Genomic DNA, 115,343 nt, shown 5'->3' with positions numbered 1-115,343 from the left:
TGTTGACGAATAATTTATCAAATGCAAACACGCCTGGATTTAAAACAGACCAAGCAAGCGTAAGGTCGTTCCCTGAAATGCTCATGCAACGAATGGGTCAAAAAGTGACAACGCCAAACGGGAAAATCAGTTTACCGATGTATTCACAGGTAGGCTTACTTAGTACAGGCGTCTATATGCAAGAGGCGACGCCCTTGTATACGCAAGGTGACATTCAAGAAACCCAATTAGCGACTGATTTGGCCATTGTTAATGGGAACCTTCCAGTGAATCAGGAAAATGGCAAACCAGGAACACTTCTCTTTGTCGTTGAAAATAGTGCGGGTGAAGCGAGTTACACAAGAAATGGGAACTTTACATTAGATGGCGCTGGATATTTAACAACAGCTAGTGGAAATTATGTGCTGGATGACAATAATAACCGGATTCGCTTGAATAGCGAGAACTTCTCTGTAAGTGAAGAAGGCATGATAGTTGAAAATAATCAACCAGTAGCCCGTGTTGGAATCGCATTCGCAGAGGATCCTTACCAGCTCATTAAAGAGGGCGACGGATTATTCCGTGCAAAAAAAGGAGCAATACTTGCTAACGGCTATAACACTGCAGGTGTATCTTTTAATGTGAAACAGGGTTATTTGGAAGGGTCTAACGTTGATCAGGCGCAAACAATGACAGACATGCTTACTGCTTATCGTACGTTTGAAGCGAATCAGAAAATATTACAAGCATACGATAAAAGTATGGACAAGGCTGTCAATGAAATTGGTAGGCTCTAAAGAATAAGGGGGAAATATAGTGAATCGCATGATGATTACATCAACTAATACACTCTCTCAGCTTCAGCTCAAATTGGATACGATTAGCAGTAATATAGCAAATGTGGATACAACAGGCTATAAACGGAAAGAAGCAAATTTTACGGATTTGCTAGTACAGCAATTCAATAATCAAACACAGGCTTCTCGGGAAATCGGTCGTTTGACGCCAAATGGAATACGCCAAGGAACAGGAGCTAAGCTAGGCCAATCACAGCTTATCCTAACACAAGGTTCATTAAAAATGACAAGTCGTAGCCTAGATGCCGCCCTTACAAAGCCGGATTTGTTTTTTAGTGTACGTGTTTCAGATGAAAGTGGAGAAAACATACGCTACACACGTGATGGAGCCTTTTTTATGACACCTGTAAATGGAAATACCCATCAACTCATGCTTGTTACGAATGATGGGAATTCTGTTCTTGATGAATTTAACCGCCCAATTGTTGTAAACGGGAATGTTACAGATATTAGTATGTCCGGAAATGGGCAGATTAAGATAGAGACGAGTGATCGTGGAACACAAACTTTTGAGTTGGGAATTGTGTCTGTTAAGAAACCGCAATTTATGGAGCAACTAGGCGGTAATTTATTAGCACTCCCTGCAAATCTTAACCAAATGAATGTGAATGCAGAAGATATTTTGACATCATTAACAGGCGGTTTGCGTGGCGAAATTTCTATGACACAAGGAGCGTTGGAAAACTCCAATGTAGACTTATCGAAGGAAATGTCTAATCTTATTATGGTTCAGCGACAATATCAATTCCAATCCAGAGCGATTACAATGGCTGATCAAATGCAAGGATTAGTGAACAGTATCAGATAAGTGAAACATCCAGCAATGAAGGTCAACCTACCTATATATGTGATAAGCAAAGAGACTACTGTTATGATGTAAGGTGATAAAGTGGAACTTCAATCAGTAGGGGGGCTTCATCCCCACTGATTGTGAGTTCGTAGTGCCGCTAATACCTCCGCACGGCGTAGATAAAAGCGACACTACGAACTCGATTAATTCAATTAAACTAAACCTCTGCTCACGTATCGGTAAGTTTCACTGTATCTCACCAATCGGGTTTTTACGGGCAGTTCTTCGATTCCTTTAATCCTTAGGGGTGGGGGGCTTACTGCCCGTTAATGCGGGATAAAAAGGAGCTATTGTACACAAGCATGGAAGAAAAAACTTTAACCAGAGACGATTTTAAACAGAAAAAAGAAAATAAGGAACAGATGAAACGAAAAATTCGAATCAGACTGTTACCGCTTTGGTTCAGGGTGTTACTTGTTACATTATTGATTGTTGTATCAGTAGTCTCCGGAACAATTGTCGGCTACAGCATGATGGGTAGTGGAGCAATGGTTGATGTATTTAAAAAGTCAACCTGGACTCACATTTTTGATTTAGTATATAGCGAGAAATAGATGGCTAATCCAGTTCAACTGGTGATGGTTTTTCTTATGAGGAGGAAAAAGGAATGCTTGATATTAATCAAATCAAAGAAATTATTGCGCATCGCTATCCTTTTTTATTAGTGGATCGCATTATTGAAGTGGAAGATGGAAAACGGGCAGTAGGCTTGAAAAACGTTTCAGCGAATGAATCTTTCTTTAATGGTCATTTCCCTGAGTACCCAGTAATGCCTGGCGTACTTATTGTGGAAGCACTTGCTCAAGTAGGGGCAGTAGCTATGCTTAAGCAGGAAGAATATAGAGGTAGATTAGCCTTTTTTGCTGGAATTGATAATTGTCGTTTTAAGAGACAAGTCGTTCCTGGGGACCAATTAAAACTTGAAGTTGAAATCACGAGAATGCGTGGTTCCATTGGCAAAGGAAAAGCAGTGGCCACTGTAGAGGGTGAAATAGCTTGTGAAACAGAAATTATGTTTGCTTTTGGAGATAAATCATAATAGTAGGATAAAAAAGGGTACGGATAGACTCCGTACTCTATTTTTTTTGCCCGTGAGAGGAAAATTTGGTAAATGTTACTTTTGAAATAAAGAGGGAAAAAGTTTTTTTCGGGCATTATAAATAAAGACCATAAGAATATGGCTCACAACATAAGGAGGAAAACAATATGGTGAAAAAAAGAATATTAGCTTTGCTTGGGTGCTCATTTTTGTCCATGATGATGTTAGCGGGTTGTGCTACGACTAAAAACAATCCTGCGCCTGAACAGACTCCAACGGACAATAATTTGAATCAACCAACAAAAGAAGTTAATCCAAATGTAAATCCAAACGACAATACTAACCCAAATGGAACAGATACTAACTTAAATGGAACAGATACAAATATGAATGATACACTTAAACATAAAGAACATAAATAATCCTCATTCATAAACAAAACAGGTGGAAAATTCCGCCTGTTTTGTTTCGATTCTGTAACGAAAATAATTTAATTGTTATAAATCATTCCTTTTACTGGCGATATTTGATATGATTTTAGCAAGAGCAGAGGAGCTAAATGTAGGAGGTCCATTTTATAAAATGTTAAAAGATCTTTCACCAGGAGTAAAAATAAGTATAACTCGCTCTATCTCAATTGCTTTTGAGCAATATCTGAACAAAATCAACTGGAATGAAAATCAGTTTGATTATGAAGCTTTCATGGGCGAATGGAAAGAATACTTAAATAAATCAGCTACTTGGTATGATAAGGTAAGCAATGATATAAAAGCGAATTCGGAGTTTCATGAGGAATTAGCGGTGAAAATTAATGAAACGATTAATAAAATCCTTTCCGAAAAACCGAAGAAAGAACAAAATGAAGAGATAGAACGACTGCAAAAACTTACGAAAACAGAATATGATTATTCTTGTCGCGCGGAAGCTCGTTTTGTCATCGAGAAGCTCACAAGGGAATTGAAAAGTTCCAAATAAAAAGTCATATTGACGCACCTTAATATCATTTCGTAAATTCCCTCTGCGAACTTGAAGGAATGAGACATGTTAACAATATGTATATGAAAGTAAAGCAAAAGCAAAGGACTCTTCGCTTTTGCTTTTTTTCATTGGCTGTTGTCCGAGGAAAGTTTCACCCTTATGATTTTTTAGTAGTAATAAATGGGGGCTGAGAAATGATTTTTTCTTTGAATTCCGCAAGTAAATCCCCGCCGGAAATGCCTTTGTCGATTAAATCCTCAAGAAGTAACTCTGCATACTTACTACGGGCTCTTTGCAAATGTCCTTCAAATACGATGCTAACATGGCCTTCAACTTCTTTGATTGAACGGAGGACAGTATCAAACGCAGCAGGACCATTCTCTTTTTTCGTGATGACAGCTTGAACATTCACTTTGCCATTCAATGAAGGCAGCACATGCTGAATTTTATCGAAATATGTTTTAGATAAAAAGGCTTCGAGAATCCACGTATTTAAATCATCTTCTTTGTTAATAATCAATCCATCTGTAAGCCCCACATTAAACAATTCATTTCGTTCAGTTACAATTTGTAGTGAAATTAATTTAAATGATTTCATGCCATTCCTCCATTCTTCTTGTACATAGAAACTTTCCTTATTTTCGCTAATTATAACATATCTGAAAAAGAGGAACGAATCATCTTCTAAATGCGTTTCCTCTTTTAAAAAAATGAAAAATGTTGAAAATCCAGATTTTTCTGAAGAAATGTGTCGAAAAATGAACTTTTGAACAAAATATCAATAAGGGTCAACAAAAAGGTGTATCAAAATGCAATTTTCGCAATTTTTCTTTTACAGTAAATTTACGTATGATGGTAACAAATAGATTGAAAGGAGATGATTATGTGATTAATCAAGTAACTTTAGTCGGCCGATTAACGCGAGATCCTGATCTCCGCTATACAGCCGAAGGTAAGGCAGTCTCTACCATTGTATTAGCGGTAAACCGAAATTATCGTAATCAAGCAGGGGATTTTGATGCAGATTTTGTTCAATGTACGCTTTGGCAAAAGACGGCCGAGAATACAGCGAATTATTGTCAAAAGGGCTCAGTTATCGGGATTACAGGAAGAATTCAAACGAGAAAATATGATAACCAAGAAGGAAAGAAAGTCTATGTAACAGAAGTAGTCGCAGAAACAGTAAGATTCCTTGGCCCAAAGCCAGCAAATAAACAGCAACCGGAATTTGAACATATTAAAGGATAACGGTTATTGAGGTGAAATATGACAAGAAGTAGCTTTCAATTTGGTAATTTTTTAAAAGAAGACAATCAGACGATTTATCCATTTACAGCTGTACCCTTACACTACAATCACCAGCAAATAGAACGCATCGAACAAATTATGGGCGATTTAATTCGCTATATAGCCAAGACTCAAGCCAAAACTTCGAAAAATGAAAGTCACCTTGCAGAAATGGAATCGCGCTTAAATCATTTTAACACGCAATATATCTATTTATCGGAACAATATGCAGTACTTCAACAACGACTTACTATACTTGAGAATAAATGATCTATACAAGTTTAATTATATAGAAAAACCTTTATCACATGTATACTAAGGGACTACTGGTTTAGTAATCCTCGTAAGACAAACCCCGATTAACTTCGAAAAATATGATTGATTCCTCTAATGAGCCTCAAGTATGGACTGCATTTTGCAGTCTTTTTTTTGCGTTTTTAACCAGATTATCTAATTTTTTATTAGAATTATACAAATAATTAAAATATTCTAAAATATAGATTGTTATTTTTTCGTATTAATGCCATAATTCAATTGATTAACTGGAAGAAATGTAATTTATTTATAAAGGAGGGAAATTAGTGGAATTTCCAATGATTGAAGTGAAAGATTTGCAGACAAGTTTTCGAACGGATAATGGAGAAATTCCAGTGGTAGATTCCGTAAGTTTCCATATTGAACCTGGCGAAGTATTGGGGATTGTCGGAGAGTCAGGTTGTGGAAAAAGTGTGACTTCTTTATCAATCATGGGACTTGTTCCCACGAATACTGGAAAAGTACAGGGTAAGATTCAGTTTAAAGGAGAAAATTTAGCTACTGCATCTGAAGCGAGAATGAGGAAGATTCGTGGGAACGAAATTGCCATGATTTTTCAAGAACCAATGACCAGTTTAAATCCATTATTTACGATAGGAGAACAATTAACAGAGTCGTTAAGAATACATAGGAAATGGAATAAAAAACAAGCAAGAGCAAGAGCTATAGAAATGATGAAACTGGTCGGACTGGGAAGGGCAGAAGCGTTGATGGATGAATATCCACATCAACTTTCTGGAGGAATGAGACAACGGGTCATGATTGCGATGGCGATGATTTGTGAGCCGGAATTGTTGATTGCGGATGAACCAACTACCACACTTGATGTTACGATTCAAGCACAAATTTTAGAATTAATGAAAAAATTGAATCGAGAAACGAACACGGCAATTATGATGATTACCCATGATTTAGGGGTCGTTGCAGAGATGTGTCAACGGATGGTTGTCATGTATGCTGGGAAAATAGTTGAAGAAGGAGATGTTTCTACTGTTTTCCAGAGTCCGAAGCATCCGTATACGGTCGGATTGATACAATCTGTACCTGACATGCGTGAAAAAAAGGAAAGGTTGTATTCAATACCGGGGCAGGTGCCAAAACCAGGTAGTCAAAAGCTAGGCTGTCAATTTGCTCCGCGTTGTACGCATGCAATGGATCGTTGTCTAAGCGAAGCCCCTCCACTACAGCCATTCAATAATGGTCAAAAAGTGCGTTGTTGGCTATATGGAGACCGGAAAGGGGCAGACATTTATGACTCAGCCATTAGTTCAAGTTGAAAACCTGAAAATGCATTTTCCTATTAAAGGTGGGCTTTTAGGAAAAACAGTAGGTTCTGTAAAAGCGGTTGACGGCATTTCTTTTTCAATAAAAAAAGGAGAGACACTTGGACTCGTTGGTGAAAGCGGTTGCGGGAAATCGACGACTGGTCGGATGATTCTCAGGCTCCTTGAACCTAGTGATGGAACTATTTATTTTGAAGGGAAAGACATTACGAAGCTCTCCACCAATGAAATGAGGAAAACGCGTAGTGAAATGCAAATGGTCTTTCAAGATCCATTTGCCTCGTTAAATCCCAGACATACCATTGGAAAAATTCTAGAAGAGCCACTAATTGTTCATGGTGTGAAGGATAGGCGGGAAAGAAAGCAACGTGTGCAAGAGTTATTAGAGGTTGTTGGACTTAGTAGTTATCATGCATCACGCTATCCCCACCAGTTTAGCGGTGGGCAGCGGCAACGGATTGGAATAGCTAGAGCACTTGCCATTAATCCAAAGCTAATTATCGCAGATGAGCCGGTATCTGCTTTAGATGTATCCATTCAGTCACAAGTGTTGAATCTACTTCAAGATTTACAAAAAGAATATGGATTAACGTATCTATTCATCGCGCATGACCTCGGCGTTGTTCGTCATATTAGTGATCGTGTAGGTGTGATGTATCTTGGGCAGTTAGTGGAAATTTCAGAAAGTGAAGACTTATACCGAAATCCGCTTCACCCTTATACACAGGCGCTATTATCCGCGGTACCTATTCCGGATGTAACTTACAAACAAGAGCGAGTGATTCTCCAAGGCGATGTTCCGAGTCCGGTAAATCCGCCTAAAGGTTGCCCATTCCATACAAGATGTCCAAAAGCAATGGAGCAGTGCTCGAATATAAGACCTATATTAAAAGAACTTGAACAAGGTCATCACGTAGCTTGTCATCTTTATGACTGAGTTTACGTAGACATAGATTAGCAAAATAAAAAAATCGAAGGGGGAAAATCATGAAAAAGACAAGCTGGATCGTATTAATTTGTATTCTTGCTCTTTCAACTGCACTAGCTGGATGCAACAGTTCGAAAGAAAGCAGCTCAGGTAATGGCTCAGGAGATGTAAAGACAAGTGGAGGGACGCTTATATATGGTCGAGGAGCAGACTCTACTCAACTTGACCCAGCGATAACGACAGAAGGGGAATCATTTATCGTCACAGAACAAATTTATGAAACACTTGTAAACTATAAAAAGGATAATACAGAAATTGAAGCAGGACTTGCTGAAACATGGGACGTTTCTGATGATGGATTGACGTATACATTCCATTTGCGTGATGGAATCAAGTTTCATGATGGAACTGATTTTAACGCTGAAGCAGTTGTAAAGAACTTCAAACGCTGGGCACAGAGTAAAGATGAAGCAAAATTTGCTTATTATGCATCCATGTTTGGTGGATTTGAAGGGGACGAAGGTCATGTAATTAAAGAAGTGAAAGCACAAGATGAGCATACGGTTGTATTTACACTAAACCGCCCGCAAGCTCCTTTCTTGAAAAACTTAGCCATGAGCATGTTCGCGATTGCAAGTCCTCAGGCATTGGAAAAGTATGGAGATGATTTTACGAAAAATCCTGTAGGAACGGGACCATTCGTCTTTAAATCTTGGAAACCAGGCGACATGATTGAAGTTGTGAAAAATGAAGATTATTGGCAAGATGGCCTTCCGAAACTGGATGGCGTTAAGTTTAAAGTCATCAAAGATAACTCTGCTCGACTTAATTCCTTAATTAAAGGTGAAATTGACTTAATGGATGGATTGAACCCAAGTGATCTTGGCCAGGTAGAAGGGGATAGCAAGTTACAGTTGTTCGAAAGACCGTCTATGAACGTTGGTTACCTTGGTTTTAATGTAGAAAAAGCGCCATTTGATAAAAAAGAAGTTCGTCAGGCTATCAGCCATTTAATCAATAAAGAGGAGTTGATTAAGAACTTCTATGAAGGTACAGCAGAACCTGCGAAAAATCCAATGCCACCATCAGTTAGTGGCTATAACGATGAAATTGTCGATTATGACTATAATGTGGACAAAGCAAAAGAATTATTAAAAACTGCAGGACTTGAAAATGGCTTTGAAATGGATCTATGGGCAATGCCGGTTGCAAGACCATACATGCCAGACGGTCAAAAAGTTGCCGTTGCGATTCAAGCTGCCTTGAAAGAGGTTAATATTAAAGCAAATATCGTAACATTTGACTGGGGTACGTATCTTGAAAAAGTTCAAGCAGGGGAAGCACCTGTCTTTATGCTCGGATGGACTGGGGATAACGGTGACGCAGATAACTTTATTTATACGCTTTTAGATAAAGATAATATCGGCTCAAATAACTATTCACGTTACAGTAATGATGAATTGCATGATATCTTAATTCAGGCACAATCCAATCCTAATGAAAAAGAGCGGGTTGAACTTTACAAAAAAGCGCAAGAAATTATTCACGAAGATGCACCGTGGGTTCCTATTGCCCACTCTAAACCGCAGCTTGCAGGGATAAAGGAAATTAAAGGATTCTTCCCGCATCCAACCGGAACACAATCTTTTATCGATGTAACTTTAGGGGAATAATATGAAAATGGTTATTGATCTAGGAATCTAGAGATTGATTTAGGCCGACATATCAGAGTGAATCTCACTCTAATTTTTATAATACGATATCTATCAAGAAGAACAAGGAGTATGGTTGCAACATGCTCCTTGTTTTTCGAAAAAAATGTGAAGAATAAATTTCAACGAGACTAATATTCAGATAAGGTTTGGGTCAACTAAATACTCTATCTAGAAAATATTTAGATGTCCAAAGAAGAGGTGGTCATTTTGTTTTCTTTTACAGTTCGGCGTCTAGGTGCGTTAATTCCAGTCCTTCTAGGAATGGCGTTTATCGTTTTCATGATGGTCCGTGCAATCCCGGGTAATCCAGCCCAGCTTATCCTAGGTCAACAGGCATCGAAGGAAGCTGTTGCCGCTATGACAACGAAGCTTGGTCTGGATCAACCGTGGCACATACAATTTTTCAATTATTTAGGTGGCTTATTTACTGGCGATTTAGGAGTTTCTATAAAAACAAACACTCCAATCGCCGAGGAAATCTGGCCATATCTAGCTGCAACCATTGAGCTTGCCATCATCGCTATGATCATAGCGGTCGTAATTGGAGTAAATGCCGGAATCATATCGGCATGGTTTCAAAATTCCTGGTTTGATTATATTGCTATGATTATCGCGCTTATCGGCGTCTCGATGCCAATTTTTTGGCTTGGATTAATGGAACAATATATTGTTGCTATTCACTTTGATTTGTTGCCTACAACAGGTCGAGATAATATCCGAGATCCAGTTGAAGCAATCACGAACTTATATTTACTTGATACACTTCTTCAAGGAAGATTTGATCAATTCATTGAAGTGGTTCGCCATTTAATTCTACCAAGCATCGCTTTAGCGACCATTCCGATGGCCATTATTGCGCGGATGACACGTTCATCCATGCTGGAAGTAATGCGCTCAGACTTTATTCGAACAGCTCGTGCAAAAGGAATGAGAATGTTCTGGGTGGTTTATAAGCATTCTTTTAAAAATGCCTTAATTCCAGTCGTGACTGTCATTGGTTTGCAGACAGGATTGCTTCTTGGCGGGGCCATTTTGACAGAAACCATATTCGGATGGCCTGGGATTGGCACCTATATTTACGATGCAATTAACTACCGGGATTATCCCGTGGTTCAATCGGGGATTCTAGTGATTGCGTTTATCTTTGTGATAATAAATTTATGTGTTGATTTATTATACGCAGCAATTGATCCAAGAATTAAGTATAAGTAGGAGGGACGTGACATGGCAGAAATTGTAAACAACAAATCCCCACTCACAAGGCAACCGGCAGAAGATACAGCCATTTCTCCATGGAAAGAAGGATGGAGAAGCTTTAAAAAGAATAAAGTTGCTGTTATAGGCTTACTTATCGTAGTTTTTTTCATCTTGATGGCTCTGTTTGCAGATTTGCTTGCACCTTATTCATATGAGGCTCAGAAACTAGCAAATAAGCATTTAGCCCCTTCCTCCGAGCATTGGTTTGGCACGGATGAATATGGCAGAGACATTTTAAGCCGGATTATTTTTGGTGCCCGTTTATCGCTCTGGGTAGGATTTTTCTCTGTTGCCGGCTCCGTGATTGTAGGTTTAGTACTAGGCCTTCTCGCTGGCTATTATGGAAAATGGGTAGATATGATTATCTCTCGAGTTTTTGATATATTACTAGCATTTCCTAGTATCTTGCTTGCGATTGCAATTGTTGCCGTACTTGGGCCATCCCTTAGAAATGCTCTAATTGCGATTGCCATCATTAATGTCCCGACATTCGGCAGGCTGATTCGTTCAAGGGTGCTTTCGGTAAAAGAAGAAGAATATATTTCAGCGGCGAAGGCAGTTGGAATGAAAGATGGTCGGATTATCTTTCAACATGTTCTCCCTAATTGCCTTGCTCCAATTATTGTACAAGGCACCTTAGCAATTGCGTCAGCGATCATTGAGTGTGCGGCACTTGGATTTTTAGGATTAGGTGCACAGCCCCCAACACCTGAATGGGGACAAATGCTGGCAGAATCCCGTGCATATATTCTTCAAGCACCTTGGACCGTCTTATTTCCAGGAGTGGCTATCATGCTAACTGTACTTGGCTTCAATTTAATGGGAGATGGATTACGAGACGCGCTCGACCCAAGAATGAAGAACTAAATAGAAGAGTCAGCCGAATATGGCTGACTTTTCTACACTTTTATACAGGTTGACAGGAGTTCAAACTGAAGCTTGTTTGGCCCGCCCATTTCCTTCCGGCTCGTAAATCTGAAATCCGGCTCGAAAAGTGCCCCATCCGGCTCGAACGTGCTAATTTTTTTGCTGGAGAGATGGCTCAGAATCGGTTTTCTACTCTGTATTTATCCGTAATTACTAATAATCGGAAACATTACGTGATAAAAGCAGTAATTTAATAAGTAAAAGCAGCCTCCTGTAAAGAGGCTGTTTTTAAATAATAGGGTCAGAATCGGCCATTCAAATTAGGAGCATGTACCACGATATATTGTGAGTTCAGAATTATTAATGCAATGACACAAGATCCCGATTGTCACTGTTAATGATTTCGTTATTTAAAGCTTGTTTTTTATCAATCATCGAATCCAGCTGTGCTTTACGGGCGCTGCCGTTTAGAAGGGGTATCTAAAGGTTTTACAGTTACTCAAGCAATATCCTCTTTATATTCCCATTCCGATATATTGTATGAAGATGAGGTAATTATCCTGATTGTTGTGAACGTTTGCTTTTGTTTTCATATTTAAACGAATAGACAACTAGAAGAATAGTTGATTTATCAAGAAGTACAGACCTGCTGCTACGATAATCCAGGATAAGTATTGAATCATTTTTAATGAGTCTTTCCACTTATGCAAATAGAAAAGGATAGGCAAGCACAGTAGGACGATCCCAATTTGAATGACTTCAATGCCAATGTTGAAACTAAATAATGCAGCTGCAAGTTGACTTTTTGGTAACGCCATTTCTTTTAATAAATCTGCGAATCCTAATCCATGAATCAGACCAAACGCGAAGGTGATTCCCCAACGAAATTGAATTTTCTCACGGAAAATATTCTCTAATGCCACATAAACAATACTTAAAGCAATGATAGACTCTACCAATAGAGAGGGGAGGTTTACGATATCTAAAACCGATAAACTTAATGTAATACTATGAGCAATCGTGAATGCAGTCACAATCCCAATGTATTGTTTCAATGTTTGTTTCCTTAGAAGTAACGCGATTAAAAATAATAAATGGTCATACCCTGATAAAATATGATTCATCCCAAGTTTAAAAAAAGAAAACCATGAAGATGAAGTAGTTATTTTAACGGGCTGCTCTGGTTCAGTTTGTTTTTGTTCGGGATTTAACTGTACAGTTTGTCCATCACCTGGCTGCTGCTCTTGTTGCACCTCAGTTAACAGCATTGTCCAAGTTCGATTTTTCCCCTCTAATACGGCTTCACTCGTTTCATCTATATAAGATGCAGAAATGAAATTTACATAATTGGTTCCAGTATCATTAAAATAAAAGCCATCATTAAAAACAATCGTATCCCCGGGAGAAAAAGCTGGGAAACTCATATGGATTGTAAGAAATTCTTTATGATCTTTTTTTTCAATTTCCATTTTCTCAATTTCGGGTGTTTGTTCCTTATTTCCTTTATCAAGAGTAAGGCCCTCTGTAATTAATTCTTCTAAATGGTGGTTTTCCTGCTTAATTTCTAATTGATTAAGAATCCAGTCCTCATTTTTGTCTATTTGGGGTATTAGTTCTAATATTGATAAAGTATCAATTGAAAATACAACCTCTGTTTTTTTAGTATCCATCTTTATATTTGTATAACTAGCACTATATGCATGTGCCGATGTGTTCGAAGGGAAAGAAATAAAAGAAAGAAGTAATAAAGATAATACTATCAAGGTTAGAGGTCCGACCTTCAAGAGTTGTTGAAACCTGTTGGCGTGTGACAATATAGTAATCCTCCTAGAACTAACATAGAAATATTTTTCGATAATATCAAATTGAAGAGTAGACTATCATCCTCTTTATATAATCACATTTTTCTTATATTTGTCTGTAAATAATAAAAGTTATTACAATTTCTTAGTAATAATTTACGATAACTTTACAATAAAATTACATTTTTCATTCTAGAATTTTTGTAGAATAATAGAGCATTTAAAAAAGTGATAAAAGGGATGGTAGATGGATGAGAGCAAGAAACCGGAAGTTTAAGCGTTGGACAAACATGTTCATGATAGTACTTCTATTAATTAGTACCTTTTTGCCAAGTAGTTTAATTGGCAAGGCTGCTGCGGAACAGGTTAATCATATTGTAATCTCACACTATTTTGGTGGAGGAGGTAATGCAGGGGCACCATATAATAAAGACTTTATTGAATTATACAATCCTACTGATCAGGTAGTTTCACTTGATGGATGGTCCGTGCAATATGCCTCATCGACCGGAACAACATGGTCAGTGACTCCATTAGCTGGCACAATTCAGGCCCATGGCTATTACCTAATTGCGGAAGCTGGTGGTGCAAATGGGGTTGATACCCCTACACCAGATGCCACAGGCTCAATAGCCATGTCGGGTACAGGTGCAAAAGTCGCCTTATTCGATAATGCTACTGCAGCAACAGGAGCAAAACCAGAAGGTACAATTGATTTTGTTGGTATCGGAGCTGCAAATGCCTATGAAGGATCTGCACCAACAAAGGCTCCGTCAAATACCACAAGTGTTCAGCGTCGACCTTATGCAAACGTAGATCCGGCATCTGGGCTAGGAAATGCATGGGATACGGATGATAACGCAACAGACTTCTATGTAGGTGCAGTTGCTGCACCACGAAACACTGCAAGCCCAACGGAAGCTCCAATGGTTCCAGTTACAAGCTTGCAACCAAAAGGAATGAATATTCAATTTTTAAAACAAGCAGATACTGTAACAGTAAATGGTGCAGCAGAAGCGGTTGAACCAGGTTCGACTGTTTATGTATATGAAAATGCATCTAAAGGGGAAGTCCTTGGAACGGCTACAGCGGAAGTAGACGGTTCCTTTACTATCAACTTTACATCTGCTAAAGCCCTAACATCTGTATTTGTTTCTGCAAAACAGGATAAATTGGATGAAAGTACAGCCATTCAAATTAACGTAGCTGTTGCAAGTGCATCAGTTAATCAAGCAAAATTAAGTTATTCAGTTAATAGTGGGGTAGGAACATTAATAGGCAGTGCGAGTACAGCGGTAGCAAATGCAACGATCAATGTCTATCCGAATGATCAAGCGAATGTGAATGAAAGTTTAGTTACTAATGAAGTAAAAGCAGGTACAGCAGGAGATTTTGCGATTACGATTAAAAATGCTCCTGATACAGTATACGTAACTCAAACTACGAACAGTAACAAGGGAATCATGTTAGAAAGCGTCCCGGTTTCAGTTACAAAAGCAGATACATCTGTGGTTTCATCAATTCAGGCCGTCCGAGAGTCTGATACTAAGGGTCAGCCCGTAAACTTAAATAAGCTTTTCACGGTTGAGGGTGTAGCAACAGTTGATACTCAAATTCTCGGTACACAAAAGCAGAACTTTTATCTCCAAGATGCTACAGGTGGAATGAACATCTTTAGTGGTTCTTTAGAAACAGGATTTAAGGTTGTCAAAGGAGATCAATTAAGAATTACCGGTAAAGTAATATTTTACAACGGTTTAACAGAATTTGAACCCACCTCCATTGTGAAAGTTAGTGAGGGCAATCCAATACCAGAACCAAGAAAACTTACGATTAATGATTTAAATACGTATGCAGTGGCTGAGCCATTAGAAGGAAGTCTTGTAACAGTAACTGGAAAGGTTTCAGCTACTGCAAGTACGCCTCCGAATTGGAATGTGACATTTATCGATGAAAATAATAAAACAACAACCTTAAGGGTTATGGGAGCAACAGGCGTTATTCCAGATAATCACCTTGTGACGGGTAAAAGCTATACGGTTACTGGTATATTAGGCCAATATACCACAAATGTGTCTGCCACTAATGGGTACCAACTTTACCCTCGTGATGCTATGGACATTGCTCCAATTCTAGGTATCGCACATTCAGCATTAACCGAAGTTTACAAAGAAACAAATGTAGAATTTGAAGCAAATGCGGATGGGGCAGAAACGGTTACTGCATACTACAGAGCTTCCGGAACTACAGAATATACTGCATTGCCAATGGTCAAAGGCAGTGAAGGTCGCTACACAGTAACATTAGAAGCAGTCAATGTACCTCAAAATGGTTTCGATTATTATATTGAAGCTAAAGCAGGAGAGCAAGCGCAAACAGCTGGAACAAGTACAGTCCCATATGAAGTAAAGGTAATCGATGATACTGTTGGACCAGCCATTAGCGGTGAAACGCCGCAAGATAATACGAAAGTAGAAAGTCAAAAACCTGAAATATCCGCCTTAATTAACGACCCAAGCGGTGTTGATGACAAAACAGTACAAATGTGGTTGGATGATCAAGAGCTAAAAGCACCAGCTGCATCCATTAGCAAAACACAGGTGAAATACACACCTGAGAACGAACTTTCACTTGGAAAGCACACCGTGAAGGTTTCGGCAAAAGATGTAAATGGTAACGCAAGTGAAAAACAATGGACGTTTGAAGTTGTTTCACGCTTTACAGGTGGAAATCACTACCGTGGCACAACACATAACCACACAAACATCTCACATGATGGTGCAGGTACACCTGAGGCTGCCGTAAAAGCAGGGAAAGCCCATCATTACGATTGGTTTGCATTCTCTGACCATTCACATGATATTGACCCTGAAAAACTTGGTACAGATACTGTCGTTCGTGATGGTATGCAGGAACGTACTGGTGGTGATCAGTGGCAATTAACCAAAGACCTTGCCAAAGAATACACAAAAAGTGATTATGTCGTATTCCCGGCATTTGAAATGACCTCTACTACATGGGGGCATTCAAATATCTTCGGTTCAGATAATTTTATCGATCGAAACATTAATGGGAAGCAGTACCAAGACTTAAGCCAATATTATGCATGGGTCATGACATACGATGACATCGTTGGCCAATTTAATCACCCAGATATGTCTGCAAATGCTTTTAACAACTTTAAACCGTACAATAAAGATGTAGATAAATTATTTACAATGTTAGAAGTTGGAAATGGTTCTGGACACTATGGATATGCAAATGCTGAAGGTAAATTCTACTCGGCATTAGATTTAGGCTGGCATGTAGCGCCAACTTATGGTGAAGATAACCATGAAGGAACGTGGGGCCAAGTAAATGCTCGTACAGTTATCGTTGCGGATGATCTTTCTCAAGAATCCCTTCTGCATTCTATGCGTAATATGCGCGTATACATGGAAGAAGATCCAAATTTCACTTTGGATGTTTTAGCCAATGGATACTATATGGGTTCCACAGTTGATAGCAAAACATTAAAGTTTGACATTAAAGGAAGCGACTTGGTAGCCGAAGCACATAATGATAGTGACTTTAAATATCTTCCGACTTCTTACAAATCAGATGATAGAATTGCAAAGGTTGAATTGATTACGAATGGTGGAAAAGTGGTGGATTCTATTTCTCCTATGGAAAAAGACTTCACATGGAATCCATCCTATACGGTAAACGGAGGCCAACAGTGGTTTGTCGTTAAAGTTACACAAATGGATGGCGAACGGATTTATTCTTCACCAATCTGGTCAAAAGAAGAATCTGTTGATGTGAAAGTAAATGATATTAATATTGATGGTGGCGTTATTATTGGCGGGAACCCTTCTACATTAACGGCAACAGTTGCTAATAACGGTACGGAAGTTGTAAAAAACCTTAAGGTAGACTTCTATTACGATGAAGTAAAACCTGATCATTTTATCGGAACAAATAATATTTCATCTATCTTAACTAAGAGCTCAGCCGCTGCAAAAACGACATGGGCAAGCCCAATAAAAGGTGACCATCAACTGATTGTAGTTGTGACCTCAAATGAAGGTCTCAATCTTGGTGATGTGAAGTATACGTTACCGGTAAAAATTAAAGAACCACTTGGAATTAAAGTATTAATCGATGCGAACCACGGCAACGAAAATACAAGTGCTGACAGTGGATCGTATAAGGATAACTTAAAAGCTTTTACACTTCTTCTTCAAAAAGAAGGATACACTGTAACAGAAAATAAAGTAACGCTGACAGATGAAGTGCTAAAGGACGTAAAAGTATTAGTGCTAACTCATGCAAGAACAGCCCTTTCAACTGCTGAAAATACTGCAGTTGCAATGTTTGTGAAAAATGGCGGTTCCTTATTAATGGCTGGAAAGAGCAACAATGGTTCCACAGATCCTACTATAAATAACAACTTGCTGAGTGAAATGGGCTCCAAAATCAGAATGGGTCATGATGGAGTACTTGATGATAGCAAAACCGGAAATTTCTGGAGTGATCCAAAAGTTAGTCCGTATGCTGTTAGAGTATTCCCTGGATTAGTTGCCAATTATATTACGGATCGCGTATCTTTCGTCGATTACTATAGCGGAACAAGTTTGTCTGGAGCTAATAATCAGCCGCTAGTTGAAGAAGGTACAGTTACGATCCTTGCCAAAGGAAATGAAACAACGTATCAAGGCAATATAAAAGGTGGATTCACGTATGACGCTGTTTCTGATGAGACGGGTGGATCAGCTATTCCGTTAATCGCATCAGAGGAAATTGATAATAATGGACGTATTGTTGTTTCTGGCATGAACATCTTTAATGACAAACAAATGGATGAATCATATGAACCAAAAGGAAACGACGAATTATCACTAAATGCGATAAATTGGTTAGCAGATCGTGAAACAAAGGTTTCAAAAATTGCTGACGTTAGAAAATTAGCAGATGACATAGACGTTGTTGTGGAAGGTACGGTTACGACTGGAGCAGGAGTATTCTTCGATGCTTTCAACCTACAGGATGAAACTGGCGGCATCATGGCATTCCAAGAAGTTCCAGAAGGTTCTTTAAAACCAGGCGATAAAGTACGTGTTTATGGCCATATGAAGACTTTTGATAATAACAAAGAATTAGAGTTTATCAAATTCTCTCATGACGTTATTAAAATCGGTACTGGTGAACCTCTTCAACCGAAAGAATTGACTACTGGTACAGCGACAGCTGATGAAAATTTAGGACTGTTAGTGAAAGCAACAGGTAAAGTCATTTCCATTGCTGACGAAAGCTCATATCTTATCAATGACGGTTCCGGTGATTTGCTTGTCTTCGTAGACGGATACATCGCAAACCAGTCAGGTAAAGTACCAAGTATGAAGGTTGGTGACACACTTGAAGCTGTCGGCATATCTGGTGGATTCGCGAGCGGTAAACGAATTCGAGTACGTGATACTAAAGAATTAAAAGTGAATTCAGGAGATTCAGAAGAGCCATCAGAACCAGGAAATCCAGTTAACCCAGGAGGGTCAGGAGGATCATCAAATTCAGGAAATCCAGTTGGACCAGGAGGGTCAAAAGATCCATCACAACCTTCTACGAATGAACCAGTAAATGGTGTTATTAATCAAGAGGCTGTTTTAGATCAAATAAAAGATTCGAAAGCAAAAGAAGTAAAGGTAGTTATTTCTGCCCCAACTTCAGCAGTACCAACAGTTAAGGCAGAGATCCCTCTTTCTGTCTTGAAAAGTCTAGTAAATTCAAACAAACTGTTTACAATACAAGCAGGTAAGACGGAAATTTCCATTCCACACAATATATTGAAAGATATGGAGGCAGCCTCATCAAGCAAAGCATCCATTATTGTGACACTTGCGAAAGACGTAGTACATGTTGTACAAGGAAAAGTACTTTCTGATGTATATGATTTCACGATTACGGTTGAAAAAGACGGGAAATCATCAAACGTTTCATTGTTTTCTAAACCAATTGAAGTAAAAATCGCGGTTGATTCAGCTTCTTTAAAGGACAAGCGTAAAGTGGCTGCCTACTTCATGAATGAAAAAACAGGCGCGTTTGAATATGTTGGCGGGAAATATGTAAATGACAAATTAGTTTTTCAAACACATCACTTCTCAAAATTTGTAATTTTAGAGACAGCTAAGACGTTTAATGATATTCGAAATTATTGGGCACAGGATGAAATTGAAGTATTGGCATCTCGTTCTATTACAGCTGGGAAGACAAGTACGATGTTCGATCCGGCTGGAGATATTACACGAGCTGAATTTACGGTGTTAATTACTCGTGCATTAAATCTACCACTTAGCTCTTACGAAGGGACATTCAAAGATGTCGCGAAGAGTAAAGAGTGGGCATACCCAGGCATCGAAGCGGCATATCGTGCAGGAATTATTAAAGGTAAAACGAAGGATCGTTTCGACCCAGAGGGGTTGATTACACGTGAAGAAATCGCAGCGATGACTATTCGTGCCATTCAATATCAGGATGATTCTCTCTTTCTCAATCTTGACACTACTAAAACTTTTGTAGATGATTCGAAAATCAGTTCTTTTGCAAAAGACGCTGTTAATAAATCAGCAGCATTAGGTATTGTAAAAGGTCGAACAAACAAAACCTTTGACCCAAAAGCGAATGTAACTCGTGCAGAAGCGGCAGTCATTCTTTACCGATCATTAGAACAACTAAAGGTTTTCTAATCTATGAATCCAAAAACGGAACCTCACAATTGCGAGGTTCCGTTTTTGGTTACTTGTAGCAGAGTTTGCGAAAAGTGCCTTTGTATTAATGTAACGACACAAGATCCCGAATTTCGTCGGTTGATAATTCGGTAATCCAATTGTCACTGTTAATGATTTCGTCGTTCAAAGCTTGTTTTTTATCAATCATCGAGTCAATTTTTTCTTCAAGAGTTCCAGTGCAAATGAGCTTATGCACATGGACAAAACGTTTTTGACCAATCCGGTAAGCTCGATCGGTTGCCTGATTCTCGACGGCAGGATTCCACCAGCGGTCATAGTGAATAACATGATTGGCTGTGGTTAAGTTCAATCCAGTTCCGCCTGCTTTTAGCGATAGGATGAATATCGGAAATTCACCTGCCTGGAATCTAGAAATCATCGTATCTCGCTGCGCTTTACTGGCACTGCCGTTTAGAAAAGGTACTTCGATGTTATATCGCTTCTCTAGCAATTCTTTCATCATATTTCCCATCCCAATATATTGTGTAAAAATAAGACAGCTTTCTTGGTTTTCCTGAACAGCATCAATCAGCTCGGTTAGCTTTTCTAGTTTACCTGATCGTTTGCTTTTTGCCATAATATCTGATGTGGCATCTTCTTTTAAGTATAAAGCAGGGTGGTTGCACAATTGCTTCAATTTGTTTAGCATCTTCAGAATGATTCCCTTTTTCTCAAACGCTGACAGCTTCTCAATGTCTGTAAAGGTATCTTTAATGAGTTGTTCATAGAGTGAAGCCTGTTCCGTTGTTAAAGGAACATATTCCTTTTGCTCCTGTTTATCAGGAAGATTAAGGGCGACATCTTTATCCTTTTTCGTTCTTCTTAACAGAAATGGTGTAATCAGGCGTTGCAGCTCTTTAATTTTATCCTTTTGATCTTCACGTTCAATCGTAGCTACATATTTATCCGAGAATTGCTTAAGCGATCCAAGATAGCCTTTGTTGATAAAATCAAAAATTGCCCATAATTCGCTTAATCGGTTTTCCATTGGTGTACCGGTAAGAGCGACATGGTGGCGGCCTTTAAACTTCCGAACAGAACGAGATTGCTTTGTTTGGGAATTTTTAATATTTTGCGCTTCATCAAGAATAATCGTATTCCAATAAACGGATGAGAGAGCATCAAAATCATGATGAGTAATACCGTATGAAGTCAACACAATATCATATTTTGCGATTGTCTGAACAAAGGCTTCACCTTTCACACGAGTTGTACCGTAATGCAGATGAACTTTTAAATTTGGTGAGAATCGTTCCAGTTCCCGCTGCCAATTTCCAAGGACAGATGTTGGACATATAATAAGGGAGGCTTGAACAGGGATCGCTTCTTTTTGAATATCCTGAACGTCTTCGGTTGTGCTTCCCTCAACATCATCTTCATTTTCTTGGGTTTCCACAATAGCTTGAGGAGCGACAGCCACAGCTTGTTCTTCCACTTCAATTGAAGAGGTACTCTCCGTGTGTTGCAGTTCTTTTACGTGCTGTAAGTAGGTAATCATTTGAACAGTCTTTCCAAGACCCATATCATCTGCTAGGCAGGCGCCAAAGCCATGCTCCCGCAGAAATAGCAACCAGCTCATACCAAGTGATTGATAAGGTCTGAGCTCACCTTGGAAGGTCTTCGGAGCAGGCAGAATCGGAATGTTCTTCGTTTCACGTAAACGGCTGACCATTTTACGTAGCTCTTGATTTAATTCAAATTGGATTTGTAGCATTTGGTTCGTATCATCATCTTCCACTTCATCTTGTTCATTCATAAATTCCTGCTGCAGTAAATCGGTTAACTGTAAGCCTTTGTCGTTGGCGGTTTCCATAAGTTCTTGAATTTGTTTGATGAATTGCGGATCCAGCTTGACCCATTGTCCACGGATATAGACAAGGCGTCGTTTTTCATTTACGAGATTTTGGAATTCAGCTTCTGAAAGGTCTTCTCCATTCAAGGAAAATCTCCAGTCAAAGTCCATTAAGGCTTGCAATCCAACATACGAAGGACCGCGATTTGAAGAGCTTTTTACTCTCGCTCTAACTTTCAGGGAAGACTCTTTTAGGGCCATCCACCAAGAAGGAAGCAGGATTTCAGCTCCTAAAAACAACAGCTTTTCACTAGCGTCGGTTAGAAAATCCCAAGCTTCAGGCTCACTTAGTTCATCTTTGAAACCATTCGCTTCATTGCCAAGCCATGGAATGACGGAAACCCAGCGTTGAACGGTTCGTTTGATTTCACTGGCATATTTATTCCAGCCGCGTGGTAATCGTTTTGCAGGATAATCAATCACAATATTTTCTTCTTTTTTTGAACGTAAAAAGGTAGTCAAATTCCACGGACCTACTCCGTCTATAGGCTCCGTTAACTTCAACCCGATTACGAAAGGGTTAGCATTTTCTTCAATCCCTAACCAAGCACTCCAGCTTTCTTCATCAAAAAAGGTTTGCAATTCATCAGCTGTAAGTCGAGTGTCTTTTAAAGCAGTAAGTGCCTCATCCCATTTATTTTTTAGGCTTGAATAGCCGGAAAGATAGGCGTTCGCTGCATCGTTATACCATGCCTCAATAAACGCCTGTTTGGTTTCTTCATTTTCAGCGTGAATATCTGTGTAGACCTTTTCTTCCCAAAAAGCAGGTACGAATTCCTCCAGCACTTCCTCTGGCAATGTCCAACCGACCTGTTCATTTTGCAGGCTAGTAAAGTCTGGAACGGGCACACCCTTTTCAATTGCTTCATGAAGGACAGGTGCGGCAGAGAGACATAGAGAAGAGAGTTCTGACCATTCCCAGTCAATAAATGAGTTAAATCCTTCTTTAGCAAATAAATTCAAGAGGACCCAGGCATTGACGATAAATACGGGAATGGTATCGATCGCATCTACCGTCAGTCTAGTGCCGTAGAAGCTTGCTTCATCCCAAGAGAATAACAGCCTACGAACAGATTCAGGGTTTACATATGTATTTTCAGGGGTGACGACGGCAATGGAGTATTTCCCGCTTCCAATTGCCGCAATTTTTACTTTTAATGTTTTTCGGTTATCCATCGATTAGCTTACTCCTTTGCAGTTCTTCTTGAAAAGCCCGCAATCGTTTTGTGGAAAGAGAGATATAGTCCAAGTAATCCTGGAACACATTCTCCTGTTTCATCTTTTTATAGATTGTTCGCATCTTTTTCAAATATCGTACGGCTTGCTTGTAGGCAGACCGGTTTTTTAAAGAAACGGTTTGTTGTACAGCATGGTGGTAGAGTGGCAGGATAATCTTAGGGTCGCTAGCCACAACTGTTTTTATCATGTCTTGGCCGATTGCATCAAGTGTTACGCCAGAATAAATGATTAAATCCGTCCATTTTTTATAATTTTGTTGCTCAAAAAGAAACATGGAGTATTCCCAATAACTATATGGAAGCGCCTCTCGGTAAAATTTTTCAAGTAAATCAAATCGTTTTAAGTGCGTACAAGAAGCGTAGATCGGTTTCGCTAAAATACGGACATGGTCATTACAAGCATAATAATCCTTAATATCAGTTAAATAATCATTCAGATTTCGGATAATAAATTCAATATAAGGCAGATTACGTTGATGTGTGTCCTGGTCCGCAAATTGTTTCATCCAATAATATAGATAAGGACAATCATTGGATGTGAGATTTTGCAGCAATGGAATCGCCTTGTCGTCTTGGTTATCCAGTACATAGAGGTGAATAGCAGCAATGGAGTGAGTAGAGCGTTCTATTTCACTCAATATTGACGCCGAAAGCTTCTGTTCGATTCGTTCCGACTCTTCTTTTCGAGGTGCTTTTTTCGAGAATAAATGGGTCCATAGTTCACGATATAAATCAACCTTTTCATATTCCAAGCCTTCATTGCCTTGTAATAGATCAATTGTATCTTCCGATAGACCGCTTATAAAGGAATCAAAGGCGAATGGACGTGATCGGTTTGCTAAGCGGTAAATCATCGAATGCAAAGAATCGAATAAATCATCAACTAGCTGGTAAAAGGCCCGAATGGTATAGGGTTGTTTACGATGTTCGTCTATCAGCTTGAATGTGTTCAGTAAAGTGAGCAAGGACGTGGTGAACTGGTAAAGCAATTTCCAATTCGAATCCCTAGGAGCTTTGGACACAAGCGTCGATAAGTAGTGCTGAATATGCCTTTCCATGACAAAAGAGTTCTCTGTGAATTGATCTTCGATTAATTCTGTGAAAGACTCGCTCGTGAAATTCTTCCAGCTATCATAGCTTTGTTCGAACGGTTCTGATTCTGTCAGTAGAGTACTGGCAGGCTTAACTGGAAGCTTTGTATGGTCTTTCGTATTCTTGTCACTTTGATTCCAATTAAGGACCCAATCCGCTGGACTAGATATGTTTGCGTACAAGTGAAAAAACACCGCAATCTTGTGCTTACAGATTGATTGATGATCACATGTGCATTCCGATGCAACCCAAAATAGCATATCAAATTCAACCTCTTTTGGTGTTACATCCTGAACAACAGCATAAATCGAACTCTCTTCCCGCGAAGTCACCTTTACTAACCCCTGACGATTCAGCGAAAGCCCCTCACGAACCATCAACTGATCCTCATCCACCGAAGGACGAAGCAACCTAGCAAGCTCCTCCGCCAAAAACAACAAATCCTCCATACAGCACCTCCAAGGGGTCAGACCCCATTTCCCAAAAAAATAATTGAATTAAAAACGTTGATATCATAGTATTAAATCAAGGGAAGTTAGGGGTCAGACCCCATTTCCCAAATTTGAAAGGATTGATCATTAATATGCCAAGGAAGAACAGGGTGTGGTTTCCTGGTGCGATGTATCATATTACGTGTCGAGGAAATCGCCGTGCTGACATTTTTTATGATGATTATGATTGCTTGAGTTATCTGCATTATTTAGAAGAGACAAGAATGAAATATTTTTTTCATTTGCATGCGTATTGTTTAATGACTAACCATCTCCATTTATTGTTGGAAACAAAAGATGATCCTACTGGCATTATTATGAGAAAGTTAAATTCGCGCTATGCCATTTCTTTCAATAAACGTCATAACCTTGACGGCCACGTATTTCAAGGACGTTATCATGCCGTGATGATTGAGTCCCCTGAACACTTTACAAGCACCAGTCGCTATATTCATCTGAACCCCGTTAAAGCCAATATCGTCCAAAAACCAGAACAATATAAGTGGAGCAGCTATTCTGCATACGCCAAAGGTACCCCCAACCGACACATTACCACAAGTGAAATCCTTCGTTACTTCCAAACCCCAGCCAACTATACCAACTACGTGCAAGGGTCAGACCCTATTTCCCAGAATTAGTCTACATCAATAACCTTAGTTGTGATAAGGGTTTGTTCATCTACATAAGGGGTCAGACCCCATTTCCCGAGTTTATCTTATCATTATACTTCATTTTGGGCTGAATTTTTAGAGGGGAGTTTTTAGTTTCGATGTATTTGAATCATATGAAAACCAGACCGCTTAGTTTTCGGTCTGGTGGAAGATATTAGAGGGCTTTCCAGTTATCTAATTTCTGTGAGATAAAAGAGATGAAGCGTGTGTCATGCTGGAGGTCGAAGATTAATTTTGCTTTTTCCATATACTGTTCAGCCAGAATAAGGTCACCTAAGAGCTCGTAATTATAACCTGTATGGTAGTGTAGCTCCCCTAATAAATAAAGATTACTTTTCTGAAGGCACCACTGAATACCTTCGAGGCAGAAATTATTTGACTTCTCATAATCCTGTAACCGAGTTAAAGTTCGAGCAATATTATAGTATATCCGTATTTTCACCGTATTATCAACTAGATAAGGAATGGTGTTAATGAATTGATAAGCATCCTTATAAGTAGAAAGTGCTTGTTTGAATTGCTTTTCTTCGAATAAAACAACACCGATGCTCAACAAGATTTCAATTTCCCGCTCTGAATGAACTTTATTCGAAGTTTGGGTCAACAGGATCGCATCTTTTAAAATGTTGATAGATTTGACAGAATCGCGATATAACTCGTAATGATAGATTCCCTTATGCCACAACAGCAGTTGATAATTGCGTTTATGTTGTTTGAATAACGGATTGTTCTCCTCCGCCACCACGATGTCCCTGATCTCTCGGTAATTCATCGTCCTTCTTGCGTTTCTTAATTGATACGTTACCTCCTTAACATAATCGAGGCGAGGCGTCATCGCCATATCGAAAAAATAATTTACATCAACACCAAGTTTTTGGGAAATTAAGTATAGCGTCGAAGCATAGGGGAAAACGTCCCCTTTTTCAAGTTTACTGATCTGTGCCTGTGTACAAATTCCATTAGCAAGCTCTTCCTGTGAAAGTTTCATACGCTTTCTAAGTTCTTTAATTTTATGTCCGATTTCAAAAAAATCCATGCTAACCCCCTATGTAAGTATTCCTAGAGTTATATTTTCATACAAATACGGAAGAAATCATGATGGTTTTACATGGTTTCTCTAAATTAAAGCGGCGATAAGGCTAAATCTCGATTTTTATGTCTGTGGTTAAATATAAATATAAAATTTATTTCTATTAAAATCCAATAATAATTAAGAAAAAGGGAGGAAGTACCTATGAAAAAGAAGATAGTTGGGTTAGTGTTTGCATTATTCGTAGTAGCAGGCTTAAGCTTTATTGGTTTTTCAACTGAAACTGCAGGAGGACCAATAGGAACTCAAGAATTACCATCTGAATATTAATAATAAATGATATATAGAACGCAATAAATAATCTGGTCTTTTTACTCTCTTGTCTTGGATTTCCTTCGATAATTTACGTTTGAATGCCGATAGATAAGATTCACACTAAAACCTTTATTGCGTTTTATATAGATGAAAAGTTTGCTGTCTCATTTCTGATGGAGAGTGTTATTTTAGCATGCTTATTTTGATAATAGGTCATTTTTCAAAGAAAATATTCTTATGGTTATATTTATATACGAAAATAGGCTATAAAACTATCTTAATCGGTAAAAGACGCCCTAAATGGCAAAATGCGTCCGAAAATACCGTTTTATCTCTAATGTGAAAAATGTTTAAATGAACTTGAGTGTTCGTTATGTAGCAAAACAAGTTTGCTTTGCATCAATAATGAACAATTGTTCAGATTTTGAATATAATTTGGACATTGTAATAGTACGATTCCTGAATTTCTGGAAACCCTCAGTTTCTAGTACCTAAGCGTGAAGCGTCTTTCGGAAAAAGGACATTTCAGTTGCCTGCCAACGGTTGCCCGTTTGCAGGATTTTTTTATGTAAATCCTCATGTAGAATTTGCAAATAGAGAGATCTTTGGAATGAATCTGGTCATTGAAGACGGGAAAGAAGAATTAAATTTACCCCGCATTAACGGGCAGTAAAACCCCCACTGATTGAAGTTTCGCTTTATGTCCTATACTCCATCTGAGTTTTTCGTCTTTTACGTGTCATTGACCGGTGTAATAACCTCACTAATTCTCGGTGCTTTTTTCTTCGGAGATGGATTAGGGTACATAAAAGCCGGAAAAATAAAATTTTTTAACAAAACGAAGTAGCTCTTCAATATGAAAGGACGGCCTGCTTATACGTCAGCCATATCCTTCTAGCAGTCTCAGAGAAAATATTTTATAATGAAGATAGAGGTAATTTAGGCACATGATAAAATCAAGGAGGAAAGAATGAAAAGAGTTCTTTTTATTTCCATTTTATTTTTAATTCTAGCAGGATGTTCTGAAAAAGGTCCCGTGCCAGAAGATCGATTTGCTGCATACGTGAAGCTTTGGAATGAACAAAAATATGACGAAATGTATAAGTATTTATCCGTGGAAGCGAAGAAGACCATAGATGTAAAGGGTTTCACAGAGCGATACGAAAAAATCTATGGAGATATTGAAGCAGCCAATTTGACCGTTACGTATAAAAAACCGAAAGAATCCATCGATGATAAAGAGTTGAAAAAGACCGAACTACCTTTTTCCGTCAGTATGGATACAATGGCTGGTCCAGTAGATTTTGACCATAAAGCAACATTTGTCAAAGAAGGGAAAGACGATAAAGAGAATTGGTATATGAATTGGGATTCTACTTATATCTTTCCTGATCTAGAAGAAGGGGGGAAAGTGTCCATCGCAACTTATCCTGCCATCCGTGGGGAAATTGTCGATCGCAATGAACAATATTTGGCGATGAATGGTTCGGTTGTGGAGGTGGGCATCGTTCCAGAAGAAATGACGGATCAATTGGCAATCATCACACAAACTTCCCAACTTCTAAATATGTCGAAAGAAGAAGTAGAAAAAAAGCTGAATCAATCCTGGGTAAAACCGAACTACTTTGTTCCGCTTAAAAAAGTGTCGATTGAAGATACAGCGTTAACAGAGGCGCTCGCAGACATTCCATCGATTCATTTGAATGAAGTGGCTGACCGCGTGTATCCGTACAAAGAAGTAACCGCCCATCTTATTGGCTATATCGGCGAAATCACCGCTGAAGAGCTTAAAACATGGGGAAAGAAAGGCTACAGGGCAAACGATGTAATCGGAAAAAGAGGGCTTGAACAAATCCTTGAGGAACGATTAAAAGGAAAATCTGGAGCAAAAATTTCCGTCAAAACGGATAGAGGCCAGGAAAAGATTATTGCTGAAAAGAAAGCTGAAGAAGGCGAAACCATCGTCCTAACGATCGATGCTGAGCTACAACGGCAAATTTTCGCCCAATATAAAGGGGAAGTAGGCTCTGCAGCAGCTTTGAACCCGGTAACAGGAGAAACGCTCGCGCTTGTAAGCAGCCCATCATTTGATCCGAACCAATACGTGCTCGGAATGACAACAGCCGTGCGGCAGGCGTGGGAAAGTGATCCGAATAAGCCGCTCTTTAATCGCTTTAGTTCAACCTATGCTCCAGGCTCAACGATTAAAGCACTCACAGCTTCGATTGCCATGAAAAACGGTGTCGATCCAAATGAAGCGATTGAAATTAAGGGAAAGACATGGAAGAAATCAAATTGGAAAGATCACAGTATAACAAGGGTATCCACACCAGGTATACCAATCAATATGACCGCCGCATTAGTATATTCTGACAACATATACTTTGCCCAAAAAGCACTGCAACTTGGAACAGATAAATTTTCAAAAGGGCTGAAGGATTTCGGCTTTGAAGAAACCATCCCGTTTGAATATGCCATCAAATCGTCGCAAATAGGAAAAATCGACTCAGAAGGCAGACTTGCTGACAGTGGGTATGGTCAAGGACAGGTACTGATGAGTCCTTTGCATGTAGCACTATCTTATACGACGTTTGTGAACGAAGGAAACATGATTGCACCAAAGCTGTTTCTCGATGGTAAGGACAAGCCGGTTATATGGAAAGAAAATGTCATCACCAAAGATCAAGCTATGCAAATAACGAAAATGCTTACTCAAGTTGTCGAAAACCGCGCTGGATCTGCCCATTCGCTAAGTGAAACAGGTATTCCACTCGCTGGGAAAACAGGAACAGCCGAAATCAAGTTAAGCAAAGAATCGACAGGTACAGAAAATGGCTGGTTCGTAGGCTTCAACACAGATAACCCGAGGCTTCTTATGACTTGGATGGTGGAAAACGTCAAAGGTAGAGGCGGCAGCCATCTTGTGGTGGATAAGGTGAAGCCGATTTGGGTGAACTATCTAAATGAGGTTCATGAATGAACGAGTGAGATTCGACAGATAAATATCTATTAAGTGAAGGAACCTAAATTCGATTTAATCATAGAGTTTAGGTTCCTTTTTTATGTGAAAAATCAACAGAGTAATAGAGATAGGTAGAAATGCTACTGTAATCTAGGTACATGGCTTTAAATTGAAATTCTATTAAATAGTGAAAAAGAGCATAATCAGTCATAAAAGATTAGCAAAATATGTAGTTTCAAACGTATTTTCTACAATATAAATCAATATTTACCGTTTGTAACATAAATGTAATAATTTTTCTGACATAAAATTTGCTAAAATTAAGATTAATTACATATTAAAGGATGGGGAATGATGAAGAAAACCCTTTACACGATTTCGACAGTCGCAGTATTATCCTCAATAATCGCACCATCTGCTTTTGCTGATTCATACACGGTAAAAAAAGGAGATAGTCTACATAAAATTGCCCAAGCTAATAAGACGACTGTAGCAAAAATAAAAGAACTAAATAAGCTAGAATCCGATGCTATTTATGTAAACCAGGTCTTGTTAATGGATCATACATCTACCCCAACAGAGGTAAAGACTGCATCACAAATAACGTTTAATAAAATGAATACAACCGTACATACTGTAGTTTCTGGTGATAATTTAACAAAAATTGCAAATAAATATGGAATTACGCTCGGTGAATTGAAAAACTTAAATAGTCTTACTTCTACCGTTATCTATCCAGGAGATAAGCTGATCGTCTCAGAAACACAAGGGACGACTGTAGTTGAATTACCAAAAACTGAGACGAGCCAACCTTCAAAAGACCAATCGCATACAGTGAAGACCGGAGATAGTCTTTGGAAAATTGCAAGCAATAATAATACGACAGTCGTAAACTTAAAAAGCATTAATAAACTTAGCTCAGACCAAATCTATCTTGGACAAGTCCTTCAGCTTGAAAAGTCTACCGAAACGAACAGTGTTACTACACCGAGTGTAGAGGCCACCGAACAAAGCGTTGTTAAACCAACTCAGCCTCAAAACGGCAGTGAAACATACACGGTAACAGCTGGTGACACTTTATCTAAAATAGCTTCAAAGTACAGCATGACGATTAATCAGTTGAAAGCGATTAATAATTTAACCACTGATACGATTTATCTAGGACAATCTTTAGTTATTGATAGTAGTTTAATATCTTCTGAAGCTTCTACTACAGTCAAGCCTGATAATGTTGTTAACAATACACAATCTTCATCGGAATTAATTAAGATAGCAAAAGAGCTAACCGGTTCCCCTTACTCATGGGCTGGCTCATCACCTAGTGGTTTTGACTGCAGCGGTTTCATCTATTATGTATTAAAAAAAGCTGGCTATCAGGTTTCCCGTGTTTCATCTTCTACTTATTTTGATATGGGTAAGAATGTAAAGGCACCACAGCCAGGAGACTTAATATTCTTTGATACAACAACAAATAGTAAAGCAATTGTTTCACATATGGGAATCTATTTAGGAAATAATGAATTTATTCATGCCAGTTCAAGTCAAGGTGTAACAGTAACATCTATTAATAATTCATACTTTAAAAATAGAATTATGGGGTATAAGAGTTTGTAATAAAACGAACGTAAAGTAATCGACCAGGGCTTAAACTTTAAGATTTTGGCTCATTCATGCGAAACCACGGTTTCACATGAATGAGCCAAAAATTTTTTATAACCGTATTATTTAACATAGCTGATAAATATTGGAGTAATCTAACGGTTACGAAATCAAGTCGCATCAAAGGGAATCTTACACGCATTTACATAAAATTAATATTTTACAAGCATAATGATGATATATTTAAATGGGGAATTAAGTGCAAGATGGAATAACTGATGGCACGCCGTATGCGCTAAAAGGCGCCCGTACGGTGTAGGCCCAGTGTGAGCTGGGAATAGCAATGCAACTTTTCAATTATCTTTAATGCACACGAATGACACTCACGCTCATTTAGACAATGTGGCCAAACGTGTCACAGCAGTGAAAGAGGTTCGAGCTGAAAAACCACAAGCACTGCTGATTGATGCAGGGGATGTATTCTCAGGAACATTGTACTTCAATGAGTTTAAAGGGCAAGCGGATCTCACGTTTATGAATTTAATGAAATATGATGTAATGACATTTGGTAACCATGAGTTTGATTTAGGCTCAAGTAAAGAAGGCCATAAAGCATTGGCAGACTTTATTAAAGGTGCCAAGTTCCCATTTGTCAGTTCTAATGTGGACTTTTCAAAAGATGAAAACTTTACAGGGTTATTCAGTGATTTAATTTCAAGTAAGCCGGAGAACGGAAAGGTTTACAATGGCATCATTAAGGTAATTAATGGTGAAAAGGTTGGATTCTTCGGATTAACCACGGAAGAAACAAAGGATATTGCAAGCCCTGAGAAAGTGGAATTCAAAAACTATCTTGAAGAAGCTAGAAAGGCAGTTGCTGCTTTTTCCGGTCAAGGGGTTAATAAAATTGTAGCTGTCAGCCATATTGGTTTTGATGACAATCCTGCCTATGATAACGATTTGCTTCTGGCCGAAAAGGTTGAAGGAATTGACGTCATTATTGGCGGACACAGTCATACTCAACTTGATGCACCTGTTGTCATTACGAAGAATGATAAGGGAGCGGAGAAAGATCCGACGGTTATTGTGCAGGGCTATCAGTATGGTGACTTTTTAGGTACGCTAGATGTCAGTTTTGACAAAAATGGCAAGGTCATTGGACAAGCAGGTAAGTTAATTAAAGTGGCAGATAAACAGGATGATCCAGAAGCAGCTGAACTTTTAAAACCTTATTCTTCAAAAATAGAAGATGTGAAAAATACGCCATCTGGAGCAACGGCCGTAATGGAGCTGGCTAATCCACGTGATGGCGGAGATGATAAAAAGCCAAGTGCCAGAAAAAATGAGACCGAACTTGGTAATTTAATCACAGATGCTATGCTTGATAAAGCTAAGGAATTCAATAAAGATACCGTAATTGCTTTCCAAAATGGTGGTGGAATCCGAGCTGCAATCGATCAAGGGGAAATTACAATTGGTGATATCTTAACAGTGCTGCCTTTCGGTAATACACTTGCGACAATGAAGCTGACTGGTGCAGAAATCATTGAAGCCCTAGAGCATAGTGTGAGTCAGGCTCCGAAAGAAAACGGTGGTTTCCTTCATATGTCTGGGTTGAAATTCACGTTTGACAGTACGAAGGCTGCGAACAGTAGAGTGGTTAAAGTCGAAGTGAAAGGCGCAGATGGTACATATTCAGAGTTGAATAAGACTGCTGAGTATATTGTCGCGACAAACGCATTTACGGCTAAAGGCGGCGACGGTTTCACTGTATTTGCGAAAGCCTATGAAGAAGGAAGAGTAACGGATCTTGGATTGTCTGATTGGGAGAACTTGAGAGATTATGTAGCTAAGCTTAAAACGGTAAATCCGACTATAGAAGGTCGCGTACAGGATACTGCTGGAGCGAAGTAATGGATGTTACGCACCATAAACTTTTAGAGACAAGATAACAAGAACTAATCATGCAAGTCAAGAGAGGCTGTTAGGCCAACTTAAAACGCAGATTAATAATTGGGGGTATTATTTTGGGGAAGCATACGAAAAAAATAGTTAACACAGCTTTTGCTGCAACAATTGCAGCAGGGTCCATTGTATCTGTTCAGTCAGCACAGGCAAGTGATACGGGTACCGCGTCCTTTTCTGATGTAAAGCCGGGAAGTCTATACTATCAAGCAGTTTCAAGTTTATCTGAAAAGAAGATCATTAACGGGTTTCCAGATGGGAGCTTTAAACCTTTAGAGAAGTTAAATCGCGGACAAGCCGCAGTGATTTTAGCGAAGGTTTTAGGGCTGGATACAGCCGATGTAAGCAAACCTAGCTTCACGGATGTGAAAATAAGTTCGTATTACTATCATGCTGTAGCAGCACTCACAGAAGCTGGTGTGATTAGTGGTTATAAAGATGGAACATTTAAGCCCGACAAGCCAGTAACAAGAGCCGAAGTAGCTGCAATGATTGTTACCGGTTACAAGCTTCAAGAAGAAAAATTAGTCGACAATCCATTTAAGGATATTGATGCAGAAGCTTGGTATGCTTCTTACATCCCAGCTTTACTAAAAAATAACATTGCAGTGGGTACAACCTCAACCACTTTTTCTCCAAATGAAACAGTAAAACGAGGGGATATGGCTTTATTTATCCACCGTAGTGAAGAAACCACTCCTGAACAAAATTAAACGAAACGTTGCTTTATAAGCCAGATATCCTGGTGAAATAAGCGGAAAATTCATTTTCCAACTGTTATTTTGAATAAGAAGGTGAAAGACCTTCTAGTGCAAACAGACAACTTGCATTTGCCTAATCCTCCTGCATCCAAAGCGGCACTAACAGGCCAAAGGGGTGAAGTCAGGTGAAGACGTAGGGGAAGTAGTGGATAGTGTACAGTTGACAGTTTAAGAGTTGATAGTTTGGAGGGCTTATGAGTAGAAGTATTGTTGATGATAAGGCGTTTAAGTTTGCGATACGGATTGTAAGACTGAATCAATACTTAGTTACTGAAAAGAAGGGGTATGTTCTTTCTAAACAAGTTTTGAAGTCTGGTACAAGTATTGGGGCAAACATTCGGGAAGCATTGGAAGGTCAAAGTAAAAAAGACTTTATTGCCAAATTAAGCATTTCTCTAAAAGAAGTAGCGGAGACTCAATATTGGCTTGAATTGCTTATCGCAACAGATTACTTGGATGAAAAACTAGGCAAGTCATTACTAAAAGATGCCACCGAGCTAATAAAACTGCTCACATCCATCATCAAAACATCCGAACAAAATCCTGACTTCTAACTAACTGTCAACTATCCATTACAAAACCGCGGGGCTCCTTAAAAGGCAGCTATGGTTAGGCGACGAATCCATGTAGAAGCAGGGTGAGGTAGTGGCTGTTACGAATCAAGCTAGGAGTTGAGCAGTCATCCTTGAATCTGAAATGGTTCAATGGCGATCGGACGAATTGGTCTGTTAAACCGGTCGTTCTCACACCTGAGTAGTGGAAACCTAAGGCTGTCAAAAGAGCAGTTGAAAGTGGAGAGTTTATAGTTAATAGTGGGGGGCAAGTTCTTCGTACTGTTAACTGTCACTTGTACACTGTCAACTGTGTTGAGGGATAAGAATAACGGAACGTTTGAGGTCTTGCTGGAAGAGGCGGGTTAGCGCCATTGAAGTCAGCAAGGCGGCGGCGCATCCATAGTAGTGTTGATCATCTGCCGCTTGTAGCTCTATAGTAATATAGAGTGAGGATAAAACAGATGGGAGCGAAGGGATGCAGTCAGTAACAACTATCTAACGACTTAATTCCCCAGAATGATGTCGTATTAATCGATTGAAATGATTCAACACTAAATAAATGTATTTAAATAAGAGCTGATCCCGTATAACTAGTATGGGGATCAGCTCTCTTATCATTAAGCGAACTTGGATAAAGATATCTTATGAAATAAATGACAAAACAGTTGGAAGAAACACAAATATAAACTCGAACGAGTTGAAAATCAACTAAATCTCCCCCTTATATAAAGTGAAACCTCCATCAGTAGTTTTTTTCGTCCCCTCTATGATGGTTAGTTAAAGTGAGATATGAAAATCAACTCCAAAAAATTACAAAAATAATGATACTTTACTACTTTTTTTAAAACAATCCGATTCAAATGTATGTTTGGATCAAGTTTAATGAGGGAAACTTTCAAAGAAATCCAAAAAAATAGTGAATAAGATGGTTGCGATTTTGTACTTAAAGTATTAAGCTAAAACAATTGTCCTGGTTTTTTGTTACAAATATAGGATATGAATATATGGAAATCCAGTTTTAAGGAGAGTCTATGAAAAAAATAGTTAGATGTATAGTAGCTTTATTGTTTGTGATTGTGGCAGCGGTTGGTGGCAATAGATTATTCTCAATAATGAAAACGCCAGAAGTTAAAAAATATATCTCTACATATAAACAACCAGAACCGGTTAAAAACTTTGATGAAGAATATGATGTAATCGTCATTGGTGGTGAGCCGGAAGGGGTTGCTGCTGCCGTATCAGCTGCACGTAATGGTGCAAAGACGCTGCTCATCGAAGATCGCGAGGAATTAGGTGGCTTATTTACGTATGGAATGTTGAATTTTATTGATGTACCACAAGGAGAAGATGGTCAGCCGGTGAGCCAGGGAATCTATGAACAATGGAACCAATTTATTGGTCGCAAAAACGCCTTTGGGATTTTAGAGGCAAAAGTTGCTTTTAAAAAGTTAGTAGACGATGAACCGAACATTACCCTATCAGCAGAAACCAAAGTTGTGGAATCAATCTTGGATCATAATCGGGTAGCGGCTGTAAAGCTAAAAAACGAATATGGTGAATTTGAAGTAAAAGGACATTCGTTTATCGATGCCACTCAAGACGCTGATTTTGCGGCAATGTCGCATGTACCGTATTTTACTGGTGGAGAAGATATTGGCATCAAGGATAAAAAAATGGCTGTCACGTTAATGATACATTTGAAAAACGTCGATTGGAAGCAAATCAAAAAAACGGCAAAGTCCGAAAAGTTTGGCCCAGCCGAGGTAACCAATACAGTAGCATGGGGCTTTACCAATCTTCATTATGATTATAAGCCAGTAGAAGAGAATACAAGATTACGAGGTTTAAATCTAGTAAAAATCGATGATGATTATTATATAAATGCTTTGCAAATCTTTGGCGTCGATGGATTAGATCATCAGTCAAAACAGGACGCAATAAAAAAAGGCGAGATTGAGACTCGACACATCCTTACGTTTTTACAGAAGGAGTTTCCTGGTTTTGAAAAGGCTGAGATTGTAAACTATCCAACGGAGCTTTATGTAAGAGAAACAAGACATATCATGGCAGAATATCAGCTGCCAATGTCTGATGTTTGGACGAATAAAGATCATTGGGACGTCATTGGCTGGGGGGCTTATCCAGTAGATGTCCAGGCACAGTCCCCTCATGATTATGGATATGTCCTGTCGAAACCGGAACAATATGCGATCCCATTCCGTTCCTTAGTCCCACTAAAAATCGATGGATTACTCGTAGTAGGCCGCTCAGCAGGTTTCTCTTCACTTGCTGCAGGAAGTGCACGTATTGTCCCAACTGGAATGGCAGCGGGTGAAGCAGCAGGTGCAGCAGCATCACTTGCCTTAAAAGAACATATTTCTTTTCGAGAAATGAGTAAAAATAAAGCACTGATACGTACACTAAGAGACATATTAAATCAGCAAGGTGCTTACGTCGATCATCATAAGACGGATTATCCATACAAAGGGGAATGGTTTGATCCATCCATTCAAACGTTAATGAATTATGGATTAGCCGTTGCTGGTTATGAAAATGACTTAATGGTTGATGAATGGGTCACTCGGCATCGTTTTATGAATATGATCTACAATTCGATTCAACGTGTAAATCCTGAAATAATTAATAAACTTGGCAACAAGTTTTCTACTGTTTATTCTGAAGTCATTTATTCAAAGAATGGCCCGCTTAAAAGAGATGAAGCAGCAGCGATTTTAGCTAAGATATTTTTTGAAGATACAGGGGAAAACAACTGGGGAATGCTAAAAGAAAAGGGGATAATTGATAAAGAGCTAGCTAGCAAACTATCAAAAAACCGGAAGTTGAAAGTAAAAGAATTATTTGCGATTACTGATGCAGTCATTACTTATATTGAAAATGAATGAAACAAACAAAGCACTTACGCAAGTAAGTGCTTTGTTGTTGTCGAGCACACGATACGAACATATCATTGCCCAGTCTTTGCTAACCTTTTGTAATGTTGAACGTATTAAAAAGAGGATGCCCCATAACGAAAGGGTCAGACCACGCATCTACTATAGAGTGTGAGGCCTGACCCTTTTGGGACATTCTTTTTTTAACTTGTTTAAGAAAAAGCTTGAATGCTATTTTCTGCTGTTTGCAGTGCAGATGCTTGCAGTGGTTTTACACGCAGCTCGAGCTGCTCTTTTACATCTGCATACTGATTCAGAATTGTATGGATGTGTTGAGTCAGACTTTGATGATCCCAGTTTCTTTCTTCCACATGACCTGCAATAGGTTGGTCGCAAATATGAGCAAAGGCATCTATTTTTGGATCATAGGATAAAGCGATGAAGGGTACCAAGTTAATCGCTGAAAAGATAAGCGAATGTAATCTCATCCCAATCAGTAACTTTGATTTGCCGATGATTGAAATCTTTTCTTCAATCGTCGAATGAAAGGGTGCGATATAACTTTTTTCAGCCATTAAAGCGGCTACTTCTTTTGATGTTTGATCATCATGTTCACCGTGCATCGGTATAAAGACAATATCGTGACCATCCTGTACAAGCTGGTCTAATGACTTAGCGATTTCGTCTTTAAAGTGGATTGTAGAAGGCCAATCTCTGACAGAAACCGTAATGAAAGATTTCTTTAAGTCTTGGCTCTCTAACCAGCTATTTTGAAACGAAGCAAGGTTGATGCCCATAACTGGATCTGGGACAACGCGAACATCTTTAGATACTCCGATGTCCTTTAATAACTGTTTCGAGCTAGTATCACGAACTGTAATATGTTGAACTTTATTTAAGGTTGCTTTTACCAACCATTTGCTTATCGTTTTATTGATCGGTCCCATTCCTTGGGCATAGACAAACACTTGTTTTTTATAGTGTTGCGCAATTTTCATAATTCCACAATAATAAGGAATGGATTTCAGCCCTGTTTGATCTTGAAGTAAACTTCCTCCACCACTAATCAGCCCATCTGCTTCTTTGATCGCTTGCATGACATCTTTCATTTTCCATCTGTTAACAGCGTCTACTTGATAGGTCTGTTTCGTAGAGGCAGGATTATTTGAAAGCACCGTAATTTCGATATCAGGCTTCTTTTCTCGTAATGCTTGGACGATTGAGTAAAGAATCGCTTCGTCGCCGACATTATCAAAACCATAATACCCAGATAAAACCACTCGCATTATGGCCACCTCGCTTTAACCATTCTAGAAATATAACGATAGCCAAATTTAAAGACGATGATAAATAGATAACCAACAATAAAGCCTAATACAATACTATAGAACGTACGCAATGTTGAAATATACAACGGAATATGCAAATGTGTAAATGTATTCATGATCGATAAGAAACCGATGACTCCTGGTATGAGAATAAATTTCCCCCATTTTTTATTAAAGCTCATCACATAAAGCGCGAGCATATAAAATGGGAAGCCAATTAAAAATTCTTTCGTTCTCGGTCGAACATAAAAAGCTTCTTCTAGCTTTTGTCTAATCGTTAATTCTAACTCACTAACGGAACCAGAATTACCTGTGCGACCAATATAATAATAGCCAACAGCTGCTATAACTAGTATTAATGCAATATGCCAATACTTAACTTGAGATTTGAGAATCGTTAGGATTTGACCCCAGAAAGCATATACGGTAACAAACAAGATTGGTACAATGTAAACCAATTTTACACCTTTAAAAACTTCCATTTTGGTTAAAAATTCATTTCCATTTAATAAGCCAAGTACAATGATGATCCCGATGATGCTAATTGCGACTGCTTGTAAATAATGAATCGTTATTCCTTTAAACCCTGAACGTTCTCTTTTAAATAAGACAGCAAATATCGGTGTGATAACAGCGATAATTAAGGCGAATACTTGTAAAAATACCAATTTAGAAGTTAATAAATAAAACACGGCTACAAGCCCCATAAAGATAGCGGCTAATGCCCCGATCTTTTTATTCATGATCTCCATGGCAGCAAGTGCGGTAAAGATCACACCACTTAGAAGAACAACGGCTACTAGCCATTTTGAAACGGAAATATCATCAAATGGTTTTGCTTCGCCTGCGACAAACAAACTAGGCATTTCTTTCTTCACTTGGCTAATATATTTCGTAGCACTTTTCAAGCTCTCTTTAGAAGAACCGTTATCGAGATGCAAGAAGAGCGCTCTAATATTTCGTTCTTTGACAGCACGTGTAGCTCGATCTACTTTTTCATGAAATGTCTTCTTGTCTATATTGAGGCTATGGAGCCTAATAATACTATAATCTGTTTCTTTTGCTATAGTTTGCATACCTTTTTGATCAGAAAATTCAATCGCATAAAAACTTAATCCTGCGTCATTTAGTTGTTTCGCCCATTTTTTGATTTCTTGTGGTTTAGGTGAACCAATAACGTCTGATCCGGAAAATAACACGGACGTTAGATGCTCATCGTCTAATTTTAAAACTTCATCAATCATTTTCTTGTTTACATTAAAGGTTGAGTTCTTCAATCTTAAAACGAAATTCAAACCATAATCTTTAACCATCTGAATGGCTTCCTGATTATATCCAATAGGCGTAGATCTTATATCACCTTTCGGATCAGGGATGAAGTAAACAATCGTATTATTAATTTTGACTTTTTTGTTTTTGAGATTATTTAATATTTGCTTTTGATAATATGAATCTTCCGGAACGGTGATATAGACTCCTTTTTCTTTAATCAAAGGGAGTTGTTCATCATTAAATAAGGTAAGATCTTTAATATTTTGTTGACTGAGAATCGATATAACATGTTGATTTTCCAATTCAGATAGAGTATCGGGTTCAAAGCTTACCGTATCCAAACCGGCTTCTTTTAATGATGAGAGAGCTTGGGCTAGTGTGATCTTGTCTTTACCAAAGTCTTTCGTTAAATCCTGTATTTCATTGAATGGCAAGATCATTTCATATTGATTATTCTGCCATTCAACCTTCCATCTGTCAGATAAACCAGGCAGGGAAACAATGAGTAGCAAAATCATGATGCTCCATAGCCAACGGCGATTCTTTAAATTCAAATCATTCATTCCTTTCATTTAGGGGGTTCATAAAAAATTAAGTTACTTCAGAAACTTTCCTATGATAGGGAAGTTTTTAATGTCCTGTTTCTTTACTACTCTATATAAGAAGAGCTGGAGAAAATAAATAATCACTCCGAAAACAATCGCGACCATCACATATAGAAGAGCGCCTAATCTTGACCAGCTTTCAATATGCAGGGTTAAGGTTGGATAACCAATTATTGCCCCCATTACGAGTGAAGCTAGAATCATGAATAGGGTTTCGCGCTTGATAAATGAAAATGCCAATTTCTTGTTTATATAATACGTGTTGATAAAAAATAAGAGGATATATACAAACAAGGTAGAAAGGGCAGCACCTGTCAATTCGAAATATTTTACGAAGAAAATATTTGCAAGGACTTTTAGTAAGGCACCAAATAAGATAATATAAGCACCTAGTTTAGCGAGATTCATCCCTTGTAGAATTCCAGTACCGAGAACAGTTAAAGAAGTAAAGACAGAACTAAAGCCGATGATGGCTAAGACCAAGCTTCCTTCTAAATCCGTAAATAATGAAAGGTTTAACGGTAATGTTAGTGCTAAGAGACCAAATGCCGCAGGCCAAGAAATGAAATGAGTCATTCGATGCGTTTTTTCAACAATGCCTCTAGTCGAAAGAACATCATTTTCAGCTAGTTTTTTGGTGATGAGTGGAATTAATGGCAACACAATCGATGTAGCAAATACGGTTGCAATTTGGACTAAGGATAATCCTCTCCCATAAATCCCATAAAGGTAGTTGATATTCCCTTGTTCGACCCCAGCACCTTTTAATGCAAAGGGGACTGTCACAGAATCGACAAAATTTAAAAGTGCCATCGTGATTGCACCAATACAGATCGGAATAGAAATTTTTAAAATAACTTTACTCCATCTTTTAAACGAGTCAAAGGAATAACGAACGTTTGTCATTTGCAATAAGTTAGCTTTTTTGAATAATGTTCGCAAATAAAGTAACGATATTAATGCTCCTATAGAGGAACCGACCATAACACCTGCTGCAACGACTTCATCTGAGTAATTCCGCTGTACTAAATAATAAGCCGCCAGTAAGATAAGCCCAACCCTTACCAATTGCTCAGTCACTTGAGAAATAGCAGTCGGTGTCATATTTTCAAAGCCTTGGAAAAATCCTCGATAAACAGCCATGTATGGGGCCACCAGCAAGGTTAGCGAAACGACAATTAATGATAGTTTAGTGGAAGGTCCTCCTAAAATTTCAGCTAGATAATCGGAAAAGATAAAGATGAATGAAAAACTCAAAATCCCGAAAACAAGGGCCAAAATACTGGCAGTGACGTACACTTCTTTAATTTTGTCGTGATTTTTTTCTGCTCTAGCTTTTGTGATGAGTTGTGAAATGGCAATTGGGATACCTGCTACAGAAAGCGTCAACGCTACCATATACACGGGATAAACAAGGCTGAAAATACCGAGGACTTCGTCTCCAGCAATGTTTTGTAACGGAATTCTAAACACACTTCCTAAAATTTTCGAGAGTAAGGTAGCGACAGACAAGATTAATGTACTTCTAATAAATGTTTGGCGGCTCATTACGATCCCTTTACTTTCTGGCCAATCATTTTAAGGGCGAATTGTGGCAGAACGAGCATCCGTTTCCATCTGCTAGGCTGTTTGAGTAAGCGATAGAACCACTCTAGATTAAGCTTTTGCCAAATTTCAGGAGCTCTGTTTACGGTTCCGGCTATGACGTCAAAGCTTCCGCCCACACCAATAAAAACTCCCTTATTAAAACGATGCAGATTTTCAGAAATCCACTTTTCTTGTCGCGGGACACCTAAAGCAACAAAAATGAGATCAGGTTCAAGCGCCATAATTCTATCTGATATGTCGTTCTTTTCCCAGTCAAAATAGCCATCTTGGGTGCCTGTTATATGTACATGTGGGTAATCACGTTCGATATTCACTTTCGCTTTTTCCAATGTTTCTGGTTGAGCGCCAAGTAGGAAAATCTTATACTGCTTATCATTGGAAAGCTTTAATAATTCAACCATTGTGTCATAGCCTGTCACTCTTCCAGGTAAAGGAGTGTTGAGAAGTTGTGCAGCTTTGACGATTCCAATTCCATCCGCTGTAATATAAGTAGCTTTTTGAATGATATCCATAAAGCTAGAATCTTCTTGTGCTTTCATGACAATTTCGGGATTTGCTGTGATCACGAACGCCTTTTCTTGCTGCTGGATTTGCTTGTCTAGTAGCTCGATAAAGGCTCTAAGATCGGTATATAAAAAGGGAACACCCATAATATGTACATGTTTCATTTCTAATCGGACTCCTTTGTTTAAAGTGAAACTTCTATCAGTGGAGGGTTGATCCCCCATCTATTTTTCTTGATTCTCTCGCAAAAATTTAAATAAAATATTACAGCCTGTTAAACCGAGATTAACATAAACACCCTAAATAATATAACATAAAAGGGAAGTAACAAGTAGCTGTTACTTCCCTGAAAGAGGATGTTCAAAAAGTCCGGTAAAAATAGCTGTCGAATTTCTTCATCGCTCTGTCTCTCCGGTCCTCACGTATCACTAATACGATCCGGTCCTCGAGACTATCGCTCCTCGAACTTCTCGGCTCTTTTTATCCTCCTTTTTGAACACGCATCAAAAGTGAGACTGTATTATTTCGCTAGGGGAAGGAGTTTTAAACTTGTTCCATACGATTCATAACCGTGACTGTACGTATACAATTCAGGGTATGTTTGACCCATTATGTTTTTGGGAGCAATTACGTACCAAGTTCCTGTAGCAGACAGTGTATCTAATACTTGAACAGTTGTCCCGATGTCCCGAATTTTATATTCGATAGGGTCTGTTACCTGAGTCCCTGATCGAACATTAACATTTTTAACAATTGTTTCAGCAAGTTTATACTTGTTCAACTCTGCTGGTAAATTGTATTGGCTACTCAAATATTGGTCAATTTGAAACATTAAACCGGAAATCTTTTGGCCCCAGTAAGGGTCTGATGCATAGCGTACATTCATCCCTGTACCTTTATTGCCAAGATGCTCCCCGCTAAAGCGCCAATCGCTTTCACTGAAATAGCCTGGCACAATATATTTGCTGGCTGCATCAAGAATACCTAATTCATAACTACCAAATGTATAAGCACTTTCATAGGGACTGCTATCCACTGCACCTAATCCAAATAGATTATTTTTATCTTTGGCGATCTTACTTTCACCCCAGTTGCTTTCTAAAATGGCATGAGCTAGGAAATACATAGCGTTTGTTCCATATTGTTGTTCCGCCTTTTTAAATGCATCTCCAGTTCCGATTAATGGACTGTTTGGTTTAACAGATCGGATAAATTCATCTAATTGAGCACCTGTATATTGTGTTTGGGTGTATAGCGGCATTCTATTAAAATACTGATAAGCTTCCCCTGCAAAAGAACCATCTGAAAGGTAGAAACTATTTCCGTTCCAGCTGTAATATTTCCCCTCTGCTTTCATAAAACTAGGAGCTTTTCCAAATGTATAACTTGCCCAACTATTTAAGATGGGATTGTAAATTTTATGGACTAAAATTCCGCCGTTTGTTTCATAAAAAGAGCGGTTGTCGACTACTTGAATCGGGGTTAAGTTGACCGTGTCTGGTTTCACATAGCCTGTCACATCGGCAATCTGCACTTTTACCCAATCTTCCGTTGCGTCGTAATATTTCAATTCCACCCCTGAAGCTACATAAGTAGAATTGGTTTTAAAGGTTGCATCCGTATAAAGGACAGTAAATTTATTTGATACAGCGATTCCAGATGTCATCCACACAATCACATTTCCATGCATGACGACTTGGTTATCACGTACTTTATTCTTTGCTTCCGTAAAGGTTTCATACTCATGAACGACAACGGGCTCAGACCCTTTCGTTATAGAAGCAACTTTATACTCTAAGTTTTGTGGAGGATGAATGACTTTTAGCATTCGATTAATAACGGCTGCTGTTTCGCCTCTAGTCGTGCTACTTGATGGTGCAAAAGCAACATTGCCATTCGTATCCGTTTTCCCAGACATGACGCCTAAAAATAGTAATCGTTGTACAGAATCTCGGAACATTGGATTAATATTCGCTTGATCTGTGAAACTGAGTGGTGCTGCTTCTGAGATCACGCCTTTTGATTGGATCGCCCTCATAATCATGGCCGCCATTTCCTGACGTGAGATCTTCGTATTTGGTTGAAACGATCCATCAGGGTATCCACCTACGATACGATTTTGGCTAGCTGCCAAGATGGCTGGGTAATACCAATCATCCGTGTTAATGTCCGTGAAACTAGCAGATTCAGAAAATTGTGCAACGGAAAATTCAGAAGCAGCCATCGTCCCTAAATCTAAAGCTCTCACGATAAAAGAGGCAAATTCAGCTCGCGTTACTGGATTATCTGGTTTGTATATACCATTTCCATATCCGCCTAATAAGCCTTTCCCAATTAAAATTCTCATGTCTGTTTCAAAATAGTGTCCAGATATATCATCTTTACTCGCAGCACTTGCTTGATTCAATGGAAACACAGAAAGAAGTAGAGTAAAGATAATAATGATTAGTGGTAAACGTTTCATTTTCTTGTTTATTCCTCCTATTTTTCTTATTATCTATAAATCTAACAGAATTTGGAGGTATTTAATAGATTTTTTCTTCGGAATAATTATTTACAAATATAACCATATGTTAGTTAGTGAACTTATTAAAAAGCAATCGCATTCGACAATATTTTAGCGTCGTTCTAAAAATAAATAGCTATCTAGTGTTTCTTTTATAGACCACCATTCCCTTTGTTTCTACATAAATCTTGTGTTTTGGGTAATATATTACAAAAAGATTAAATTTCAGCCATAAATGAATGGCCATTGGGAGAATTATGCTATATTTTCTTTACATGAATAATCATTCTGGAGATATATTACAAGTTCATTGTAATGTCAGAAAAAATAGGAAAACATATTGTCAGTTTCAGAGTTATGTGGGGAACGATGGGTGGAAAGATAATATCACTTAAATTGTCTAGGGAATAGTAAAGATGTAATATTATTGGGTTTTTTCTTTAAATTTAGGCGTTGGAGCTGTATGATTTAATTAAGGAATCTAGCAGAATGGAATCAATTTTGATAATTCTACATAGGCAAGACCATACATCTTTCTGGTTGGGGATATCACGATATCTCATTTATTCCTTGTCGTTCTGTTATAACATATCCATTTTGTTTCGTTTAGAAGGGGGTCGGTTCAATTAGTTCGTCACATCATTTAATAGACAAGAGAAAATTAGGATAAACCTAAATGATCCAATCTTGCCGGTCGATAAAGCAGATGAAGGGGACTTTGATAAGGTTCCAAGTGAAATGAAAAGAAATGAAAAGGAGTAACGCTATCATGTTAAGAAAGTTGCCTTATTTGTTGTTGTCTCTCGTTGTCGTATTGCTGTTTTCAATTTTCTCTCCAAAGGAAACTTCCGCGATATCGTTGAAAGATATCCCGGCCAAATACAAAACAGAAATAGATTATCTTGTCAATAAAAATCTAATCGCTGGTTATCCAGGTGGTTACTTTTATCCAGATCGCTCAGTCACAAGGGAAGAAGCGGCAACGATAATTGGTAGAACAATAGGATTAAATGGCGCACAAAGGCAAACGTCATTCACGGATGTTAACAGTTCTTCCTTTGGTTCAGGCTATATTCAATCTGCCTATGAAAAGGGGATCATTAGCGGCCATGGAGAAGGGATCTTCCACCCGAAGAATCCAATCACAAGAGGTGAAATGGCCTATTTAATTGCCTCTGCTTTTAATTTGACGGAGAAAAGCGAGATTTATTTTAACGATGTTGCTACGAGTGGCACCCTGTTCGAAGCCATAAACAAAGTAGCTACAGCAGGTATCACAGTAGGCTATCCTGATGGCACATTCGGACCGAATAAATCAATTACTCGTGCTGAGTTTTCGGTATTCGTTGCCCGTAGTTTAAATCCGGATTTTAAAGTAAACGTTCAGCCAAAGCCAACAGGGGAACGAATTGTATCAGCTTCCACTCTAAATGTACGAAGTGGTCCAGGGGCAAGTTTCAATCAAGTGGGTGTGCTTGCCAACGGTAGCAAAGTAACAACCTATCAGTATGTTGGTGACTGGGTTTATATCTCTTATGGCACTATCCAAGGATATGTAAATAGTAATTATTTAAAGGGAACGAGTACTCCGAATGTGGGCGCAAACGTGATTGCGATCGACCCAGGGCATGGAGGTAGCGACCCAGGTGCTATGGCCAATGGGTTGAAAGAGAAAGAAATCAATTTAGATGTATCATTGAGGATTAAAAAGTATTTAGAGGATGCTGGCATAAAGGTTGTCATGACAAGAACGAATGATACATTTATCAGCTTGGATGGTCGAGTAGATTACGCTGTAAAAAATGGTGCGGATACATTTGTAAGTATACATACGAATAGTGCTACAGCTAGCTCAGCTAGCGGAACAGAAACGTATTATTCTGCTGCAGCACTTAATCCTCGTGCAGAATCAAGTAAACAATTAGCAACCTTTATTCAAAAGAGGCTCCTTGAGGCATGGGGAACGACAGATCGTGGTGTGAAAGAGGCAGGTTTTCGAGTTATTAAAGCGAATCCACTTCCTGCTACTTTAGTAGAATTAGGTTTTATTACGAATAGTGGCGATGCTAATAAACTAGGATCCAATGAATATAGAGAGTCGGCTGCCAAAGCGATATCTCTAGGAATCCAAGACTATTATAATTGGAAAAATCGATAGAATCGGTTTTTGTCCGTTTCTTTCTCTAAGAAAAAGGGGTGGGGCTTCGCAAAATCAGCTCCGAACTGCCACCTTCATAAGGTGATCCAGTTTTAGAATCTGAACCTTTTCAATCGTTAGGTTGGAAGTAGACGCCTATGGATGTTTCTTGAGTTATGAAAGTATAGTTTTTTTAAGAGATTTAGATGTTAGCGCAAGCGCCTAATCCCTCTATGGTCTAGCCAAGCAAGCCTGGCTACTGAGGTTGAGCAAGGCGCTTGCGCTTTTTTTTAAGATGTTTTGTGTCTAACCTTATTTCTGTCACGAGTCTCCAAGACTAATAGGTGAATGAACTAGTTCCTTGTAGTCAAGGTGGTGGCGTTTTTCTAATGACAAAGGAGAGTAAATGTATGAAAAAAGTTCTCTTTATTCTATCTTTTTGTATATTATTGATCGTTCCATTGCAGGTAGCTGCTGCTGATGAGGCGGAACCACTCATGAATCAAAGAGTCATTGTCGGATTTCATCATGAAATCGATCTTTCCATCTTAGAAGGGATACCTTTTGAGATGCACCATCAATATGATGAGATCAAGGCCATTTCGATTACGATTCCTTATTCTTCATTAGTATTACTGAAGGAAAACCCGAAGGTGGCTTGGGTAGAACGAGACCAAATCGTTAAAACGAATGGGCAAGTCGTAGATTGGGGGCATGAGCCAGTTGGTGTTGCCCAATCAAGGAAGGCGTATTTTACTGGTGAAGGCGTGAAAGTGGCTGTCATTGATACGGGCATCAGTATGAACCACCCTGATTTAGCGATTGCTGGAGGGGTGACTTTTGTTGAGAATACGACTTCGTACAATGATGATAATGGCCACGGTACACATGTGGCGGGGATCATTGGTGCGAAAGATAATGATATCGGCGTTGTCGGTGTAGCTCCAGATGCTGAGCTCTACGCAATTAAAGTACTTGCTAAAGACGGAGAAGGAAATCAAACAGACGTTATTGCAGGCATTGAGTGGGCCATTCAACATGACATCGATATTATTAATTTAAGTATTACAAGTCCAATAGATTCGATTACACTAAGAAAAGTCCTTGAACGAGCGGATGAACAGGGAATCATTGTGACAGCTGCTTCTGGGAATGAAGAAAACGGGATTAGACAGCCCATTGGCAGTGACATTATGTTCCCAGCTCGATATCCGACGGTTATTGCTGTCGGATCGATTAATAAACAACTACATAAATCGGCATTCTCCTATTTTGGTCCATCCCTGGATTATACAGCACCGGGAGAAGACATATACAGCACATATATAATAGAAGGAGAACAGAAAACTGGCTATACTTCTATGAGTGGAACATCGATGGCAACCCCTTATGTAACGGGAACGATTGCTTTATATAAGCAAGCCTATCCAACCTTAACCATGCATCAATTAAAGAAAGCGATGCAACAAAAGGCAATCGACTTAGGAGAGAAGGGGAAAGACCCTTATTATGGCTATGGTTTAATTCAATCTCCAACGACGCTGTTCTTAGATGTGAAAAATGATGTTTGGTATTCTTCCTATATGCAATATTTACTTGAGGCAGGTTTTATTAGTGGCTATTTAGATGGAACTTTTAAACCAAATGGTTATATTACAAGAGAAGAAGCGGTAACAATGATTGGCAGAGCCCTGCATTTAGATGGGGAAGAGCGAAGGACAGATTTTACGGACGTAAAACCTGACTCATTTGGCTCTGGTTATATTGCAGCGGCGTCTGAGCAAGGCTTTATTAACGGTTATCCTAATCAGACCTTTGAACCAAAATCATTGATCAATCGTGGAGATGTAGCTCTCGTGATCCAACAAGCCTTTCATATACCGCAAGCGACTAAGCAAATATTCCAAGATGTGAAACGTGAGAAATATTATTTCGAAGCAGTGAATGCATTAAGTGGCAGTAAAATAATTGGTGGTTACCCAGACGGCAATTTTTCACCAGAACAGAAAATTACCAGAGCGGAGTTTTCTATCGTTCTAGCAAAGGCTTTAAACGAATCATTTAGATAATAAAATAGCAGAAAAGGGTCAGACCAAACATCTCTCAAATTCCGTTTATATAACGTGTACATCACACGAGAAACGGGATATAGAGGATGTGGGCTGACCCTTTTTTTCATCATCTGTCTCAAAAAAGAAGGCCTCACACCAATAATACACAGTCATAAATCAACGTTTGAAACATATACTGTGTGTAGAGTGCGAGATCTGTTCTAAGAGAGGCAGTCTTTTTTGCGGAAAAGGGGCGGGGCTTCGCAACGCCACCTTCATAAGGTGATACAGTTTGAGATCCTGAACATTTTTCATCGCCTGAGTTGTGTGCAGACGCTCAACGGTGTTTTTTTATTTTTGAAGGGCGCGGTATAAAAATACAGCAAACTCACTTCGAGTCGTTTCCCGATTTGGTTGGAATGTTTGATCTGGATAGCCGAATGCGATCGAGCTTGCAGTCAAAGTTTGAATCGCTTGATAAGCCCAGTGACTCTTATCCAAGTCGTTAAATGTTTGCGAGCCATTTCCGGCAGGTAGTGTAAATGCTTTTGTGAACAATGTAGCAATTTCTCCCCTAGTAATCGGCTTATCTGGTTGGAATGTTTGATTGCCATAACCGGTAAAATAGCCTTCTTTCGCTACAGCGTTAATATAGGTAGCAGCCCAATGTGAAGAACTGACATCAGAGAATTGGTGATTAGTAGAAGGGGATAAATGGAACGTATCACTTAACATTTTCGCTACTTCTGCACGAGTAACTTTATTGTTCGGCTTAAAAATATTCGGCTCATAGCCGTTAATAATCCCTTCCTTACTTAAGTAGCTAATTTGACTATATGCCCAAAAGTCCTTTGGAACATCATGATATTGACCGATCGGCAATGTTGTGATTGTTTCAGCTATTACGGTATTGTCGATGATTCGTTTCGCACCGGCATACTTTTCTCCCCAGTAATAAGGATCATGAATCGAATCGATTTTGACGCCGCTATTTGTCGCGGAAATAAATGCATCGCTTCCTATATATATTCCTGTATGAGAGATACCAGCTTTATATGTATCTTTGAAAAACACTAAGTCCCCAGGTTTAAGATCGGCCTTCTGGACACTCGTTCCATATGTATATTGTAAATCTGAGCCTTGAGGAAGCTTGATGCCCACCTTGTCGAAAACATAAAGAATGAAGCCGGAACAATCAAAACCCGATGGAGTCGACCCACCCCATTTATAAGGAACATTAAGATATTGATTAGCTATCCGTACGACTTGATCGCTAGTCTGTTCAGCAGCAAAGGTCCGTGGCGTGAAAGTTAAGATGATGATACTAGCAATGACAAGAGAGAGAAGCTTCTTTCTCAAATAAAACACACTCCTATTTCTGCAAGAAAATTATTCTAAAAAAATAGTATCATATTCCAATATAATTGTATTTTACAGTTGTGTAACAAAGGGTATTTTGTAACTTTTTTACTATAAGGTTAGAGAAAACCGCCGATAAAAAGAATAATCAGGTAGAAACTAGTATTACAAACGGAAAATGGTAGAAATTAGTTAGTGGTAAACTCTTGAAATTTGCTGAAAATAAGGTAATATATGTTTAGCGGGCAAATCAAGCCAATAGATTAATATTAAACCATTTCAAAGTTTAAATGGTTGACTGCCCAGTATATGTGAAATATACTAGTAGTTGCATAGTTGGCTTAATTAGTTTATGTACCCTTCCAATCAAGAAAACTAGAAGATACATAAGTAGCATTCTTGATTAGTTGAAATTTTATATATTTTAGGAGGAAACAATCATTATGGCTTATCAATCAAAGTCTCACCGTAAGTTTTTAGCAACATCACTTACTGCAGCTGTAGTAGCATCTGCAATCGCACCAACAGCAGGTTTTGCTGCTGAAGCAAAAACTACATTCCCTGACGTTCCTGCAGGACACTGGGCTGAAAAAGCAATTTCTTACTTAGTAGAAAAAGGCGCTCTTGAAGGTCGTCCGGATGGCAAATTCGATCCTACTGCTCAAATCACTCGTGGTGAAGCAGCAAAAATTCTTGCTGTTACTTTAGGTCTTAAAATTGACGACAATGCAAAAGCAAGCTTCAAAGATACTGCAAACCACTGGGCATCAAAATATGTTGCAGCAATCGAAGGACAAACTAAAGATGTAATCAATGGTTACAGCAAAACAGAATTCCGTCCAAACCAAAAAATTACTCGTCAAGAAATGGCTAAAATGGTTGTTTCAGCTTATGATCTTAAACTTGATGAAGCAGCAGATATTGCATTCACAGATAACAACGGCTGGGGTAAAGATTATGTAAGTACTCTTGCTAGCCTTGGTGTTGTAGAAGGAATTTCTGCGGGTAAATTCTCACCTGACTCTTCTGTGACTCGTGCACAAACTCCTGTATTCATTCACCGTGCGGAAGTTAAAGAAGTTCGTGTTGAAGTACCATCAAAAGTAGCGGCAGTTAACTCGGTAAGTGCGATTAACGGTACAACTTTACAAGTAAATGGTACTAATCTTGCTGAATTAAAAGCAGAAGATGTAACTGTAGAAGGAAACAAAGTATCTGAAGTAACAGTTGCTGCTGATGGTAAATCTGCTACAGTAAAATTAGGTAGCCCATTACTCCTTGATTCAACTACGAAAGTAACTGTTAAAGGGAAATCATTTGATGTAACTTACAAAGTTGAAGTAAAAGGCGTAACTATTCTTGAAAATCAAACATATGATCATGATAGATCAAATCAATTTGTAAAAATTCAAGTAGATGGTAAAGAATTAACACCTCAAGAGTTAATTACAGCAGGTTATGAAGTTGAGTTTAGATCTTTTACAAGTAAAACTGGAGTTACTGTAGATAATGATATATTTAAAAGTGTAACAAATAATGTATCAACAACAGGTGAATTAAATAAGCCTATTTCATTAAATAGTAATTCTTCTAGAGACTTTTATGTAAGAGTAACTGTAACTAAAGGTTCAGAAGTAATGGAATCAGCTCTTACAAAAGTGACTATTAAAAACCTTACTGCAACAGCAAGTAGCATTTCTAATGCTAAAATTTCAGTAACTTCAAATTCATCTACATTTGATTTAGTAAGTTCAACACTTGCTGCTGGAGATCAAGCAAACTTTAAGGAATTAGAAGTAGCAGTTGGTGGAAGTAAAGAATATGTTAGTGTAAGCGCAGGAGCTGCAGAAGTATCAGTTAAATCTTCGGATGAATCTGTTATTTCAGTAGATAAATCAACTCATGAATTAACAGCTAATGGACCGGGTACAGCAACAATTACGGTTACTTATGGTGGAGCAACGTACACAAAATCACTTACTGTTAAGAGTGAAAAACGTAAAATTGCAAATGTAAAACTAGGTACATCTGCATTGTTTGTAGGTAAAACTACTCCAAAATCTACAAATACATTTACAGTTCAAGCAGTTGACCAATATGGTGATCCAATTTTAGCTACTGGAACTAATGCGATTTCAGTTCAGAGTTCTGATGCATCTATAGCTACTGCAACTTCAGGAGCTTTAACTAGCCCATCATCTAACGGTAAGTTAGAATATACTGTAACAGTTACAGGTGAAGATAAGGGTACAGCTGATCTTACAATTCGTGATGCTGGTAACGCTCGTATTGGGTCAGCAGTTCGTGTAACTGTAGGCGAAAATACAGCAATTGCTAGATACACATTAACTGTAGATAGTGATATTTCAGATGGAGATGTTGCTAAAGTTATTGCAGCTGGAGGAACTGGTGCTACTAAAAACCAAGTATCAACTAGCTCTACAATTGATACTGGTGCAAATAAATATGTAAAAATTAACCTAGCAGCATTCAATAGTGCTGGTCAAGAACTTGCATCTCCTGAAGCTGGTACAAATTATGAAGTAACAGGTGTAAATGTTTCTAAAGCTAATGTTTTAGATACTACTTTTGGTACTAATGGCGTAAGTGCGACTGATGATTACCTAGTTGTTAAAGCAGGTTCTGCTGCTGGTACTGTTACAATTACTGTTACAGATAAAAACAATGCAAGTGCTAAGCAAACTATCGGTTTAACTGTTACTGATAAAGGTGCTACTGTAACAGGGGTTACATTTAAAAATGTTCCTGCTGTCACATATGCAACATTATTAAACTATGAAGATTTCTTATCTTTAACAAAGTCTAGTAAAGATCCAATAATCAGTGGCTTGACTTTATCAAAATCATTCTCACAAGCAGTACGTTTAACTACTGGTGTTCCAGCTGGAACTACTACTAATCTTACTACTGTAGATGCATTATATGTGGATTTAAATGGTGACGGCCAATATACTTCTGGTGAACCGGTTATTGGTTTCGCTGGAATGGCTACTACAGGTGATATAGTAGCAACAGGATCAACTGGTTCAGTTACTGCTAGAGATGGTTACGAAGTACGTACAGGTTCTGACGGAAATGTAATCTTCCGTGTATACAATGACAGTGATGAAATTGTAGCTTCTAAAGTAGTAAAAGTTGATTTTTAATTTGTTAAAAAGTTAAAAATCTAACAGAAGTAACTGGGGTCTGACCCCCACTTCTTTAGAGCAATAAAGAATAAGAGAGTTATCGCATTAAGTTGCGGTAGCTCTTTTCTCTTTTATGCATTAAAACCGAATCAAATAGAAAAATAAGCTTATATTATTATTTTGAATAAGATTTGCAAGAGCCCTAATTCCTTTCGAGGAGTTAGGGCTACTTCTATTTGAGGGGGATTATAGATGTTCCATATTGATTGGTTTGTAGGAACAATGAAAAAGACGTTCAATATCGTAGTCAAAGAAGAGGATGTAAGTTATGAAGCCTATGATTTCTATCATGAGGACTTGGATGACTTGCTCGTTCCAGTTGAACACTTAGAAAAGCTACCTAACCCTCTGCTCTTTGAAACGCTTAATAAGCATGTAAGAGAATTTAATCCTAGTAGATATTACTTGTCAAGTGATTTAGTTATCATTTATTTTCAACAATATATTCCCGTTTATATAATTATTGACAGTTAGATTACGAAAGACATATAATTCTAGTGTGATACTAATGTGTACATAAGTGACTGGTCAGTACAAATCGGGATGAAAGTCCTGTCGATGAATACTTAGATAAATAGAAAAGGAGCAAAGAACGTGATGAAACGATGGTCTTTATTAACTATTTTAGTTTGTTTTACTCTAGTAATGACAGCTTGCACCGCACAAAAGACGAGTGGTGTTGAGGCGGAAAAAATAGCGATAAATGTAGAAGTAGCAAGTGTGAGTAATGAGTCGTTAGATGCGATTTCTAGCCTTACTGGTACACTTTTACCTTATGAAGAAACGGTTGTGTCTTTTGAAGTGGGAGGACGTATTCAAAGTATGAATGCTAGTATTGGTGATACCATCAAGTCTGGTGCTGCTTTAGGTGCTTTGGACCCAGCCAATTATAAACTTCAAGTCGAGATTGCGGAGAACGCGATTCTTCAATCAAAGGCAGCTTTAAATTCTTCAGATTCTGCGATTAATTCTGCAGAAGTAGGGATTCATTCTGCCGATGCAGGGATTGCTTCTTCGGATGAATCGATTAAATCGGCAAAAGCAAATATCAAGGCAACAGAGGCACGTATCAATAGCGCACAAGCCAGCCTTTCAGCTCTTGATAAAGGAGCCCGTGAACAAGAAAAGACGCAGGCAAAACTGGCAGTGGATAGAGCGAAGAGTGCCTATACCAAAGTGAAGGTAGATTCTGAGCGCATAGAAGGCTTATATAATGAAGGCCTGGCAACGAAGAAAGAGTTTGATGATATCCAGCTTCAAGTTTCTAATGCCCAAAAGGATGTTGAAAATGCTGAACAGTCGTACTCTCTAATCATAGAGGGAGCAACAGAAGAGCAAAGAAAACAAGTGCTTGCCTCCATCCAAGAAGCTGAAGCTGGTAAGGAACAGGCTCAAGCTGGAGTTGGTCAATCATCAGCAGCAAAAGGACAAGCAGTTGCCGCACGAGACCAAGCTGTTGCATCCAAGGAACAATCCGTAGCAGCAAAAGGGCAATCACAAGCAGCCTATGAACAGGCCGTTATTGGAAAAGAACAAGCAGAACTGACTTTTTCCAAAACGAAACTAACTTCCTCACTTACAGGTGTTGTTTTAGATAAATTAGTTTCAAAAGGACAGCAGATCAATCCTGGGGATCCGATTTATAAATTGGGCCGAATCGATCAACTAAAGGTTCTACTTCCAATACCTGATAAGGATATCAAGCAATGGAAAGTCGAAGATGAAGTCTCGGTAACCCTGTATGATCAAGTGAAAACAGGAAAAGTGAATAAGATTTACCCACAAACGAATGCAGGTACTGGTACGATTAGTGTTGAAGTGGTGATCCCAAATGAACAGCTCGAATGGGTACCGGGGCAAGTCGTAAAGGCAAACCGAGTTACTAGCGATAATAACGGCATCCTCGTTCCAATTGAAGCGGTTATGAGCAGTGGAGATACTCCATATGTTTTTAAAGAAGTAAAAGGCAAGGCTGTTAAAACGAAGGTGGAAACAGGGAGTTTAATAAATAATAAGATTCATATTGTGAGTGGTTTGAAAGAAGGCGATCAAGTCATTATTCGTGGAGGGGAATTAGTGCGTGACGGGGACCCGCTGAAAACGGACGGGGGTAAAAAACAATGATTGAGTATCTAGTCAAAAAACGTAAAATCACCCTCCTGTTTTTTGCAGCAATCGCTATATTTGGGCTATTCAGTTTGACTCAATTGCCTAAGCAAGAAATTCCAGATCTAGTCATTAGCCAGGCGATTGTGACGACGGCTTATCCTGGAGCAACTCCAGAAACGGTCGAACAAACGGTTACGAAGAAAATTGAGCAAAAGATAAAAGAAATACAAGGTGTCGATACCATTACTTCCACATCGATGGAAGGGATGTCATCGATTGTGGTTATGCTAGAGAATGGTGCCAATCCGAAAGAGAAGTGGGCTGAGCTACGTACAAAAGTACAAGATGCCCAAGCGGAGCTTCCAGCTGATGCGACGCAGCCATTTGTCAATGATAATCTAATCAAGACGTTTATTAGTGCATATGCGATATATGCGGATGATCCTGAAAAGCTGAAAGAATTAAATGGTTTAATGGACTCGTGGAAAGACCAGTTAAGGGCGGTTCCTGGCATTTCTGATGTGACAATCCAAGGGCTACCTGAGAAAGAAATCCGGATCGACTTAGATACGCAAAAAATGAAGCAGTACAATGTATCATGGCCACAAGTTACCCAGGCGATTAGAGCCGAAAATGAACGAATGCCGATTGGTGATATCGATTATAAAGAGCGAAATTATCAGCTTAGAATAACAGATATGAGAAGCATTGAAGGTCTGAATAAAGTCATTATTACCAGAACACAGGATGGTTTCCCTATTTATTTAGAACATTTAGGTAAAGTCACTCTTGCACACGGCAAAAATTCGTATAATGGATACATTAACGGGAAGCCGGCGATTACTCTTAGCATTAGCGGGGAAACCGGAAGCGATGTTCCAACTGTAGATGCGGCTGTAGTTAAGAAGATGGATAAGTTAGAAAAGACTCTTCCAAAAGAGTTTAAGTCGACCTTATTATATGCCCAAAATGATTCAATTAATAAAATGTTTGCCGGCTTAACGAAAGAACTGGTCATCGCGATGGTGGCTGTTATTATTGTGTGTATGATGGGCTTAAATATGGTTACCTCTTCTATCGTGGCCTTAGCCATTCCATTATCCCTAGCAGTAGGACTTCTGTTCCTGCCGATGTTCGATGTAACGCTAAATCAGATGACTGTTATTGGTATCATTATTGTTCTTTCTCTTTTAGTGGATGATGCCATTGTAGTCAATGACAATATTGAACGAAGATTATCCGTCCTAAAAGAAAGCCCACTTGATGCGGCTGTTAATGGGACGAAAGAAGTGATTATCTCGATTATTACTGCCACACTGGCAACTATTTCAGCATTTTTACCGCTCATGTTTTTACCGGGAGATATGGGGAAATTTATTAAACCAATCCCACTTGTTATTATCGTATCCCTATTGGCATCTATGGTGATGTCACTTACGATTGTGCCGATATTTCGTGAATGGAATGAAAAGCGCAACAAGCATAAACGTGAAGTATCGGATAAACCAGCTGGTTTATTAGGCAAACAAATTCAAGCTTTGAACAATTTTTATGCGGGTAAGATTATGAATAAAGTGGTCAAACGTCCATTACAGGTTGGCTTGGCTGGGCTATTGATAGGGACAGCCGCTTATGGATTAGTTCCATTTGTCCCAGTTGAGTTATTTCCTAAAGCTGAAGATCCACAGTTTTCAATAAATGTGGAGATGCCAACCGGAACCTCATTACAAGAGACTAATCAAATTGTGAAGGAGATTGCTGCTTGGGCTAAGAAGCAATCTGGGGTTAAAGAAGTTAGTTCTGCTGCTGGAGGCGGTGCGCCGCAACTTTTTAATAGTATGCCTGGGGGATCTGGTCCTGAAGTTGGACAAATCAATATTCTGGGCGAAGTAGGAAAGCTCGATATCGAAAAGACGATTGAAAACTGGGATAAGCAGTTTAAGGCAATGTATCCTGGGATTTCCGTATTGACGTCATCGCTATCAGCTGGAATCGATGCTGGTTCACCTATTTCGATTCGTCTCACTGGACAAGACCCGGAACAGCTACGTAATCTGTCAGAACAAGTGAAGAATGTCATAGCAGATACAAAGGGTACATATGATATTTCTGATTCACTAGGAACTGAGCGATATTCATTGGAATTCCAAGTTAATAAGGATGCTATGGATTATAATCTTGTAAGTTATACAGATCTATCAACGACGCTTCGTTTAATTACTCAAGGTCTGAATGTGAGTGAGTTTGATACAGGAAATGATTTGATTGACATCAAACTTTATTTGGAAAATACAGAAGAAGATCCAACTGCTTTGTTTCAAAGACTTAGTATAACGAATGCGAGAGGCGAGCAAATTCCTTTGGCACAACTTGCTGAAATGAAGCCAGCATTTTCCGTTCAACAGATTGCACACTACAATCTAGTGCGCTCGGTTACAGTGGAAGCTGACGTTAGAGCAGGAACGACTGCTACCGAAGCAATGGCTGAAATTACACCAAAATTAGAAAAGATGAACTTCCAAGAAGGATATACTTGGGAAGTCGGCGGGGAAACGGAACAGCAAGCAGAATCCTTCGGCGATTTAGGTACACTATTCCTAGTGTGTATCATTATCATTATCATTTTAATTACCATCCAATTTTACTCAGTGTCCATTCCAATTATTATTTTAGCGACCGTGTACTTAGCGGCGGCTGGAGCAATCGTTGGCTTGTTTGTTACAAGAACTCCGATTGGCTTTATGTCGGTCATTGGGATCACTGCTTTAGCAGGGATTGTTGTTCGGAATGGAATTGTCTTAATTGAATTTATGGAAGATGCTAGACGCGAGGGGATGGATTTAACAGAAGCGGTTTTGAAAGCTACAGAGGCCCGTTTCCGTCCCATCTTATTAACAGCAGGCGCAGCTGTTTTTGGACTTCTGCCTGTTGCGCTAATCGGCGATATTCTTTTTAGACCGATGGCTATCACCATTATCTCTGGTATTCTCTTCTCCACCGCCTTAACATTGCTTGTTGTCCCTTCTTTATACATGGTACTTATCCGCTTTAAAGAAAAGCGTAAGCAAAAGAAGCTTGATCGGAAATTAGAACAGGATAATGAAATTTCCATGTAAATAAGGGGTAAGGATGTCTCAAGAGTGTAGGGTCAGACCCCGCGACAACTACATCCAGTATGAGATACGTAGATGAAACACGACATACTGATTTAGGATGCGAGGTCAGACCCTTATGAGACACTCTCTCTTCTTTAATAGCGAGTAGAAAGAACAGCAAGGAGGATTTGTATTTGTTATGGATGGGAAAAAGCTAGAGATCATTCCTATAGCTATGCGGCTTTTTTCAGAAAAAGGCTATGAATCTACCACAGTAGATGAAATTGCAAAAGAAAGTGGGATGGCAAAGGGGTCTTTTTATAAGCATTTTAACTCTAAAGAAGATTTGCTATTAGAGATATTTATTCAAATGCCCAAACAAGTTAAAACCGGTTTAACAAAGATTTATAGTAACGAGTATGCTTCTACTCATGAAAAATTACTCGATTTTATTTCGATGTCGCTCGAAAATATTCTATCCAATCAAGTTCATCTTTTAATTGATTTATTTTTTAAATTGCCTGTATTTAAAAATAAAGAAATGGCAATAGAGGCACAAAAGATTGAGTTCGAATTTAACATCTGGCTGAAGGAGTTTCTTTTGGATCTTTATGGTGAACAGGTAAAAATTTATATTTGGGACCTTGTTTCTTTACTAAAGGCGCTAATGTTCCAATATATTCATCTTTGCCGCCGTCAAAAGCTAGAGATTGCCTCCGAAAAGTTAGCGGTCTTTATTGCGACTGTTTTCGATATTGTAATTGAGGGCCTGTTGGAGAGAAAGCCTGAGTCCGTTCTAAATAAAGATTGGACGGAATTAGAAATGGTGTTCGCAGATAATGAGAGCCCCCGCTTAAAGGGGCATAGAATTCAGCTTTTGTTAAAAAAAATGACATCCACGGTAAGTGATATCAAAAAAGATGCAGCAGACCAAGAAGAATACTTAAAAACGATTTCTTTACTGGAAGAGGAACAAAAGCAAAGAAAACCGAAAAGCTTTTTGTTAAAGGCTTTGATCCATTATTTACAATCTGTACCAGAACTTCAGGGAGATTGTGAAGAACTTAAGATATTGCTAGAAATAGACGGGTAATTTAGTTGTCTTTGTTGGCTTTCTATTATTATATGAGGAGGAGAAAATATGAAAAAAGTAATCCCCTTTCTATGTGCTGCAACGATTGTCGGTGCTCCATTTAGTGCATACGCACAAGAAGTAACGGAACTGAAACAATCAGCTGAGGTGAATGAAACAGTAACGGATTCGGATCAAACAGATGGTGAATTAATAGAGGAAGAGACTCCTGAAATTGAACAAGTGAAAGAACTAACACTAGGAGTTGTGATTCAAAGGGGAATAGAAAACAGCCGAAACTTAACAGTGCTGCAGTTTAATCTAGAAGCAATGAAAAGCCAGATTTTGGATACGAAAAGCAGTCAAGGTGATGTGTCAAGTAATATAAGAAATTTAGAAAAGAAAATGGAAGCCTTAAAAGAAGAACGAGATCGATTATCAGATACAAGTGAGATCATTATGAATGAGCTAGAGCAGAGAAGGGTTAACGATGCATTAGGTGCGTTAACAAACCAAATTAATTCTTTGGAGACGGCTGTGAAGCAACTTGAAACAGGGGAAGTGCAATTACAGCTTCAAGGGGAGGAAGCAAAAGAAGGCGTCCGTTTAATGCTAACGTCCTCATATACAAACCTTTTAACACTTCAGCAGCAAATTGCTTTTGCAAAAAAATCGATCCAATCCGCTAGCCAAGAAGTAAACAAGGCACAACGTTTGTTGGAATATGGAGTAGGGACGAAAGAAGAGATCCGTCAAGCTCAACTAATCCAAACGAATTTGGAAAAGCAATTAGAAGAATTAGAGAAAAACTATAATCATACTGTTGCCACTCTATGTTTTGATATAGGCGTTTCCTATAATCCAGACATCGTCATTCAACCGATCAAATATGAAGTAGCCAACAACCAGAAACCAGAGAACTATAGCTCTTTAATTGACAATACGTATAAAGTAAAGCGTGCGCAAAATAGTTTAAAATCCGCTATTACCGCGTACGATGATTCCTACGGAAATTATGAATTAGCACAACGGGATTATGAAGTAAAAGCGGCTAAAGAAACCGTCGCTTTGACAAAAGAAACCATCGAAACAGCTGTTGAACAAATGTATCATAACGAAGAACTAACCTACTTCGCATATGAAGAAGCATTACGAAAGCTAGACAATGTCAAAAAAGACTTAAAAGTACTAGAAACTAAGTTCAAAGTAGGCGTTGTGACAAAATACGACTATGAAAAAGCTCTAACCCAGTTTGACCAAGCTGAACTAAATGTCTACTCAGCGTCCATCCAAAACTACCTAATCCAGCAATCCATCCAAGCCTTTGAAAAAGGGTATGTGCAGTGAGGGGATAGATACCCCGTCCTATAGTCATAAAGAATGGAGCCAGGACCGTCTAGATAATGGAGAACTGATTCTGGCCTCTCTTTTTTTGAAGAGCTCTGTGGAGAGTTTATGATCTGACCCAATAAAGTTAGATATAAAATTTTATCCCGCATTAACGGGCAATAAAACCCCACTGATCGAAGTTTCACGTTATGCAACTTCCAAGACCTGAGTTCGGTATTCGACTGGACTTAGGTCTTTTAATTTTGCCTTCATTCGTAACCCCCAATTGATGGAGGGGCTTTGGTATTCTAGGCTAGAAAGTCAAAGGAAAGTAGAAATCACTAGATAGAATCTTTACTATTTGTAAAGATTCTATGAATATGGCTGGGTGCAAGGAGAGAAGTATAAGTGAAGAATATTTTAAATATCTTTAAAACAGACGTTAACAATATACGCAGAAACAAAGCGGCCATTGTTGTGATCGTAGCTGTAATGATTTTGCCATCGATGTATGCTTGGTTCAACATTATTCCTTCATGGGATCCGTATGCTAATACGGAGGGCGTCTCTGTCGCCGTCGTCAATTTAGATGAAGGGGCAAAAGTGCGGAAAGAAAACGTAAATGTCGGGGATGAAATCGTTCTTTCCCTGCTTGACAATAATAAGCTAGGCTGGGAATTCGTTGACGAAGAGAAGGCTATGAAAGGTGTAGAAAAAGGAGATTATTATGCCACGATTATTATACCGAAGAATTTCTCCGAAAAACTAACGAGTGTTTTAACAGACGAACCTGAAAAACCAGAGCTCAACTATTATATCAACGAAAAAATTAATGCGATTGCGCCCAAGGTAACCGGTGCAGGGGCTTCGGGGATTGTCGAAAGTATTCAAAGTGGCTTTGTCAAAGTAGCAAACAAAGCCATCTTCACTGCATTCAATGAAATTGGTATCGAACTTGAGGTCAATCGCCCTTCTATTGAAAAAATCAGAGATTCCATTTACCGATTGGAAGGCGATTTGCCCGAAATTGAACGCGTGCTAGGTGTTGCTGATACAGATTTAGAATTCGCTGAAACAGCGATTGAAAAGGCCAATGAAGGCATGGTAAAAGCACGTGAAATTAGTGACCAAGCCGAAAAACTGAGTGTAGAAGTTGAAAAGGTTATGAAAGACGGAGATAAGTCTGTTCGTACTTACGTTCCACTCGTCAAACAAGATTTGCGTTTGGCGCAGAAAGTCATTCAACAAATTCCGGACGCCGTAGACCGTGTTTCTAAAAAAGGGACAGATATGGACAAGCTATTAGACAAAATTAGCGAAGGCACTGGAAAGATTGATGATGGAACAGAAGCGTTACAGAAATTAGCTAACTTGCTCGAAGAGACGGATCAGAAACTAACGGAAGAACGAAAAGTTGAAGAGATTATCAGCTCCTTAAACAGTGAATATGAAAAAATGGATGAGCTAAAAGGTAATATGGAAGAAGCCATTGATAAGCTCGAAAAAGGAGAAAATGTTGGTGTGGACCTCGTCGTAAAAATCGACGAAATGACAAAAGACCTTGAACAGCGTTTTGAAGATATTACCGACACCTATGAAACCATTATTATTCCAGGAATTGAAAAGGACATTGAGAATATTCGTCAACAGGCACCTAAAGTAAAAGACACACTGATGGATCTACAAAAGGTGAATACATCACTGATTGATCAAATCACGGAATGGGAAAAAAACGGTGGACTCATTGATACTACACAGTACCAAGAAAAAATTGAGACCATCCTACCAGTGGTAGATAACAACCTGTCCAGGGTGAGTACCTTACTAGCTGTCTTTACCCGAGTGAATGAAATAAGTGGCGGCCGATTATTAAAACAACCAATCGCTTCGTTAACAAACCTTCAAGATCAATTAACCAGTGTGAGCGAGCTGTTGACTAAAACGCTAAAAGCAATTGAACGCGGTGAGGAAGTCAGTCCAGCAATCTGGAATACCGTAAAAGGGCAATTTGAAAAAGTGGATAATCGACTTACTGAGGTGATCAAGTATGCTGAAACGACAGTTGTCGATGCATTTGATGATGCAATTGCAAACTTGCAAAAGATTGATAAAGAAATAAGTAGTGAATTGAACCGTTTGAAAGAAACAGCAAAGAGCGCTTCTGAACTTGCTGATAACTTGCTGGACGTGGCAAAAAATCCTGAAAAGACCATAAAGGCATTAAAAAATATGGTCCAGCGGATTGAAAGTGGACAAAACGCCATTCAATCGCTCGTTAAATTCAACGAAGAGCTTCAACAACGCGTTGACGAAGGGGTCTTCTTGGATGGAGTAGAACGCCTTGAGCGAATGCAAAAAGACCTTCAGGAGTTCAAAAAGATCATCCTCCAATCAGTTGGAAATACACGCCAAAGTAAAGAAAATATAGGAAAGACCTTAGCAGATATAAAAGGTAAATCAAAAAAGATGGATGATTCCGTAACAGAGCTCGTCCGATTTATCGACAATGAGCTTATGCCAAAGTACGAAAAAGCGTTGGACAAGGCGAACAATGCTATCAAAGAAGGAAATCGGATGCTGGCAAAGGCAAATGTAGCTTTCCCAAAAGTGGATGAACTCCTGGGTAAAGTAGGAAAAGGGCTTAACACAGGCAAAGACGGGCTACAAAAAGCACATGACGTTTTTCCCGAAGTGAAAGAAAAAGTCATTGAAATGGCAAATCGTATTCGAAGCTTAGAAGAAAAAGGCGATTTAGATCAGCTCATTGACTTAATGAAAAACGACCCGAATGTGGAGGGGGATTTTTTCGCGAAGCCAATTTTATTAAAGGAACATGAACTGTTTCCGATTCCTAACTACGGATCGGCCATGTCGCCATTCTTTACGGCCATGTCGCTGTGGGTCGGCGCTTTAATCCTTGTATCATCGCTGATTGCTGATGTTCCGAACAAACATCGCTACAAAAGCTATGAAGCCTACTTCGGCAGATTCCTAACATTCTGGTTCATAGGATTAATGCAGGCATTCATCGTAACGATGGGCGATATGTTTCTATTGAAAACATTCGTCGCACATAAGCTCATGTTCGTGCTGTTCGGTTTTTTAATAAGCACAACGTTCGTTACGATCGTTTACACGCTCGTATCAGTCTTCGGAAACACAGGGAAAGTAATCGGCATCGTGTTGCTTGTCATGCAGCTAGGCGCTTCAGGCGGGACATTCCCGATTCAGATGACACCTACCTTTTTCCAAAAAATTCATGAATTCCTACCATTCACGCATGCGCTGGGCCTTTTCCGTGAGGCAGTAGGGGGGATCATATGGCCGGTGGTGTGGAAGCACGTCGCTTGGCTTCTTGGCTACATGGGCGTATTCCTTTTTATAGGCATCAAACTGAAAGAACGTATTAATAAATCTAGCGACAAATTTTTAGCAGAAGCAAGAGAAAGTAAGGTTATCTTGTAAGGACAAGGGGACAGGCCCCTTGTCCCACTATATATTTACATTTGATAGGCTTGATACAGCAGCTCTGTGAAGAGAAATCTCTACGGTCATTTTCTTTTTGTATTTTCAGATGAATAGATGAAAATAAACGAATTAAAATTTGATAGAATGGAATTGCAACTGAATATTGTGAGGGTGGTTGGTTGTCGCTCTTCTTTCTTTCGGAAAAACTTTTTAGAAAACAAGAAAACCACCCAACGCCGTCGCAAGCAAAAAGGGTGGTTCTCAAAGTAAATAAATTAACTTGACAACCGCCACCCTGACGGTAGAGGTTGTAGGGAGAAGTGTTAGCGCACTTCTCTTTTTTTATTTTCTCATTATACATGAAATAAACCTCTAAATAAAGAGAAACAAGGGGGACAGGTCCCTCGTCCCAGCAGAATAATAAGTTAAAATCTTTCCGGTTTGCAGGATTTATTATAATCTTGTCGAATTATAGTCAATAACCCACGTAATTTAGGAAGTCTTTTCTTTCCTCTTTTCTATTTTTCCTCCACAACAAAAATGTTTTAAATCTACATTATATTTTCTCATACGCTAAGAGTACTTCGTATCTAAGGAGATCATGCATTTGACTGTTAAAATTTCAAGTATTGGTTTGAAAGGTTTAGAAGGTTACCGGATGCAGGTAGAGGTGCAGATCATGCCAGGACCAGAGTCGATGATAATTGTTGGACTGCCAGATGCATCTGTCAAAGAGTCGAAGGAGCGAGTTCTATCAGCCATTCGAACGCTAGACTGTGATAGGGCAAATCAGAAGATTGTGGTCAATTTATCACCGTCGGAACAAAAGAAAAATGGACCGTTGTTCAAAAGTAGTGACTCTTTTTTGGGGAAGTATTTTTTAATAGACCGTTTAGAAAAAGTGTAACTGCTCAGACTCTATCCAAAATCAGGACAAAATTGAGGTAATCCATGAAGAATTATCTTGTAAATTATGTTTCGAATCATTCTATTTCCCCTGTTTTTATCACTTATTTAATAGATTCAAGCAAGTTTCTTTTTTGCTTTTTTAATGTACTTAAAAGCTTCGTGCCATGGCGAAATTCTGTGCGCCTGTTTCACTTCGGAATGTACCGGAGACTTTTTGTTTCACTTGGCCATGCGTAAATCTCGTTCGGCCAAGTTATTATCAAAGGGAACTTCCGAATTTTCTACAAATAGGAGGACAGAATCTTGGCGTTTGGAAAGTCGATTTAATAACTTTTCCGTGATGTCTACATAGGTATCATCCATCCATGCGACAACTATTGGATTCAAGGGGTCTTCTTGGCACTCTCGCTGTTGCTTCGCCAAAAGAAGGATCTCGATCATATCCTGTGTCCAGGATTGTTCCGTTTGTTCGTAAACAGCTTTTAAATCGCGAAGTAAATGGGCATTGTACACGGCGTGTTCACAATTTTCATATACAAAATATGAGGCCAAACAATCATGAACGGCAATGCCTTTGAATTTCGGCAAGAGATCGATCTCGTTTATGGCCTCTGTGCCACGTTTTTCGTGAACATACTGTAAAGTTACTTGGTCTGTACTTAACGTGTGTAACCATTGCGTTTTCCCTTTACTTCGTAAGCCGGTTTCATCAAAATGAACAACGGATGCTTGGAGGATCTGGTTTCTAGCTTGTGTCTCAAAGGTTTCTACCAAATAAGTCCCAAATGTTTGATTCATATTCCACAAGGTCCTTCACTGATGGACAAATAAAAAAAATCCTGAAAGAACTCTTTTGTTCGAGCGAAAGGAATCAACTGATACTGCATCATATACAGGACCATGCTTTGCACATTAGCTCCGTATTGAATATGATGCTGTACATCTTTTGGAAAGTCAGATTCTGCTTTTGTGCCGCAGCTCGCACACCTTTTGAATTCGATCTCATGTTGCGTAACCTCTAGTTGAATGGGTGGGTTATCAAACACTTGGCGTTATTTCACGTAAACTCTTCGTTTTTGGTTTACGAAGTCCATCCGATGAAGGTGGTTTATGGCTATTTGTAGAGTTTTTTTTAGTATGAAATTCAAGAGTAGAAACACGATTAGAAATCACTTGAAGTTGTCCACCTATAAAGATTCCATTCTTTTTTCATACGTTTTGAGTAAACGATAGACTTCATCAGGTCCTTGATTGTAAATAGTTAAAAATTGTTTGTAGTTCATCCCCTTCACCTCCTTTGGTTTGATATTTCAAGTGTTCACTAGTTATCAAGAAATCAAACATGGAAGGCAAGGCTATTTTTTAAAATTACATGAGGTCTGAGTAGTTACATTTATTTAATGTAAATCACGAAAATTTTAACAATATGAATCTATAAAACTGATAGAGCCAAAAAATTGAATTATTTTCAATGTTTATGAAAAAATAAAACAATTATATATTTTTTCCGCAAAAAAGAGAGATACCGCTTTAGCGATAACTCTCTTTTTCTATTCCTTATTTATACGTGCGAGCTTAATTTAAAGTAATTGGTAGACTTGGAGCTGATAGTGCATTGATTGCAGCGTTCTTCCCATCAGCTACAGAAAGAACATATACTTTATAACTAATATTTTTTTGAATCAGTGCACCATCTACATCTTTAGAAGATGAATTTAGAGTGATTGCTATTGGTCCGTTTCCTCCACCTTCACTTTTCTCAACTTTTGTTCTTCTAGTGGAATCTTGAATACCATTAGCTGTTGTTAGAGTGAAATTACTGCTAGACTTTACTACAAAAATTTCATAATAAGAAATATTTGTTTCTGTAACAGCTCTGTCAAAGCTAATTTCAAGATCCGACCCATTTCCATTATCCCTATTATCCTGAACTGTTACATTTGTGACCTCAGCAACTTTTGGGTTTGATAATGTAACTGCTGGAGATGAAGGTGCGGATAAAGCATTGCTGTTACCAGTGTTAGAAACACTGAGGACATAAACCACATATGGCTGATCAGGTTCTATAATATATCCACTTACATCCTTAGCAAGTATGCTAAGCTTTACTTTTTGATTCTGTCCATTTTTAGAAACTTTAGAGTAATTCGCCGCTGGAACTAAATTTGCCTTTGTTAAGTCAAAGGAACCTCCAGCCCTAACAACCATAATTCGATATTCGGAAATTCTTGTTTCATCTGCAATTTTATTAAAACTTACTTCTAAATCAGTACCATTTCCTGCATTTCCAACATTTTTAGCGCTAACTCCTGTTACAGCAAGTGCAGCATTGTTTTTTTCCAATTTTAAAGGTAGCGACGCAGCTGATAGAGCATTGTTATAACTATTTCCACCCGATGAGACGGAGAGAACAAACACTTTATATTCGACACCTTCGCGAATAATTTCCCCAAAAGCATCTCTTGTAGTTGATGATAAGGTTTTCTTTAAATTTGCATTCGTTTTTGATACGGATGTATAGTAAGAGGTTGAATTAGCAGAGCTCAAGTTAAATCCATTTGACTGAGCTGATTTTACAACTATAATTCGATATCCGCTTATTTTCGTTTCATCTGCTACCTTATTGAAGGATACCTCGATATCTCGACCATCTCCCCAATCACTAATATCCTTTACAACAAGATTTGTTACAGGTGATGCAAGTTGGTTGTTTGTAAGTTTAATAGAAGGTGAAGCCGTGGATAGTGAGTTTTTATAAGAGTTTGCTTGATTTCCAATTGAAAGAACAAACACTTTGTATGCAATGTCATTTTGGATATAGTATCCATCCACATCTCTCGTACTAGAAGATAGATTGACCGAGATATCCGCTGACGAACTCTTTACTACCCTAGAATAATACTCAGATGACATACTTTCAGCTTTTGTTAAAGTAAACTTACTGGCATCTGCTTCTCTCACAACAAAAACTCTATATTCAGATACACGGGTGTCATTGGTTGGTGCTGTAAAGCTTACTTGTAAGTCTCTCCCATCACCATAATCCAATGTATCTTTAACGGCAAGTTTTGTAATGCGAATTTCCTCTGGGTTACTTCCTAGAGTAATGGCATTAGAAGCGCCTGATAAAGAGCTGCTATATGATCTGGAATGGTCCCCGAGGGATAAAATAAATACCTTATATGCTATCCCGCTTTGTAGCGGTCGACCATAGTTATCTCTTGTTGAGCTTGATAGAACTTGCTTAATATTAGAACCGTTTTTTGCAATGGATGTGTAATTTGAAGCTGAAAGTTCTTTAGCTGCAGATAAGTTAAACGTATTGGCCTCATCTGATCGAACGACAATTGCACGATATTGAAGTAAATTACTTTCATCCGCAATTTTGTTGAAAGTAATCTCAATATCACGACCGTCCCCAAAATCACTTACATCCTTTAGCTTCAAATTTGAGACAGCATTTACTTTCGATTTGGTTGATAAGGTAAATTTAGCAGATTCATATGCTAAAACCCTATTATTCTTATTAAAAGATGCTATCACCATGGTATAGTCAATATCGTTCTGTATTAACTCTCCATCTGTATCTAACGTATTTGATTGAAAGACTCTCTCGATTGTTGTCCCTGCTTTTAATATAGTCGTATAACGATTAGTTGTTAAGTTAAAGGAGTTATTTACATTAAAAGATGAAAACTTAGAGGTCTTTACAATCATTGCACGATAATGATCGATTTGGGATTGATTTTTTGCAGGCGTAAAACTAACTTGTAAATCACGCCCATCTCCCCAATCGTTATTATCCTTAACAGCTATATTAGATACCGTATTGTTCTTTGTCGTGATTTCTACCCGTTTCGTTGAGTCGTTATATACTACATCATCCCCAAGTGCTTCACTAACAAAACGAACAGGTACCAATGTACGGTTCGCTAAAACCTGAGCCGGTATATCTAATTGCACAGCTTTATTATTAATAATTGCGTTTTTAGAGCCAAGAGTAAGGACAATAGTTGTACTACCTCTTGTAGCTTTAATTGTTTTATTCGCTGAGTTGAAATCTACCGTCGCTTGAAGTCCTTCAAAAATTGCACGTAAAGGAACTAAAGTTCTTCCTCCTTGAACAATTGGCGGCTGATCGGTACTAATTTCAATTCCATCAATTACAATCGTTATTACTTTGTTTGAAGCAAAAGCTTGAGTTGGTATGATCAAACCTATAAGTAAAATAAAGGAAAAAATTATTTTTTCCGATTTCTTAAGCATTGCATAACCTCCTGTGAAAGATTCATTAAGACAAGTATATAAGGAAAACAAGGTAATGTGAACAAAATTTTACATTTGCATTTATACCTTAAATAGACGTTGTAATTCAGTGTTTAGTTTCACAAAAATTTAAATTACTTCTCCAGTGTCATCCATCTACACTGCCGATGTCAGGCACCAAAGAAAGACACTGTCCTCGGTGGGTGCCTGACACCAATATGAACACCTTTTGCAAAACCCTTATCATTACTATTTCTTAATAAGTTCATTCATCAAATCGGCTGCATTTTCAGAAAGTGTATAAATTGTATGTGTATCCTTCAAGTTCATGATTGTACCTGATTCGTCACTGATCCATAGAAAAAATGCATCTTTGCCGATTTCCACTTTATAATGTGGGTCCGCCATATCCACGATACCCAACTCTTTCTTTGCGGTGTCAAATTCTTTTTTTATCCTCCTTACATCTTTAAAGTCTATAATCACAATTAAGGAATTGTCTTTCATTTCCGAAAAACTTTTCATTTCATACATATTAACTGTATGAATTTGTTGGCATGCACTTATAAAAAGCACTAAAAAAAGAATCAATCCCAGCCTAAATTTTATAAAGAAACACCACCTTTGATAGGATAAGATCATAATTAAATTTCTACTCATATTCATATGAAAGATAAAAGCTATAAATCTTATATTTAAAGTAAAATTGAAAGAACAAATAGGAGCGTACATCATGCCACTAACTTTTGCTCATCCAGCAGCTATTCTTCCATTTTTAAGAAAAAGTAAATATATAAATTTTTCAGCAATGGTATTAGGTAGTATGGCTCCTGATTTTGAATACTTTTTAAGTGGCCAGCCTATCGGGGAGATTAGTCATACGTTCATAGGATTTGTAGCTTTTAATCTTCCTATCGTTGTTCCCCATATCCATGACGTTTTGCAGTATTTAACTGGACAAGTTTTATTGCCATTACAAATGGTCACCCCAATAGTGGAACAAACGAAGCCTTCATATGAGTTTCAAAAAGACTTTTCTCATAACATCGGACATGAACACACAAAACAAGCATTAGAAATAGCAGCTGCTGGCGGACATAACGTGTTAATGACTGGTCCATTGGGATGTGGAAAAATTTTACTTGTTGAAACCTTTCCTTCGATTCTGCCACCTTTAACGAAACATCAGCAATTAGAAGTGATCAGCTTATACCAGTTGGCCAAAGGAAAGCTCCTAAACCCACAAACTGCTCCATATAGACAGCCGCATCATTCTGCTTCCTCTGTTGCTATTATTGGGGGAGGGCCTTATCCAAAACCGGGGGAAATTTCATTAGCACATCATGGTGTCCTGTTCCTTGATGAAATGGCTGAATTTACGAAGAAAACATTGGATATGTTACGCCAACCGCTTGAAACAGGGAAAGTCACGATCAGCCGCGCTCACTCTACTGTCACCTATCCAGCATCATTTATCCTCATCGGAGCGATGAACCCTTGCCCTTGTGGGTATCTTGGTTCCAAATCTCCATTACTGCACATGTACACAAAAACAAGTTCAAGCGTATCGTAATCGGATATCAGGGCCTGTCTATGATCGGATGGATATTTTGCTTTCTTTAAAGCCAGTGGATCTTGATTAGCCATCGAGAACACGAGAATCATCCTCTGATTTTCGCCATCGTGTAGAGATCGCGCAGCAACAGCAATTCGCTCGGTATCAAGAACAAATATGTAACGCGAAAGTTCCGTTTGAAATCTTAATCGCGACAAGTCCATTAACAGACAATCAGCGTAAAATGATTGCCCAAGTATCTGTAAAACAGCAATGGAGCAACCGTGTCCAAATCAAAATTATTCGATTAGCGCGAACCATTTCAGATTTATCAGAGGATCTTCACATAACAGATGAATCTGTTTGGAAAGCCATTCAACTAAGACGGATCCCTCACCCAAAAGAACAAGTGATTGCAAGGAAAAATTGATTTTACGTAAAAAATACCTTGAGGTGATTCGTATACGCCAAGGAAGGCAAGGGTAAGAGCGGTAGTGGTATCTATCACATTATGTTGAGAGGAATTAATAGACAGCTAATCTTCAAGGATGATGAGGATAAAACGAGGCTTTTAGAGATGCTAAAAAAATATAAAGACATAAGTAAATATCAGCTTTACGGTTATTGTCTAATGGATAATCATATACATTTATTATTGAAGGAAATGAAGGAAAACGTTTCAGAAGCGATAAAGAGAATTAGTTCAAGCTATGTTTATTGGTACAATATGAAATATGAACGATGTGGACATTTATTCCAAGAACGATTTAAGAGCGAAAATGTGGAAGATACTGCTTATTTTCTAACGGTTCTTAGATATATACATCAAAGCCCGATAAAGGCAGGTTTGTCAAAAAACGTCTCTGAGAGTGAATGGACAAGTATAAATGAGTATATCCGTAAAGTGAACATGGTGGATATTGATTTCGGGCTTAATTTATTTTCATTGGATAGAAGCAAGGCAATTACATTGTTTATTGAATACATGCAACAACCTAATGATGATCAATGTTTAGAAGAACAGGCAAAAGTAAGAATGTCTGATAGAGAAGTAAGGGAGTATTTGTATAAATTAGGGATTACAAATATTAGTGTATTCCAGCAAATGGACAAAGAAAATAGGGATGCTATATTAGTAATGCTTAAAGAGCTGAATGGCGTGACAGTAAGACAGTTATCGAGAATAACTGGAGTAGCCAAAAGTGTTATTCATCGTGTTCGTTAAGAATGGGACAAGGAATCTATCCTTCTAATATTTGGATGTTATTTAGCGCCATGCCCTTTTTTGGTAATAAAATGTATATGTTATTAAGTGCTTTTTATTTTATATTTCTTTGCTATAATGCTAAGGTAGATGATTAAATCATCTACAAAACAATCTTAAATTTACATTTTTAAACTAGTTTTCAAGACTATATAAATAGAGTAGATCAATTTAATAGACATTAAAGAATGTCTGTAGGGGTCTGTTTAGCTAGTTCAAATAGGAGGATACATAACTCATGACATATCAATCTAAAAAACATCGTCAATTTTTTGCGGCATCACTTACTGCAGCTTTAGTTGCAACTGCAATTGCTCCAACTACTGGTTTTGCGGCATCTAATTTTAAAGACGTTCAAAAAGGCAATTTTTATTATGATTTTGTAACTGCTTTAGCTAATGCGAAAATCATTGACGGACGCCCAGATGGTTCATTTGACCTTGGTGGAAAAATCAACCGTGCAGAGGCTTCCAAAATGGTTTCAAATATTCTTAAATTAGATTCAAAAACTGCACCAGCTGCTGATTTTTCGGATGTAGACCAATCTAAATGGTACGCTGAATTCATCAACGCACTTTATGCTAAAAAATTGATTAACGGTAAAGGTGAAGGAAAATTCGATCCAACAGGCACATTGACTCGTGGTGAATTTGCGAAAATGGTAGTAGAAGCTTACCATTTAACTTTGAAAGCGGATGGACCAGTAGCCAACTTTACAGATGTTGATAATAAAAAATGGTATGCGGACTATGTGAAGGTTCTTTACTCACATGGATTAATTACGGGTACTACAGCAACAACTTTCTCTCCAGAAGCACAAATCAAACGTGCTGACTTTGCGAAGTTATTAACTGAAACGGATTGGGAGAAAGGTTCTACACTTGAAAAACCTGTAGCGGCGGCTCCTAGTGTTGAGAGTATCAACGCTATTAACGCTAAACAAGTCGTTGTGAAATTTAATACAGTACTTGCTGAAGGAACAACTGTAGCACAATTAGAAGCTGCATTCTCATTAGAAGGCAAACAAGTCGTAGCAGATACTGCTAAACTTTCTAAAGATCGAAAAACTGTAACATATACATTGGATAATACAGAAGTATCTAATGCAGTTGTCACAGTTGCACCTTTAAATACTGTCAATAAAGACAAAACGAACCAACCAGTTCAAACGGCTAAGTATGTTTCCCTTTTAACTTATGCTGACGTAGTTGCACCTTCAGTAAGTGAAACGACATTTGCTAACTATAGTGTCGATGGAAAAACGGCTAATGCAACGATCTCATTTACAGAAGAATTATCAACTATTGGAACTGTGTCTGTAAATGGAGTTCAAACAACTCCAAGTTCTACTAACAAAGACTCATTTACTCTTAATGGTTTAGAAGTTGGAAAAACATACACGATTGATATTGTGGGTGCAAAAGATACAGCAACTCCAACACCAAACAAAGCAGATCACTTAACTTTATCATTTACAGTGCCTGCAAAAAGCGTTGATTCAACCATTCCAACAGTATCAACTTCAGCAAATGGAAACAAATTGTCTTTAACATTCTCTAAAGAGGTTACTGCTGGTACGATCACGATCGGTGGAATAAAAGTAAACGATATTACAACTACTGATAATAAAACGTTTGTTGTTGATGTACAAAAAGCAAATGATGGTTCATTCTTTGCAAACAACAAAAATTTCTTTACTTCTGAAGTTGTTGTAAAAGACTTTGCTGATAAAGCAGCAACATCAAATAAAATGCAAGAAGTGAAGTTTAATTCTACATTTACGGCTGATAAAACAGCAGCGTCATTATCAAGTGCTTCTGCTACAGCAGACGGAAAAATTGTTCTTGATTTCAATGAAGATGTAGCGGAGTCTACTATTGAAGCTTTGACTGTCAAATCAATTGATGGAATTATGCAAAGCTCAAAAACATTAACAGTGACTTCATCTAAACATCCAGTTGTAAATGGACAATCTGTTAAAAACAAATTAGAGTTAGTACTTGCTGCTAATTCACAACTTGCAACAGAGAAAAATTATGTTGTTGAAATTGCAAAAGATGCAGTGGTTGATAACTACATGAACAAAAATGCGAATGCAATTAGTTTAAATGTTGTTCGTCCTGCAGCATCTGGAGTAGAACCAGCAGCTGTTATTACTACAACTATTTCAGTAGATAAAAATGTGATTGATGTTGTTTTTGCAAACACAAATGAAGACGGTATGAGTGACTCTGTATTAACTGCTTCCAACTACAAACTTGGCGGTAAGGTATTACCATCCAATACAGAGATTAAATTTGTAGATAATAAAAATAAAGTTAGAATTACATTACCTGAGTCTTTTGTTACTGCTAATGGAAATCATACTTTTATAGCATCTAACTTAACAGACAAGTTCGGCAACACATTAGCGACTGGGGAAAACTCTGTGGAATTAACTTTAACGGAAAATGTTGCTCCTACTGTTACTCCAACTTTAACTGTAAATGGCAGTAATGAATTGGTAGTAAGCTTCTCTGAAGCGGTAAAATCCGAGGATTTAAATAAGAATGAAGTTTTATTAGAAGGTATTACAGTAAAAGTGAATGGTTCAACTGTAGCTGCTGAAAAATCAGTTGATGCAGGAAAATTAAAAGTAACCTTAACTGATGCTATTACAGCTAGTGATAAAGTGACTGTAGACTTTAACAATGCTGAATTAACAGATGTAAATGGAAATCAAGTTACGAACGGAACTGCAAGCAACTAATTTCACTGTTTACTAATTATATGAGAATTAATGAACAAAAGGGTCAGACCTCGCACTCTATACACAGTATATAGTAGTAAAATACTAACTATAATCTGTATATAGTCGTTGCGGGATCTGACCCTTTCGTTATGGGACAACCCTTTTGTAGTTTGGTGATTTATTTAAATGGCTATATTATATAACGTTGTTGATTTTTGGCTCATTTGTGTGAAACCACGGTTTCACACGAATGAGCCAAAAATCTTTTTAACAACAATATTGTTTAACATAGCCATTTAAATAGAGATAGGGTACATCATCTTTCAATTTCATATAAAATAAACGATAGAACAAACTATTTAGACTCTACATAAATAGCAACTGGTAAGTTAGCTCCACCAGCATGCATAATTTCTAGGCTAAGAGTCACTGCTTGACCAGTGAGGGTATAGTTAGGAAGTTCAACATATTCTGTTCCTGGCTTAAGAGTAGGAATTAATTGAACGACTCCATTCATTTTCACAGCTCCGTTATACAGTCCTCCTCTACCAGCTAGTTTCACTGTTATTATTTTTGCCTCTCCAGTAGGATTACTTATTGGGATATTTACTTTATATGTCATGCCAAAATGACCAGGGTTCCCAATCGATCCATTGATTGGTGATAAAGAATTTTGTTCAGTTAATAGATGATCCGTTTTTCCATTAGAAATATTATACCCAACTTCCGGGGAGCCAACTGTATAGGTAGGTAAGTCAGCAATAATCATGGATTGTGGCCAAGCTCCTCTTGGGTGGGCTGCAGTTTTATCAAGTAAGATGGGATCTGAATGAATTTGCGTTAAATCTTCATTATTTGTAGCTAAGACTGTTCGAATCGTATAATCACTAGTCCCACCGTTGATGGATTGTATATCTATATCTTGTATAAACCCAACAACGTAATCCGGATATAGCTCATATGTTTCGATTGTTTTTGTTTCACCAGGCTGAATAATCATGCCTGCACTATCTGAATTTTTTAACTGTCCACTTAAGGTGGCATCAGCAATAGGTAAGCCAATATCATAATTAATCCAGCTATTTCCACTGGATTTCGTATAGCCTTTAGCATTTGAAATTTTAATACTATTACTTGCAGATGTATTTTGAATAGTAATAGCGATCGTAGCTTTTGTTCCAAGTTTATTGAAATGCCATCCAAAAATCCGATGTTCATTTGTTATAGATGTTGATTGAATGACATGCTGAGCAAGTGTGGCGGTTGTGCTTGGTATTTGATCTTGGGTCAATGTCTCTGGATTATCACTCACTAACAAGCTTCTAGTTCCTTCTAAACGGGCGTTAGGCACATATTCAGGGCGAGGGGATACACCATCATATTTTTCCATGAAATCACTAATAAACATAAAATGATTCAGATAAATATACAATTCTTTTTTATCAGGAAGGTTACGTAGATTCCCCCCTAAAGCATTAACAAGAAATTGAACAGGAACATACATTTTACCTGATTGAATAAAAGGTTTTTCATTCATTACTACGGGTTCTTGATTGACAAGGACAGTATTCTTCCCGTCAGAAAATTCAAAGATCAACCCGGCAATCTGCAATTCTAAGACTTGATTAGATAACCAATTTCCAGAAGAATTGTCTAGATGCTCATAAAAGTAGGTAGCAGGTATATAAGACCTTCCTTCTTTGATGATTAACGGATCATCCATGACAATTCTTTTGTTATTCATGTGTAAAACATAAGAATCTACTGGAGGAGTGGGAGTGGGCGTATTTTCAGAGGTATTATCTAATGTTACCTCAACCTTTTGTTCCCCTTGATTCCAATTTACTTTCCCATCTAAGTTTTCACTAACGAATCGTAGTGGGATGTAGGTTCTATTCTGAAATAGCAATGGAGCAACTTTCATACTGACATTACTTCCATTCACTTTAGCAATAGTAGAATTTATCGTAAGGTCAACTGTTTTCCCATTTCTAATGGCACTAGCCGTTTGAGTTTCCTTGCTCCAAAGTACATTTGCGTCTATGGCTTCATAGAAATCTCTCATTGGTAATAGAATATGGTCTCCTTTATTAAGAATGGGGTCTTTAATATTAATCTTGTTCCCATTAATAAGAATTGAAACGTCTTTCTTGTATAAATTTTCCCCAACAAGTGTCGCAGCAGAAACATCTTGATGGCCAATAAATATTAAAGAAGTTAAAGCGGCAATTGTAAATACATATAATCCTCTAATTCTATTAAACATTATTACTCTCCTTATATAATAATAGTAAATACTCTTCCTAATTATAACATGTAAAAATAATACAGAGATAGGTCCTATGTCCCGTTAAAGAAAGGTTCTGCAGAGATTCTATGCAGAATCTTTCTTTTTGCTTAGAAATTTAGGACACTTGGCACCAACCAGATATCTGTAAATAAATAGTTTTTTTAGTACAAGTATTAGTCACAAAAGTATATGATCCAACAAAAGGGGCAGACCCTTTCGTTATGAGATAGCTCTTTTCTATTTTAAAAAAATTTATGAGGGAAAAGGGCTTATCCTTCCTCGAATCGTTATATTGCAAAAATCTAAACTTACTCCGTTTCCACATAAATAGCAGCCGGCAAGTTAACGCCTCCAGCGTGCATAATTTCTATACTAATGGTTTCCTTTTCACCCAGTATTGTATAGTCAGGCAACATGACATATTCGGTTCCGGGTTTGAGGGTAGGGACTAAGTAAACTTCTCCGTTCATTTTCACAGCTCCGCTATACAGCCCACCTCTGCCGGCGAGTTTTACTTTTATGACTTGGGGTATTCCAGTGGGGTTGATAATTGGAATATTTACTTTGTAAGTCATACCGAAATGACCAGGATTTCCAATCGAGCCGTTGATTGTGGATAGAGATTTTTCTACAGTTAGTAGATGATCGGTTTTCCCATTAGAAATATTATAACCGACTTCAGGTGAGTCAACTGTATAGGCTGGCAAATCGGCAACAATGGTTGATTGTGGCCAAGCTCCTCTTGGGTGGGCTGCGTACTCATCAATTAAGACCGGCTCGGAATGAATTTGTGTTACGTCTTCATTGTTTTTGGCTAAAACGGTGCGAATCGTGTAATCACTCGAACCACCATTCGTAGAGCGAATATCTAAATCTTGTAAAAATCCAAGCATGTAATTTGGATATAACTCGTATGTTTCGATTGTTTTCGTTTCACCAGGTTTAATCATCATGCCTTTACTAGCTGAATTTTTCAGCCGGCCATTTAAGACTGCATCCCCAATTGGCAAGCCAACATCATAGTTATTCCAACTACTGCCACTGATCTTGCTATAACCTTTCGATTCTGTGATCTCAATACTATTACTTGTAGATGTGTTCTGAATCGTAATCGCAATCGTAGCTTTCGTTCCAAGATTATTAACATGCCATCCAAAAATCCGGTGCTCACTTGTTGTAGAAGTTGATTGGATTTTATGTTGGGCAAGTGTAGCCGTTTCCGTTGGCACGAGATCTGGTGTTAACGTCTCTGGATTATCACTCACTAATAAACTACGTGTTCCTTCTAACCGAGCACTAGGAACAGGTTCCGGGCGAGACGTCGCACCTTCGTGTTTTTTCATAAAGTCACTGACAAACATATAATGATCAAGATAAATATATAATTCTTTTTTATCCGTGAGGTTTTTTAAACTCCCCCCTAGGGCATTCACAAGAAAATGAATAGGAACATACATGTCACCTGATTGAATAAACGGTTTTTCTTCCATTAATACGGTTTCTTGATTTAAAAGAACAGTACTACTTTTATCTGAAAAAACAAAGATTAATCCGGCAATCTGTAATTCAAAATCCTGCTCAGATAGCCAAGATCCCGAAGTGTTTTCTAAGTATTGATAAAAATAGGAAGCAGGGATATATGATCTACCTTCTTTGATTACGACAGGATCATCCATGACAATTCGCTTGTTATTCATATGTAGAACATATGGATCTCCCGAAGGTGCTGGTGGGGTTTCTACGGAATCGTTTAATTTAATTTGGACCTTTTGCTGTTCTGGATCCCAGTAGACGCTGCCATCGAGGTTTTCGCTAACAAACCGTAATGGGATATAGGTACGATCCTTATACATCATGGGTGCTACATTCATTGAAATATTCTTACCATTCACTTTAGCAATCGTAGAATCAATCGTAAGATCGACTGTTTTTCCATTTTTAACGGAACTAGCTGTTAGAGCTTCTTTGTCCCAGGATACACTTGCCTGTATGGCTTCATAAAAATCTCTCATCGGCAAAAGTATATTTCCGCTCTTATTCAATATAGGATCATTGAAGTAGACTCTCTTGCCATCGATTTCAATGGAAACCTCATTTTGGCTATACAAATCTTTGCCAATAAGTGTTGCTGCAGAAACATCTACAGTGCCGATAAATAATAACGATGCTAAAGCAACCGATGTAATAGCACGTAACCCGTTTATTCTATTAATCATTGCCATTCTCCTTATATAATAGTAGTCCTATTAATTTTAACATGGAAACATTTTCTAGGTATACTATATCCACTTATTAATTATTTTCTCATTGGGCCCCAACTTATTTAGCAAACTAAAAAATGCTGATTCATCGTAAAAACATGTTGAGCCGAGAGCGCTGAAAGAGTCTGTTTAAAGGGGAAAATAAGCAATGAGCCATACTTTTAATTTTTTTATCCTACTAAATCCCCCTATGAAATGTATGTAAAAAGGAAAGTGTACCATGATTTATGGAAACAATGTTAAAATCACCATTTACTAATTAAGAGAATTGTATATTTTTTTGTATAAACCTATTAGAATATTTCGCTAATATATAATATGATTCGACAAAAATAATGATAGAAATTCCCCATTATGTGTGCGATAAAGTTTCTTATCTATAATAGAAAAAATTAGCTCAACCCCATTTGATTCTCAATACATGTAGGGGGAAGTAAAAGGGGACAGGGAAAAATGACCATAAAGTGAAAGAAGAAATAGTATGTATGAGGAGAGAATGGATGTAGGGAAGAGCATAAAAATGGATTAAAACGAGAACGTTCAGTGGGATAATTGTCGAAAAAAATTTTGACAAAATGAGTGCCATTACAGTATAGCTAGATTGAAAATATAGGAGATATGACATATAGTATTCTTAATAGAGAATTTAATTTCTTGAACAAGAACAAAATAGATCGATTATACTATAGAAAATGATAAGCATTGAAAGAGTGCAAGGCAAGAGACTTAAAGCCAATGCCTTGATAATCTGGTTCCTGCATAAGGAGTATAGAAAAATTGAATGATTTGGCGGAAAATTCAGACAATTGATGGGGACAAAAAAGAGGTTATCTATTAAGGCAGTTCCAAAACTCTAAATATCCCGTCATATATGCATAAAAAGAAAAGCTAAGATTTATATAAAAGGACGTTTTTACTATGTAAGAGGAAGTGATAGAAGTTGGAAGCAAGGAATGGAAAAAAAATCAACCCCTCTACCAAGGTATTGAGATACCAGCAGCAATTCATATATGAAATGGCCCAAAAAAGAGATCTAAAAGAATCCGACTTTGAAGAAAACCTTCTGCAAACGTTAAATAGAATTGAAACAAAGCTCGATATATTACTGATGCAGCGAAATAAATAGAAAGAACGGCATCTTTTTTACTTAATCTTTTCTTTAATAATGAAACCGCAAAAAAATCAGTACACAAAGCATTCAAAAGTGATTGACAGGTTATAGAAAGGATGATATTAAAAAAGTAACTGTTCTTTATAATGAATAACATTGAAGTGGATACTAAGTATTAATTAATGGCAGATATGATAAAGGAAATTTGCTATTTTTTATTACATGTGTGTTCTTTATATAGAACTATTGTTGTGTAGCATGATTGGGATTATGGAAGGTAGCTAAATATCACAGGACTTTCGATTTAGTCCATTCACCTTAAGAAGATGAATGAGTCACTTGGTAACAATCATCCATTATGACTCCGTTCACTAACTGCGTTCAAGGAGGAAAAAATGAGTGCAATAACCGGAATTATTCATTTTAATGACGAGCCTATATCGATTGAGAACGGTAGAGGACTAATGAATGCTTTGCAGAAATATCCTGCCGATAATGTGCAAACATGGAACGACGAGAGAACCTTTCTTGGATGTCATGCACAGTGGATTACACCTGAATCAATTGGAGAACCATTGCCTTATTATGATTATGAAGCACAATTAGCGATCACAGCTGATGCTATTATTGATAATCGTCAAGAATTATTTGAAAAATTACAAGTGGATTATGCGGACAGAAAAGGTATGCCTGATAGTAAATTAATCTTATTAAGTTACATAAAATGGGGCGAAGAATGTCCTAAATTATTAGTTGGTGACTTTGCCTTTATGATTTGGGACCAGAAAAATCAAAAGCTTTTTGGGGCAAGGGATTTTTCGGGGAGTCGTACTTTATATTTTTATAGAGGTGAAAACAAATTTGCTTTTTGTACAACGATTGCACCTCTTTTGGTACTTCCTTATGTTGAGAGGAAATTAAATGAACAGTGGTTAGCAGAGTTCTTGGCAATACCAGGTATGAATGATGCTGTTGATACTTCTATTACTGCCTTTAAAAACATTGAACAATTACCTCCCTCACACAGTTTTTCGCTAAAAGAAGGTCGTATAACATTTTCGAGATACTGCACAATTACTAATATCGGACGGTTAAACTTAAAAAATAATGAGGAATATGAAGAAGCATTTCGCCATGTGTTTCAAGATGCTGTAACTGCACGATTACGAACACATCATGGAGTAGGAGCGCATTTAAGTGGGGGATTAGACTCAAGTTCAGTTGTTAGCTTCGCTTCAAGAGCATTACGTAATGACAATAAAATATTACATACATTTAGTTCCATCCCACCTACAGATTTTATAGATTGGACACCGAAAAATACAATAGCGGATGAACGGCCATTTATTTCCTCAACTGTAGACTTCGTTGGGAATATAAGGGATCATTATTACGATTTTGCTGAAACGAATCCGTTACTAGAAATTGATGAGTTACTTCAATATTTAGAAATGCCATATAAGTTTTTTGCAAATTCTAATTGGATTGATGGCATCTTTAGAGAAGCTCGACAACAAGGAATAGGTGTTTTATTAAATGGAGGTAGGGGAAATTTAAGTGTTTCTTGGGGACCTGTTTATAACTATTACGCAATTCTTTTAAAAAGATTAAAATGGATTCGCCTTTATAAAGAATTAAATCAATATAGTAAAAAGGTTGGGGGAAATCGATTAAGAAGGGTTCCAAATATTAGTAGAATAGCCTTCCCTAGTATGAATAAATTTTTTCCAGACGAAACAGATCAATATCCTTTAATCATTAATCCTGAACTAGCCAGTAAAACGGACGTGTTCGCAAAACTTGAAGAACATGGCATTAAACAGATCCAATCTCCATACGAACATAATGTTTATGAAGAAAGAAAAAAGCACTTCGAAGAACTGTATTCTTGGAATGCGACCGGTGCTTTAGGCGCCAAGCTTTCGTTACGTTATTCGCTATGGAAACGAGATCCAACTAATGATCTAAACGTTATTCGTTTCTGTTTAACTGTACCTGAAGAGCAATACGTTCAAAATGGAGTAGGACGATCATTAATTAGAAGAGCTACGGAAACTTATTTACCTGATAAAGTCCGATTGAATCAAACAATTCGAGGTGTACAAGGAGCAGATTGTGTTCATAGAATGACGCCGTATTGGGATGATTTTATAGATGAATTAGATGTTTTGCGTAAGGATTCAAAAATAGGAGAACTAATGAACACTGAAGTTCTAAATAACGCATTTGAAAAAATGAAGCAAGGCCCACGCCAAGAGAATTCATTTGATTTAGACTATCAGATTTCAATGTATAGCTTAATTATTTATAGATTCATCAAACAATTCACATGAGAGGAGGTGAGGACAATGAAAAAGGAATGGAAAGAACCGATGCTAGAAGTGCTCCATATTGATCAAACAATGGCAAGTAGAAACTGGGGTAAATATGATGAAGGCTATAATGCCGCCCTTGGTGAAGAAGGACAAACAGGAATTCATCATGGTTCTTAATTTATTACTTACTTAATAGACTTAACCTAATTTAATGCCCTTATCCAGGAAAATACTGCATAAGGGCATTATTTGAGGTAATTTTATTTATCATTTGGAGTGAATATTTATAGTGATATTCTTCTACCAGAATTGCATCAACAGTTGGAGTTAATTAAGTAAGCTATAGCAGATATTAGAATTGAAATGGTGATTTAAGCTAGTTGTAGAGGAAGTTATCTCCTTCAAAAAGGCAATTTGTCGTTAAAGGGAATTTAGTAGTGTTTCAGATTGAGGATATTGCTATATTTTCAATTCAAGATGGAGATAAATTCATCGTTTCCCCATTACTTGATTTCCAAGAAGACATCATTAGGAGTTATGTATTAGTGATTATTAATGCAAAGAAGTATACTCCCGTCACACGGTAGTGCAGTAGCGATTCATGGCAAGGCATATATATTTATCGGTGATTCAGATTCTGGAAAATCGACATTGGCAACAGCATTCCTAATCAAGGGTTTCAATTTCTAAGCGATGACGTTATCTCCATATCTCTTTCCGAAGATCAACTTCCTTTTGTTACCCAGCCTATCCTCAGCAAAAGTTATGATAGGAAAGTCTAGCAGAGTTTGAAATGGAATCAAATCATTATCATTCTTTATATGGGCGAGAAATGAAATATTGTATCCCTGCTCACACACAATACTTTGCAGAGCCCTTACCTCTTGCTGGTATTGTTGAATTAGTCAAAACAGAAAATGAAGAGGTTGAAATTCACTCAATCCAAGGACTTGAGCGAATTCGTACACTCTCTTACCATCATACATATCGTAATTTTCTTATCCCACGATTAGGGGGAATGGAATGGCATTTTAAGACTTCGGCAAGAATCATCAACCACATTGATATGTACCGATTACGTCGTCCGGTTTCTGGCTTCACAGCTTATCAATTAAAAGTGAAGGAGTCATTCATAATTAAGAGTCGAATTAATACTTTAGGATACGCGTTTTTTACATAGTTTGGGTGATGTTATATGTAACAAGGTGAAAAACTGCAATAATCGCAATTAAGGAGAATACAATGAATAATAATAACAATCTTAATTTAGCACTTATCCCTAAAGAGTTAACATTCATACTTGAAATCCTAAATGAAAAAAGTGATGATCTGCTCCTACAAAAAAGTGAAGTTTGGCTGAAAGAAATCGATTGGCATTTGTTTTTTAAGCAAGCCATGCACCATCGAGTTTATCCATTGTTATTTTCCAAGTTGAAAAAGCACGAAAACCTTGTACCTCTAAATGTTCTTCAAACCTTACAGCACGAGTATAAAAGAAACACTTTTCAAATGCTACATCTTACTGCAGAAATGGAAAAAGTAAGTGAACTGTTGACAGACCATCATATTCAGATCTTGTTTCTAAAAGGTCCCATGCTTGGCTCTGAGCTCTACGGAGATATTTCCCTTCGTACATCTGGCGATTTAGATGTACTTGTACCCTTAGAGAAACTTTCTAAGGTGGAAGATATATTAATTCAAAATGGATATGAGAAAAATGACTATTTTCAAACCGTATTGAGTGATTGGAAATGGAGACATCATCATATAACTTTTTTCCATCCGAAAACAAACATTAAACTTGAAGTTCATTGGAGATTAAACCCTGGACCTAGTATGGAACCATGTTTTAATGAATTGTGGGAAAGAAAGAGAATCAGTGAAATTACTAGTTATCCGACATATATATTAGGGAATGAGGATTTATTTTTCTTTCTTGTTACGCATGGGGCACGTCATGGCTGGTCACGGCTTCGATGGTTAATCGATATTCATCAAATCGTAAAGAAAGAACAAGATTGGGTCGCGCTTAACAAAACGTTAAGAAAGTACCATTACCAACAATTAGGTGGCCAAGCCATGCTGTTAAGTTCAGAACTTCTAGGAACAACTATTTCAAAAGGAATGAAACCCTTGATTCAAGGAAGCCACTCAAAACAATTAGCCCAAAAGACCATCTTCTATCTAGAAAGAATGGTGAACTTACATACGGAACCAGTTCCTGAAGATATATCAAAATTTCATCAACGCTATTTATATTCTCTTATGTCTACACAGCAGAAGTTCTTATATATCTTAAGTTGGATGTATCCATATCCTACAGATGTCGAAACCTTACCGTTACCTAAAAAAATTCACTTCTTATATTTTCCCTTGCGCCCCATCTTATGTATGTGGAGAAAAATGAGGAAACAGGCCTTTTCCTAGGAGGGAAATGACAATTATAGTGATGGCCCATCGTTGATTAATCAGTCGCTGCTTATCAAGTGAATGGTTTGGAACAAGGGGAAACTTAAAAGGTTTAAGTTAGAGTCTTTAAGAAGCAATAGAAAGTCTCCATTAGAGAGTAATGAGAGGAAAGTGTAATGGTTAAACGTAAATGGGTAATCTTGACGATGATTGGAATCGTCCTTACGGTTATGACTTTGATGAAAGAGGCGGGGGATTTTCTTGTCATTAATGAAAAGCCAGTGAAATCTGACGTAATCATTGTTTTAAGTGGTGGGGGAATTGAGCGTTTGGAACAAGGTGTTGGGCTATATAACCAAGGATTTGCATCTTATATTATGATTTCAAACGGCCAAGAGGACGGTTTATACGAGGCTGCGCTAAAAATGGGGGTACCTATTGATTCCATTATCCTAGAAAACCATGCAAGCAGTACGACGGAAAATGCGTTATTTACGAAAAAACTAATGGTTGAGCATCAATTTCATTCGGCTATAGTCGTTTCCTCCAACTATCATATGAGAAGGGTGAAAAGCAATTTTACAAAGGCCATTTCAAAAAGCAGAATTAAGCTCCTATATTCTTCGGTTCCTGATAATGGATATGACTCGAGTAGATGGTGGAAAACAAAGGAAGGTCGACAAACAACTTATATGGAGTATGCTAAACTCACGGGTAATTTCTTTGGATTTCATGGGAACGATGCTAAGAAGGTATTTGTTCAATGATTCTCACTTCATTGATAGAAAGATATCTGATTAATCAAGAGGACATAGGGAAATTTAAACATCCCTTTCTAATAGCTTTTTTGGATAAAAGGTGTAAATAGTATTCTTTTAAAATAGTGATACAAATATAATCCTTTATAGTTATTAAATTTATGCTAGAAATGCTCAGTCAAACAATATAATAATTAAAGAAAATAGGCTTGACTCGTTCTTTATAATGAACTAATATGAATATATAAATGCTACATTAGGCCTAAAATTTAAGTGGATATGTGGATTTAAGTTCGATTTCAGATTAATAGGAAAAAAAATTTGGGTATTTAGTTCTTTGTAAAGAACAACAAAGTGAAGGCCGTGTCTGTAAGCTTCATGTTAAAAATGGTGTTTATGCACCACGAATGGTATGAAATGGTATTGGAGGTTGTCATGCAAAAAGAAATAAACCTTAAAGTGTTGTTTGGTGTCATAAAAAAACGGTTTTTGCTATTATTCATTATTACAGCCATTACTACAGCAGCAAGTGGGTACTATAGCATGACATTAGAGGCACCTCCGCCCGTCTATCAATCTACTGCAAGCGTTTTTCTCAATATGGAAGAGAATAACGCCTCCAATACGTTAGAAGTCATTCTTAGAGATCCTACTGTGTTAAGTAAGGTTATTGAAGAGTTGGGTCTAAATACGTCATTAGATAATCTGGATAAACAAATTACATTTGTAAATGAGGGTGGCTCGAAAATTGTCAAAATTACAGTCTCAGATACGAATCCAGAATTAGCAGCGAACATAGCGAATTCAACAGCGGGCATCTTTACCAAACAAGTTGGCAGCATACTAGGCATATACGAAACGAGAATGATATCAGAGGCACAGATTAATAAAGCCCCTATTTTAGTTGAGTCAGAGTCAACATCGACATTAAAGTATTTAGTCATTGGATTTGGTATCGGGCTCGTACTCAGTGTCGGAATCGTGCTGTTTCTAGATAGTTTAGACGAAACCGTTCATTCGGAACGTGAAATTGAGCAACTAGTAGACCTACCGACAATCGGATCGATTGTGAAAATGAACAGAAAAAATATGAAAAGCAAAAATAGAAAACGAACTGGCTAAAACGATGAGGTGGATCAAATGGCAATTAAAGAAAAGGAAAGAGGTTTAATTTCATATACTAGTCCTGATTCATCGATATCTGAACAATATCGGACCATTCGCACAAATATTCAATTTTCGTCTATTGATTATAAGTATCGAACATTGATTATCACTTCTCCAGGCTATCGAGAAGGAAAATCGACAACGGTTACGAATCTAGCTATATCCATGGTACAGCAAGGAGAAAAAGTATTAGTTGTTGATGCTGACTTGCGAATGCCGACATTGCATACAATGTTTGACATTGAAAATACGTCAGGGCTGGCTAACGTTCTTACTGGAGAAACAACATTTGAAGAAGCGGTAAAACGAACGGAAATTGAAAGATTAGCGGTTTTAACAAGCGGACCGGTTCCATTCAATCCGGCTGATTTGCTTTCTTCGTCGGCTTTGGATAAATTGATTGGAATAGCACAAGAGCTTTATACGGTTATCCTATTTGATACCCCTCCAGTTTTGGAGCTAACAGATGCAAGAATTTTGGCAAATAAATGTGAAGGCACCATTTTAGTCGTGTGCAACGGCAAGACAAAAGCGGAAGAGATAGTAGAGGCAAAGAGATTATTGGAGCTTGCACGAGCGAAGTGTGTAGGTGTGATTCTCAATAAAAAGTGAATGAAAAAAATTTTAATCTTTTTGTTCTCTTTTAAGAACAAAAATGATTTTTATAATGAATGTGAAGAGTTATATAAGAAATTTAGCCAATGGAAAGTAAGAGCCTTCTACAAAACTTGAATAGAAGAATAAGATCCAGTTAGGGCTGAAGGAAAACCCTTGCTGATTGTTTATTATATTGGCGATGTCTCCTTGCCGTTATCAATGGAGATACTCGATCATGCTGTGGGTTTTAAACAAACCTTAGACGCTAGTCGTCAAAAGTGTGGTGTGAGGGAGGGTTGAATGCCCTATTTATCTTTCATTAAAGTTTTTAACTATATGGTCTTTAGTCCATATTGATGGGCATTATTATGCTCACTGACGGAAGAATCACCCCATGAAAAGGATGTATAGTTAAGCACTTTACTATTAATAAGGAGTGGCAAGCAAAAGGTGGGAAATATAGATCAGTTCCCGAAGTCTATTAAGAAGACGGTCCGCTACATCAAACAAGATGCATCAAAAGAACAAGTGGAAGAGATTAGAAAGCCCATAGAATAGGCCATTAAAAGAGGCATGACAATTTTAAAGAAAACATCTTACTATAATTATCAATGTTGAAAGGGTGAGTATTTTGACATATCGTCAGAGATTGTCATTGATAGCCTTCATAGATTCGGCCATCGTATTGACAGCCATTTTTTTTAGTAGTTTTTTAGTGAATGCTGACCTCCATGTCATAACGATACCTGTAGTCATATACTCTGTTACTTTATTACTCGGTCATCATCTATTTTCTTATCTTTATAAGCTTTATAAAAAGTCATGGGAATATGCAAGTATAGGAGAGTTATTAATTATTTTCAAAGTGATTACCTTTACGATTATCATGACAGCTGCCGTTCAACTAATCATTAGTCAAAACATATACTTCCGTTTGCTTGCCACAACATGGATGCTGCATATGTTATTAATTGGAGGATCGCGTTTTACTTGGAGAATGTTTCGGGACTTGTATATGAAGAAAGACGATAACAAAAAGCGAACGCTAATTATCGGGGCTGGTTCTGCGGGGGCGATGATTGCAAGACAGTTGCTAAATAATCATCATGCAGAACTATTGCCTGTCGCATTTATTGATGATGATGTAAAAAAACACCATCTGGATATACTTGGGATTCCGGTATTTGGTGGTGTGGAACATATTGAAACGACTGTTAAAGAACTGAGTATTGAGAATGTGGTGATCGCCATTCCCTCTCTAAGTAAAAAGGAACTAAATGTAATTTTCCAAGAATGTGCGAAGACAAAGGTGAAAACGCAAATTCTTCCAATGATTGAAGATCTGGCAACAGGCAAGGTTTCGGTTAATCAATTTCGAGACGTACAGGTAGAGGACTTGTTAGGTAGGGACCCAGTCGAATTAAATATGGATAGCATTTCTGATTATGTCACAAATAAAGTGGTATTAGTTACTGGCGCAGGAGGATCAATCGGTTCGGAGATTTGTCGTCAACTTGCAAAATTCAATCCTGCAACGCTCATTTTATTAGGGCATGGGGAGAACAGTATCTACACGATTGAAATAGAATTAAAGGATTTATACAAAAATACGGCTATTGAATTTATAACGGAGATTGCGGATTTACAAGATGAAATGAAAATGGCGGCGGTTATGAGCACCTATCATCCTCATGTTGTCTACCACGCTGCTGCCCATAAGCATGTGCCGTTAATGGAACGAAATCCGGAAGAAGCGGTAAAAAACAATGTGATTGGAACAATGAATGCTGCTAAAGCAGCAAGTCAGAATGATGTTGAATCGTTTGTCATGATTTCGACTGATAAAGCGGTGAACCCGACGAGCGTCATGGGATCAACAAAAAGGATTGCTGAAATGATCATTCAATACATGGATCAAACGAGTAAGACGAAGTTTGTGGCTGTGCGTTTTGGAAATGTATTGGGTAGCCGTGGAAGTGTAATTCCTCGCTTTAAGAAACAAATTGAAATGGGTGGACCGGTTACGGTTACTCATCCTGATATGATTCGTTATTTTATGACGATACCGGAAGCATCAAGACTCGTCATTCAAGCTGGCGCGTTTGCTAGAGGTGGGGAAATTTTTGTGCTGGACATGGGAGAGCCGGTGAAGATAGTCGATCTTGCGAAGAACCTAATTAAACTATCTGGAAACACGGTAGAGGACATTGGCATAGAGTTCACAGGAATAAGACCCGGTGAAAAGCTTTTTGAAGAATTATTTAAAGACAATGAGGTAGAGGAGCAGCACGTATACCCGAAAATTTACATAGGCAAAACAACAAATATTTCGATAGAAGAAATTGAAACGGTCATCTCGACTTATCCAATTCTTGATAGAGAGAAACTAAGGGAAGAGCTATTAGCGATAGCTAATCATAACGTAGCCACGAAAAAGTTAGTTTCAATGTCCGTATGAATTTTTAAAAGGGAGCGTATGAAAAGATGAAAGTAAAAAAAGCTATTATACCAGCGGCAGGACTTGGTACAAGATTTCTTCCTGCTACAAAGGCGATGCCTAAAGAAATGCTTCCAATCGTTGATAAGCCAACCATCCAATATATTATAGAGGAAGCGGTAGAGTCAGGGATTGAAGATATTATTATTGTAACGGGAAAGGGAAAAAGGGCGATTGAGGATCATTTCGACCACTCCTTTGAATTGGAACATCATTTATTGGAAAAGGGTAAGTTTGATTTGCTAGATAAGGTCCAAAAGCCATCTAAACTGGTGGATATTCATTATATTCGTCAAAAAGAGCCACGGGGATTAGGGCATGCGATTTGGTGTGCTCGTAAATTTATCGGCAACGAACCGTTTGCGGTGTTGTTAGGCGATGACATTGTAAAAGCAGAGAAACCTTGCTTAAAGCAAATGATTGAACAATATGAGCGTCACAATTCATCCGTTATTGGTGTACAGCACGTAGAGGATGATGAGGTTTCAAGATATGGTATTGTCGATGGGACAATGATTGGTGAGCGTTTTTATAATGTGAACAGTTTAGTTGAGAAGCCAAAGAAAGAAGAGGCACCTTCCAATCTAGCTATATTGGGCCGTTATATATTGAGTCCAAAAATTTTTGAGATTTTAAGTAAGCAGGAACCGGGTGCAGGAGGAGAGATTCAGCTTACCGATGCGATTGCAGAACTGAACAAGTACGAAGCCGTGTATGCATACGATTTTGAAGGTGTCCGATATGATGTTGGCGAAAAGATGGGGTTTATCAAGACAACAATCGAATTTGCCCTACAGCATCCGGAGTTAAAGAATGAAGTATTAGATTATCTTTCAATGGTTATGGAAAAAGAGCTATCCCGAAAAAACTAAAGAATAAAGGAAGAAAATGAGTCAGGCAATCAATTAGGATACCAAGGAATGGCTATAAAAAGGAGAGGGACTTTGATGCAATTCAAGAAATTAGGAGCTACTATATGTAGTATTGCACTATTAAGTATAGGTATCACAGGTACACAAGCTGCTAAACCAACTTTGAAACAGGTGGAAGCACAAGCCAATTCCGAAGAAGGTATAACGCTAAGCGGACGGGCTGAACCGTATGAAGAAGTGCTTGTGTCTCCATCCATTGAGGGGAAAATCAAAAATGTTTTTACCGACTTAGGTTCTTATGTAGAACAAGGACAAAAACTAGCAGAACTGGATGAAGGGGATCTGGCTGCTGAAGTCAAACAGGCAGAAGATCAAATAAAAATTGTTGAAGCACAAGGGAATTTAACGGCTCTGGAGCAACAGATTGCTCTTAATCAAACAATGGCAAGTCTTAATCAGACCACAACGGTAAGCCATAATACGACTACGCCGACACCAGAGTCTCCAAAGCTACCAGCAGCAGCACCAGCAGCACCAGCATCGTCGTCAGGGCAACCTGAATTAGAAGCTGCTAAAAATGCAGTGAAGGATGCGGAACTAACGCTTAATGCGGTAACAGAAGAATGGACAAAGACAAGTGAACTGTTTGAGGCTGGAGATGTTTCCCAAGAAGAAATAGATCAGGCCGCAATAGCAAAAGATCAGGCGGAAATTGAACTGGAGAGTGCGAAGAAAAAGGTGGAAGTGGAGACAGTCAGAGCAGAGACAGTCAAAGCTAGTATCCAACAAAAGTACGAAGAAGAAAAAAAGAAGTATGAACAAGAAAAAGCGAAGTATGGACAAGAAAAAGCGAAGTATGAACAAGATAGAGCAAAGTACGAGCGGGAAAAAACAAAGTATACTCAAGAAGCAAATCAAGCTGCGCAGAAAAAAAACAACACAGCACAAGATACAATGAAACTTCAAAAGGAGTCTTCCTCTGTAACTAGTCAGATGACACAAATTTCCGTTGAAAATGCAAAAGCAGAACTTGAAGCAATTCGCGCCCGTTATAACAATTTGCAGATAGTCGCCCCTGTTAACGGATTTATTACCGAGAAAAAAGGGAGAATCGGGGAAGTGGTTTCATCTGGGCTCCCGTTATTTGTAATTACGAACCTAGATAAGCTTTACATTAGCATCGATGTTCCAGAAAGCATGATTAATCGTTGGAAGGAAGACCAATCGGTAAAAGTAGAGATTCCAACACAGAAGATCAAGGTTGATGGAAAGGTTGTTTATGTTGGATTAATGTCAAATGAAAATAAACAAACATATCCAGTCAAGGTGTTAATCGACAATGCTGATCATAAAATCAAAGGGGGCATGAAGGCCGTCGTCAACTGGAAGGTGGAAAAGGAAGACAAAAAGCCCCAATAATCAAAAGGTACGATAACTAAAAGACCTGAGGGTGATAAAAATGTCTGGAAGAATCCTGTTTTGCGCAACGGTCGATTATCATTTTAAAGCATTTCACTTGCCATATATGAAATGGTTTAAAGAACAGGGCTGGGAGGTCCATGTTGCAGCAAGTGGCAACATGGATCTTTCCTATGTAGATGAAAAGTATGATCTCCCTATTCAAAGGTCGCCATTTAATTCCGTAAATCTTCGTGCTTATAAAGAATTAAAAGCGATTATTGATCAAAAAAGGTACCAAATTATTCATTGTCATACACCAATGGGGGGCGTCCTTGCACGATTGGCTGCACGCCAGGCAAGGAAAGTTGGAACCAAGGTCATCTATACGGCTCACGGCTTTCACTTTTGCAAAGGGGCCCCGCTTTTGAACTGGATGGTTTACTATCCGATTGAAAAAAGACTAGCTCGATACACAGATTGTCTCATCACCATTAATGAAGAGGATTATAACTTGGCTGTTAACCATAATTTCAAGGCAAAGAAAATCGAACTCGTTCATGGTGTTGGTGTTGATACAAATCAATATAAACCGGTGAGTGAAAAGAAGAAGCATGAATTAAGAAAATCGTACGGGTATAACCGGGACGATTTTTTTCTGTTTTACGCAGCTGAATTTAATAGAAATAAAAATCAACAGCTATTAATTCATGCCCTTGCCTTACTTAAAGATGATGTGCCGAACGTAAAGCTGCTGCTAGCAGGGGACGGACCTTTACTAAATGAGTGCGAAGAGTTAGCTATCAAGCTAGGAGTGGAAAAGATGGTTCACTTCCTTGGCTATCGGAACGACATCCAATCATTATTGTCGATAAGTGATGTGGCTGTCGCTTCAAGTCTACGGGAAGGACTTCCGGTCAATATTATGGAAGCGATGGCGTGTGGTCTGCCTGTAGTCGCGAGTGAAAATAGAGGGCATAGAGAGTTGATTAAAGATCAAGTAAATGGCTACGTTATACCACCTGAAAACTTTCGGCTATTCTCTGCGCGGCTATTGGAACTTGTACAGTCGAATGATAGAAGAGAAAAAATGGGTATGGAAAGTGTGAGTCACCTGAAAACATACTCACTATCCCAAGTCGGTTCAGAACTAAGCAAAATTTATACCCATTATATGTTGGAGGATATTCATGGATCCAAAAGTCAGCATAATCGTGCCTATATATAATGTAGAAAGTTATTTAAGCAGATGCTTAGATAGTTTGCTATCACAGAGTCTAAAAGAAATTGAAATTATCGCAGTAAATGATGGCTCTATAGACAACAGCTTAGAAATGCTAAAGCAGTATGCTAAAGAAGATAAACGAATTGTCATCATAGAAAAGGAAAACGGCGGTGTGTCATCAGCAAGAAATGAAGGATTACTTGTAGCAAAAGCACCATACATTGGTTTTGTTGACCCAGATGATTGGATAGACAAAGAGATGTATGAACAATTATATCAATCTGCGATACAGGATAAAGCTGATATCGTCATGTGCACATACACCCGAGAATTTGGAACACATGCAAAAGAAAAGAAGTTCAAGATGCCCGAAAAGGTATGTTATAAAAATGACGAAGTACAACTTGAGGTTATGAGACGTTTGGTAGGCCCGATGAAAGAAGAGGTAGCCAATCCGGAACTTCTGGATGCATGGGGAACCGTATGGTCAAAGCTATATCGCGCCGAGATTATTAGAGAAAATAGCCTAAAGTTTATCGATCTTAAACGAATAGGAACGAACGAAGACTCCCTTTTTAATATACATACATGTTATTACGCAAATACATTTGTCTTTCTCAATAAACCGTTTTATCATTACTGGCGCTCAAATGAAACATCGGTTACATCCGGATATAAACCAAATTTAAAGGATCAATGGTTCACACTTTACAGCATGATTGAAAGCTTTTTACTGGAAAAAAATATGCCGGAACCTTTCTATCAAGCCCTCAATAACCGTATCTGTCTGAATACATTGGGACTTGGATTAAACACCATAAGTAAAAGTAACAAAGAACCTGTATTGAAAAAAATTAAGAAACTAAGTTCAATTCTAAGTGATAAACGTATAAAGCGCTCCTACAAGCAATTTGAGATGATCTATTTTCCCATTGTTTGGCGAGCGTTTTATTTTTGTGCAAAGTCGAGATTTGCAACCGGCTTTTATGTCATGCTGGTCGCTATGAATTCACTTAGAAAGCTTATTAGATAGGAGTGATATGTGTGGAACCGATTCGAATCCTGCAAGTAGTTACCATCATGAATCGCGGTGGACTTGAGACGATGTTGATGAATTATTACCGGCAGATGGATCGCAATAAGATACAGTTTGATTTTATGGTTCATCGAACGGAAGAAGGCCATTATGATGCTGAAATTTTGAGCCTTGGGGGAAAGATTTATCGAATGCCACAAATCCGACCTGGAAATTATCGTTTGTATTTTAAACAGCTTCATCATTTTTTCACTGTCCATTCAGAATACAAAGTGGTTCACTCCCATATTAACGAAAATAGCAGTTTTGTGCTCAGGGCAGCTAAGAGAGTCGGAGTTCCGTGCCGCATTGCTCATAGCCATTTAAGTGATTTGGGTATTGATCTAAAGCTACCTTTTCGCTTATATGCGAGATTTACCATGAAGGATAACCCGAATCAGTATTTTGCTTGTTCAAAAAATGCGGGAAAATGGCTATTTGGACAAAGAGTACCCGCTTCGAAGGAAATAACCGTTCTTAATAATGCGGTGAACGTAGATGAATTTAAATATGACGGGAAGATTCGCAGTAAGATAAGGAATGAGTTTAATGCTGGAAATAAATTAGTTTTGGGCCATATTGGTCGGTTTAATAAACAGAAAAATCATGAATTTCTAATTGAGATATTTAAAGTTTTACATCATAAACAGCCCAATTCGATGCTCGTTATGGCGGGTGAAGGTCATTTGAAACCATTTATAGAAAAGAAAGTTGCCGACTTAGGGTTATCTTCAAGTGTGATGTTTTTAGGTATTCGAGAAGATGTATCTAACATTATGCAAGGAATGGATTTGTTTCTATTTCCATCACTTTTTGAAGGGCTACCAGTTGTTTTAGTGGAAGCGCAGGCTGCAGGTCTGAAATGTGTGGTGTCAGATACGATTACAAGTGAAACAGATGTTTCAGGTCGGATTGAATTTGTAAATCTAAAAGCGTCACCAGAAGAATGGGCAAATAGGATCCTGTCTTCTTCATATGAACACACCGATACAGCAGAGCTTTTACGTCAAAATGGATTTGATACCGTAACAATGGCTAAATGGTTGACAGAATACTATGCAGAACATGCTTTGCAAGCAAGATAAACTTATAGTTTTGGAGGAATGGTCATGAAACCGACCTTAACCGTTTTTACACCTGCATTCAATCGGGCATATACCCTTCATCTCTGTTACGAGAGTTTAAAAAGACAGACTTGGACAGATTTTATGTGGTTAATCATTGATGATGGTTCAGAAGATCATACAAAGGAACTTGTAGAGGGTTGGATTAGTGAGGGTCAAATTCCCATCCGCTATCACTATCAAGAAAATCAAGGGATGCATGGTGCACATAATACCGCTTATGGATTAATAGATACAGAGCTTAACGTCTGTATTGATTCCGATGACTATATGGCGGATGATGCAGTTGAGAAAATCGTTTCATTTTGGAAGAAAAACGGGAGCGATAAGTATGCAGGTATAGCCGGTCTGGATGCAAGCCCCGATGGAGGTATTATAGGGACAATCATGCCAAATAATTTAAAGGAAGCCACTCTTTCAAATTTATATGGAAAATATGGCGTTAAGGGTGATAAAAAATTAGTTTATCGGTCGGAACTTACACGGAAAACCCCTCCCTATCCGATATTTCCTGGTGAAAAGTATTGCCCATTAAGTTACAAATATATCCTGATTGATCAGAAATGTCCTTTACTTATTATGAATGAAATACTTTGTCATGTTGAGTATTTAGCCGATGGATCCAGCATGAACATCATAAAGCAGTATAAGAGAAATCCAAATGGCTTTTCTTTCTTCAGAAAAGTTGCCATGAAACATGCTCCTTCACTAAAGGAGAAGTTTCGGGAATCTATGCATTACGTATCCAGTAATCTAATGATAAAAAATTATAAGTTTTTGTTTGAGTCACCCTGTAAAATCATTACTTTTGTCGCTGTACCGTTTGGAATTATTCTTTATTTATATATACAAAATACAGGAAAAGCGACTGTATTAAAAAGTAATGAAAACATGCAGTAATCCATTTACTGAAAGGGTTTTATCTGTGGGGATTTTTTGGATGAATCTTATTGTCGTGTACGTTTCTTCGTTTTTTGCAAGATATTTTTCAAATCCAATTGAAGATTTACCATTTGTTAAAGTAAATAAATTTTTTGTGTTCTTATCCTTGCTTTCTTTAGTTCTCGTAGCAGGTCTTCAAAAAAATATAGGTGACACCCCTTTTTATATGCTTAGTTATACTCTGATCGAAGATTCTAACTTGATGAATATAAAATTCGAGGGCGACTTTGGATTTAATCTTTATCAGTCAATATTACACCGAATCTCGGACGATCCACAATTGCTTATTTTTACAACTGCATTAATAACAAATATGCTCATTGTTTACATTCTAAGTAAATATTCTAGAAAACTTGAATTGAGCTTATATGTTTATATAACGTTGGGTATGTATACCGTATCGATGAATGGCATAAGGCAGTATTTAGCAGCAGCGCTTATTTTTACATCTACAAAATATATTCTGAATGGTGATTGGAAAAAATTCATAGCTATCATACTGTTGGCCTCAACAGTTCACCAATCAGCTTTAATACTCATCCCTATTTATTTCATAGTGAGAAGGGAAGCTTGGACGAAGATTTCTATTGGCTTGCTTTTTTTAAGTGTACTGATTGCGATGGGGTTTAATCAGTTTTCTGCAGTCTTATTTTCGGCTATTGAGGGTACTCAATATAGCAACTATCAGAATTTTTCTGAAGGCGGGGCAAATATATTGCGAGTCGCAGTTACCGCCGTACCATTAGTTATTGCCTATTTGGGAAGAGAAAGGCTTAGGGAACTATGGCCGAAAAGTGATTATATTGTAAACTTAACACTTTTGGGTTTTATTTTCATGGTCATCTCAACTCAGAATTGGATCTTCGCAAGATTTAATATTTACTTTGGATTGTATAGTTTAATATTAATATCTTGGATTTTAGAGCTTTTCGTAAAAAATAATAGAAAATTTGTCTATTTTGGTTTGATACTATTCTATTTTATTTATTTTTATTTTGAGCAAGTAGTTGCACTTCGTATAGATTACCGAAGTGATTATTTAAATTGGTAGTTTATTCATTATGAAACTCGACTATTTGGCAGAAAATTTTTATAAAAAGGGAATAATAAGATTAGGGCCATTCAAATTACATCTGAATATCACCTGAATAGATAAGATCATTTATTTCTTGCTAAGGAAATAGGGGGCATATATATAAACTTATAAAAACTAAATTTTAGGACGTGATTTAATGTCACAAAATAAAGATAGAATTCCTAAAGTGATACATTACTGCTGGTTTGGAAGAAAAGAAAAACCTAATATTGTAAAAAAATGTATAGAAAGTTGGAGGAAGAATTTATCCCAATATGAAATTAGGGAGTGGAATGAGGATAGCTTCGATATCGCCAGTAATTCATATGTAAGAGAAGCTTATGAATCTGGAAAGTTTGCCTTCGTAAGTGATTATGTAAGGGTACATGCTTTATATCGCTTTGGCGGAATTTATTTAGATACGGATGTTGAGGTTTTTAAACCCTTCGATGATCTATTGCATCATGATTCATTTTGGGGATTCGAACAGGAGAACTATATTGCTACAAGTACAATCGGGGCTGCTAAAGGCAATAAGTTGATTAAAGAGTTTCTAGATTCATATAACGAAAAAAGCTTCATTAAAGAGGATGGAACTCATGACGGGTTGACCAATGTAGCGATTGTTACTGAGATACTAATGAATATCGGTTTAAAAGCGAATGGACAATATCAGGAAATAGATGAGATAGGGGCTTTTTATCCTCAAACATACCTCTCTCCATATGATTATATCAACTGTAGAAAGTTTATCACTGGAAACACATATGCTATGCACCATTTTTATAAGAGTTGGCTACCGCCAAGGGTTAGATTGAAGAGCAATGTGAAACTAGCATTATCGAGGATTATTGGTGGCGATAGTATTGCTAAGTTGAGAAAGCTAACTAGATGAAATCTAATCGTGAAGGAGAAATACCACGATGAATATATTGAAGAAAATGGTTAAAACCCTTATTGCAGATTGTCGCAGTAGAGGGTTTTATTTTATGTTCATAATGAATATATCGCATTTGATAGGAGTATTGAGAGCGTTCCTTTTTAAATTAATGTATTTTAAAAACATTCATTCTTCTATATTTTCCCTTCAAGCTAACAGTAGAATAGAGATCTTTAATAAACGCTCAAAAGTTAACATAGGAGAATTTGTATTTATTAGAAAGAATGTAAGCATTCGAATTGACTTTAATGGTGAGCTAAACATAGAAGAAAAAGTATTCATCAATGATAATTGCAATATTAATTGTATTAATCGAATTTCAATAGGAAGAAATACAAAGATTGCTCCTAATGTGTGTATAAATGACCATGATCATAATTATAAAAATGTAGACGATACTCACCTAATAAAAGGCGAGGTGATCATAGGGGAAAATGTTTGGATTGGGTCTAACGTAGTTATTTTGAAGGACACAGTAATAGGTGATAATGCGGTCATAGCGGCCGGTAGTGTTGTAAAGGGGAATGTTCCCGCTAATTCAATGTTCTTAAATAAAAGAGAGAATAATATTTTACAATATGCTCGTGCAAATGGTTAATAAATATTCATTAAAACCATTGTATTGTGAGGAAATAAAATGAAAAAAAGTATCTTAATTTCTGTTTATGACATGGAAATTGGTGGAATTGAACGAAGCCTAGTTAATATGCTAGAAAGCTTTGATTATGCCCAATATAATGTAGATTTATTAGTATTTGAACATAGAGGGGACTTTATGAATCTAATCCCTAATAAAGTGAATCTTTTACCGCAAATAGATAAGTACACTGTATTTAGAAAACCCGTTATTCAATGTTTGAAGGAAGGGCATTATTCTGTAACTCTGATTAGAACCATGTCTAGGTATGTAGCAAATATAAAAGCAAAAGCTAGAAATTTAGAAGAGGGCTCAGGGTATATTCAAATGCAGCTTACTTCAAAGTATTCGTCATATTTCATGCCAAAGCAAAAGAAGCAATACGATGTAGCGATCAGTTATGCATGGCCACATGATGTGCTGTCTAATAGGATAGATGCTAAAAAGAAGATCGCCTGGATTCATACGGATTACAGTAAATTAGAAATAGATAATAAAATTGATTTTGAAATGTGGAATAGGTTTGATTATATTGCCTCTATATCAGATGAGTGCACACACTCGTTTTTAACCACATATCCGTTATTAAAAGATAAAGTCATCCTAATTGAAAATATCACTTCACCAGGATTTATACAGAGTATGGCTGAAGATGAAATCACATTAAATGATAAACATAATGATACTTTTACTATCCTCTCTGTTGGAAGGCTGTCTTATGTGAAAGGGTTCGATCTTGCCGTAAAGGCACTTAGGTTATTACATGATAAAGGATTTACAAATATGAAGTGGTATGTAGTCGGATATGGGGGATATGAAACAGAGCTTGAAGAATTGATTGCCAAGAACAACTTGGAGGACAGCTTTGTGTTATTAGGAAAAAAAACAAATCCATATCCATATATAAAAGCATGTGACATATATGTACAGCCGTCCAGATATGAAGGCAAAGCAGTTACAGTTACAGAAGCACAGATACTAGGTAAACCTATCTTAATAACGAATTATCCAACATCGGGCAGTCAAGTAGAAGATGGAGTAGATGGGATTATTTGCGATCTAAGTGCAGAAGGAATAGCAGGAGGAATAGAGCGTTTATTTATGAACGAAGAGTTAAGAGATACATTGATCAATCATACGAATAATAAAGATTACAGCAATGAATATGAGCTAAATAAGTTATATGAAGTTATAGAATATGAAACAAATTGATATATTGAGCGAAGTTATCAAGAAAGGAGGGTGCCATGAGTATAAAAGTAAGTGTCATCATCCCTGTTTATAATGCAGAAAAATATGTTGCTGAATGTATTGAATCATTAATAAGCCAAACACTTCAAGACTGTGAGTTCATCTTTATTAATGACGGTTCAAAGGACAGAAGTGGGGAAATGATTGAACACTATCAAAAATTGGATAATCGAATAATACTAATCAATCAGGGAAACCAAGGTGTAAGTATGGCGAGGAACGCTGGATTACATATTGCCACAGGAGAATATATAGGTTTTGTTGATGCAGATGACTATATAGAAAATGATATGTATGAACGTCTATATCATTCAGCAAAATATGATGATTGTGATGTAGTAATCTCTAATTTTGAAAGCGAAATGGATGGGCATAAGGTCATTACAAAGTATCCATTTCCTATCGATACCACATTGAAAAAAAACTATATAGAACAGGAACTATTACCTTATTTCATTAAAGCAGATAATTTAAATAGTGTAGTAAATAAACTATTTAGGAATGAATTGATAAAAGAACAGAGTATAGGGTTTCCAGAAAAAGTTGCATTAGGAGAAGATGGACTGTTTAACATAAGGTTTTTTAGTTACGCGTTCACTGTGAAGTATCTAGAGTATGCAGGATACCATTACAGAGAGGTAGCGGGAAGTGCAACGCGGAATATAGCAGGAAAAGATTATTTTAATAGATCTTTAGAAGTATACAATTTAAATTTACCAGATATATTTACAGGGATTATGAATAAAGAAAAGTTACAGCAGCTTAAGTCGATCAAACTTGTGAATAACGTAATGTCATACATACATCTATATTTGAAACCATCTCAAGATATTAGTTTTAGTAATAGATACAAATATGTAAAGAACATGATTTGCAATAAAGACGTTAAAGAAGCGCTATTTGTTTACTACAATGAAGTCTACCATGTGTTAGGAAGATATGAAAAGTTTATTGTAAATATGATGAAACGAAAATCCATCATAGGTTTATATTGTGCTACTGCCTATAGTAGATTCAGAAATAAATAATACTGGAGGATTTGTTATGAAAATCATGATGTTTGCACATGGGGGCAGTCTTAATCGAGGCTGTGAAGCTATAGTACGTTCCTCAACAAATATTATAAAAGAAAAGTTGCACGATGCAAAAGTATATTTAGTATCAGGAAAACCTGATACAGATAAAAGCATGACAAAATTAGATGGGATATTTGATGGATCTTCTCGTAGGATAAAAAAGTACTCATATGATTGGTTTCGTTCTTCGTTCAAAGTAAAGTTATTTAAAGATGAGTCCTTTGCCTTTCGTAAAATGGAGGGTAATACAATTAAACATATAAAAAACATGGATGTACTCTTATCGGTAGGTGGAGATAACTATTGTTATGGGGACCAGCCGGCACTATATGAAATTGATAAAAAGGTAAAAGAAGAGGGGAAAAAATTAGTTTTATGGGGGTGTTCAATCGGTGAAGAGGATATGTCAGAGCGAACACTAGAAGACTTAAAATTGTTTGATTTAATACTTGCTCGTGAATCACTTACTTATAATATGTTAAAAAATAAAGGGCTCAATAATGTTAAATTATGTGCCGATCCTGCATTTACAATGGAAAAAGAAGAATTAGAATTCCCTGAAGGATGGCAAGAGGGGAACACCGTAGGACTGAATTTTAGCCCGCTTGTTTGGAATCGGAATAAGAACTCTCAAGCTGCGGTAAGAGAACTAATCAATCATATTTTACATACAACAAATATGACAGTTGCTCTAACGCCGCATGTTGTCGTTGATGGAAATAATGATTATGAAGTTCTTAATAAATATTATGAAGAATTTAAGAATACGGGTAGAGTCATTATCTTACCAGATCACTTAAACGCCATACAATATAAAGGATATATAGCTAGAATGAGATTCTTTATAGGGGCTAGGACACATGCGACGATAGCTGCCTATTCCAACTGTGTTCCGACAATGGTATTAGGATATAGTATCAAATCTAAAGGCATTGCGAAAGATTTATTCGGAGAAGAAAAGCTAGTTTTAGGTATAGAGGAAATCTCTAATAGTAATAAGTTGAAAGCTGCATTTGATGAAATGGTAAGAGAGGAAGAGGAGATCAAACAAAAACTCAAAGATACTGTACCCCATATAAAAAACATGTCATACAAGGCAGTTGAGTATTTAAGTGAGCTAGTTAAGTAGAATGAGGTATATATAATGAAGAAAAATTTATTATTTGTCATACCCAGTTTATCTGCTGGTGGAGGGGAAAAAAGTTTAGTCAATTTATTATCACAAATTGATTACGATCTTTATCATGTTGATTTATTTTTATTAAACCAAGAAGGTATTTTCATGGAATTTTTGCCAAAGCAAGTTCATGTTTTACCTCTTCCAGAAACCTATAAACATTTCACTATACCGTTATTTAAATCAATTTGGAAACTGATACGAGAACGAAAGCCTGAGCTAGTCTATCATAGGGTTGGTTTTACAATAAAAAATAAGGTAATTCAAGATATTTCCAGAAGAGAACAATATACATGGAAGCATTTGGCTAAATCCTTAGACAAACTGGAAAAAAAATATGATGCAGCTATTGGGTTCTTGGAAAAAACATCAACCTATTTCTGTATGGATAAAGTTGATGCACAACAGAAAATAGGCTGGGTACATATTGATTATGATCAGTTAGGGATGGATCCAGAATTTGACTTACCATATTTTAAGAAGCTATCAAAAATAGTCACAGTCTCGGAAGAATGCGCCAATATTTTTATTAACAGATTTCCAAGCCAAAAAGATAAGGTTGAGGTCATATACAATATTGTCTCTCCAACAATCATTGATAAAATGGCTGCTCAAAAGGTTGAAAATGTTTTTGACAAAAAAGATGGTGAGATTACTATTCTTACTATAGGAAGGCTTCATTATCAAAAAGGTTTAGAAATGGCTGTAGAGTCATGTAGAAAACTTTTAGATAAAGGATATCAAATAAAATGGTTTGTGATAGGTGAAGGGGATGAACGTGAAAGACTGACTAATCTTATTGAAGAAAATGGATTAAAAGATCATTTTATATTACTCGGGCTGAAATCGAATCCATACCCTTATTTAAAACAGGCGAATATTTATGCCCAACCATCAAGGTTTGAAGGAAAGTCTATTGCTCTTGATGAAGCTAAAATACTCCATAAACCAATCGTTGTAACAAATTTTAGTACGGCAAAAGATCAGATAAATAATGGTGTTAATGGTTTAATTGTAGAAATGAACACGGATGCACTTGTCAATGGAATTGAAAAGTTAATGGGAGATACCTCTTTAAGTAATCAACTCATCCAAAATTTAAAAGAAGAAAGATTAGGAACAGAGGAGGAAATTAATAAGTTTTACAAGATTATATAGAGGTGATCTTTTGAAAAAAAATATTTTGTTTGTTATGAATCATTTAGTTTGCGGCGGTGCTGAAAAGTCACTCATTTCTTTATTAGAAACAATGGATTACTCTAAATATCATGTTGATTTATTCCTATTTAGGCATGAAGGGATGTTTATGAACAAACTACCTAAGGAAGTAACATTGCTTCCAGAGCCTGATAATTATAAATACTTTGATATGCCAATAAAAACTGCTTCAAAAGAGCTACTTAAAAAGGGAGAAATTAAAACTGCTTTCAATCGAGGTGTACTTGGATATCTAGCTAAAACTGAAAATAACGGTGCTGTCATGGAACAGAAATTTTGGAGATACTTATCAAAGTCAATTGATCGGGTAGAAAAGAATTATGATGTTGCCATAGGATTTCAAGAAAAAAACCCAATATATTTTTGTGTTGATCATGTAAAGGCCGATGTGAAAATAGGCTGGATACATACCGACTACAAAAAACTAGGGATTAACCCTGAAAGGGAACAACGTTATTTTACAAAATTGGATTATGTTGCTACGGTGTCTGAAGAATTAGTGTCTAGTTTAAAGGAACAATTCCCTGAATATAAAGATAAATTTAAGTGTATTTATAATATTGTATCTTCTAGCGTAATTGATAAAATGTCGTTAGAAAAGGTAGAATTAAAAGAAGCGGATGATAATAGTACATCACTCATTTCTGTGGGTAGATTAGCTAAAGAAAAGGGCCTTGATATTACGTTGGAAGCTTTTGATATCCTTGTAAAAAAAGGCTACGATATCAAGTGGTATTTAATCGGTGAAGGCAATGTTAAAGCAGATCTAGAGCGAGGAATTAAAATGAGGCAATTAGAAGAGAGAATTGTATTTTTGGGGATGAAGGAAAACCCATATTCCTATATCAGGAAAGCGGATATATTTATCCAAGCATCCAGGTATGAAGGGAAGTCCATTTCAATAAATGAGGCTAAAATTTTGGCAAAGCCAATTTTGATTACTAATTTTGAAACAGCAAAAAGCCATATAAAGAATAATTTTAATGGGATTATTGCAGATATGGATGCAGTATCCGTAGCGAATAACCTTGAAAGATTGATTAGGAATAGAGATTTAACAGAGAAGTTTATTATTAACTTGAAAACAGAAGAATTTGGAACAGAAAATGAAATTGAAAAACTGTATGAACTAATGGAGCATAAAAAAGATTATCAAGAAAATTAGTGAGAAGGCATTCACTTCGTTAAATTGAGTGGTGTATTTTTTTTGATCAAATATGCAGCATTTATTTATACCCTTTTAAGAGGAATTAAAAATGTTTACGAGAATAGCGAGATTCTTATCAATGGGATTGAGAAAAACATCTCCAGAAGATTTAAATGTACAAGCCTGTATTGAAAAAGGTATGAAAGTAGGTAAGACCTGTCATGGGCTGGCAGCAAGTACAATCGATTATGCACATTGTTGGTTAATTGAAATAGGCGATAATGTTACCTTTGCTCCTCAAACATACTTACTAGCGCACGATGCTAGCACAAAACGATACCTAAATTATACAAAAATTTCAAAAATAAAAATAGAAGACAATGCTTTTATAGGCGCAAGAGCTTTGATTATGCCCGGAGTAACAGTTGGGAAAAACGCAATTGTGGCTGCGGGAAGTATAGTAACTAAATCTGTGCCGGCAGGGTATGTTGTCGGTGGTAACCCTGCAAAAGAGATTGCTAAAACAGAAGAGTATATTAATAGACATAAAGCAAATATGGACAATGCACCCGTATATGATTATCAATGGACAATAGGCGGAAACATTACCCCTGATATGTGCAATCAAATGTCGAAGGAGTTAGATGATGCTATTGGATATGTAAAGTAGCGGAAATTTTGGTTTCCGTTGAAAGGATAGATAAACATGATATTACAAACTTTTAGCTATATATTATTATCTATATTTGTATTAGTTAGTGCTATTGATATAGTACCGATCATGAGGGATTGGACAGCTAGAATTAAAATAGGAAGATATGAAGATTGTGACCTCTGGAATAAGGAGATTACAAAAAAAGGGCTATCTTGGTTAAAAAACACACCCAAAATAAAGGTGACTGATAATACAAGATTAGTTGTAATAGACGTCCTTAAGGGGAATTACACTAAAAGTGCCATACAGCATTGGCAAGAGGGCTCATTACTGCTTGGTATGACTGAATATTTGAAAAATAATACGGATGAAAATGCTAAAAAGTTGATCCTTGAATACTTGGATTCTAAATTTAATAATGAAGGTCAGTGGGTTAACAAACCGCAAAATGTTGATGGGGCCATATTAGCATATGCAGTTATGAAATTGGACTTTATAGATACGAATAAATATAAGAAAGCATTAGATTATACATGGGAAATGATTAAAGAGCATATGGGTGAAGATGGCACCGTGAAATATAGGCATTCTATGAAAAACTATCGGTATGTTGATACAATTGGGTTTATTTGTCCCTTCCTAGTATGCTATGGGGTAAAGTATGAAAAAGAAGAATGTGTAGAATTAGCGGTTAACCAAATAAAAAGTTATGAAAAGTACGGTATGCATAAAGAATACAACATCCCCGTTCATGCTTATAATATAGAAAATAAAATACCGTTAGGCCTTTATGGGTGGGGGAGAGGGCTTGGCTGGTTCGCCATTGGTTTAATAGATGCATGGAATGAGACTCCATTTAACCACAAATCCAAATTGGAACTTGAGAAAAGTGTCATAAGGTTTGCTAAGGGAGTTATGAGCTTTCAACAGAATGATGGCAGCTGGAATTGGACTGTAACTAGAAGTGAAAGCAACAAGGATTCTTCAACGACAGCTACTTTGAGCTGGTTCTTATTGAACGCAGCAAGACTTGATAGTATATCTGATCAATGTATAAAAGGATCAGAGAAAGCCATTCACTACTTAATGAAGGTTACGAGAAGAAATGGTGCTGTTGATTTTTCGCAAGGGGATACGAAGGATATTGGTATCTATTCAACATTATTTAATATTTTTCCATTTACGCAAGGATTTTGTATTAGATCTATAAATCTTTTTTTACAGAAAATGAAGAAAAACGAGATTCGTAAGGTTGGGTAAGAAATAGGGTTATAGACGTTCGAGTATGTAGAATATATCAAGGGAGTCATTTTATGAAAATAACTGTCTTTACGCCAACTTATAATCGCGGCTATATTATTGAGAAATTATATATATCCCTACAACAACAAACCTATACTGATTTTGAATGGCTAGTAATCGATGATGGGTCAGCAGATCATACAGAAGAATTGTTTAATAGATGGCAATCAGAGAATAATCCATTTACGATTAGATATTATAAAATTGAAAATGGTGGTAAACATCGAGCAATTAATAAAGGTACCGAATTAGCTAAAGGTGAACTGTTCTTTATTGTGGATTCTGACGACTATCTAGTTGATGACGCTTTAGGGACTATTATTAAATGGGAGAAAAACCTTCAAAATAAAGAATCATTTTGTGGAATTTCTGGTAATAGAGGAAAGAGTAGATCGGAATTTATAGGAACCACTTTTGAAGGAGACTATATGGATGCCACTTCCCTTGAACGTAATAAATACAATATTACAGGTGATAAAGCAGAAGTTTTTTATACGAATATTCTTAAAAAGTATAAATTTGATGAGATTGAAGGAGAAAAGTTCATTACTGAAGCAACAGTATGGGATCGAATGGCAAATGACGGTTATAAGATAAGATGGTTTAATAAAACGATTTACATATGTAATTATCTGGAGGATGGATTAACGCAAAATATAGCAGAAGTATTTTCAAAAAATCCAAAAGGTACAGCGGTGTATATCAAGCAACAAATTAAATTCTATAACTGTAACTTAAGAGGAAGACTATCTTATTATCATTTATATTATAACTTTGTTAAGAAGGACACTGGGCTGGCTCAAGGAGCAAAGTATTTAAAAATAAATATATGTACACTTCTAACAGCAATAATATTGTTTCAATGTAAAAATCTATTAATGAATAATAAATGATGTGCAAAAAGCCCGTAAATGAATTATGGGCTTTTTGTACTGAAAATGGAGAAAAAGATGAGAACGAAAAACTCTTTAATAAATATAGCAGCGGGTTTAGGCAATCAGATCATCATCACATTATTGAGCTTTATTTCACGTACTGTATTTATCAGTACTTTAGGTATAGAGTACCTCGGAGTTAATGGACTGTTTACTAATATATTAGCCATGCTGACCCTTGCTGAGGCTGGGTTGGGTGCAAGTATTATGTATAGTCTTTATAAGCCAGTAGCAGATAATGATCATTATAGAATCAATATCTTGATGAAATTTTACAGAAACGCTTATATGATTATTGCATCATTTATTTTAGTAATAGGCCTTTCAATAATGCCGTTTCTAGATTTTTTTATTAAAGATTCAAACGTAGAAAATATTCATTTAATCTATCTCATCTTTTTACTTAACACAGTGGCACCGTATTTTTATGTTCATAAAAACTCATTCTTAAATGTTAGTCAGAAGAGTTATATTGTTACAGGAATTTACTCAGTTTCATCTATTATTTCTGTTTGTATAAAAATAGGAATTCTTCATTACACGCAAAACTATATTTTATATTTAATAATTGACAGTGTTATTACCGTTACAAATTCAATTGTATTAGTGATTATTGTTAATAAGATGTACCCATATTTAAAGAATAAAGTGAAAGGTAAATTAGATAGTGACACCAAAAAGGGTATAACCAAAAATGTTAAAGCAATTGTTATTCAAAATATAGGTAATTATCTGGTTTTTGGAACTGATAATATTATTATTTCATCTTTTGTTAGTGTAGCAGCAGTTGGACTTTATTCAAATTATAATATGCTTATCGAAATTTGCAGAACTTTTATTAATCAAGTTTTTAATAATATTTATCACAGTGTTGGTAACTTAGTAGCTAATGAGAGCATTGAGAAAGTATATAGTATATACAAAACTTATCGATTTCTTAATTTCTGGTTATATTCATTTTTTACGATTTTTCTAACGATTATGCTAGAGGATTTTATTGCTCTTTGGATAGGCAATGAGTTTCTGATGGGAGGAAGCTTATTATTTATTTTAATGATTCTTTTTTATGAAAGAGGCATGAGAAATTCCATTACAACAGTTAAAACAACTTCTGGTATATTCCATGAAGATCGTTTCGTACCACTATGTCAAGCAGCAGTTAATCTAATTCTTTCTATTCTATTAGTGAAGAAAATAGGAATTACAGGTGTATTTATTGGTACCCTTGTCAGTGCAATCGCTGTTCCCTTTTGGACTACTCCTTACTTGGTATATAAAAAAGTATTCCATAAGCCTGTCAGTCATTATTTTCTAAAATATATTTATTATGCAGCTATAGGTATTGGAACTTACTTTCTAACAAATTTTATCTGTAGTTTTATTCTATTGGGGGATTTATTAAGTCTAATCGTAAAAGCTCTAATTTGTTTGATTGTTCCTAATTTAGTTTACACATGTATTTTTTATAAAACAGATGAGTTCAAATATTTATTTGGAATTGTTAAAAATATTACGGGAACGTTGTTTGGGAGATTTAAGGTTAACAAGAAAATCAGACATGTAGGTTAAAATAAAAAGCATAGAGGGGGGAAGTGTTATGGACCGCCTTGGCATTTTTGTTTTTTTCAAATGGTGATCATCATATTGGAAAAATGCGCATCTCAATGAATGGATTTGAGGTGCTATTTTATTTTCAAAGACTAATTGGCTTGGCTTATGAATGATTTTAAGTTCAATGAAAACTGGGAGGAAAGGGAAAATGAAAATTTTAATCACGGGTGGAGCAGGATATATCGGAACACATACATGTGTAGAATTATTAAATGCCGGATACGAAATCGTGGTCGTTGATAATTTTTCAAACAGCAAACCTGAATCTTTAAATCGAGTACGCGAAATTACAGGGAAGGATTTCATTCTTTATGAAGCCGATCTACTCAATAAAGAAGCATTGAACACCATCTTTTCCGAAAATGAGATTAGAGCCGTGATTCATTTTGCAGGACTGAAGGCGGTTGGAGAGTCTGTTCAATTACCTCTCCGGTATTATGACAACAATATGACGGGCACAATTCGATTGTGTGAAGTCATGAAAGAACATGGAGTTAAAAAGCTTGTATTCAGTTCTTCGGCGACCGTATACGGAATGCCGAAACGAGTACCTATAGATGAAGAGTTTTCACTAGGAGCAACGAATCCATATGGACGCACAAAGCAGATGATAGAAGAAATCTTACGAGATCTGCATGTGTCTGACCATGATTGGAGCGTTGCTCTTTTACGTTATTTTAATCCGATTGGGGCACATAAAAGCGGGCGTATTGGTGAAGATCCGAATGGTATTCCAAACAATTTGCTGCCTTATATTTCGCAAGTTGCTGTTGGTAAGTTGGATGAGCTTAATGTATTTGGAGATGACTATGCAACTTTGGATGGTACTGGGGTCAGAGACTATATACATGTCGTTGATCTTGCCATCGGTCACTTGAAAGCTCTTGAAAAGATACTTGCGTCTACAGGTGTAGGAGCATACAACCTTGGTACGGGAAATGGATATAGTGTATTGCAGATTGTGCAGGCATTTGAAAAAGCATCAGGTAGGAATATCCCATATAAGATTACGGCTTGTCGTCCCGGCGATATAGGGATATGCTACGCAGATCCAACTAAGGCCAGTTTAGAACTAGGATGGACTGCTGAAATAGGAATCGAAGAGATGTGTGAAGATTCATGGAGATGGCAGTTCAATAATCCAAATGGGTATGTGGAATTGGGCCGGATTCTATCTGGAATGGGTGGTAAAGTAAGATCTTGAATTTTGTAAACTAAATTATTGTTACGATGAAAAAATAATAGAAATAGACAAAGTGTTTTTTATTTTCTAAATAGTTTTCTTAATTTTTTGACTACTGGAGGGAGCAGGGTTGACAAATATTTCAGAAAAACTGACTCAACAACAATTTCAAGACATCTTAATAAATATTTACAAAAAAAGTCAAGAATCAGAAAGGCTAGAAGTTACTGAATTAATAAACGATATTAAACAACAAATGATGTTTGTTATGAATAGACCAAAGCAAACGAGCATAGAGAAAAAGATATAGTAGTTAGCCTTAAACAAAATGATTACTTCGTTATTTAGAGGCAATCATGTTAGAGATATATCGGAGATTAAGGAAGAATTCTCTTAATCTCGATGAGGAGTATGGGTACAAATGAAACGACTTTTTGATCTGTTGATTTCTTTATCATTATTCATCATTTTGTTTTCAATAATCATTTCTGTTGCTATGTTGGTCCGATTGAAATTAGGTACTCCTATTCTTTTCAAACAGCAAAGACCTGGATTGCACGGCAAACCTTTTTATGTATATAAGTTCCGTACGATGACAGAGGCAAGGGATAGCAATGGTCAGTTATTGCCCGATCATATTCGCTTGACTTCATTTGGGAGATTTCTCAGAAAATGTAGTTTGGATGAATGGCCGCAACTTGTGAATGTTATGAAAGGTGATATCAGTTTAGTAGGGCCAAGGCCTTTATTAACGGAGTACTTGCCGTTATACACTGAAGAACAAGCGAAACGACATGATGTAAGACCTGGCATTACAGGATGGGCTCAAGTGAATGGAAGAAACGCCATTACGTGGGAAGAAAAATTTAAGCTAGATGTCTGGTATGTAGAGAATCAATCCATCTTGCTTGATATGAAAATACTGTTATTAACAGCCATCAAAGTTTTTAAATCGGAAGGAATCAACCAAGACGGACATGTAACGATGGATAAATTTAATGGATCAAAACCATTTGTGAAAAGAGGGAACGGATGAACATTGCGATTATTGGAAAAGGTGGTCATAGCAAGGTCATTGAAGATATTATTTTTTCAAACATTGAATATGAAATTGTCGCCTATTTAGATGATCAATATGAAAATGTCAAAGTAATCAATGGCATGTATTATGGACCAATCATCGCAGCCCAAAAGATGATTGGTTTTTTTGATGATTTACTGTTCGTTATAGCGATTGGGAATAACCGAGTTAGAAAATCAATCGCTAGGAATCTGGGTCTTTCTGAACGTTATTATGCCACATTGATACATAGGAAAGCTGTGGTTAGCTCAACTGCCAAAATTGGGAGGGGCACAGTAGTGATGGCTTCTGTTGTTATAAACGCTGATGCAAAAATAGGTAAACATACGATTATCAACACGAATGCAGTTGTCGAACATGACAATAAAGTCAGTGATTTTGTGCACATTTCTCCAAGTACCACACTGACAGGTGCTGTGACAGTAGAGGAAGGGGCCCATATTGGGGCAGGTGCTGTTGTAGTTCCAAACGTACAAATTGGAGAATGGTCTGTGATTGGAGCTGGGGCAACCGTTATTCATGATATTCCAGCGAATTGTACGGCAGTGGGGGTTCCAGCTAGAACTGTACGAAAAAATGCTATTGGGGGTGTATTATAATGAAGCATAAAAAAAGAATCTTTTTATCCTCACCTCATATGAGTGGAAATGAACAAAATTATATAAAGGATGCTTTTGATACAAACTGGATTGCACCACTTGGACCAAATGTCGATGCATTTGAAAAAGAGCTAGCATCATATGTTGGGATTAATGATGCAGCGGCGGTCAATTCAGGGACCGCCGCTATTCATTTGGCATTAAGGCTACTGGATGTAAGAGCAGGAGACAAAGTCCTTTGTTCGAGCCTTACCTTTGTGGCAAGTGCCAATCCAATTATTTATCAAGGAGCAGAACCGATCTTTATTGATTCGGAGCCAGAAACATGGAATATGTCTCCACAAGCATTGGAACGTGCATTATCAGATGCGTTAAGAGATGGAAAACTGCCGAAAGCAGTGATTGTCGTTAATTTATATGGTCAAAGTGCAAAAATGGATGAAATCCTATCATTATGTAATGAATATCATGTCCCAATTATAGAAGATGCAGCGGAATCGCTTGGTTCAACTTACAAAGGCAAAGCGAGCGGGACATTTGGCAAGTTTGGTGTTTATTCGTTTAATGGTAATAAAATTATTACTACTTCTGGCGGCGGCATGCTTGTTTCTAATGATGTTGAGGCTATAAAGAAAGCACGCTTTCTGGCAACACAAGCTCGCGATTTTGCACCACACTACCAACATAGCGAAAGCGGGTATAACTATCGCATGAGTAATATTTTAGCTGGTGTTGGAAGGGCGCAACTTGAAGTATTGAATGAAAGGGTAGAAGCAAGAAGGGCTATATTCGAAAGATATCAACAAGAATTAGCCTATATTCCTGGGATTAGCTTTATGCCACAATTGGAAAATACCCGCTCGAATCGTTGGTTGACAACGTTAAGGATCGATGAAGAAGAAGCGGGGATTTCAGTAGAATCATTGTTACAATCTCTGGCTGAAGAAAATATTGAAGCCCGTCATGTCTGGAAACCACTTCATATGCAACCGCTTTTTGAGAGGGATCCTTACTATGCCCATAGTAAAAGCGAAAATATATCGGAGCAATTATTTAAAACGGGTATTTGTCTTCCATCAGGGTCAAATATGCCAGATGAAGATATATCGATAGTCATAAGTAGCGTGAAAAATTTCTTAAGAGTGCAGGTTTAAATTAGTTATTTTGAAGATTAACAATTGGATTGCTAATCTTCAAGTTACATATAGGTTTGAACTGAACGAAAGTGAAAGTAGTGTGGTTTTAAAACATTTAGTGATAAATGGGGTATAAATAAATGATTGGTGACAACATTCTAAGAATTCGAAAACAAAGAGGTCTTACATTATCTGAGCTGGCAGAGAAGGCCTTTATTTCCAAATCGTATTTAAGTAATATTGAGAGAAGCCTAAATAAAAATCCATCTATTCAAGTATTGGAAAAAGTTGCAGGTGTTTTGCAGGTTAGTCTCCAACAATTGCTTAATCGGGAGGAAGATCTTAATGAAACAGCATCTGCTGTAGAAAAAGAATGGCTTGATTTTATCCATGATTTAAAAGATGCGGGAATTGATAAAAGGAATGTACAAGATTATAAAATCCTTGTTGAATTTATTAAATGGCAACAGGAGAATACATGAAATGATTAGAGAAATGTAAAAATATTTAGAAGTACTTTGGGCAAGTGGATGATAGATACGTCAGCAAAAAAACTATTT

87 protein-coding genes (1 of these 87 running past the window's edge) are annotated in these 115,343 nt (G+C 37.4%); 69 read left to right on the top strand and 18 right to left on the bottom strand.

Going from position 1 to position 115,343, the window contains the following annotated elements; all coding sequences use genetic code 11:
* The 6 genes from AC625_RS22470 to AC625_RS22445 form a co-directional block, all read left to right on the top strand.
* Window positions 1-776, top strand: partial view of a flagellar hook-basal body protein gene (locus AC625_RS22470; RefSeq protein ID WP_049683303.1) — the 3' portion only. 61 nt of this gene lie to the left of the window's left edge; 776 of the gene's 837 nt are visible here — the last part of the coding sequence; its start codon lies beyond the left edge, outside the window; it ends in the stop codon at window positions 774-776.
* A gap of 28 nt (window positions 777-804) precedes the next feature.
* Window positions 805-1,644, top strand: coding sequence for a flagellar hook-basal body protein (locus AC625_RS22465; protein ID WP_342671019.1), 840 nt, complete (start codon window positions 805-807; stop codon window positions 1,642-1,644).
* 344 nt (window positions 1,645-1,988) lie between these two features.
* Complete coding sequence (locus AC625_RS22460; RefSeq protein WP_082191299.1) at window positions 1,989-2,240, top strand: DNA-directed RNA polymerase subunit beta; 252 nt, start codon at window positions 1,989-1,991, stop codon at window positions 2,238-2,240.
* A 53-nt stretch (window positions 2,241-2,293) separates the two neighbouring features.
* The gene (gene fabZ / locus AC625_RS22455; RefSeq protein WP_049683300.1) at window positions 2,294-2,725 is read left to right on the top strand and encodes a 3-hydroxyacyl-ACP dehydratase FabZ; all 432 of its coding nucleotides are present in this window, start codon (window positions 2,294-2,296) and stop codon (window positions 2,723-2,725) included.
* Window positions 2,726-2,892: 167 nt separating this feature from the next.
* Window positions 2,893-3,147 (top strand): YajG family lipoprotein, encoded by a 255-nt coding sequence (locus AC625_RS22450; RefSeq protein WP_049683299.1) that lies wholly within the window; start codon window positions 2,893-2,895, stop codon window positions 3,145-3,147.
* 109 nt (window positions 3,148-3,256) lie between these two features.
* Entirely contained in the window at window positions 3,257-3,700 is a 444-nt protein-coding gene (locus tag AC625_RS22445; protein ID WP_245645069.1) for a hypothetical protein, read from the top strand.
* Between the two features lie 160 nt (window positions 3,701-3,860).
* Here AC625_RS22445 and AC625_RS22440 read toward each other — a convergent pair whose 3' ends face one another.
* A complete protein-coding gene (locus AC625_RS22440; protein WP_049683298.1) occupies window positions 3,861-4,301 on the bottom strand; it encodes a YwpF family protein in 441 nt (146 codons plus the stop codon).
* 287 nt (window positions 4,302-4,588) lie between these two features.
* On the opposite strand from AC625_RS22440, the gene ssb reads away from it, so the two are divergent.
* The 7 genes from ssb to nikC all read left to right on the top strand — a co-directional run bounded on the left by ssb (window position 4,589) and on the right by nikC (window position 11,355).
* Complete coding sequence (ssb, locus tag AC625_RS22435) at window positions 4,589-4,951, top strand: single-stranded DNA-binding protein (RefSeq protein WP_049683297.1); 363 nt, start codon at window positions 4,589-4,591, stop codon at window positions 4,949-4,951.
* Between the two features lie 18 nt (window positions 4,952-4,969).
* Window positions 4,970-5,260 (top strand): hypothetical protein, encoded by a 291-nt coding sequence (locus AC625_RS22430; protein ID WP_049683296.1) that lies wholly within the window; start codon window positions 4,970-4,972, stop codon window positions 5,258-5,260.
* A gap of 323 nt (window positions 5,261-5,583) precedes the next feature.
* The gene (locus AC625_RS22425; RefSeq protein WP_049683881.1) at window positions 5,584-6,582 is read left to right on the top strand and encodes an ABC transporter ATP-binding protein; all 999 of its coding nucleotides are present in this window, start codon (window positions 5,584-5,586) and stop codon (window positions 6,580-6,582) included.
* Window positions 6,557-7,525: an ABC transporter ATP-binding protein gene (locus AC625_RS22420; RefSeq protein WP_049683295.1), complete on the top strand. Its 969-nt coding sequence runs from the start codon at window positions 6,557-6,559 to the stop codon at window positions 7,523-7,525. Before AC625_RS22425 ends, AC625_RS22420 begins: the two co-directional genes overlap by 26 nt.
* Window positions 7,526-7,575: 50 nt before the next feature.
* A complete protein-coding gene (locus AC625_RS22415; RefSeq protein ID WP_049683294.1) occupies window positions 7,576-9,189 on the top strand; it encodes an ABC transporter substrate-binding protein in 1,614 nt (537 codons plus the stop codon).
* 249 nt (window positions 9,190-9,438) lie between these two features.
* Window positions 9,439-10,443 (top strand): ABC transporter permease, encoded by a 1,005-nt coding sequence (locus tag AC625_RS22410; protein ID WP_049683293.1) that lies wholly within the window; start codon window positions 9,439-9,441, stop codon window positions 10,441-10,443.
* A 12-nt stretch (window positions 10,444-10,455) separates the two neighbouring features.
* Entirely contained in the window at window positions 10,456-11,355 is a 900-nt protein-coding gene (gene nikC / locus AC625_RS22405) for a nickel transporter permease (protein ID WP_049683292.1), read from the top strand.
* A gap of 611 nt (window positions 11,356-11,966) precedes the next feature.
* On the opposite strand, the gene AC625_RS22400 is transcribed toward nikC, so the two are convergent.
* On the bottom strand, window positions 11,967-13,169 hold the full coding sequence (locus AC625_RS22400; protein WP_049683291.1) for a HupE/UreJ family protein: 1,203 nt from the start codon (window positions 13,167-13,169) through the stop codon (window positions 11,967-11,969).
* A 239-nt stretch (window positions 13,170-13,408) separates the two neighbouring features.
* Here AC625_RS22400 and AC625_RS22395 point away from each other — a divergent pair, with 239 nt between their 5' ends.
* Window positions 13,409-19,879 (top strand): S-layer homology domain-containing protein, encoded by a 6,471-nt coding sequence (locus tag AC625_RS22395; protein WP_082191209.1) that lies wholly within the window; start codon window positions 13,409-13,411, stop codon window positions 19,877-19,879.
* Between the two features lie 85 nt (window positions 19,880-19,964).
* Here AC625_RS22395 and AC625_RS28010 read toward each other — a convergent pair whose 3' ends face one another.
* Entirely contained in the window at window positions 19,965-22,949 is a 2,985-nt protein-coding gene (locus AC625_RS28010) for a DEAD/DEAH box helicase (protein WP_049683290.1), read from the bottom strand.
* The gene (locus tag AC625_RS22385) at window positions 22,942-24,552 is read right to left on the bottom strand and encodes a hypothetical protein (protein ID WP_049683289.1); all 1,611 of its coding nucleotides are present in this window, start codon (window positions 24,550-24,552) and stop codon (window positions 22,942-22,944) included. Before AC625_RS22385 ends, AC625_RS28010 begins: the two co-directional genes overlap by 8 nt.
* A 152-nt stretch (window positions 24,553-24,704) precedes the next feature.
* On the opposite strand from AC625_RS22385, the gene AC625_RS22380 reads away from it, so the two are divergent.
* The gene (locus AC625_RS22380) at window positions 24,705-25,232 is read left to right on the top strand and encodes an REP-associated tyrosine transposase (RefSeq protein ID WP_245645068.1); all 528 of its coding nucleotides are present in this window, start codon (window positions 24,705-24,707) and stop codon (window positions 25,230-25,232) included.
* A gap of 187 nt (window positions 25,233-25,419) precedes the next feature.
* On the opposite strand, the gene AC625_RS22375 is transcribed toward AC625_RS22380, so the two are convergent.
* The gene (locus AC625_RS22375; RefSeq protein WP_049683288.1) at window positions 25,420-26,301 is read right to left on the bottom strand and encodes a helix-turn-helix domain-containing protein; all 882 of its coding nucleotides are present in this window, start codon (window positions 26,299-26,301) and stop codon (window positions 25,420-25,422) included.
* A gap of 198 nt (window positions 26,302-26,499) precedes the next feature.
* On the opposite strand from AC625_RS22375, the gene AC625_RS28275 reads away from it, so the two are divergent.
* The 7 genes from AC625_RS28275 to AC625_RS22345 all read left to right on the top strand — a co-directional run bounded on the left by AC625_RS28275 (window position 26,500) and on the right by AC625_RS22345 (window position 37,354).
* The gene (locus tag AC625_RS28275) at window positions 26,500-26,625 is read left to right on the top strand and encodes a hypothetical protein (protein WP_281177262.1); all 126 of its coding nucleotides are present in this window, start codon (window positions 26,500-26,502) and stop codon (window positions 26,623-26,625) included.
* 955 nt (window positions 26,626-27,580) lie between these two features.
* On the top strand, window positions 27,581-29,590 hold the full coding sequence (locus AC625_RS22370) for a penicillin-binding transpeptidase domain-containing protein (RefSeq protein WP_049683287.1): 2,010 nt from the start codon (window positions 27,581-27,583) through the stop codon (window positions 29,588-29,590).
* Window positions 29,591-29,926: 336 nt separating this feature from the next.
* A complete protein-coding gene (locus AC625_RS22365; RefSeq protein ID WP_049683286.1) occupies window positions 29,927-31,186 on the top strand; it encodes a C40 family peptidase in 1,260 nt (419 codons plus the stop codon).
* 351 nt (window positions 31,187-31,537) lie between these two features.
* Window positions 31,538-33,085: a bifunctional metallophosphatase/5'-nucleotidase gene (locus tag AC625_RS22360; RefSeq protein ID WP_053178174.1), complete on the top strand. Its 1,548-nt coding sequence runs from the start codon at window positions 31,538-31,540 to the stop codon at window positions 33,083-33,085.
* Between the two features lie 113 nt (window positions 33,086-33,198).
* Window positions 33,199-33,849 carry an S-layer homology domain-containing protein gene (locus AC625_RS22355; RefSeq protein ID WP_049683285.1) on the top strand — a complete coding sequence of 217 codons (651 nt, stop codon included), beginning with the start codon at window positions 33,199-33,201 and terminating at the stop codon, window positions 33,847-33,849.
* Window positions 33,850-34,091: 242 nt separating this feature from the next.
* The gene (locus AC625_RS22350; protein ID WP_049683284.1) at window positions 34,092-34,451 is read left to right on the top strand and encodes a four helix bundle protein; all 360 of its coding nucleotides are present in this window, start codon (window positions 34,092-34,094) and stop codon (window positions 34,449-34,451) included.
* A 1,031-nt stretch (window positions 34,452-35,482) separates the two neighbouring features.
* Complete coding sequence (locus AC625_RS22345; protein WP_053178172.1) at window positions 35,483-37,354, top strand: FAD-dependent oxidoreductase; 1,872 nt, start codon at window positions 35,483-35,485, stop codon at window positions 37,352-37,354.
* A gap of 200 nt (window positions 37,355-37,554) precedes the next feature.
* On the opposite strand, the gene csaB is transcribed toward AC625_RS22345, so the two are convergent.
* The 5 genes from csaB to AC625_RS22320 all read right to left on the bottom strand — a co-directional run bounded on the left by csaB (window position 37,555) and on the right by AC625_RS22320 (window position 45,123).
* A complete protein-coding gene (gene csaB, locus AC625_RS22340; protein ID WP_049683283.1) occupies window positions 37,555-38,628 on the bottom strand; it encodes a polysaccharide pyruvyl transferase CsaB in 1,074 nt (357 codons plus the stop codon).
* Window positions 38,628-40,496, bottom strand: a complete 1,869-nt coding sequence (locus tag AC625_RS22335; RefSeq protein ID WP_156187619.1) for a DUF5693 family protein — start codon at window positions 40,494-40,496, stop codon at window positions 38,628-38,630. The genes csaB and AC625_RS22335 overlap by 1 nt, the downstream gene beginning before the upstream one ends.
* 42 nt (window positions 40,497-40,538) lie before the next feature.
* On the bottom strand, window positions 40,539-42,095 hold the full coding sequence (locus AC625_RS22330; protein ID WP_049683281.1) for a putative polysaccharide biosynthesis protein: 1,557 nt from the start codon (window positions 42,093-42,095) through the stop codon (window positions 40,539-40,541).
* Window positions 42,095-42,823 carry a WecB/TagA/CpsF family glycosyltransferase gene (locus AC625_RS22325; RefSeq protein ID WP_049683280.1) on the bottom strand — a complete coding sequence of 243 codons (729 nt, stop codon included), beginning with the start codon at window positions 42,821-42,823 and terminating at the stop codon, window positions 42,095-42,097. The genes AC625_RS22330 and AC625_RS22325 overlap by 1 nt, the downstream gene beginning before the upstream one ends.
* Window positions 42,824-43,179: 356 nt before the next feature.
* Entirely contained in the window at window positions 43,180-45,123 is a 1,944-nt protein-coding gene (locus tag AC625_RS22320) for an S-layer homology domain-containing protein (RefSeq protein WP_049683279.1), read from the bottom strand.
* 811 nt (window positions 45,124-45,934) lie between these two features.
* Between AC625_RS22320 and AC625_RS22315 the strand changes: the two genes are divergently transcribed.
* Together AC625_RS22315 and AC625_RS22310 are read left to right on the top strand one after the other, a co-directional pair.
* Window positions 45,935-47,323 carry an N-acetylmuramoyl-L-alanine amidase gene (locus tag AC625_RS22315; RefSeq protein ID WP_049683278.1) on the top strand — a complete coding sequence of 463 codons (1,389 nt, stop codon included), beginning with the start codon at window positions 45,935-45,937 and terminating at the stop codon, window positions 47,321-47,323.
* A gap of 389 nt (window positions 47,324-47,712) precedes the next feature.
* Complete coding sequence (locus tag AC625_RS22310; RefSeq protein WP_049683277.1) at window positions 47,713-49,371, top strand: S8 family peptidase; 1,659 nt, start codon at window positions 47,713-47,715, stop codon at window positions 49,369-49,371.
* A 333-nt stretch (window positions 49,372-49,704) separates the two neighbouring features.
* On the opposite strand, the gene AC625_RS22305 is transcribed toward AC625_RS22310, so the two are convergent.
* On the bottom strand, window positions 49,705-50,712 hold the full coding sequence (locus AC625_RS22305; protein WP_049683276.1) for a C40 family peptidase: 1,008 nt from the start codon (window positions 50,710-50,712) through the stop codon (window positions 49,705-49,707).
* A gap of 443 nt (window positions 50,713-51,155) precedes the next feature.
* On the opposite strand from AC625_RS22305, the gene AC625_RS22300 reads away from it, so the two are divergent.
* The 7 genes from AC625_RS22300 to AC625_RS22270 all read left to right on the top strand — a co-directional run bounded on the left by AC625_RS22300 (window position 51,156) and on the right by AC625_RS22270 (window position 64,991).
* Window positions 51,156-53,879, top strand: a complete 2,724-nt coding sequence (locus AC625_RS22300) for an S-layer homology domain-containing protein (RefSeq protein ID WP_049683275.1) — start codon at window positions 51,156-51,158, stop codon at window positions 53,877-53,879.
* A 234-nt stretch (window positions 53,880-54,113) separates the two neighbouring features.
* Entirely contained in the window at window positions 54,114-54,395 is a 282-nt protein-coding gene (locus AC625_RS22295; RefSeq protein WP_049683274.1) for a hypothetical protein, read from the top strand.
* 123 nt (window positions 54,396-54,518) lie between these two features.
* On the top strand, window positions 54,519-56,045 hold the full coding sequence (locus tag AC625_RS22290) for an efflux RND transporter periplasmic adaptor subunit (protein WP_049683273.1): 1,527 nt from the start codon (window positions 54,519-54,521) through the stop codon (window positions 56,043-56,045).
* Entirely contained in the window at window positions 56,042-59,146 is a 3,105-nt protein-coding gene (locus AC625_RS22285) for an efflux RND transporter permease subunit (protein WP_049683272.1), read from the top strand. The genes AC625_RS22290 and AC625_RS22285 overlap by 4 nt, the downstream gene beginning before the upstream one ends.
* A gap of 178 nt (window positions 59,147-59,324) precedes the next feature.
* On the top strand, window positions 59,325-60,218 hold the full coding sequence (locus tag AC625_RS22280; RefSeq protein WP_049683271.1) for a TetR/AcrR family transcriptional regulator: 894 nt from the start codon (window positions 59,325-59,327) through the stop codon (window positions 60,216-60,218).
* A 48-nt stretch (window positions 60,219-60,266) separates the two neighbouring features.
* A complete protein-coding gene (locus tag AC625_RS22275; protein WP_049683270.1) occupies window positions 60,267-61,544 on the top strand; it encodes a TolC family protein in 1,278 nt (425 codons plus the stop codon).
* A 390-nt stretch (window positions 61,545-61,934) separates the two neighbouring features.
* Entirely contained in the window at window positions 61,935-64,991 is a 3,057-nt protein-coding gene (locus tag AC625_RS22270; RefSeq protein WP_049683269.1) for a YhgE/Pip domain-containing protein, read from the top strand.
* On the opposite strand, the gene AC625_RS22265 is transcribed toward AC625_RS22270, so the two are convergent.
* Window positions 64,981-65,355 (bottom strand): hypothetical protein, encoded by a 375-nt coding sequence (locus tag AC625_RS22265; RefSeq protein ID WP_049683268.1) that lies wholly within the window; start codon window positions 65,353-65,355, stop codon window positions 64,981-64,983. The two genes, AC625_RS22270 and AC625_RS22265, sit on opposite strands and share 11 nt — an antisense overlap.
* Before the next feature lie 246 nt (window positions 65,356-65,601).
* Here AC625_RS22265 and AC625_RS22260 point away from each other — a divergent pair, with 246 nt between their 5' ends.
* Entirely contained in the window at window positions 65,602-65,901 is a 300-nt protein-coding gene (locus tag AC625_RS22260; RefSeq protein ID WP_049683267.1) for a magnesium chelatase domain-containing protein, read from the top strand.
* Window positions 65,902-66,122: 221 nt separating this feature from the next.
* On the opposite strand, the gene AC625_RS22255 is transcribed toward AC625_RS22260, so the two are convergent.
* The 4 genes from AC625_RS22255 to AC625_RS22240 form a co-directional block, all read right to left on the bottom strand.
* Window positions 66,123-66,701: an IS66 family transposase gene (locus AC625_RS22255; protein WP_049683266.1), complete on the bottom strand. Its 579-nt coding sequence runs from the start codon at window positions 66,699-66,701 to the stop codon at window positions 66,123-66,125.
* Between the two features lie 240 nt (window positions 66,702-66,941).
* Window positions 66,942-67,076, bottom strand: a complete 135-nt coding sequence (locus AC625_RS28690; RefSeq protein WP_425415467.1) for a DUF6444 domain-containing protein — start codon at window positions 67,074-67,076, stop codon at window positions 66,942-66,944.
* A gap of 402 nt (window positions 67,077-67,478) precedes the next feature.
* Window positions 67,479-70,169: a copper amine oxidase N-terminal domain-containing protein gene (locus tag AC625_RS22245; RefSeq protein ID WP_049683264.1), complete on the bottom strand. Its 2,691-nt coding sequence runs from the start codon at window positions 70,167-70,169 to the stop codon at window positions 67,479-67,481.
* Between the two features lie 249 nt (window positions 70,170-70,418).
* Window positions 70,419-70,676: a YhfM domain-containing protein gene (locus AC625_RS22240; protein ID WP_180320134.1), complete on the bottom strand. Its 258-nt coding sequence runs from the start codon at window positions 70,674-70,676 to the stop codon at window positions 70,419-70,421.
* Window positions 70,677-70,902: 226 nt separating this feature from the next.
* Between AC625_RS22240 and AC625_RS28685 the strand changes: the two genes are divergently transcribed.
* The 5 genes from AC625_RS28685 (at window position 70,903) to AC625_RS22225 (ending at window position 75,737) form a co-directional block, all read left to right on the top strand.
* The gene (locus AC625_RS28685) at window positions 70,903-71,742 is read left to right on the top strand and encodes a DUF4184 family protein (protein ID WP_053178170.1); all 840 of its coding nucleotides are present in this window, start codon (window positions 70,903-70,905) and stop codon (window positions 71,740-71,742) included.
* A complete protein-coding gene (locus AC625_RS28680) occupies window positions 71,684-71,812 on the top strand; it encodes an ATP-binding protein (RefSeq protein ID WP_425415466.1) in 129 nt (42 codons plus the stop codon). The genes AC625_RS28685 and AC625_RS28680 overlap by 59 nt, the downstream gene beginning before the upstream one ends.
* Window positions 71,813-71,860: 48 nt before the next feature.
* Window positions 71,861-72,154, top strand: a complete 294-nt coding sequence (locus tag AC625_RS28675; RefSeq protein WP_425415493.1) for a magnesium chelatase subunit ChlI family protein — start codon at window positions 71,861-71,863, stop codon at window positions 72,152-72,154.
* A gap of 81 nt (window positions 72,155-72,235) precedes the next feature.
* Complete coding sequence (locus tag AC625_RS22230) at window positions 72,236-72,949, top strand: transposase (protein WP_049683262.1); 714 nt, start codon at window positions 72,236-72,238, stop codon at window positions 72,947-72,949.
* A gap of 277 nt (window positions 72,950-73,226) precedes the next feature.
* Window positions 73,227-75,737, top strand: coding sequence for an S-layer homology domain-containing protein (locus tag AC625_RS22225; RefSeq protein ID WP_049683261.1), 2,511 nt, complete (start codon window positions 73,227-73,229; stop codon window positions 75,735-75,737).
* A 337-nt stretch (window positions 75,738-76,074) separates the two neighbouring features.
* Here the strand turns inward: AC625_RS22225 and AC625_RS22220 are convergent, their stop codons facing one another.
* Both AC625_RS22220 and AC625_RS22215 read right to left on the bottom strand, forming a co-directional pair.
* Window positions 76,075-77,985, bottom strand: a complete 1,911-nt coding sequence (locus AC625_RS22220; RefSeq protein ID WP_049683260.1) for a copper amine oxidase N-terminal domain-containing protein — start codon at window positions 77,983-77,985, stop codon at window positions 76,075-76,077.
* Window positions 77,986-78,317: 332 nt separating this feature from the next.
* On the bottom strand, window positions 78,318-80,225 hold the full coding sequence (locus AC625_RS22215; protein ID WP_049683259.1) for a copper amine oxidase N-terminal domain-containing protein: 1,908 nt from the start codon (window positions 80,223-80,225) through the stop codon (window positions 78,318-78,320).
* 1,551 nt (window positions 80,226-81,776) lie between these two features.
* Here AC625_RS22215 and AC625_RS22205 point away from each other — a divergent pair.
* The 32 genes from AC625_RS22205 (at window position 81,777) to AC625_RS22055 (ending at window position 115,265) form a co-directional block, all read left to right on the top strand.
* Entirely contained in the window at window positions 81,777-83,714 is a 1,938-nt protein-coding gene (locus AC625_RS22205; protein ID WP_049683257.1) for a lasso peptide isopeptide bond-forming cyclase, read from the top strand.
* Window positions 83,715-83,729: 15 nt separating this feature from the next.
* Complete coding sequence (locus tag AC625_RS27070) at window positions 83,730-83,873, top strand: paeninodin family lasso peptide (protein WP_156187618.1); 144 nt, start codon at window positions 83,730-83,732, stop codon at window positions 83,871-83,873.
* A gap of 616 nt (window positions 83,874-84,489) precedes the next feature.
* Complete coding sequence (locus tag AC625_RS28670; RefSeq protein ID WP_425415465.1) at window positions 84,490-84,876, top strand: hypothetical protein; 387 nt, start codon at window positions 84,490-84,492, stop codon at window positions 84,874-84,876.
* Between the two features lie 62 nt (window positions 84,877-84,938).
* On the top strand, window positions 84,939-86,123 hold the full coding sequence (locus tag AC625_RS22195) for a nucleotidyltransferase domain-containing protein (RefSeq protein WP_049683256.1): 1,185 nt from the start codon (window positions 84,939-84,941) through the stop codon (window positions 86,121-86,123).
* A 158-nt stretch (window positions 86,124-86,281) separates the two neighbouring features.
* The gene (locus AC625_RS22190) at window positions 86,282-86,872 is read left to right on the top strand and encodes a YdcF family protein (RefSeq protein ID WP_049683255.1); all 591 of its coding nucleotides are present in this window, start codon (window positions 86,282-86,284) and stop codon (window positions 86,870-86,872) included.
* 426 nt (window positions 86,873-87,298) lie between these two features.
* Entirely contained in the window at window positions 87,299-87,985 is a 687-nt protein-coding gene (locus tag AC625_RS22185) for a YveK family protein (RefSeq protein ID WP_180320133.1), read from the top strand.
* An 18-nt stretch (window positions 87,986-88,003) separates the two neighbouring features.
* Window positions 88,004-88,642, top strand: a complete 639-nt coding sequence (locus tag AC625_RS22180) for a CpsD/CapB family tyrosine-protein kinase (protein WP_049683254.1) — start codon at window positions 88,004-88,006, stop codon at window positions 88,640-88,642.
* Window positions 88,643-89,258: 616 nt separating this feature from the next.
* Complete coding sequence (locus AC625_RS22175) at window positions 89,259-91,085, top strand: polysaccharide biosynthesis protein (protein WP_049683253.1); 1,827 nt, start codon at window positions 89,259-89,261, stop codon at window positions 91,083-91,085.
* 26 nt (window positions 91,086-91,111) lie between these two features.
* Window positions 91,112-91,996: a UTP--glucose-1-phosphate uridylyltransferase GalU gene (gene galU / locus AC625_RS22170; RefSeq protein WP_049683252.1), complete on the top strand. Its 885-nt coding sequence runs from the start codon at window positions 91,112-91,114 to the stop codon at window positions 91,994-91,996.
* 75 nt (window positions 91,997-92,071) lie between these two features.
* Complete coding sequence (locus AC625_RS22165; protein WP_049683251.1) at window positions 92,072-93,415, top strand: HlyD family secretion protein; 1,344 nt, start codon at window positions 92,072-92,074, stop codon at window positions 93,413-93,415.
* A gap of 40 nt (window positions 93,416-93,455) precedes the next feature.
* Window positions 93,456-94,622, top strand: coding sequence for a glycosyltransferase family 4 protein (locus AC625_RS22160; RefSeq protein WP_049683250.1), 1,167 nt, complete (start codon window positions 93,456-93,458; stop codon window positions 94,620-94,622).
* The gene (locus AC625_RS22155; protein ID WP_049683249.1) at window positions 94,585-95,652 is read left to right on the top strand and encodes a glycosyltransferase; all 1,068 of its coding nucleotides are present in this window, start codon (window positions 94,585-94,587) and stop codon (window positions 95,650-95,652) included. Before AC625_RS22160 ends, AC625_RS22155 begins: the two co-directional genes overlap by 38 nt.
* 11 nt (window positions 95,653-95,663) lie before the next feature.
* Window positions 95,664-96,779 (top strand): glycosyltransferase family 1 protein, encoded by a 1,116-nt coding sequence (locus AC625_RS22150; RefSeq protein ID WP_049683248.1) that lies wholly within the window; start codon window positions 95,664-95,666, stop codon window positions 96,777-96,779.
* Between the two features lie 24 nt (window positions 96,780-96,803).
* The gene (locus tag AC625_RS22145; protein WP_049683247.1) at window positions 96,804-97,718 is read left to right on the top strand and encodes a glycosyltransferase family 2 protein; all 915 of its coding nucleotides are present in this window, start codon (window positions 96,804-96,806) and stop codon (window positions 97,716-97,718) included.
* A 25-nt stretch (window positions 97,719-97,743) separates the two neighbouring features.
* Window positions 97,744-98,811, top strand: a complete 1,068-nt coding sequence (locus AC625_RS22140) for an EpsG family protein (protein ID WP_049683246.1) — start codon at window positions 97,744-97,746, stop codon at window positions 98,809-98,811.
* A gap of 181 nt (window positions 98,812-98,992) precedes the next feature.
* Complete coding sequence (locus tag AC625_RS22135) at window positions 98,993-99,730, top strand: glycosyltransferase family 32 protein (protein ID WP_049683245.1); 738 nt, start codon at window positions 98,993-98,995, stop codon at window positions 99,728-99,730.
* A gap of 28 nt (window positions 99,731-99,758) precedes the next feature.
* A complete protein-coding gene (locus tag AC625_RS22130; protein WP_245645067.1) occupies window positions 99,759-100,373 on the top strand; it encodes an acyltransferase in 615 nt (204 codons plus the stop codon).
* A 39-nt stretch (window positions 100,374-100,412) separates the two neighbouring features.
* A complete protein-coding gene (locus tag AC625_RS22125; protein WP_049683244.1) occupies window positions 100,413-101,624 on the top strand; it encodes a glycosyltransferase in 1,212 nt (403 codons plus the stop codon).
* 35 nt (window positions 101,625-101,659) lie between these two features.
* Entirely contained in the window at window positions 101,660-102,691 is a 1,032-nt protein-coding gene (locus tag AC625_RS22120) for a glycosyltransferase (RefSeq protein ID WP_049683243.1), read from the top strand.
* A 16-nt stretch (window positions 102,692-102,707) separates the two neighbouring features.
* Window positions 102,708-103,868: a polysaccharide pyruvyl transferase family protein gene (locus AC625_RS22115; protein WP_049683242.1), complete on the top strand. Its 1,161-nt coding sequence runs from the start codon at window positions 102,708-102,710 to the stop codon at window positions 103,866-103,868.
* A 15-nt stretch (window positions 103,869-103,883) separates the two neighbouring features.
* Entirely contained in the window at window positions 103,884-105,074 is a 1,191-nt protein-coding gene (locus AC625_RS22110) for a glycosyltransferase (RefSeq protein ID WP_049683241.1), read from the top strand.
* A 10-nt stretch (window positions 105,075-105,084) separates the two neighbouring features.
* The gene (locus tag AC625_RS22105; protein WP_049683240.1) at window positions 105,085-106,299 is read left to right on the top strand and encodes a glycosyltransferase; all 1,215 of its coding nucleotides are present in this window, start codon (window positions 105,085-105,087) and stop codon (window positions 106,297-106,299) included.
* A gap of 91 nt (window positions 106,300-106,390) precedes the next feature.
* A complete protein-coding gene (locus tag AC625_RS22100; protein ID WP_053178166.1) occupies window positions 106,391-106,951 on the top strand; it encodes an acyltransferase in 561 nt (186 codons plus the stop codon).
* 36 nt (window positions 106,952-106,987) lie between these two features.
* Window positions 106,988-108,196, top strand: a complete 1,209-nt coding sequence (locus AC625_RS22095) for a glycoside hydrolase family 88 protein (protein WP_049683239.1) — start codon at window positions 106,988-106,990, stop codon at window positions 108,194-108,196.
* A 53-nt stretch (window positions 108,197-108,249) separates the two neighbouring features.
* Window positions 108,250-109,131: a glycosyltransferase family 2 protein gene (locus AC625_RS22090; RefSeq protein ID WP_049683238.1), complete on the top strand. Its 882-nt coding sequence runs from the start codon at window positions 108,250-108,252 to the stop codon at window positions 109,129-109,131.
* Window positions 109,132-109,188: 57 nt separating this feature from the next.
* Window positions 109,189-110,742: a lipopolysaccharide biosynthesis protein gene (locus AC625_RS22085; protein WP_049683237.1), complete on the top strand. Its 1,554-nt coding sequence runs from the start codon at window positions 109,189-109,191 to the stop codon at window positions 110,740-110,742.
* A gap of 190 nt (window positions 110,743-110,932) precedes the next feature.
* A complete protein-coding gene (galE, locus tag AC625_RS22080; protein ID WP_049683236.1) occupies window positions 110,933-111,988 on the top strand; it encodes a UDP-glucose 4-epimerase GalE in 1,056 nt (351 codons plus the stop codon).
* Window positions 111,989-112,097: 109 nt separating this feature from the next.
* Window positions 112,098-112,277 (top strand): YwzD family small protein, encoded by a 180-nt coding sequence (locus tag AC625_RS22075; RefSeq protein ID WP_049683235.1) that lies wholly within the window; start codon window positions 112,098-112,100, stop codon window positions 112,275-112,277.
* 111 nt (window positions 112,278-112,388) lie between these two features.
* Window positions 112,389-113,003 carry a sugar transferase gene (locus AC625_RS22070; RefSeq protein ID WP_049683234.1) on the top strand — a complete coding sequence of 205 codons (615 nt, stop codon included), beginning with the start codon at window positions 112,389-112,391 and terminating at the stop codon, window positions 113,001-113,003.
* Window positions 113,000-113,647 carry an acetyltransferase gene (locus AC625_RS22065; protein ID WP_049683233.1) on the top strand — a complete coding sequence of 216 codons (648 nt, stop codon included), beginning with the start codon at window positions 113,000-113,002 and terminating at the stop codon, window positions 113,645-113,647. The genes AC625_RS22070 and AC625_RS22065 overlap by 4 nt, the downstream gene beginning before the upstream one ends.
* A complete protein-coding gene (locus tag AC625_RS22060) occupies window positions 113,647-114,801 on the top strand; it encodes an aminotransferase class I/II-fold pyridoxal phosphate-dependent enzyme (protein ID WP_049683232.1) in 1,155 nt (384 codons plus the stop codon). The genes AC625_RS22065 and AC625_RS22060 overlap by 1 nt, the downstream gene beginning before the upstream one ends.
* A gap of 122 nt (window positions 114,802-114,923) precedes the next feature.
* Complete coding sequence (locus AC625_RS22055; RefSeq protein ID WP_049683231.1) at window positions 114,924-115,265, top strand: helix-turn-helix domain-containing protein; 342 nt, start codon at window positions 114,924-114,926, stop codon at window positions 115,263-115,265.
* The last annotated feature ends 78 nt before the right edge of the window (window positions 115,266-115,343 follow it).

This window comes from Peribacillus loiseleuriae (genome assembly GCF_001183985.1).
GTDB lineage: Bacteria > Bacillota > Bacilli > Bacillales > DSM-1321 > Peribacillus > Peribacillus loiseleuriae.
The sequence above is the reverse complement of the archived record's forward strand: the minus strand, read 5'-3'. Positions and strand labels throughout refer to the sequence as shown.

Coding starts and splice junctions, on each gene's coding strand:
- galU (WP_049683252.1), top strand. CDS start 91,112: ATGAAAGTAAAAAAAGCTATTATACCAGCGGCAGGACTTGGTACAAGA.
- AC625_RS22160 (WP_049683250.1), top strand. CDS start 93,456: ATGTCTGGAAGAATCCTGTTTTGCGCAACGGTCGATTATCATTTTAAA.
- AC625_RS22345 (WP_053178172.1), top strand. CDS start 35,483: ATGAAAAAAATAGTTAGATGTATAGTAGCTTTATTGTTTGTGATTGTG.
- AC625_RS22085 (WP_049683237.1), top strand. CDS start 109,189: ATGAGAACGAAAAACTCTTTAATAAATATAGCAGCGGGTTTAGGCAAT.
- AC625_RS22245 (WP_049683264.1), bottom strand. CDS start 70,169: ATGCTTAAGAAATCGGAAAAAATAATTTTTTCCTTTATTTTACTTATA.
- AC625_RS22285 (WP_049683272.1), top strand. CDS start 56,042: ATGATTGAGTATCTAGTCAAAAAACGTAAAATCACCCTCCTGTTTTTT.
- AC625_RS22215 (WP_049683259.1), bottom strand. CDS start 80,225: ATGATTAATAGAATAAACGGGTTACGTGCTATTACATCGGTTGCTTTA.
- AC625_RS22450 (WP_049683299.1), top strand. CDS start 2,893: ATGGTGAAAAAAAGAATATTAGCTTTGCTTGGGTGCTCATTTTTGTCC.
- AC625_RS22190 (WP_049683255.1), top strand. CDS start 86,282: ATGGTTAAACGTAAATGGGTAATCTTGACGATGATTGGAATCGTCCTT.
- AC625_RS22370 (WP_049683287.1), top strand. CDS start 27,581: ATGAAAAGAGTTCTTTTTATTTCCATTTTATTTTTAATTCTAGCAGGA.
- AC625_RS22135 (WP_049683245.1), top strand. CDS start 98,993: ATGTCACAAAATAAAGATAGAATTCCTAAAGTGATACATTACTGCTGG.
- AC625_RS22300 (WP_049683275.1), top strand. CDS start 51,156: ATGGCTTATCAATCAAAGTCTCACCGTAAGTTTTTAGCAACATCACTT.
- AC625_RS22070 (WP_049683234.1), top strand. CDS start 112,389: ATGAAACGACTTTTTGATCTGTTGATTTCTTTATCATTATTCATCATT.
- AC625_RS22185 (WP_180320133.1), top strand. CDS start 87,299: ATGCAAAAAGAAATAAACCTTAAAGTGTTGTTTGGTGTCATAAAAAAA.
- AC625_RS22275 (WP_049683270.1), top strand. CDS start 60,267: ATGAAAAAAGTAATCCCCTTTCTATGTGCTGCAACGATTGTCGGTGCT.
- AC625_RS22155 (WP_049683249.1), top strand. CDS start 94,585: ATGGATCCAAAAGTCAGCATAATCGTGCCTATATATAATGTAGAAAGT.
- AC625_RS22385 (WP_049683289.1), bottom strand. CDS start 24,552: ATGGAGGATTTGTTGTTTTTGGCGGAGGAGCTTGCTAGGTTGCTTCGT.
- AC625_RS22445 (WP_245645069.1), top strand. CDS start 3,257: ATGATTTTAGCAAGAGCAGAGGAGCTAAATGTAGGAGGTCCATTTTAT.
- AC625_RS22205 (WP_049683257.1), top strand. CDS start 81,777: ATGAGTGCAATAACCGGAATTATTCATTTTAATGACGAGCCTATATCG.
- AC625_RS22180 (WP_049683254.1), top strand. CDS start 88,004: ATGGCAATTAAAGAAAAGGAAAGAGGTTTAATTTCATATACTAGTCCT.
- AC625_RS22195 (WP_049683256.1), top strand. CDS start 84,939: ATGAATAATAATAACAATCTTAATTTAGCACTTATCCCTAAAGAGTTA.
- AC625_RS28670 (WP_425415465.1), top strand. CDS start 84,490: ATGGAATCAAATCATTATCATTCTTTATATGGGCGAGAAATGAAATAT.
- AC625_RS22265 (WP_049683268.1), bottom strand. CDS start 65,355: ATGTATAATGAGAAAATAAAAAAAGAGAAGTGCGCTAACACTTCTCCC.
- fabZ (WP_049683300.1), top strand. CDS start 2,294: ATGCTTGATATTAATCAAATCAAAGAAATTATTGCGCATCGCTATCCT.
- AC625_RS22055 (WP_049683231.1), top strand. CDS start 114,924: ATGATTGGTGACAACATTCTAAGAATTCGAAAACAAAGAGGTCTTACA.
- AC625_RS22110 (WP_049683241.1), top strand. CDS start 103,884: ATGAAGAAAAATTTATTATTTGTCATACCCAGTTTATCTGCTGGTGGA.
- AC625_RS22115 (WP_049683242.1), top strand. CDS start 102,708: ATGAAAATCATGATGTTTGCACATGGGGGCAGTCTTAATCGAGGCTGT.
- csaB (WP_049683283.1), bottom strand. CDS start 38,628: ATGCGAGTGGTTTTATCTGGGTATTATGGTTTTGATAATGTCGGCGAC.
- AC625_RS22375 (WP_049683288.1), bottom strand. CDS start 26,301: ATGGATTTTTTTGAAATCGGACATAAAATTAAAGAACTTAGAAAGCGT.
- AC625_RS22280 (WP_049683271.1), top strand. CDS start 59,325: ATGGATGGGAAAAAGCTAGAGATCATTCCTATAGCTATGCGGCTTTTT.
- AC625_RS22130 (WP_245645067.1), top strand. CDS start 99,759: ATGAATATATTGAAGAAAATGGTTAAAACCCTTATTGCAGATTGTCGC.
- AC625_RS22220 (WP_049683260.1), bottom strand. CDS start 77,985: ATGTTTAATAGAATTAGAGGATTATATGTATTTACAATTGCCGCTTTA.
- AC625_RS22230 (WP_049683262.1), top strand. CDS start 72,236: ATGTTGAGAGGAATTAATAGACAGCTAATCTTCAAGGATGATGAGGAT.
- AC625_RS22425 (WP_049683881.1), top strand. CDS start 5,584: ATGATTGAAGTGAAAGATTTGCAGACAAGTTTTCGAACGGATAATGGA.
- AC625_RS22290 (WP_049683273.1), top strand. CDS start 54,519: ATGAAACGATGGTCTTTATTAACTATTTTAGTTTGTTTTACTCTAGTA.
- AC625_RS22415 (WP_049683294.1), top strand. CDS start 7,576: ATGAAAAAGACAAGCTGGATCGTATTAATTTGTATTCTTGCTCTTTCA.
- AC625_RS22240 (WP_180320134.1), bottom strand. CDS start 70,676: ATGAAAGACAATTCCTTAATTGTGATTATAGACTTTAAAGATGTAAGG.
- AC625_RS22350 (WP_049683284.1), top strand. CDS start 34,092: ATGAGTAGAAGTATTGTTGATGATAAGGCGTTTAAGTTTGCGATACGG.
- AC625_RS22360 (WP_053178174.1), top strand. CDS start 31,538: ATGCACACGAATGACACTCACGCTCATTTAGACAATGTGGCCAAACGT.
- AC625_RS22430 (WP_049683296.1), top strand. CDS start 4,970: ATGACAAGAAGTAGCTTTCAATTTGGTAATTTTTTAAAAGAAGACAAT.
- AC625_RS22460 (WP_082191299.1), top strand. CDS start 1,989: ATGGAAGAAAAAACTTTAACCAGAGACGATTTTAAACAGAAAAAAGAA.
- nikC (WP_049683292.1), top strand. CDS start 10,456: ATGGCAGAAATTGTAAACAACAAATCCCCACTCACAAGGCAACCGGCA.
- AC625_RS22060 (WP_049683232.1), top strand. CDS start 113,647: ATGAAGCATAAAAAAAGAATCTTTTTATCCTCACCTCATATGAGTGGA.
- AC625_RS22310 (WP_049683277.1), top strand. CDS start 47,713: ATGAAAAAAGTTCTCTTTATTCTATCTTTTTGTATATTATTGATCGTT.
- AC625_RS22395 (WP_082191209.1), top strand. CDS start 13,409: ATGAGAGCAAGAAACCGGAAGTTTAAGCGTTGGACAAACATGTTCATG.
- AC625_RS22320 (WP_049683279.1), bottom strand. CDS start 45,123: ATGAAACGTTTACCACTAATCATTATTATCTTTACTCTACTTCTTTCT.
- AC625_RS22120 (WP_049683243.1), top strand. CDS start 101,660: ATGAGTATAAAAGTAAGTGTCATCATCCCTGTTTATAATGCAGAAAAA.
- galE (WP_049683236.1), top strand. CDS start 110,933: ATGAAAATTTTAATCACGGGTGGAGCAGGATATATCGGAACACATACA.
- AC625_RS22365 (WP_049683286.1), top strand. CDS start 29,927: ATGAAGAAAACCCTTTACACGATTTCGACAGTCGCAGTATTATCCTCA.
- AC625_RS28275 (WP_281177262.1), top strand. CDS start 26,500: ATGAAAAAGAAGATAGTTGGGTTAGTGTTTGCATTATTCGTAGTAGCA.
- AC625_RS22145 (WP_049683247.1), top strand. CDS start 96,804: ATGAAACCGACCTTAACCGTTTTTACACCTGCATTCAATCGGGCATAT.
- AC625_RS22225 (WP_049683261.1), top strand. CDS start 73,227: ATGACATATCAATCTAAAAAACATCGTCAATTTTTTGCGGCATCACTT.
- AC625_RS22165 (WP_049683251.1), top strand. CDS start 92,072: ATGCAATTCAAGAAATTAGGAGCTACTATATGTAGTATTGCACTATTA.
- AC625_RS22325 (WP_049683280.1), bottom strand. CDS start 42,823: ATGAAACATGTACATATTATGGGTGTTCCCTTTTTATATACCGATCTT.
- AC625_RS22090 (WP_049683238.1), top strand. CDS start 108,250: ATGAAAATAACTGTCTTTACGCCAACTTATAATCGCGGCTATATTATT.
- AC625_RS22315 (WP_049683278.1), top strand. CDS start 45,935: ATGTTAAGAAAGTTGCCTTATTTGTTGTTGTCTCTCGTTGTCGTATTG.
- AC625_RS22420 (WP_049683295.1), top strand. CDS start 6,557: ATGACTCAGCCATTAGTTCAAGTTGAAAACCTGAAAATGCATTTTCCT.
- AC625_RS22255 (WP_049683266.1), bottom strand. CDS start 66,701: ATGAATCAAACATTTGGGACTTATTTGGTAGAAACCTTTGAGACACAA.
- AC625_RS28010 (WP_049683290.1), bottom strand. CDS start 22,949: ATGGATAACCGAAAAACATTAAAAGTAAAAATTGCGGCAATTGGAAGC.
- AC625_RS28685 (WP_053178170.1), top strand. CDS start 70,903: ATGCCACTAACTTTTGCTCATCCAGCAGCTATTCTTCCATTTTTAAGA.
- AC625_RS27070 (WP_156187618.1), top strand. CDS start 83,730: ATGAAAAAGGAATGGAAAGAACCGATGCTAGAAGTGCTCCATATTGAT.
- AC625_RS22065 (WP_049683233.1), top strand. CDS start 113,000: ATGAACATTGCGATTATTGGAAAAGGTGGTCATAGCAAGGTCATTGAA.
- AC625_RS22125 (WP_049683244.1), top strand. CDS start 100,413: ATGAAAAAAAGTATCTTAATTTCTGTTTATGACATGGAAATTGGTGGA.
- AC625_RS22295 (WP_049683274.1), top strand. CDS start 54,114: ATGTTCCATATTGATTGGTTTGTAGGAACAATGAAAAAGACGTTCAAT.
- AC625_RS22330 (WP_049683281.1), bottom strand. CDS start 42,095: ATGAGCCGCCAAACATTTATTAGAAGTACATTAATCTTGTCTGTCGCT.
- AC625_RS22440 (WP_049683298.1), bottom strand. CDS start 4,301: ATGAAATCATTTAAATTAATTTCACTACAAATTGTAACTGAACGAAAT.
- AC625_RS22465 (WP_342671019.1), top strand. CDS start 805: ATGATGATTACATCAACTAATACACTCTCTCAGCTTCAGCTCAAATTG.
- AC625_RS22095 (WP_049683239.1), top strand. CDS start 106,988: ATGATATTACAAACTTTTAGCTATATATTATTATCTATATTTGTATTA.
- AC625_RS22100 (WP_053178166.1), top strand. CDS start 106,391: ATGTTTACGAGAATAGCGAGATTCTTATCAATGGGATTGAGAAAAACA.